The organism is Pseudomonas putida, from assembly GCF_022627325.1.
Taxonomy (GTDB): Bacteria; Pseudomonadota; Gammaproteobacteria; order Pseudomonadales; family Pseudomonadaceae; genus Aquipseudomonas; species Aquipseudomonas putida_X.
On the sequence record NZ_JAETZZ010000010.1, the window covers coordinates 55925 to 167864 of the forward strand.

General features: G+C 63.3%; 105 protein-coding genes and 1 pseudogene (2 of these 106 cut by a window edge). 58 read left to right on the top strand and 48 right to left on the bottom strand.

The window, feature by feature from the left end; genetic code table 11:
* Positions 1 to 581, top strand: partial view of a type 1 glutamine amidotransferase domain-containing protein gene (locus tag JNA92_RS16590; RefSeq protein ID WP_241805756.1) — the 3' portion only. 103 nt of this gene lie to the left of the window's left edge; only the last 581 of its 684 coding nucleotides appear in the window; its start codon lies beyond the left edge, outside the window; its stop codon occupies positions 579 to 581.
* Between the two features lie 134 nt (positions 582 to 715).
* A complete protein-coding gene (locus JNA92_RS16595; RefSeq protein ID WP_241805757.1) occupies positions 716 to 1522 on the top strand; it encodes a CSS-motif domain-containing protein in 807 nt (268 codons plus the stop codon).
* Between the two features lie 16 nt (positions 1523 to 1538).
* Here the strand turns inward: JNA92_RS16595 and hppD are convergent, their stop codons facing one another.
* On the bottom strand, positions 1539 to 2615 hold the full coding sequence (gene hppD / locus JNA92_RS16600) for a 4-hydroxyphenylpyruvate dioxygenase (protein WP_241805758.1): 1077 nt from the start codon (positions 2613 to 2615) through the stop codon (positions 1539 to 1541).
* Between the two features lie 297 nt (positions 2616 to 2912).
* Here hppD and JNA92_RS16605 point away from each other — a divergent pair, with 297 nt between their 5' ends.
* Both JNA92_RS16605 and rarD read left to right on the top strand, forming a co-directional pair.
* Positions 2913 to 4499: an EAL domain-containing protein gene (locus tag JNA92_RS16605; protein WP_241805759.1), complete on the top strand. Its 1587-nt coding sequence runs from the start codon at positions 2913 to 2915 to the stop codon at positions 4497 to 4499.
* Positions 4500 to 4531: 32 nt separating this feature from the next.
* Positions 4532 to 5419 (top strand): EamA family transporter RarD, encoded by an 888-nt coding sequence (rarD, locus tag JNA92_RS16610; protein ID WP_241805760.1) that lies wholly within the window; start codon positions 4532 to 4534, stop codon positions 5417 to 5419.
* Here rarD and JNA92_RS16615 read toward each other — a convergent pair.
* The 4 genes from JNA92_RS16615 to JNA92_RS16630 form a co-directional block, all read right to left on the bottom strand.
* Positions 5382 to 6953 carry a TerC family protein gene (locus JNA92_RS16615; RefSeq protein WP_241805761.1) on the bottom strand — a complete coding sequence of 524 codons (1572 nt, stop codon included), beginning with the start codon at positions 6951 to 6953 and terminating at the stop codon, positions 5382 to 5384. The two genes, rarD and JNA92_RS16615, sit on opposite strands and share 38 nt — an antisense overlap.
* 307 nt (positions 6954 to 7260) lie before the next feature.
* Positions 7261 to 8679: a short-chain fatty acid transporter gene (locus JNA92_RS16620; protein ID WP_241805762.1), complete on the bottom strand. Its 1419-nt coding sequence runs from the start codon at positions 8677 to 8679 to the stop codon at positions 7261 to 7263.
* A gap of 149 nt (positions 8680 to 8828) precedes the next feature.
* Positions 8829 to 9485, bottom strand: a complete 657-nt coding sequence (locus JNA92_RS16625; protein ID WP_241805763.1) for a CoA transferase subunit B — start codon at positions 9483 to 9485, stop codon at positions 8829 to 8831.
* A 35-nt stretch (positions 9486 to 9520) separates the two neighbouring features.
* Complete coding sequence (locus tag JNA92_RS16630; protein WP_241805764.1) at positions 9521 to 10219, bottom strand: CoA transferase subunit A; 699 nt, start codon at positions 10217 to 10219, stop codon at positions 9521 to 9523.
* Positions 10220 to 10358: 139 nt separating this feature from the next.
* On the opposite strand from JNA92_RS16630, the gene JNA92_RS16635 reads away from it, so the two are divergent.
* Both JNA92_RS16635 and JNA92_RS16640 read left to right on the top strand, forming a co-directional pair.
* Positions 10359 to 11264, top strand: coding sequence for a LysR family transcriptional regulator (locus tag JNA92_RS16635; RefSeq protein ID WP_241805765.1), 906 nt, complete (start codon positions 10359 to 10361; stop codon positions 11262 to 11264).
* Complete coding sequence (locus JNA92_RS16640) at positions 11252 to 12073, top strand: aldo/keto reductase (RefSeq protein ID WP_241805766.1); 822 nt, start codon at positions 11252 to 11254, stop codon at positions 12071 to 12073. The genes JNA92_RS16635 and JNA92_RS16640 overlap by 13 nt, the downstream gene beginning before the upstream one ends.
* Positions 12074 to 12127: 54 nt before the next feature.
* Here JNA92_RS16640 and JNA92_RS16645 read toward each other — a convergent pair whose 3' ends face one another.
* Genes JNA92_RS16645 through lexA form a run of 4 tightly spaced genes read right to left on the bottom strand, consistent with a single transcriptional unit; the run spans position 12128 to position 17867 of the window.
* Positions 12128 to 15208, bottom strand: a complete 3081-nt coding sequence (locus tag JNA92_RS16645) for an error-prone DNA polymerase (RefSeq protein ID WP_241805767.1) — start codon at positions 15206 to 15208, stop codon at positions 12128 to 12130.
* The gene (locus JNA92_RS16650) at positions 15205 to 16623 is read right to left on the bottom strand and encodes a Y-family DNA polymerase (protein WP_241805768.1); all 1419 of its coding nucleotides are present in this window, start codon (positions 16621 to 16623) and stop codon (positions 15205 to 15207) included. Before JNA92_RS16650 ends, JNA92_RS16645 begins: the two co-directional genes overlap by 4 nt.
* 6 nt (positions 16624 to 16629) lie before the next feature.
* Positions 16630 to 17250 carry a translesion DNA synthesis-associated protein ImuA gene (gene imuA, locus JNA92_RS16655; protein WP_241805769.1) on the bottom strand — a complete coding sequence of 207 codons (621 nt, stop codon included), beginning with the start codon at positions 17248 to 17250 and terminating at the stop codon, positions 16630 to 16632.
* Positions 17250 to 17867, bottom strand: a complete 618-nt coding sequence (gene lexA / locus JNA92_RS16660) for a transcriptional repressor LexA (protein ID WP_241805770.1) — start codon at positions 17865 to 17867, stop codon at positions 17250 to 17252. The genes imuA and lexA overlap by 1 nt, the downstream gene beginning before the upstream one ends.
* A 93-nt stretch (positions 17868 to 17960) precedes the next feature.
* On the opposite strand from lexA, the gene JNA92_RS16665 reads away from it, so the two are divergent.
* The 3 genes from JNA92_RS16665 to JNA92_RS16675 all read left to right on the top strand — a co-directional run bounded on the left by JNA92_RS16665 (position 17961) and on the right by JNA92_RS16675 (position 21180).
* Positions 17961 to 18626 (top strand): HAD family hydrolase, encoded by a 666-nt coding sequence (locus JNA92_RS16665; protein WP_241805771.1) that lies wholly within the window; start codon positions 17961 to 17963, stop codon positions 18624 to 18626.
* 119 nt (positions 18627 to 18745) lie between these two features.
* Positions 18746 to 19468, top strand: coding sequence for a DUF899 domain-containing protein (locus tag JNA92_RS16670; protein ID WP_241805772.1), 723 nt, complete (start codon positions 18746 to 18748; stop codon positions 19466 to 19468).
* A gap of 131 nt (positions 19469 to 19599) precedes the next feature.
* Positions 19600 to 21180, top strand: coding sequence for a sensor domain-containing diguanylate cyclase (locus JNA92_RS16675; RefSeq protein ID WP_241805773.1), 1581 nt, complete (start codon positions 19600 to 19602; stop codon positions 21178 to 21180).
* Here JNA92_RS16675 and ureG read toward each other — a convergent pair.
* The 8 genes from ureG to JNA92_RS16715 are packed head-to-tail and all read right to left on the bottom strand — an operon-like array spanning position 21143 to position 26727.
* Entirely contained in the window at positions 21143 to 21766 is a 624-nt protein-coding gene (ureG, locus tag JNA92_RS16680) for an urease accessory protein UreG (RefSeq protein ID WP_241805774.1), read from the bottom strand. The two genes, JNA92_RS16675 and ureG, sit on opposite strands and share 38 nt — an antisense overlap.
* Positions 21767 to 21777: 11 nt before the next feature.
* Positions 21778 to 22452, bottom strand: coding sequence for an urease accessory protein UreF (locus tag JNA92_RS16685; RefSeq protein WP_241805775.1), 675 nt, complete (start codon positions 22450 to 22452; stop codon positions 21778 to 21780).
* On the bottom strand, positions 22452 to 22997 hold the full coding sequence (locus JNA92_RS16690) for a HupE/UreJ family protein (protein ID WP_241805776.1): 546 nt from the start codon (positions 22995 to 22997) through the stop codon (positions 22452 to 22454). The genes JNA92_RS16685 and JNA92_RS16690 overlap by 1 nt, the downstream gene beginning before the upstream one ends.
* Before the next feature lie 15 nt (positions 22998 to 23012).
* Positions 23013 to 23534, bottom strand: coding sequence for an urease accessory protein UreE (gene ureE, locus JNA92_RS16695; protein ID WP_241805777.1), 522 nt, complete (start codon positions 23532 to 23534; stop codon positions 23013 to 23015).
* A 10-nt stretch (positions 23535 to 23544) separates the two neighbouring features.
* The gene (gene ureC, locus JNA92_RS16700; protein WP_241805778.1) at positions 23545 to 25248 is read right to left on the bottom strand and encodes an urease subunit alpha; all 1704 of its coding nucleotides are present in this window, start codon (positions 25246 to 25248) and stop codon (positions 23545 to 23547) included.
* The gene (locus JNA92_RS16705) at positions 25245 to 25562 is read right to left on the bottom strand and encodes an urease subunit beta (protein WP_241805925.1); all 318 of its coding nucleotides are present in this window, start codon (positions 25560 to 25562) and stop codon (positions 25245 to 25247) included. The genes ureC and JNA92_RS16705 overlap by 4 nt, the downstream gene beginning before the upstream one ends.
* Positions 25563 to 25581: 19 nt before the next feature.
* The gene (locus JNA92_RS16710) at positions 25582 to 25884 is read right to left on the bottom strand and encodes an urease subunit gamma (RefSeq protein ID WP_241805779.1); all 303 of its coding nucleotides are present in this window, start codon (positions 25882 to 25884) and stop codon (positions 25582 to 25584) included.
* 9 nt (positions 25885 to 25893) lie between these two features.
* The gene (locus JNA92_RS16715; RefSeq protein ID WP_241805780.1) at positions 25894 to 26727 is read right to left on the bottom strand and encodes an urease accessory protein UreD; all 834 of its coding nucleotides are present in this window, start codon (positions 26725 to 26727) and stop codon (positions 25894 to 25896) included.
* Between the two features lie 329 nt (positions 26728 to 27056).
* Here JNA92_RS16715 and JNA92_RS16720 point away from each other — a divergent pair, with 329 nt between their 5' ends.
* The 5 genes from JNA92_RS16720 to JNA92_RS16740 all read left to right on the top strand — a co-directional run bounded on the left by JNA92_RS16720 (position 27057) and on the right by JNA92_RS16740 (position 31258).
* Positions 27057 to 27434 carry a glyoxalase superfamily protein gene (locus tag JNA92_RS16720; RefSeq protein ID WP_241805781.1) on the top strand — a complete coding sequence of 126 codons (378 nt, stop codon included), beginning with the start codon at positions 27057 to 27059 and terminating at the stop codon, positions 27432 to 27434.
* Positions 27431 to 27793 (top strand): hypothetical protein, encoded by a 363-nt coding sequence (locus JNA92_RS16725; RefSeq protein ID WP_241805782.1) that lies wholly within the window; start codon positions 27431 to 27433, stop codon positions 27791 to 27793. The genes JNA92_RS16720 and JNA92_RS16725 overlap by 4 nt, the downstream gene beginning before the upstream one ends.
* 188 nt (positions 27794 to 27981) lie before the next feature.
* On the top strand, positions 27982 to 29001 hold the full coding sequence (locus JNA92_RS16730) for a branched-chain amino acid aminotransferase (RefSeq protein ID WP_039602754.1): 1020 nt from the start codon (positions 27982 to 27984) through the stop codon (positions 28999 to 29001).
* A gap of 207 nt (positions 29002 to 29208) precedes the next feature.
* Entirely contained in the window at positions 29209 to 29889 is a 681-nt protein-coding gene (locus JNA92_RS16735; protein ID WP_241805783.1) for a response regulator transcription factor, read from the top strand.
* Positions 29867 to 31258: a sensor histidine kinase gene (locus JNA92_RS16740; RefSeq protein ID WP_241805784.1), complete on the top strand. Its 1392-nt coding sequence runs from the start codon at positions 29867 to 29869 to the stop codon at positions 31256 to 31258. Before JNA92_RS16735 ends, JNA92_RS16740 begins: the two co-directional genes overlap by 23 nt.
* A 127-nt stretch (positions 31259 to 31385) precedes the next feature.
* Here JNA92_RS16740 and cysS read toward each other — a convergent pair whose 3' ends face one another.
* Positions 31386 to 32768, bottom strand: coding sequence for a cysteine--tRNA ligase (gene cysS, locus JNA92_RS16745; RefSeq protein WP_241805785.1), 1383 nt, complete (start codon positions 32766 to 32768; stop codon positions 31386 to 31388).
* 9 nt (positions 32769 to 32777) lie between these two features.
* Positions 32778 to 34481 (bottom strand): glutamine--tRNA ligase/YqeY domain fusion protein, encoded by a 1704-nt coding sequence (locus JNA92_RS16750; protein WP_241805786.1) that lies wholly within the window; start codon positions 34479 to 34481, stop codon positions 32778 to 32780.
* A gap of 248 nt (positions 34482 to 34729) precedes the next feature.
* On the opposite strand from JNA92_RS16750, the gene JNA92_RS16755 reads away from it, so the two are divergent.
* Positions 34730 to 35230 (top strand): peptidylprolyl isomerase, encoded by a 501-nt coding sequence (locus JNA92_RS16755; RefSeq protein WP_241805787.1) that lies wholly within the window; start codon positions 34730 to 34732, stop codon positions 35228 to 35230.
* Entirely contained in the window at positions 35227 to 35949 is a 723-nt protein-coding gene (locus JNA92_RS16760; RefSeq protein ID WP_241805788.1) for a UDP-2,3-diacylglucosamine diphosphatase, read from the top strand. Before JNA92_RS16755 ends, JNA92_RS16760 begins: the two co-directional genes overlap by 4 nt.
* 114 nt (positions 35950 to 36063) lie before the next feature.
* Here the strand turns inward: JNA92_RS16760 and JNA92_RS16765 are convergent, their stop codons facing one another.
* On the bottom strand, positions 36064 to 38355 hold the full coding sequence (locus tag JNA92_RS16765; protein ID WP_241805926.1) for an acylase: 2292 nt from the start codon (positions 38353 to 38355) through the stop codon (positions 36064 to 36066).
* A gap of 220 nt (positions 38356 to 38575) precedes the next feature.
* Here JNA92_RS16765 and JNA92_RS16770 point away from each other — a divergent pair, with 220 nt between their 5' ends.
* Positions 38576 to 38950: a fe2+ zn2+ uptake regulation protein gene (locus JNA92_RS16770; protein WP_241805789.1), complete on the top strand. Its 375-nt coding sequence runs from the start codon at positions 38576 to 38578 to the stop codon at positions 38948 to 38950.
* A 36-nt stretch (positions 38951 to 38986) separates the two neighbouring features.
* On the opposite strand, the gene JNA92_RS16775 is transcribed toward JNA92_RS16770, so the two are convergent.
* Complete coding sequence (locus JNA92_RS16775) at positions 38987 to 39175, bottom strand: hypothetical protein (RefSeq protein ID WP_016394938.1); 189 nt, start codon at positions 39173 to 39175, stop codon at positions 38987 to 38989.
* Between the two features lie 150 nt (positions 39176 to 39325).
* On the opposite strand from JNA92_RS16775, the gene JNA92_RS16780 reads away from it, so the two are divergent.
* The 4 genes from JNA92_RS16780 to JNA92_RS16795 all read left to right on the top strand — a co-directional run bounded on the left by JNA92_RS16780 (position 39326) and on the right by JNA92_RS16795 (position 41789).
* A complete protein-coding gene (locus JNA92_RS16780) occupies positions 39326 to 39826 on the top strand; it encodes a hypothetical protein (protein ID WP_241805790.1) in 501 nt (166 codons plus the stop codon).
* A gap of 232 nt (positions 39827 to 40058) precedes the next feature.
* On the top strand, positions 40059 to 40439 hold the full coding sequence (locus tag JNA92_RS16785; protein WP_241805791.1) for a Mor transcription activator family protein: 381 nt from the start codon (positions 40059 to 40061) through the stop codon (positions 40437 to 40439).
* Between the two features lie 63 nt (positions 40440 to 40502).
* A complete protein-coding gene (locus JNA92_RS16790) occupies positions 40503 to 41159 on the top strand; it encodes a DUF2589 domain-containing protein (RefSeq protein WP_241805792.1) in 657 nt (218 codons plus the stop codon).
* A gap of 72 nt (positions 41160 to 41231) precedes the next feature.
* Complete coding sequence (locus JNA92_RS16795; RefSeq protein ID WP_241805793.1) at positions 41232 to 41789, top strand: DUF2589 domain-containing protein; 558 nt, start codon at positions 41232 to 41234, stop codon at positions 41787 to 41789.
* A gap of 9 nt (positions 41790 to 41798) precedes the next feature.
* Here JNA92_RS16795 and JNA92_RS16800 read toward each other — a convergent pair whose 3' ends face one another.
* From JNA92_RS16800 to JNA92_RS16810, 3 genes are read right to left on the bottom strand one after another with little or no spacing between them, the layout of a single operon-like run.
* Positions 41799 to 45473 carry a translocation/assembly module TamB domain-containing protein gene (locus tag JNA92_RS16800; protein ID WP_241805794.1) on the bottom strand — a complete coding sequence of 1225 codons (3675 nt, stop codon included), beginning with the start codon at positions 45471 to 45473 and terminating at the stop codon, positions 41799 to 41801.
* Complete coding sequence (locus JNA92_RS16805; protein ID WP_241805927.1) at positions 45470 to 47212, bottom strand: autotransporter assembly complex protein TamA; 1743 nt, start codon at positions 47210 to 47212, stop codon at positions 45470 to 45472. Before JNA92_RS16805 ends, JNA92_RS16800 begins: the two co-directional genes overlap by 4 nt.
* Positions 47213 to 47263: 51 nt before the next feature.
* Positions 47264 to 47914 carry a GNAT family N-acetyltransferase gene (locus JNA92_RS16810; RefSeq protein ID WP_241805795.1) on the bottom strand — a complete coding sequence of 217 codons (651 nt, stop codon included), beginning with the start codon at positions 47912 to 47914 and terminating at the stop codon, positions 47264 to 47266.
* Positions 47915 to 48077: 163 nt separating this feature from the next.
* Here JNA92_RS16810 and xthA point away from each other — a divergent pair, with 163 nt between their 5' ends.
* Positions 48078 to 48890 carry an exodeoxyribonuclease III gene (gene xthA / locus JNA92_RS16815; protein ID WP_241805796.1) on the top strand — a complete coding sequence of 271 codons (813 nt, stop codon included), beginning with the start codon at positions 48078 to 48080 and terminating at the stop codon, positions 48888 to 48890.
* Between the two features lie 154 nt (positions 48891 to 49044).
* Here xthA and JNA92_RS16820 read toward each other — a convergent pair whose 3' ends face one another.
* Entirely contained in the window at positions 49045 to 49797 is a 753-nt protein-coding gene (locus JNA92_RS16820) for an anti-sigma factor family protein (RefSeq protein ID WP_241805797.1), read from the bottom strand.
* Positions 49794 to 50315 carry a sigma-70 family RNA polymerase sigma factor gene (locus JNA92_RS16825; RefSeq protein WP_241805798.1) on the bottom strand — a complete coding sequence of 174 codons (522 nt, stop codon included), beginning with the start codon at positions 50313 to 50315 and terminating at the stop codon, positions 49794 to 49796. Before JNA92_RS16825 ends, JNA92_RS16820 begins: the two co-directional genes overlap by 4 nt.
* 129 nt (positions 50316 to 50444) lie before the next feature.
* On the opposite strand from JNA92_RS16825, the gene JNA92_RS16830 reads away from it, so the two are divergent.
* The 4 genes from JNA92_RS16830 to JNA92_RS16845 all read left to right on the top strand — a co-directional run bounded on the left by JNA92_RS16830 (position 50445) and on the right by JNA92_RS16845 (position 53931).
* Positions 50445 to 51491, top strand: a complete 1047-nt coding sequence (locus JNA92_RS16830; protein ID WP_241805799.1) for a catalase family peroxidase — start codon at positions 50445 to 50447, stop codon at positions 51489 to 51491.
* Positions 51488 to 52021: a cytochrome b gene (locus tag JNA92_RS16835; RefSeq protein WP_241805800.1), complete on the top strand. Its 534-nt coding sequence runs from the start codon at positions 51488 to 51490 to the stop codon at positions 52019 to 52021. Before JNA92_RS16830 ends, JNA92_RS16835 begins: the two co-directional genes overlap by 4 nt.
* Before the next feature lie 87 nt (positions 52022 to 52108).
* The gene (locus JNA92_RS16840) at positions 52109 to 53311 is read left to right on the top strand and encodes an MFS transporter (RefSeq protein WP_241805801.1); all 1203 of its coding nucleotides are present in this window, start codon (positions 52109 to 52111) and stop codon (positions 53309 to 53311) included.
* A 74-nt stretch (positions 53312 to 53385) separates the two neighbouring features.
* A complete protein-coding gene (locus JNA92_RS16845; protein ID WP_012314247.1) occupies positions 53386 to 53931 on the top strand; it encodes a cupin domain-containing protein in 546 nt (181 codons plus the stop codon).
* Between the two features lie 57 nt (positions 53932 to 53988).
* Here JNA92_RS16845 and JNA92_RS16850 read toward each other — a convergent pair whose 3' ends face one another.
* Entirely contained in the window at positions 53989 to 54582 is a 594-nt protein-coding gene (locus tag JNA92_RS16850) for a 2-hydroxychromene-2-carboxylate isomerase (RefSeq protein WP_241805802.1), read from the bottom strand.
* 27 nt (positions 54583 to 54609) lie between these two features.
* Entirely contained in the window at positions 54610 to 55341 is a 732-nt protein-coding gene (locus JNA92_RS16855) for an SDR family oxidoreductase (RefSeq protein WP_241805803.1), read from the bottom strand.
* 87 nt (positions 55342 to 55428) lie between these two features.
* Here JNA92_RS16855 and JNA92_RS16860 point away from each other — a divergent pair, with 87 nt between their 5' ends.
* Complete coding sequence (locus tag JNA92_RS16860; protein WP_241805804.1) at positions 55429 to 55992, top strand: TetR/AcrR family transcriptional regulator; 564 nt, start codon at positions 55429 to 55431, stop codon at positions 55990 to 55992.
* A complete protein-coding gene (locus JNA92_RS16865; protein WP_241805805.1) occupies positions 55979 to 56563 on the top strand; it encodes an eCIS core domain-containing protein in 585 nt (194 codons plus the stop codon). The genes JNA92_RS16860 and JNA92_RS16865 overlap by 14 nt, the downstream gene beginning before the upstream one ends.
* 53 nt (positions 56564 to 56616) lie before the next feature.
* On the opposite strand, the gene JNA92_RS16870 is transcribed toward JNA92_RS16865, so the two are convergent.
* A complete protein-coding gene (locus JNA92_RS16870; protein ID WP_400624974.1) occupies positions 56617 to 57609 on the bottom strand; it encodes a bile acid:sodium symporter family protein in 993 nt (330 codons plus the stop codon).
* Positions 57610 to 57726: 117 nt separating this feature from the next.
* On the opposite strand from JNA92_RS16870, the gene ampC reads away from it, so the two are divergent.
* Both ampC and JNA92_RS16880 read left to right on the top strand, forming a co-directional pair.
* Positions 57727 to 58866, top strand: a complete 1140-nt coding sequence (gene ampC, locus JNA92_RS16875; protein ID WP_241805807.1) for a class C beta-lactamase — start codon at positions 57727 to 57729, stop codon at positions 58864 to 58866.
* 297 nt (positions 58867 to 59163) lie between these two features.
* The gene (locus JNA92_RS16880) at positions 59164 to 59496 is read left to right on the top strand and encodes a hypothetical protein (RefSeq protein ID WP_241805808.1); all 333 of its coding nucleotides are present in this window, start codon (positions 59164 to 59166) and stop codon (positions 59494 to 59496) included.
* A 57-nt stretch (positions 59497 to 59553) separates the two neighbouring features.
* Here JNA92_RS16880 and JNA92_RS16885 read toward each other — a convergent pair whose 3' ends face one another.
* The 4 genes from JNA92_RS16885 to JNA92_RS16900 form a co-directional block, all read right to left on the bottom strand.
* The gene (locus JNA92_RS16885; RefSeq protein ID WP_241805809.1) at positions 59554 to 59853 is read right to left on the bottom strand and encodes a hypothetical protein; all 300 of its coding nucleotides are present in this window, start codon (positions 59851 to 59853) and stop codon (positions 59554 to 59556) included.
* A gap of 142 nt (positions 59854 to 59995) precedes the next feature.
* Entirely contained in the window at positions 59996 to 60184 is a 189-nt protein-coding gene (locus JNA92_RS16890; RefSeq protein WP_012314238.1) for a hypothetical protein, read from the bottom strand.
* Positions 60185 to 60325: 141 nt separating this feature from the next.
* The gene (locus tag JNA92_RS16895) at positions 60326 to 60646 is read right to left on the bottom strand and encodes a YbjQ family protein (RefSeq protein ID WP_012314237.1); all 321 of its coding nucleotides are present in this window, start codon (positions 60644 to 60646) and stop codon (positions 60326 to 60328) included.
* Positions 60647 to 60738: 92 nt separating this feature from the next.
* A complete protein-coding gene (locus tag JNA92_RS16900; RefSeq protein ID WP_241805810.1) occupies positions 60739 to 61626 on the bottom strand; it encodes an EamA family transporter in 888 nt (295 codons plus the stop codon).
* A 244-nt stretch (positions 61627 to 61870) separates the two neighbouring features.
* Between JNA92_RS16900 and JNA92_RS16905 the strand changes: the two genes are divergently transcribed.
* Together JNA92_RS16905 and JNA92_RS16910 are read left to right on the top strand one after the other, a co-directional pair.
* Positions 61871 to 62926, top strand: coding sequence for a GlxA family transcriptional regulator (locus JNA92_RS16905; protein ID WP_241805811.1), 1056 nt, complete (start codon positions 61871 to 61873; stop codon positions 62924 to 62926).
* Between the two features lie 82 nt (positions 62927 to 63008).
* Positions 63009 to 64214: pseudogene (locus tag JNA92_RS16910) on the top strand (NAD(P)/FAD-dependent oxidoreductase).
* A gap of 36 nt (positions 64215 to 64250) precedes the next feature.
* Here JNA92_RS16910 and JNA92_RS16915 read toward each other — a convergent pair.
* On the bottom strand, positions 64251 to 64730 hold the full coding sequence (locus tag JNA92_RS16915; protein ID WP_241805812.1) for a VOC family protein: 480 nt from the start codon (positions 64728 to 64730) through the stop codon (positions 64251 to 64253).
* Positions 64731 to 64959: 229 nt separating this feature from the next.
* On the opposite strand from JNA92_RS16915, the gene JNA92_RS16920 reads away from it, so the two are divergent.
* Both JNA92_RS16920 and JNA92_RS16925 read left to right on the top strand, forming a co-directional pair.
* The gene (locus JNA92_RS16920) at positions 64960 to 66165 is read left to right on the top strand and encodes a hypothetical protein (RefSeq protein WP_241805813.1); all 1206 of its coding nucleotides are present in this window, start codon (positions 64960 to 64962) and stop codon (positions 66163 to 66165) included.
* Between the two features lie 259 nt (positions 66166 to 66424).
* Positions 66425 to 67075 (top strand): TIGR04211 family SH3 domain-containing protein, encoded by a 651-nt coding sequence (locus JNA92_RS16925; RefSeq protein ID WP_241805814.1) that lies wholly within the window; start codon positions 66425 to 66427, stop codon positions 67073 to 67075.
* 125 nt (positions 67076 to 67200) lie between these two features.
* On the opposite strand, the gene JNA92_RS16930 is transcribed toward JNA92_RS16925, so the two are convergent.
* Positions 67201 to 67464 carry a hypothetical protein gene (locus JNA92_RS16930; protein ID WP_241805815.1) on the bottom strand — a complete coding sequence of 88 codons (264 nt, stop codon included), beginning with the start codon at positions 67462 to 67464 and terminating at the stop codon, positions 67201 to 67203.
* A 129-nt stretch (positions 67465 to 67593) separates the two neighbouring features.
* Positions 67594 to 68475: a LysR family transcriptional regulator gene (locus JNA92_RS16935; RefSeq protein WP_241805816.1), complete on the bottom strand. Its 882-nt coding sequence runs from the start codon at positions 68473 to 68475 to the stop codon at positions 67594 to 67596.
* A 124-nt stretch (positions 68476 to 68599) separates the two neighbouring features.
* On the opposite strand from JNA92_RS16935, the gene argC reads away from it, so the two are divergent.
* From argC to JNA92_RS16950, 3 genes are all read left to right on the top strand, one after another.
* On the top strand, positions 68600 to 69541 hold the full coding sequence (gene argC, locus JNA92_RS16940) for an N-acetyl-gamma-glutamyl-phosphate reductase (protein ID WP_241805817.1): 942 nt from the start codon (positions 68600 to 68602) through the stop codon (positions 69539 to 69541).
* An 80-nt stretch (positions 69542 to 69621) separates the two neighbouring features.
* On the top strand, positions 69622 to 70308 hold the full coding sequence (locus JNA92_RS16945; RefSeq protein WP_241805818.1) for a GNAT family N-acetyltransferase: 687 nt from the start codon (positions 69622 to 69624) through the stop codon (positions 70306 to 70308).
* Positions 70309 to 70801: 493 nt separating this feature from the next.
* The gene (locus JNA92_RS16950; protein WP_431312468.1) at positions 70802 to 72412 is read left to right on the top strand and encodes a methyl-accepting chemotaxis protein; all 1611 of its coding nucleotides are present in this window, start codon (positions 70802 to 70804) and stop codon (positions 72410 to 72412) included.
* A gap of 52 nt (positions 72413 to 72464) precedes the next feature.
* Here JNA92_RS16950 and JNA92_RS16955 read toward each other — a convergent pair whose 3' ends face one another.
* Positions 72465 to 73871 carry a purine-cytosine permease family protein gene (locus JNA92_RS16955; protein ID WP_241805820.1) on the bottom strand — a complete coding sequence of 469 codons (1407 nt, stop codon included), beginning with the start codon at positions 73869 to 73871 and terminating at the stop codon, positions 72465 to 72467.
* Positions 73872 to 74188: 317 nt separating this feature from the next.
* Between JNA92_RS16955 and JNA92_RS16960 the strand changes: the two genes are divergently transcribed.
* The 10 genes from JNA92_RS16960 to JNA92_RS17005 all read left to right on the top strand — a co-directional run bounded on the left by JNA92_RS16960 (position 74189) and on the right by JNA92_RS17005 (position 83743).
* Entirely contained in the window at positions 74189 to 74674 is a 486-nt protein-coding gene (locus JNA92_RS16960) for a flavin reductase family protein (protein WP_012314149.1), read from the top strand.
* 66 nt (positions 74675 to 74740) lie between these two features.
* A complete protein-coding gene (locus tag JNA92_RS16965; RefSeq protein ID WP_241805821.1) occupies positions 74741 to 75784 on the top strand; it encodes an LLM class flavin-dependent oxidoreductase in 1044 nt (347 codons plus the stop codon).
* Positions 75785 to 76068: 284 nt separating this feature from the next.
* Positions 76069 to 76665: an amino acid synthesis family protein gene (locus JNA92_RS16970; protein WP_003256068.1), complete on the top strand. Its 597-nt coding sequence runs from the start codon at positions 76069 to 76071 to the stop codon at positions 76663 to 76665.
* A gap of 68 nt (positions 76666 to 76733) precedes the next feature.
* Positions 76734 to 77567 carry an alpha/beta fold hydrolase gene (locus JNA92_RS16975; protein WP_241805822.1) on the top strand — a complete coding sequence of 278 codons (834 nt, stop codon included), beginning with the start codon at positions 76734 to 76736 and terminating at the stop codon, positions 77565 to 77567.
* Entirely contained in the window at positions 77564 to 79045 is a 1482-nt protein-coding gene (locus tag JNA92_RS16980; protein WP_241805823.1) for an aldehyde dehydrogenase, read from the top strand. Before JNA92_RS16975 ends, JNA92_RS16980 begins: the two co-directional genes overlap by 4 nt.
* 13 nt (positions 79046 to 79058) lie before the next feature.
* The gene (locus tag JNA92_RS16985; RefSeq protein WP_241805824.1) at positions 79059 to 79544 is read left to right on the top strand and encodes a flavin reductase family protein; all 486 of its coding nucleotides are present in this window, start codon (positions 79059 to 79061) and stop codon (positions 79542 to 79544) included.
* A 101-nt stretch (positions 79545 to 79645) separates the two neighbouring features.
* The gene (locus JNA92_RS16990; RefSeq protein WP_012314144.1) at positions 79646 to 80035 is read left to right on the top strand and encodes a carboxymuconolactone decarboxylase family protein; all 390 of its coding nucleotides are present in this window, start codon (positions 79646 to 79648) and stop codon (positions 80033 to 80035) included.
* A gap of 88 nt (positions 80036 to 80123) precedes the next feature.
* The gene (locus tag JNA92_RS16995; protein ID WP_012314143.1) at positions 80124 to 80888 is read left to right on the top strand and encodes a GntR family transcriptional regulator; all 765 of its coding nucleotides are present in this window, start codon (positions 80124 to 80126) and stop codon (positions 80886 to 80888) included.
* Positions 80889 to 80890: 2 nt separating this feature from the next.
* Entirely contained in the window at positions 80891 to 81454 is a 564-nt protein-coding gene (locus JNA92_RS17000; protein ID WP_241805825.1) for an NUDIX hydrolase, read from the top strand.
* 105 nt (positions 81455 to 81559) lie between these two features.
* Positions 81560 to 83743: an ATP-binding protein gene (locus JNA92_RS17005; RefSeq protein ID WP_241805826.1), complete on the top strand. Its 2184-nt coding sequence runs from the start codon at positions 81560 to 81562 to the stop codon at positions 83741 to 83743.
* A gap of 6 nt (positions 83744 to 83749) precedes the next feature.
* On the opposite strand, the gene JNA92_RS17010 is transcribed toward JNA92_RS17005, so the two are convergent.
* Positions 83750 to 85912, bottom strand: coding sequence for a response regulator (locus JNA92_RS17010; RefSeq protein ID WP_241805827.1), 2163 nt, complete (start codon positions 85910 to 85912; stop codon positions 83750 to 83752).
* A 354-nt stretch (positions 85913 to 86266) separates the two neighbouring features.
* Here JNA92_RS17010 and JNA92_RS17015 point away from each other — a divergent pair, with 354 nt between their 5' ends.
* Positions 86267 to 87679, top strand: coding sequence for a purine-cytosine permease family protein (locus tag JNA92_RS17015; protein ID WP_241805828.1), 1413 nt, complete (start codon positions 86267 to 86269; stop codon positions 87677 to 87679).
* 64 nt (positions 87680 to 87743) lie between these two features.
* On the opposite strand, the gene JNA92_RS17020 is transcribed toward JNA92_RS17015, so the two are convergent.
* Positions 87744 to 88517 (bottom strand): transporter substrate-binding domain-containing protein, encoded by a 774-nt coding sequence (locus JNA92_RS17020; protein ID WP_241805829.1) that lies wholly within the window; start codon positions 88515 to 88517, stop codon positions 87744 to 87746.
* A gap of 169 nt (positions 88518 to 88686) precedes the next feature.
* Here JNA92_RS17020 and JNA92_RS17025 point away from each other — a divergent pair, with 169 nt between their 5' ends.
* Both JNA92_RS17025 and feoB read left to right on the top strand, forming a co-directional pair.
* Positions 88687 to 88926, top strand: a complete 240-nt coding sequence (locus JNA92_RS17025; protein WP_241805830.1) for a FeoA family protein — start codon at positions 88687 to 88689, stop codon at positions 88924 to 88926.
* Positions 88926 to 90752 (top strand): ferrous iron transporter B, encoded by a 1827-nt coding sequence (gene feoB / locus JNA92_RS17030; RefSeq protein ID WP_241805831.1) that lies wholly within the window; start codon positions 88926 to 88928, stop codon positions 90750 to 90752. Before JNA92_RS17025 ends, feoB begins: the two co-directional genes overlap by 1 nt.
* 297 nt (positions 90753 to 91049) lie before the next feature.
* On the opposite strand, the gene JNA92_RS17035 is transcribed toward feoB, so the two are convergent.
* Positions 91050 to 91754 (bottom strand): NUDIX hydrolase, encoded by a 705-nt coding sequence (locus JNA92_RS17035; protein ID WP_241805832.1) that lies wholly within the window; start codon positions 91752 to 91754, stop codon positions 91050 to 91052.
* A gap of 138 nt (positions 91755 to 91892) precedes the next feature.
* Between JNA92_RS17035 and JNA92_RS17040 the strand changes: the two genes are divergently transcribed.
* The 3 genes from JNA92_RS17040 (at position 91893) to JNA92_RS17050 (ending at position 94210) form a co-directional block, all read left to right on the top strand.
* Positions 91893 to 92543: a nicotinamidase gene (locus JNA92_RS17040; RefSeq protein WP_241805833.1), complete on the top strand. Its 651-nt coding sequence runs from the start codon at positions 91893 to 91895 to the stop codon at positions 92541 to 92543.
* Positions 92540 to 93739, top strand: a complete 1200-nt coding sequence (pncB, locus tag JNA92_RS17045; RefSeq protein ID WP_241805834.1) for a nicotinate phosphoribosyltransferase — start codon at positions 92540 to 92542, stop codon at positions 93737 to 93739. Before JNA92_RS17040 ends, pncB begins: the two co-directional genes overlap by 4 nt.
* A gap of 180 nt (positions 93740 to 93919) precedes the next feature.
* Positions 93920 to 94210: a general stress protein gene (locus JNA92_RS17050; RefSeq protein WP_241805835.1), complete on the top strand. Its 291-nt coding sequence runs from the start codon at positions 93920 to 93922 to the stop codon at positions 94208 to 94210.
* Between the two features lie 142 nt (positions 94211 to 94352).
* On the opposite strand, the gene JNA92_RS17055 is transcribed toward JNA92_RS17050, so the two are convergent.
* Complete coding sequence (locus JNA92_RS17055; protein ID WP_241805836.1) at positions 94353 to 95222, bottom strand: LysR family transcriptional regulator; 870 nt, start codon at positions 95220 to 95222, stop codon at positions 94353 to 94355.
* 110 nt (positions 95223 to 95332) lie between these two features.
* Between JNA92_RS17055 and JNA92_RS17060 the strand changes: the two genes are divergently transcribed.
* The gene (locus JNA92_RS17060; RefSeq protein WP_241805837.1) at positions 95333 to 96394 is read left to right on the top strand and encodes a YeiH family protein; all 1062 of its coding nucleotides are present in this window, start codon (positions 95333 to 95335) and stop codon (positions 96392 to 96394) included.
* Positions 96395 to 96444: 50 nt separating this feature from the next.
* Positions 96445 to 97818: a nucleotide 5'-monophosphate nucleosidase PpnN gene (ppnN, locus tag JNA92_RS17065; protein WP_241805838.1), complete on the top strand. Its 1374-nt coding sequence runs from the start codon at positions 96445 to 96447 to the stop codon at positions 97816 to 97818.
* 227 nt (positions 97819 to 98045) lie between these two features.
* Here the strand turns inward: ppnN and JNA92_RS17070 are convergent, their stop codons facing one another.
* Positions 98046 to 99212 carry a GGDEF domain-containing protein gene (locus tag JNA92_RS17070; protein ID WP_241805839.1) on the bottom strand — a complete coding sequence of 389 codons (1167 nt, stop codon included), beginning with the start codon at positions 99210 to 99212 and terminating at the stop codon, positions 98046 to 98048.
* 83 nt (positions 99213 to 99295) lie between these two features.
* Positions 99296 to 100624 carry a CDP-diacylglycerol--serine O-phosphatidyltransferase gene (gene pssA, locus JNA92_RS17075; protein WP_241805840.1) on the bottom strand — a complete coding sequence of 443 codons (1329 nt, stop codon included), beginning with the start codon at positions 100622 to 100624 and terminating at the stop codon, positions 99296 to 99298.
* Between the two features lie 156 nt (positions 100625 to 100780).
* Between pssA and JNA92_RS17080 the strand changes: the two genes are divergently transcribed.
* Entirely contained in the window at positions 100781 to 101773 is a 993-nt protein-coding gene (locus JNA92_RS17080; protein WP_241805841.1) for a GlxA family transcriptional regulator, read from the top strand.
* Between the two features lie 4 nt (positions 101774 to 101777).
* Here JNA92_RS17080 and JNA92_RS17085 read toward each other — a convergent pair whose 3' ends face one another.
* The 3 genes from JNA92_RS17085 to katG all read right to left on the bottom strand — a co-directional run bounded on the left by JNA92_RS17085 (position 101778) and on the right by katG (position 106930).
* Positions 101778 to 103112: an MFS transporter gene (locus JNA92_RS17085; protein ID WP_241805842.1), complete on the bottom strand. Its 1335-nt coding sequence runs from the start codon at positions 103110 to 103112 to the stop codon at positions 101778 to 101780.
* A gap of 108 nt (positions 103113 to 103220) precedes the next feature.
* The gene (locus JNA92_RS17090; RefSeq protein ID WP_241805843.1) at positions 103221 to 104432 is read right to left on the bottom strand and encodes a M24 family metallopeptidase; all 1212 of its coding nucleotides are present in this window, start codon (positions 104430 to 104432) and stop codon (positions 103221 to 103223) included.
* Positions 104433 to 104671: 239 nt separating this feature from the next.
* Complete coding sequence (katG, locus tag JNA92_RS17095; RefSeq protein WP_241805844.1) at positions 104672 to 106930, bottom strand: catalase/peroxidase HPI; 2259 nt, start codon at positions 106928 to 106930, stop codon at positions 104672 to 104674.
* Positions 106931 to 107306: 376 nt separating this feature from the next.
* Here katG and JNA92_RS17100 point away from each other — a divergent pair, with 376 nt between their 5' ends.
* Positions 107307 to 108209: a LysR family transcriptional regulator gene (locus JNA92_RS17100; protein WP_241805845.1), complete on the top strand. Its 903-nt coding sequence runs from the start codon at positions 107307 to 107309 to the stop codon at positions 108207 to 108209.
* Positions 108210 to 108227: 18 nt separating this feature from the next.
* Here the strand turns inward: JNA92_RS17100 and JNA92_RS17105 are convergent, their stop codons facing one another.
* Positions 108228 to 109106 (bottom strand): DMT family transporter, encoded by an 879-nt coding sequence (locus tag JNA92_RS17105; RefSeq protein WP_241805846.1) that lies wholly within the window; start codon positions 109104 to 109106, stop codon positions 108228 to 108230.
* 229 nt (positions 109107 to 109335) lie between these two features.
* Here JNA92_RS17105 and JNA92_RS17110 point away from each other — a divergent pair, with 229 nt between their 5' ends.
* Positions 109336 to 110160 (top strand): aldo/keto reductase, encoded by an 825-nt coding sequence (locus JNA92_RS17110; RefSeq protein WP_241805847.1) that lies wholly within the window; start codon positions 109336 to 109338, stop codon positions 110158 to 110160.
* Positions 110161 to 110185: 25 nt separating this feature from the next.
* Here JNA92_RS17110 and JNA92_RS17115 read toward each other — a convergent pair whose 3' ends face one another.
* A protein-coding gene (locus tag JNA92_RS17115) for a putative bifunctional diguanylate cyclase/phosphodiesterase (protein ID WP_241805848.1) crosses the window boundary here: on the bottom strand, positions 110186 to 111940 show its 3' portion. 345 nt of this gene lie beyond the right edge of the window; the window shows 1755 of its 2100 coding nt (coding positions 346-2100); the start codon falls outside the window, past its right edge; the stop codon is at positions 110186 to 110188.

Sequence of the window (111940 nt, forward strand, 5' to 3'; positions counted from 1 at the left end):
CGGTTCAGCAAGCAGGTCATACAGTGGACTACGTTAGCCCCAGCGGCGGATACGTGCCAATCGATCCGCACAGCTTGCAGATGGCCCCCGAGCTGGATTGGCGCTACTACACCGACAAGGCATTCATGAACCGCCTGGGCGCCTCGCTAAGCCCCGGCCAGGTCATGGGAGAGGAATACTGTGCCATGTACTACACCGGCGGCCATGGTGTGATGTGGGACTTCCCTGACGACCCGCAATTGCAGGCGCTGGCGCGCAGGATCTACGAGAACAACGGCGTGGTGGCCGCCGTGTGCCATGGCGTCGCAGGGCTGCTGAACATCAAGCTCAGTGACAACAAGTTGCTGCTCAAGGACCGCCAGGTCACCGGATTCTCCAATACCGAAGAAAAGCTTGCCGAGCTTGAGGAGGTGGTGCCTTTCCTCACCGAAAACGAACTGGTCGCACGGGGGGGCAGTTACAGCAAACATGATGATCCCTGGAAGCCCTTCGTGGTCTGTGACGGCCGCCTGATCACAGGGCAAAACCCCGCCTCGACGCATTCACTGGCAGAAAAAGTGCTCCAGGCGCTCAAGCCGTAACCATTCGTACGCGCCAACCGCGCGAATCCTCAGTCAAACACGGTTGGGGATTACAGTGGCGACTACGCAGAAAACATAGGCTCTCCGGTCAATTGTCCATCTCGGACAATTCGAACCAGGAGGGCTGCAATCCTATGTCGAAATTCAAGGTTCTCGGTCGCAGCATGATGGCGCTGCTGCTGACACTGGCGATCAGTTTGATACCCGTTGCGTCAGGCTTGATGGTGATGATCTACCAGCACGATAACAAGCTCAAAGAGACGGCTCGCGTATCGTTGAAGGAAGCCATTTTTTCCATTGATCTGTCCCTCAACCGCTTGCACGACGCGGCCTTGGCGGCAATGCCACTGGCGGGCAGTGCTTGCGAGACAGCCAGGACGCACTTGCTGAAACAAATTCAGGATGTTCGATACCTGCGAGCGCTGGCATTGGCTGTCGATGGCCGTACGTACTGTGACACGCTGGTTCCGCCGAGTGCACAAAACCGGTTTTCGCCTGACCTTGAGGCTCCGGTGCAACTGATCTTCGACTCGCCCGCAGCGCCTAATGAAGTGCTTGTGGCCTACCAGCTTCGTGATGAAAATCTGAGTGTGATCGCATCGACCTCCGGCTTGGAACTGCGCAACGAACTGCGCGCATTTCAAACCGGGCTGGTGTTGCTCCTGGAGTTCGGGGATTTTTACATCTGGGCCGATGGCGACAGCCGGGACCCTACCCGCCCCTCGCAGTCCGAGTTTTCAATGACCGGGACATCGGACAAGTACGGCTACACCGTGAAAGTCGGCTACCCCGACGGCTTTGCCGCTGATGAAAGGCGCCATATGCTGATGCAGATGCTGCCATCGCTTACGTTGATCGGCATCATCACAGGGTCGATCGTCTACTGGGGGCTGTTCAGGCAGTGGCGTAAAGCGGAACGTACCGCCGCCCCAAAAAAGTGACGGCGGTACACTTCAGTTATTGAACGTCGAGCACGCCCCGGCGAACCTGGTCGCGCTCGATCGACTCGAACAGCGCCTTGAAGTTGCCTTCGCCAAACCCGTCATCACCTTTGCGCTGGATGAACTCGAAGAACACCGGCCCGAGCAGGGTTTCAGAGAAGATCTGCAGCAGCAGGCGCTTGTCGCCGGCCTCGGAGGCGCCGTCGAGCAGAATGCCGCGAGCCTGCAGTTGGTCAACCGGCTCACCGTGCCCTGGCAGGCGCTCCTCGAGCATTTCGTAATAGGTCTGCGGCGGTGCAGTCATGAAGCGCATGCCGTAGCCCTTGAGTGCATCCCAGGTCTTGAGCAGGTCATCGGTAAGGAAGGCGACATGCTGGATGCCCTCACCGTTGAACTGCATCAGAAACTCTTCGATCTGCCCGGCCCCTTTGGACGACTCCTCATTGAGCGGGATGCGGATCATGCCATCCGGAGCGGTCATGGCCTTGGAGGTCAGGCCGGTGTACTCGCCCTTGATGTCGAAGTAGCGGATTTCGCGGAAGTTGAAGAGCTTCTCATAGAAGCCGGCCCAGTAAGCCATACGGCCGCGATACACGTTGTGAGTCAGGTGATCGATGATCTTCAGGCCTGCGCCGGCCGGGTTGCGGTCCACGCCTTCGATGAAGTTGAAGTCGATGTCATAGATCGAGCTGCCTTCTTCGAAACGGTCGATCAGGTACAGGGGGGCGCCGCCGATGCCTTTGATCGCCGGCAGGCGCAGTTCCATCGGGCCGGTTTCGATCTCGACGGGCTGGGCGCCCAGTTCCAGGGCACGGGCGTAGGCTTCATGAGCGTTGCGCACGCGGAACGCCATGCCACACACTGACGGCCCATGCTCGGCTGCAAAGTAGGAGGCGATGCTTTTCGGCTCATTGTTGAGAATCAGGTTGATGCCACCTTGCCGATACAGGTGCACGTCCTTGGAGCGGTGTGTGGCGACCTTGGTGAAACCGAGCATCTGGAAGACGGGCTCAAGAACGCCTGGGGTTGGCGATGCCAGTTCAATGAATTCAAAGCCCATCAGGCCCATAGGGTTGTCGAAGATATCAGCCATGTTCGTGTCCTCATCTGCAGCGAAAATTATTGTGTGCCGGGGATGTGGTACGAAAATGGCGGCGAGCAGGGGATGCCGCGCACGCTTCTGGCGAGGAAGTCACCAATGATCAGCTTGAACCCTTGGTTTGTCATATAGTCCCATTCTCGGTGGGGATGATCCTTCAGTGATGAAAGACCTTATTGTTGTAATCGTAAACCGATTCTACAGTGCGTAAATTTCTTTGTCGCGCATTCGTTCTCCGACTGCGCCGACAAACGGCTATCCTCAGTCATTTCAAGTCAAGATTACGCCAACATGCCCCTGCGCAGTAAAAGACCCGCCCGCTGGAGCTGGCGCACCCTCCTCCCATGGGGCGTTGGCATCTTGCCCCTGGCGTTCGGCCTGATCGTGATGCACTGGCAAATCGAGCGCGAACTGCGCGCCAGCAGCCAGGCCACCACACGGCAAGTGGTCGAACAGGTCGAGCATATTCTCGGCAGCCTTTCCGGTGCCGCTCAGACGCTGCTGCCATTGGCGGGCAGCCCGTGCGCGCAAGCCGAACTGGCCTTGCGCAAAGAGGTGACGCGCAACGCCTTCGTGCGCTCGACCAACCTGTTCCGGCAAGACACGCTGTACTGCACCTCGCTGTTCGGCGAATTCGACGAGCCGGTGGACCCCCGCGACTACAGCGATGGAAAGCTGTGGCTGATGAACGGCAACTCCGTGACACCAGGGCACCCATTGCTGGTGTATCGGGCCAGTGACGGCGACCGAGGCGCCATCACCACTGTCGATGGCGACCATTTGCTGACCGCGCTGCGCCTTATCGGCCCCAGCGAGGCACTGCATTTACGTGTCGGCACGGCGTGGATGGGCAAGGATGGCGTGGTGCATCAAGGCCTGCCACCCCCTGCAGCCATTGGCGACGTGACACTCGGGTCGACGCACTACCCTTTCAGCGTCCACGGCGGTTACACCGCCGACAAACGCAGCGAATTGCTGCGCAGCCGCTACCCGGCACTGCTCAGCTTGCTGCTGTTGCTCGGTGTTGCAGCCGGTTGCACCTGCCGCTGGCAAATCCGCCGCGCCAACTCCCCCCGCGCCGAACTGCGCCGTGCGCTGGAAGCTGACGAGTTCCTGCCGTTTTTCCAGCCGGTTGTGCGCAAAGGCGATTATCGCTGGGCAGGCGCCGAAGTGCTGATGCGCTGGGATCACCCGCACGAGGGCCTGGTGCGCCCCGACCTGTTCATTCCCTATGCCGAACACAGCGGTCAGATCGTCGACATGACCCGGGCATTGATGCAGCACACTGCGCAAAGCCTGGCGCCTTACGCAGCATTGCTGGAAGACGGCTTCCACATCGGCATCAACATCACGGCCGATCACTGCCGTGACCTTGCCCTGATCGACGACTGCCGCACGTTCCTCGAACACTTCCCCCCCGGGCGGGTGGTGCTGACGCTGGAGCTGACTGAGCGCAAACTGATCGAGGCCAGCGCAGTGACCCTCGAACTGTTCGAACAGCTCCATGAGATGGGCGTGATGATCGCACTGGACGACTTCGGCACAGGCCAGTCCAGTCTCAATTATCTGCGCCAGTTCAAGGTCGACTACCTGAAGATCGACCAGAGCTTCGTGGCAATGATCGGCGGTGATGCGCTGTCACAGCATATCCTCGACAGCATCATCGAACTGTCGGGGAAGCTGGGCCTGGGCATCGTTGCCGAAGGCGTGGAAACCGAAGTGCAGCGCGATTATCTGGCCCAGTATGACGTGGACTTTCAGCAGGGCTATCTGTTCGCCAGGCCAATGCCGGCAGCGCAATTTCTCCAGGCGCTGGCCACGCGACCAGGCGTGCCGCGGTTGCCGCATGACGCGGCCCCTGAGATCATGCGCGGCTGATCCCACCGCCCACCCCGCTATTCGAGGCATTCGTGTCAAAAGGCATTCTCTGTTCGGTCATGGCCTCCTGCCTGTTCGCCGTGATGTACTTCTATACCTCCCTGCTCACTCCGCTCGATGGCGAAGAGATCTTTGGCTGGCGCACGCTGCTGACGCTGCCCTGCCTGACACTGTTCATGCTGGCCAGCAAAGACTGGAAGCGGGTCGGTGACTTGCTCGCGCGCGTGCGCCAGACCCCAGCGCTGCTGCTGGGCATGGTGGGCACCTCATGGCTGATGGGCGTGCAACTGTGGCTGTTCCTCTGGGCGCCCCTGCACGGGCGTAGCCTTGAGGTGTCGATGGGCTACTTCCTGCTGCCGCTGGCGATGGTGCTGACGGGCCGCCTGGTGTACGGCGAACGCCTGTCACGCCTGCAAAAAGTGGCGGTGGCCTGCGCTGCGCTGGGCGTGGCGCACGAGCTTTACCAGCACGGCAGCTTCGCCTGGGAAACCATGCTGGTGATGATCGGCTACCCCGTCTACTTCGTGCTGCGCCGGCGCTGCCGCACCGACCACCTGGGCGGCTTGTGGTGCGACATGTGCCTGTTGCTGCCCTGGGCCCTGTACTTCGTCAGCCAAGGCCCGCTGTCCAGTGCTGACCTGGTCGCGCATCCTGGCCTGTACGGTTTGATTCCACTGCTCGGCGCGATCAGTGCCTCAGCCCTGATCGCCTATGTGCTGGCCAGCCGACTGCTGCCGTTCAGCCTGTTCGGCCTGCTCAGCTATGTCGAACCGGTGCTGCTGGTGGGCGTAGCGCTGCTGCTGGGCGAGACGATCGGCCCGGATCAGTGGCTGACTTACCTGCCGATCTGGGCCGCGGTCCTGGTGCTGGTGCTTGAGGGTTTCAAGCACCTGCTGCGCCAACGTCGCCGTTCGGTTTAAGGCGCACCTGGCGCACCCGCCGTTCTTCCACCGCCACCACCGTCATGCTCCAGCCGTTCCAGGCCAGGTGGTCACCGACCACTGGCAGGCGGTCGAGCAGGCTCATCACCAGGCCGGCAAGGGTCTGGTAATCTTCGGTCGCACGCGCGCTGAAGCCGGTGCGCGCCTGCACCTGGCTGAGGTTCAGCGCGCCGCTGACGACGAAGCCATCAGCGTCTTCGACGATCGCCGGGCCTTCCACCTCGCTGGCATCCGGCAGCTCACCGGCGATCGACTCGAGAATGTCGGTCATGGTCAGCAGGCCGGTGAAGTCACCGAATTCGTTGACCACGAAGGCGATGTGCGTCGACTGGCTGCGCATCTGCTCCAGCGCGTTGAGGATGCTGAAGCTTTCCAGCAGATTCAACGGCGCCCGGGCCATGCGCTCAAGGTCTGGCTGGTTGCCAGAGAGCAGCTCTTTGAGCAGTTCTTTCTTGTGCACAAAGCCCAGCGGCTCGTCGATGCGGCCGTCACGGATCAGCGGCAGGCGCGAGTAAGGTGAGTTGGCCAACGCCTCGGTAATCGTCGCCGCAGGCTGCGCCAGGTCGAGGACGTCGACTTCGGTACGGGCAGTCATCACCGTGCGGATCGGCCGCTCGGCCAGGTTCAGCACACCACTGATCATCACCCGTTCACGGCGGTCGAACAGCACATGTTCCTCACCGCCCGCGACCAGGTCAGCGATCTCCTCACCGACCTCGTCAGCCTCCACCCTGCGCCCGCCGAGCAGGCGCAGCACAGCGTGGGCGGTACGCTCACGCAGTGGCCGGTGCTGCTGCAGGCTACGCTTGCGGCGAGCACGGGCCAGCTGGTTGAACAGCTCGATCAGGATCGAGAAACCAATGGCCGCATACAGATAGCCTTTGGGGATATGGAAGCCCAGGCCTTCGGCGGTCAGGCTGAAGCCGATCATCATCAAGAAGCCCAGGCACAGCATGATCACCGTCGGGTGAGCGTTGACGAAGCGGGTCAGCGGCTTGCTGGCGACGATCATGATGCCGATCGAGAAGATCACCGCGATCATCATCACCGACAGGTGTTCGACCATACCCACTGCAGTGATCACCGCGTCCAGCGAGAATACGGCGTCGAGCACCACGATCTGCGCCACGATGGGCCAGAACGCGGCATGGCGCACCGCGCCACTGGCTTGGGTGACATGGCCTTCGAGGCGTTCATGCAACTCCATGGTGGCCTTGAACAGCAGGAACACACCGCCGAACAGCATGATCAGGTCACGGCCGGAGAAGCTCTTGCCGAACACCTCGAACAACGGCGCGGTCAGGGTGACCATCCACGAGATACTGGCCAGCAGGCCCAGGCGCATGATCAGCGCCAGGCTCAGACCGATCACCCGCGCGCGATCGCGCTGATGCGGCGGCAGTTTGTCGGCCAGGATGGCGATGAACACCAGGTTGTCGATACCCAGCACCAGCTCGAGGACGATAAGCGTCAACAGGCCCAGCCAGGCCGTGGGGTCGGCTAGCCATTCCATTAGCGGGTACTCACGAAAGAAGCGTCACGAAGACGGGTGAAGGATGGCCAGGACGGCCGAAAACTGGGGGGTTCCGCGAAGGTGCTCATGGGGACCTGGATAGAAGATAGGGAAAATAATCCTACAAGAGCGAAACATCATTCTGATAGCGCCAAACTATTACAAAACCTGTACGCGATTTGGCAATGGCAGCGTACGCGCTATCAACAGCTCGTGGGAAGGGGCGGCAGAGCACACCTGACGCCCATTCCAGCACGCGTTACCTCTGCAAAAGGTTTGTTCAACCGCCCCCTGACGCCAGTTCAGCTCAAGGCATCACCGGCGGCACATACTGCAAGGTCGTCCCCAACGCCCAGAGCAACACCAGCACCAGCGGCACGTGCACCAGCAGTTGCACGAACGAAAAGCCGATCAGGTCACGCGCTTTCAGGCCCAGCACCCCGAGCAGCGGCAGCATGTAAAACGGATTGATCAGGTTCGGCAGCGCCTCGGCGGCGTTGTAGATCTGCACTGCCCAGCCCAGGTGGTACTGCAGGTCATTGGCCACCAACATGACGTAGGGCGCTTCGATGATCCACTTGCCACCCCCCGAGGGGATGAAGAACCCCAGCACCGCCGAGTACACGCCCATGAGCACGGCATAGGTGTCATGGGTGGCGATCTGGGTGAAGAACAACGAGATGTGGTGGGCCAGGGTCTGCTCGTCGACTCCCTTCACCTGGGTGAGGATGGCGGCGATCGAGCCGTACAGCGGGAACTGGATCAACACCCCGGTGGTGGTCGGCACCGCACGTGCCACGGCGTCCAGGAAGCTGCGTGGGCGCCAGTGCAGCAAGGCGCCAAGCATGATGAACAGCAGGTTGTAGGTATTGAGCCCGGAGATTGCGGTAATGGCAGGCTTGGTGGCGAACTCTTGGTACAGCCAGCCGCCAGCCAGCGCCACCATCAGCAGGATCAGGATCGGGCTGTATTCCAGCCATTCACCCGGGCGCGTGCGCTGGGGTGCGGGCGGTGCGGTGAAGCTGGGGTCGACGCCGCAGTCTTCGGCACTGCGCGCACTGTTCGGGCCAGGTGCGGTGGCGTAGGCGATCACCAACGAGACGATGACCAGCGCGGCCAGCAATACCCCGGACTGCCAGAGGAAGATGGTCTCGGTGAATGGGATCACGCCGGTAATCGACAAAATGGACGGCGGCAGGCTGGCCGGGTTGGCCTGCAACTGCGCCGCTGAAGACGACAGCCCCAGGGCCCAGACGGCCCCCAGGCCAAGGTACGCAGCAGCACCGGCGGCGCGGTAGTCCATCTTCAGGTCACTGCGCCGTGCCAGCGCGCGCACCAGCAGGCCACCGAACACCAGGGACAGGCCCCAGTTGAGCAAGGATGCCAGCATCGAGATCAGCGCCACCCAGCACACCGCCGAACGGCCGTTCTTCGGCACCCGCGCCAGGCGATCGATCAGCCGAGCGGCAGGGGGCGAGCTGGCCACCACATAGCCGCCGATGACCACGAAGGCCATTTGCATGGTGAACGGGATCAAGCTCCAGAAGCCATCGCCAAAGGCCTTGGCGGTATCGGTAGGTTTGGCGCCCATGGCCATGGCGCCAAGGCATACCAGCACCACTGCCAGGGCGGCGAACACCCAGGAATCGGGGAACCAGCGCTCGGCCCAGTTGGAGCAACGCAGGGCAAATCGGGCGGAGCGGCTGTCTTGGATTTCAGCGGCCACGGTAACTTCCTTTTTATTGGTTTTATGGGGTGTAACGTTTCAGGCACAACGCACAAAACCCTGTGGCAGCAGCGCCACCGTCGAAAGCGTTGGTGCATTCACCAGCGCATTCGCCGTTGCCGCCACTGCCACAGGGCTGGGGAGGTGTATCAGAAAGACATTTCCTTCACATCGTCCGGCACGATCAGCTTGCCGGCGGTTTTCGCGACGATTTCTTCGACGCTCACCCCCGGTGCGGTTTCGCGCAGGATGAAGGCACCGTTTTCGATCTCCAGGTAGGCCAGGTCAGTGAGCACCTTGCGGATGCAGCCGGCGCCGGTCAGCGGCAGGCTGCAGCGTGGCAGCAACTTGGACTCACCGTCTTTCGAGGCGTGAGTCATGGTGACGATGATGTTCTCGGCACCGGCGACCAGGTCCATCGCGCCGCCCATACCCTTGACCAGCTTGCCCGGGATCATCCACGAGGCGATATTGCCCTCGACATCCACTTCGAAGGCGCCGAGCACAGTGAGGTCGACATGGCCGCCACGGATCATGGCGAACGATTGTGCCGAATCGAAGATCGAGGCGCCGCGACGGGCGGTGACGGTCTGCTTGCCGGCATTGATCATGTCGGCGTCGATCGTGCTCTCGGTAGGGAATTCGCCCATCCCCAACAGGCCATTTTCCGACTGAAGCATCACATCCATGTCAGCAGGGACGTAGTTGGCCACCAGGGTGGGGATGCCGATGCCGAGGTTGACGTAGAAGCCGTCCTGCAGTTCGCGTGCGACGCGTTGTGCCATCTGTTCGCGGGTCAGTGCCATGGTGAAAGTCTCTTTATTGTTCTGGAGGACGGCGCTCAGGCCTTGACGGTGCGCTTTTCGATGCGTTTTTCGAAGGTGCCGACGATGACCCGGTCGACGAAGATGCCAGGGGTATGGATCTCGCTGGGCAGCAGCACGCCTGGCTCGACGATTTCTTCGACTTCGACCACGGTGATCTTGCCGGCGGTGGCGGCCAGCGGGTTGAAGTTTTGCGCGGTGTTGCGGTAGACCACGTTGCCGTAGTGGTCGGCCTTCCAGCCTTTGACGATGGCGAAGTCACCGGTGATCGATTCTTCCAGGATGTAGTTGCGGCCCTTGAACTCGCGCACTTCCTTGCCCTCGGCAACTGGCGTGCCGTAGCCGGTTGCGGTGAAGAAGGCCGGGATGCCGGCGCCGCCAGCGCGCATTTTTTCGGCCAGGGTGCCTTGCGGGGTCAGTTCCACTTCCAGCTCGCCACTGAGCAACTGGCGCTCGAATTCGGCATTCTCGCCGACGTAGGAGGCAATCATCTTGCGGATCTGCCGCTCTTCCAGCAGTACGCCCAGGCCAAAGCCATCGACGCCGCAGTTGTTGGAGACCACGGTGAGGCCCTTGACGCCACGGCGCTTGATTTCGGCAATGAGGTTTTCCGGGATGCCGCACAGGCCGAAGCCGCCGGCCAGTACCGTCATGTCGTCGGTCAGGCCTTCGAGGGCCTGTTCATAGGTTGCTACGCGCTTGTCCAGTCCGGCCATGCTGATCCGCCTTTTGTAGTTGTTGACCGACGAGGCTGTCGGTGAGCGTGTGCAGGCATCTTCACCGCTGGCGACTGATTTGTTAATTTTGTTTTCGTCATCGATTGATAACTTTTTCAAAACAACCTGTGAGCCCGCCATGAACGTCAAGCAACTGCGCGCATTCGTCGCCGTGGCCAAGTACCAGAGTTTTGCCCAGGCCGGCGAACACCTGCATGTCTCGCAACCGGCGCTGAGCCTTACCATCAAGGCACTGGAGGAGAACCTGGGTGGCGCCCTGCTCACCCGTACCACGCGCAGCGTCAGCCTGACCGCCGAAGGTGAGGTCCTGCTGCCACTGGCCCGGCGCCTGCTGGCCGACTGGGACGACACCGAGGAGATGCTGCGCCAGCGTTTTACCCTGCAATTGGGGCGGGTGTCGGTGGCGGCCATGCCGGCGTTTGCCGGCAACCTGCTGCCCCACTCACTCAAGGTGTTTCGCCAGCGTTACCCTAAGGTCAACGTCACGGTGCACGATGTGATCAACGAGCAGGTTCTGGAACTGGTGCGCCACCGCCGCGTCGAACTGGGCATCGGCTTCGAACCGGAAAACACTGACGGCCTGCGCTTCCACCCGCTGTACCTGGACCGTTTCGTTGCCGTGGTGCCCACCGACTCCCCGTTGTCCGAGCTGGCCGAAGTCAGCTGGGCGCAGTTGCTGGGCGAAGATTTCATCGCCCTGCAGCGCCCTTCCGCGGTGCGCCTGCTGCTGGAGCAGAACGTGGCGGCACTGCACGGCAAGCTGGCGGTGGCGTTTGAAAGCCACCAGCTCTCGACCATTGGCCGCATGGTCGCCAGTGGGCTGGGCGTGAGCGCGGTGCCGGCGCTGTGCATCAACCAGATGCAGGAGCTCGGCGCGCGTTGCATTACCCTAGTACAGCCCACTGTCGAACGGCGGATCGGCGTAATCGCCTTGAGCGACCATAAACTGTCCACTGCAGCGCAGGCGCTGCTTGAGGTACTGCTTTCCCATACCCAGATTCCGGAGGTGACATGCGTTACATGAAACTGGCAGGTTGCGACGTGCCGGCCATCGGCCAGGGCACCTGGTACATGGGCGAAGACCCGGCACGCAGGGCTGCTGAGGTTGCCGCCCTGCAACACGGCATCGATCTGGGTATGAACCTGATCGACACCGCCGAAATGTATGCCGAAGGTGGCGCCGAAGAAGTGGTCGGCCAGGCTATCGCCGGGCGGCGCGATCAAGTCTTTTTGGTCAGCAAGGTGTACCCGCACAATGCCAGCCGGCGCGGCGTCCCCGCTGCCTGTGAACGCAGCCTCACTCGCTTGGGCACCGATGTCATCGACTTGTACCTGCTGCACTGGCGCGGCCAGTACCCGCTGGAAGAAACCGTCGAGGCGTTCGAACGCTTGCGCGAACAGGGCAAGATTCGCCGCTGGGGTGTTTCCAACTTCGATGTCGACGACCTGATCGAGCTGGACCGCCCTGACTGCGGCACCAACCAGGTGCTGTACAACCCCGTGCAGCGTGGCATCGAGTTCGACCTGCTGCCCTGGAGCCGGCAACACGGGCTACCGACCATGGCCTACTGCCCATTGGCCCAGGCCGGCAAGCTGCTGCAGCATCCGTTATTGCACGAGATTGCCGAGCGCCATGGGGCCACCCCGGCGCAGGTCTGCCTGGCCTGGGTGACGCGCGAGGACGGTGTCATCGCGATCCCCAAAGCGGTGTCGCCGGAGCACGTAAGGTTGAATGCGGCAGCCGCAGGCTTGACCTTGACCAGCGAGGACTTGCAAGCCATTGACCGGGTATTCCCGGCGCCAACACGCAAGCAGCACCTGGCAATGGTTTGACAGCGCGACAACAACGGCGACTGGGGCTGCTGTGCAGCCCGTTCGCCGGTCGAATCAATGAAAGTCCCGGCTGCGCACATCCAACCCCTGCAGCAACACACTGACATCCTCCAGCCGCCGTGCAATCAGGTGCCGCACCCCGTCCTGCTGTTCCAGGCGGCCATTCACCTTGAGCAATCGAGCCCCCACCAGCGCACGCCGCTGCCGCTCGGCCAGCGCGCGCCAGACCACCACATTGACCATGCCGAATTCATCCTCAAGGGTGACGAAGGTCACCCCGCTGGCGGTCTGTGGCCGTTGCCGCCCCACCACCAGGCCGGTCACGGCGACTGCATCGCCATGCTCAACGCCCGCCAACTCATGCGAGCTGCGACAGCCCAGCGCCCGCAGACGCGGGCGCAACAAGGTCAGCGGGTGAGGCCCCAGCGTGGTTCCCAAGATGGCGTAGTCGGCCACCAGGTCTTCGCCCACGGTAGGCACAGGCAAGGCCACCGCGGCTTCGGGCGTTGCCTGCAGCTCGGCGAACAGGGGCAGTTGCGGCTGCACCGCCGCGACCTGCCAGCGCGCCTGGTAGCGGTCACGTGCCAAGGCGCGCAACGCACCGGCATCGGCCAGCCGGGTGCGGGCGCTGCTGTCGAGGCCGGCACGCAAGCACAGGTCCTCGACATCGCGCCACGGCCTGAGCGCCCGCGCCGCTTCGAGCCGGCGAGCGTCGGCTTCGGCGAAACCGCGGATTTGCCGCAACCCCAGGCGGATGGCAAGGACACCCTCGGCAACCGCTTCCAGCGTGCAATCCCACTGGCTGTGGGCGACATCCACCGGCCGTACCTGGATCCCCTGGCGGCGTGCCTCCTGCAACAGTTGGTCGGGGCTGTAGAAGCCCATCGGCCAGCTATTGACCAGCGCACAGGTGAAAATCGCCGGTTCATGGCATTTGAGCCAACTGCTGGCATAGCACAGCAAGGCGAAACTGGCGGCGTGCGACTCCGGGAAGCCATAACTGCCAAAGCCCTTGATCTGTTCGAATATGCGCTCGGCAAACGCCAGGTCGTAGCCGTTGCGCAGCATGCCCTGCACCAGCCGTTCGCGGTGTGGTTCCAGACCGCCATGGCGCTTCCAGGCGGCCATGCTACGGCGTAACTGGTCGGCCTCGCCCGGGCTGTAGTCTGCGGCCACCATGGCCAGTTCCATCACCTGCTCCTGAAACAGCGGCACGCCCAAGGTACGCTCGAAGACTTCCTTGAGCTTGGGCGATGGGTAGGTCACCGGCTCCTGCTTCAAACGCCTGCGCAAGTAGGGGTGCACCATGTCGCCCTGAATCGGCCCCGGGCGCACGATCGCGACTTCGATCACCAGGTCATAGAAGGTGCTGGGCTTGAGCCGTGGCAGCATGGCCATCTGGGCGCGTGATTCGATCTGGAACACGCCCATGGTCTCGGCGCGGCTGATCATCGCGTAGGTGGCCGGGTCTTCGGGAGGGATCGTCGCCAGGGTCAGGTGTCGCCCCCGGTGCTGCTGCAGCAGGTCGAAACAGCGGCGCAAGGCACTGAGCATACCCAGGGCGAGCACATCGACCTTGAGCAGGCCGACCATGTCCAGATCGTCCTTGTCCCACTGGATGACCGTGCGCTCAGCCATGGCGGCGTTCTCGACCGGCACCAGGTGGTCCAGCGGTTGCTCGGAAATGACGAAACCGCCTGGGTGCTGCGACAGATGGCGGGGGAAGCCTATCAGCTGCCCGGCCAGCACCAGAATGCGCCGCAGCGAAGGACTGCCGGGCTCGAAGCCGGCCTCGGCCAGGCGTTGCTCATCCGGGATGCGGTCGGTCCAGCGGCCACAGCACTTGGCCAGGGCATCGACCTGGTCGGCAGGCAACCCCAGCACACGGGCGACATCACGCACCGCGCCAGCAGCATGATAGGTGTTGACCACCGCAGTGAGCGCTGCGCGGTGCCGGCCATAACGGCGGAAAACGTACTGGATCACTTCTTCGCGACGGTCGTGCTCGAAGTCGACGTCGATGTCCGGTGGCTCGTTGCGCTCGCGTGACAGGAAACGCTCGAACAGCAGCCGGTGCTTCATTGGGTCGAGTTCGGTGATGCCCAGCACGAAACACACCACAGAGTTGGCCGCCGAACCGCGGCCCTGGCAAAGGATGTGCTGGCTGCGGGCAAAGGCAACGATATCGTGCACAGTCAAAAAGTAGCTTTCGTAGCCAAGCTCAGCGATCAGCGCCAGCTCCTTGGCCAGCACCTCGCGCACCTTGTCGCTCGCCCCCGCCGGCCAGCGGTGGGCCAGCCCACCCTCGCACAGCTGGCGCAACCAGCTGGCCGCGGTCTGCCCCTCGGGCACCAGTTCACGCGGGTACTGGTAGCGCAATTGGCCCAGGTCGAACTGACAGCGTTCGGCAATGCAGAGCGTTTCGCTCAGCAGGTCGGCCGGATAGAGTTCGGCCAGTTGCTCCAGCGTGCGCAGGTGACGCTCGCCGTTGGCAAACAGATACCGCCCTGCCTGGGCGACGGTGCAACGCTGGCCGATAGCGGTCATGCAATCCTGCAAGGCCCGCCGGCCGCGGACATGCATGTGTACGTCACCACAGGCCACGGCGCGAATGCCCAGTTGCCCGGCCAGGCCACGCAGCTGGGCCAGGCGGCGCTCGTCATCACTGCCACGGTGCAGGTGCACACCCAGCCACAGGCGCTCGCCGAACACGCCCTGCAACCATTGACCGGTTGCCAGGTCGCTGGAGTCCTCGGCAAGCCATAACGCCAGCAACCCTTGATGCAGCTCGCGCAGGTCGTCATGCAACAACTGATAGTCGCCCTTCTCCGCTCGCCGACGCGCACGGGTGATCAAGCCGCACAGGTTCTGGTAACCACCCAGGTCCTGGACCAGCAACACCAGCTTCGGGCCATCGTGCACGCGCACTTCACTGCCGACTATCAAGCGTATCTGCTGCGCTTTGGCAGCCTGCCAGGCACGCACGATGCCGGCCAGGGTGCACTCATCGGTAATCGCCAGGGCCTGGTAACCCTGCTCCCGCGCCCGGCGCAGCAGTTCTTCGGCGCTGGATGCGCCGCGCTGGAAGCTGAAGTTGGACAGGCAATGCAGTTCGGCGTAACCCGGCGCGCTCATGCGAACCAGCCCTGCAGCCACAAGGCACCGGGCTGAGCCAGGTCGCGGTAGGCCCAGCCGCGCAGGCCTTCACGCGTTTCGATGCGGTAATAGTCGCGGCGCACATCACCGCCATCCCACCAGCCCGACTCGATACGCTCAGCCTGCCCCAGCAACCTGTGAACGCTGGGGTCCAGTGCCAGTGGCTGGGGCAACAACCAGCCTGGGCGGCTCCCAGGCAAGGTGGGCAGGCTGCCCTGCCCGCCATACTCGGCGGCCTGCCAGGCACATTCGGGGCGGTGGTCGGCTTCAGCGCGCAGGCCCGTGACCGCGTCGTCGCCCAGCCGGGCACGCAAGCGCTCACGCAGTTGCTCCCAGGGTTGGGCCTGCTGGGCCCGTGGGTCGAACAACGCGTGGTGCTGGGGCACGAAAGCCGGCAAGTCATCGGCCACCAGGCGCAGATTACGCACCGGTGCCGGGATGCGCAGCGGTTCCAGGCGCCCGCGCGCCAGTTCGAAGAGCATTGCCGCATCACGTTCTGCCGCCAGCAGGCCGACCTGCAGTGGCGTGTCCGGCCCCTCGGCGTGCTCCAGGTACAGGCTGAACCGCTGTACACCGCAGTCCCGCCCGGCCAGGAAGGCAGCCAGGTCGTTGAGCATGCGCCGCAACGGGAACAGCAACGCCTGGTGCGATTCCACGTCGAAGTTGAGCTCCAGCCGCGTTTCGAAGCGGTCCGGCGGCTGATAGAAGCTCAAGCCAAGCGTACGCAGCCCCAGCAGCTGGTCCAGGTGCAACTGGACCTGGGCACCGAAGCGTCTGGCCAGGGCATCACGCGGCAAGGCCAATACCTGGTCAAGCTGATGCAGCCCCATGCTGGCGAACGCTTCAGCGGCGTCCTGTGGCAACCCCACCCGCGCAATGGGCATGCGCGCCAGCGCTGCGCGGGTTGCTTGCGGGCAGCTCAACGCCAGGCCGTCATGACCATTGGCAAGCATGCGCGCCGCCACCGGGTTGGTGGCCAGGACAATCCGCTGACGCAGCCCGAGGGCTGCGAGCTCCTCGCGCAGACGCGCCTCGAACACGGGCCAGGGGCCAAACAGTTGCAGGCTGGAGCCCACTTCCAGCAACACGGCACGCGGGTAATGCAAGCTGACCTGGGCACTGAAGCGGTACGCCCAGGCCGCCAGCAATTGCTGCAGTTGCTCGATGCGCGCCGCGTCTGCTTCAACGCAGGTGAAACCGTCGGCCAAGGCGCGGGCGGCGGTGAGGGTTTGCCCAGCACGCAGACCGAGCGCTGCCGCAGCAGGATTCACCGCTTGCAACACACGCCGTTGTGCCGGCCCGCCGATCAGCACCAGGGGCGCATCGGCGTCATCACGTTCACGCAGGATCGAGTCCAGCGCCAATTGCGGCAGTAGGATGCAGGCCCAGAGCATGTTGCATCACCCCTGCCAGGCACAGGGGATGGCTGCAGCCGGCGGCAAGCCACCGCGGCACTTGAGCACACGCCATTGCGCGGGCCGCGCGTCGATGGCGATGCGTACCGCGGCCGGGGATGGATTGTGCGCAGCCTGCTGCGGCCGGCAGGCAAAAGCCAGTGCCTGCCCGGTTTCTGCCGCCACCTGCAGGCGACGCAACGCACGGTCATCGGCTCGCTCCGGCCAGCACAGTACTGCGGCGCAACTGCCAGAACGCAGGCACTGCTCGGCAGCCCAGAGGGCATCAGCCTGCTGGGCATCGACCTGGACCAGCCAGCGCAAGTCCACCCCGGCCGCTTGCCATGCCGGTGCGTAAGGAATGAAGGGAGGCGCCACCAGCACCACTCGCCCGCCATCGGCGGTCAGCCGGGCCAATGAGGGCCACAACAGTTGCAGTTCGCCACACCCAGGGCTGGCCAACAGCAACTCGCTCAGCGCAGCTGCGGGCCAGCCCCCCTCGGGCAGCCGTTGATCAAGCGGCGCATGGCCGGTGGGCTGCAACCCGGCCGGCCGTACCCGCGCCTGCCGGCCGCGCCAGACCTGGCGCTGGTCCAGCAAGCGGTCAAGGTCGACCACCGCGCCCATCAGTCGCGCCTCAACAGGCCGCAGAACACGCCTTCGATGAAGAATTCGCGCTCAGGCCCGACATCGATCGGCGCATAGGCAGGGTTGCGTGGCAGCAGCCGATAGCCGCCGGGTTGGCGTTGCAGGCGTTTGATGGTGACCTCGCCGTCGAGGCGGGCGACCACGATCTGGCCATCGCGGGCCTCACCTTGCTGGCGAATACCCACCAGGTCACCGTCGAAGATGCCGTCATCGATCATCGAGTCGCCGCGCACCTTGAGCAGGTAGTCCGGTGTACGCCGGAACAGGCTGGGGTCAATCAGCAACTGCTCGTGAATGCCCAGGTCGGGGCCGATCGGCGCGCCTGCAGCCACCTGGCCGAGCACGGGCACTTCGAGAATTTCCGGGCGGCGCAAAGGTGCGGCCAGGCGGATGCCACGTGCCTGATTGGGCGTGACGTCGATGTAGCCGGCCTGGCACAGGGCAGTGATGTGCTTGCGCGCAACACTGCGGGATGCGAAGCCGAAACGCTGGGCGATGTCGGCAAGGCTCGGCGGCTGGCCATGATCGGTGATGCGTTCACGGATGAAGTCGAGGATTGCGCGGCGTTTTGGGGTAAGATTGTCCATGGAGCACATTTGTACTCTTTTCCGCGAAGACTGAACAGCCCCCTTCGTCGCTGGGTTTGGTTATGATGCCCCGACCTGTGTTTTCTACTGCCTGGATGCCTGATGCTGACTGCACTGCTGTTCGACCTCGACGGAACCCTCACCGACACCGACACCCTGCATTTGCAGGCTTTCCGTCAGTTGTTGCGCGACCATGATGGCCGTGAGCTGACCCAGGCCCAGTTCGATGCCCAGATCAGCGGCCGGGCCAATGGGCCTTTGTTTGCCGAGCTGTTCCCAAACGCCGGCGCGCAGGAATGCCTGGCGCTGGCTGATCGCAAGGAAGCGCTGTTCCGCGAGCTGGCCCCTGCCCTTGAACCCATGCCGGGGCTGCTGCGCCTGCTGGACTATGCCCGGGCACGCTGTATCGGCATGTGCGTGGTGACCAACGCACCCAGGCTCAATGCCGAGCACATGCTCACTGCCATGGGCCTTGGCGCACATTTCGAGCATGTGCTGGTGGCCGAAGAGCTGGCACGGCCCAAGCCTGACCCGTTGCCGTACATGACCGGCTTGCAGCGCCTGAGGGCAAGGGCCGGGGAGGCGCTGGCGTTCGAGGATTCGTTGCCAGGCGTGAAAGCGGCGAGCGGCGCCGGGATCTTTACCGTGGGGGTTGCCACGACACAGACGGCAGAACGGCTGATGGCTGCGGGGGCCAGGCTTGTGGTGGATGATTTTGACGATCCGCGGTTGTGGGAGGTGATAGAAGCGATGCAGTGCAGCGCTTGAGCCTCATGCTGTGACGGGGCTCGCCGGGCCCTGACCACTCGTCGCGAGCACAGGGCCTGCTGTCGATCTCATCCCTGCCCGCTCGACCACACTTGAACCCCACGTGTGGAGTCATCCCCATGAACCCTCAAAAGCCCGACATCGTCTCGCGCAGCCAATGGTTGGCCGCCCGCCGTCAGCTATGGCTGCATGAAAAAGCCTTTACCCACCAGCGCGACGAACTGGCCGCCGCCCGCCGCGCCCTGCCCTGGGTGAAACTGGAACAGCCCTACCGTTTTCAAGGCCCGCACGGCGAGCTGAGTTTAGGCGACCTGTTCGCCGGGCGCAGTCAGTTGCTGGTCTACCATTTCATGTTCGCCGAGGGCTGGAGCGAAGGCTGCCCCGGCTGCTCGTTCCTCGCCGACCATTTCGACGGCGCCAACCTGCACCTGGCGCATCACGATGTTTCGCTGGTCGCCGTTTCGCGCGCGCCCCGCGCTGAGTTCCAGGCATTTGCCCAGCGCATGGGCTGGCGCTTTCCCTGGTACTCGTCAAACGGCAGCAGTTTCAATGAAGATTTCGGCATCAGTGTCGCCACTGACGGCAACAGCCACTACAACTACGAACCCTACACCGGCAACGAAAGCGAGCTGCCTGGGTTGAGCGCCTTCTACCGGGACCGGGACGGCACCCTCTTTCATACCTATTCCACCTACGCGCGCGGCCTCGACATCTTGGTCAATACCTACAATTTTCTCGACATTGCGCCATTGGGGCGCAACGAGGAAGGCACCATGGATTGGGTGCGCCATCACGATCGCTACGAAAGCCAGCCCGGCCAACCGCATTGCTGCCATGACTGAACAGGCCACAGCGCCGCCTGCGCCATGGCTGAGCCAGCCGGGCGGCGCAATGGCAGCAGTTCGGCAGAATACGGCCATACTTGAGCCCGTCGCCCTGGCATTACAGGCCCCCCATGCTCAAGCGCTTGCCCATGTTCCACCTACGCACCCTGGTCGTTGGCATTGTCGTGCTGGCATGCCTGGCAACCTTGTGCAACACCCTTGCTGTCGCCTACCGGGTACAGCACCGCGCCTTGGTCGACCTGGAGCTCAAGGCCAACCAAGCCTATGCGAGCAAACTGGCATCGGATATCGACGAGTTCCTGCGCTCGGCCCGCAACCACCTGTCCTACAGTGCCGGGCAACTGGGCGGCGGCCTGGACGACCTGGCCGCGCTGCAAAGTGAAGCCGAGCGGCTGCAGGTGCAGGACAAGGACTTCAACTCCATCGTCATCGTCAACGCCCAAGGCCAGGTGCTGGTGGCGCATCCGGACATAGAACAGGTCACCAGCCACCAGCAGCACTCCAGCGAAATCCGCCAAGCCGTGCAAGCCCGTCAGCCGTGGGTCAGTTCCGCCTACACCTCGCGCGGGGGCGACCTGGTGATCTTCGTTTCGCAGCCGATCTTTGCCGCCGATGGCCGCTACCTGGGCATTGTCGGCGGTTCGGTGTTTCTCAAGAAAGAAAGCGCGTTGCATACGTTGATCGGCCTGCACTACCAACAGGACGGCACCTTCGCCTTCGTCGCCGACGCCAACCTACGCCTGCTGCACCACCCCGAGCATGCGCGCATTGGCACCCAGGTCAGCGACAGCCCAACGATCAGCGCGGCGCTGCGTGGCCAGACAGGCACCCTCGAAGTGCCCAACTCTGCCGGCGTTCCCATGCTGGCAGGCTTTGCCCCGGTGCCTGAAGCGCACTGGGCAGTGGTGGTGCAGACACCGCGGGACCTGGCCTTGGCGCCACTGGGCGAAATGACCCGCAAGGTGCTGCTCTATATCCTGCCGGTCAGCATCATCGGCTTGCTGTTGATGCTCTGGATGACCTACCGCCTGACCTTGCCGTTACGCCAACTGGCACACAGCGCCAGCCACCTGTCCGCCACCCAGACCGGCGATCAGCTGCGCCGTATCGATGCGTGGTACGTGGAGGTCGCAGCCATCCGTCGCGCCTTGCTGACAGGCGAGCAATTGCTGCAGGAAAAATTCGGCAAGCTGCGCCAACAGGCTCAGAGTGATGCCCTGACCGGCCTTGCCAACCGGCGTGCCATGCAACTGACGCTGGACGCCTTGATGCAGAGCCCAAGAGCATTCGCCGTGCTGGCCCTGGACATCGACCATTTCAAACAGGTCAACGATACCTTTGGCCACGATGCGGGCGATGAGGTGCTCAAACACCTCGCCGAGCTGTTGCGCCATAATTCACGCAACGACGACCTGCCCTGCCGGGTCGGCGGTGAGGAATTCACCATGCTGCTGCCGGACACTGGCCTGGCCGATGCCCGGCGCATTGCCGAACGCATACGCGCCGCGGTCGAACAGGCCGATGCACCGCATGTGGGCAAACTCAGCGTGTCGATTGGCGTGGCCTGCCGCCGGCCCGATACGCATCAGGCCGACGGCGTGCTCAAGCAAGCCGACGAGCAGTTGTACAAAGCCAAACACAACGGCCGCAACCGCGTCGAAGTGCTTGACCTCAGCCCCTCACCCCCAGCATCCCCCGCTCGACGATGAAGTCGATCACCGCCTGCAGGCCCTCGCCTTTCTTCAGGTTGCTGAACGTCCACGGGCGCTCCGGGCGCATACGCTGGGTATCAAGCTCCATCACCTCCAGCGAGGCACCGACGTAGGGCGCAAGGTCGGTCTTGTTGATCACCAGAAAATCGGACTTGGTGATGCCAGGCCCGCCCTTGCGCGGGATTTTTTCGCCTTCGGCCACATCGATCACGTAGATGGTCAGGTCGGCCAGCTCAGGGCTGAAGGTGGCGCTGAGGTTGTCGCCACCGCTTTCCACGAAGATGACTTCAAGGTTGCCGAACTTGCGCGCCAACGCTTCCACGGCAGCCAGGTTCATCGAGGCATCCTCGCGGATGGCGGTGTGCGGGCAGCCACCGGTCTCGACGCCGACGATGCGCTCGGGCTCCAGCGCGCCGGCCTCGGTAAGGATGCGCTGGTCTTCCTTGGTGTAGATATCGTTGGTGACCACGGCGATCTGGTAGTGGTCGCGCATGGCTTTGCACAAGCATTCGAGCAGCGCGGTCTTGCCAGAGCCGACCGGGCCGCCGACACCGACGCGCAGGGGTTGCTGATAGCTTTGCATTAAGGCAGTCCTCAGGAACGGAATAAACGGGTGTATTGGGTTTCGTGACGCGATGATGCAATGGCCAGCAGCGGCAAGCCGCCACCGAGCTGGTCGTCACCAAGCGCCAGGGCTTGGTCGATGATGCCGGGCAGTGTCTCACCCAGGTCGCGCAGCAGGGTCTGGGCCGCCTGCTGGCCGAACGGCACCAGTTTGACCCCAGCCATGACCGCGCCCTCCAACCAGGCGAAGGCATGCCCAAGGGCAAGCTGGCGCAACGGGATCGACCAGTGCACGGCCAGCCAGGCCATGCCGCCCAACTGGCTGAGTTCCAGGCTTGGGCGCCAGACCGGGGCCTGGCCCAACTGCCAACCATCGAGCAAGCGCGCCAGCGCCGCGCCCCGCTGCTGCTCTTCAAGGCGCAGCTCGGCAGTTTCGCGGTTGGCCAGCAGAAAGCGGCTCCAGCGTGCAAACGCGGCAGCATCATCGGCCTGGCACGCGTGGTACAGGCGCGCCAGGACCGGCCAGTCCAGGTAAGCGAGGGTGTCGTGCATCTGCTCGCACTGCCAGGCGCTGAAGCTTTTGATGTCTCGCACCCACCCCGCCTCAACGGCCCACTCAAGGCCTTGCGAGTAGGTAAAGCCCCCCACCGGCAAGCCGGGGCTGGCCAGCTGCAGCAGGCGCAGCAATGCCAGGTCGCTGTTCATCAACCGGCCAGCACCACTGCGGCGCCGGCAAGCATGCCGCCACCAAAGGCTTTGTGCAGCGCGCTATGGCGGCGCAGCAGGCAACCGACAGCGAAGCCCACGACCAGCAGCAAGCCGCTGACGGTGACGAAACCGGCGCTGAAAAGCCAAAAGGCGCTGGGCGTGGCCTCAACGCCATGGGCCCAGCCATGGAACAGGGCAAACACAGGCATGGCCAGCGCCAGCAGCAACTGCCGGCTAGGCAGCAGTACGGCGACGCCTGCCACCAGCACCGACACGGCGATCATGGTCTCCATGCCCAGCACATCACCGAACAGATGGCCACACACGGCGCCAGCGAACATCGCCGCCAAGGTTGCCAGCGGCAAGGCCAGGTTGCGTCGGGTCAAGGCCGCCAGCACACCGGTACCCAACAGCATCAACAGGTGATCGAGGCCGGTCAGCGGATGCAACAGGCCATCGTGCAGCGGATTGCTGTCATGGCCCGGGTGGGCGAAGGCCGGCAGAGCAACCAGCAGCAGCGCAAGGGCAAGCGTTTTTTTCATTGTGAGCTCCAAGGTTCAGGAATGGGCTGGCAGGCGCACGAAGGGGTGATCGTGCCCATGGCTATGGCTATGGCTATGGCTATGGCTATGGCTATGGCTGTGGCTGTGCGGCGCGCTCTGGTAGGCCCCGGCTTCCGGCTCGAACGGTGCCTGCTCGGCCTCGACCGTCAGGCCCAGGCCGCGCAGCATGTCGTCAAGCACGTGGTCGTGCTGGTAACGCAGCAGGCCCGGCTCGATCTGCAGGGGGACGTGGCGGTTGCCCAGGTGGTACGCGGCACGCGCCAGCAGGTGCGGGTCGCTGCAACGCACGGTCGATACCGCCTCGGGCGCTGCGAGTACCTGCACCACCTGGCTGCCCGCAGCATCGGCCAGCAGCTCGCCACCGCGCAGCAGGTGGCCGCGCTCAAGCATCAGGCCCGCCTCCCGGCCATCGTCAAGGGCAACCCGCAAGCGGCTCTTGATACGGCTATCGACGTCCAGGGTAACGGTGCCGGTGATAGTGTCGGATGCATCGATCCGGCGGGTCAGGACAATCATTTTCGCTCCTTCAGAACAGGAAATAACGCTGGGCCAGCGGCAGTTCGCTGGCCGGCTCGCACACCAGCAGTTCGCCGTCGGCGCGTACCTGGTAGGTCTGCGAATCGACTTCGATCACCGGTTGCAACGTGTTGTGGACCATGTCGGCCTTGCGTACCTGGCGGCAGCCGTGGGCCACGCCGATCAGGCTCTGCAAGCCCAGTTCCTGGGCCAGGCCACGGTCCATGGCGGCCTGGGGCAGGAAGGTCATGCGCGTGGCATGGCGGGCAGCACCGAGCGCCCCGAACATGGGCCGGTAATGCACCGGCTGTGGGGTCGGAATCGAACCGTTGATGTCGCCCATGGGCGCGGTGACGATCATCCCGCCCTTGATGACCAATGCCGGCTTGACCGCGAAGAAGGCCGGCGACCACAGCACCAGATCAGCCAGCTTGCCCACCTCCACCGACCCCACCTCATGGGCGATGCCATGGGTCAGCGCCGGGTTGAGGGTGTATTTGGCGATGTAGCGCTTGACCCGGAAGTTGTCGCTGTAGCTGCTGTCCGGCGCCAGAGGCCCGCGGCGCACCTTCATCTGGTGGGCGACCTGCCAGGTGCGCAGCACCACCTCACCGACGCGGCCCATGGCCTGGGAGTCGGACGAGGTCATGGCGAACGCGCCCATGTCATGCAGGATGTCTTCGGCGGCGATGGTTTCGCGGCGGATGCGTGACTCGGCGAACGCCACGTCCTCGGCGATGCTCGGGTCCAGGTGGTGGCAGACCATCAGCATGTCGAGGTGTTCATCGACGGTGTTGACCGTATAAGGCAGGGTCGGGTTGGTCGAGGATGGCAGCACGTTGGCCTGCCCTGCCGCACGGATGATATCCGGTGCATGGCCGCCGCCGGCCCCTTCGGTGTGGAAGGTATGGATGGTGCGATCACCGATGGCGGCCAGGGTGTCTTCGATGCAACCGGACTCGTTGAGGGTGTCGGTGTGAATCGCCACCTGGATGTCCATTTCCTCGGCAACGCCCAGGCAGCAGTCGATGGCGGCCGGGGTAGAGCCCCAGTCCTCGTGCAGCTTCAGGCCCACCGCACCCGCAGCGATCTGCTCGCGCAGCGCGTCAGGACGCGACGCATTGCCCTTGCCCAGCAGGCCGATGTTGATCGGCAGGCTGTCGGCCGCCTGGAGCATGCGCGCCAGGTACCAGGGCCCCGGGGTGCAAGTGGTGGCATTGGTACCGGTGGCCGGCCCGGTGCCACCGCCGATGAACGTGGTGACGCCACTGGTCAGCGCTTCTTCCACCTGCTGAGGGCAGATGAAGTGAATGTGCGAATCGATGCCCCCGGCGGTGACGATCTTGCCTTCGGCCGCGATCACCTCCGTGCCTGGGCCCACTGGCACGGTCACGCCCGGCTGCACGTCAGGGTTGCCGGCCTTGCCGATGGCAACGATACGCCCGTGCTTGACGCCGATATCGGCCTTGACGATACCCCAGTGATCGATGATCAAGGCGTTGGTCAACACCAGGTCCATGGCCTGGGCAGCAAGCATCTGGCCCTGGCCCATGCCGTCGCGGATGACCTTGCCACCACCGAACTTGACCTCTTCGCCGTAAACCGTGAAGTCCTTCTCCACCTCCACCCACAGCGCAGTGTCGGCCAGCCGTACACGGTCGCCGACAGTAGGGCCGAACATGTCGGCATAGGCCCGACGTGAAATACGGCTCATGCCTGGCCCTCCAGTGCGCCCATCACTTTGCCCTGAAAGCCATACACCTCGCGCTTGCCGGCGTAGGCGACCAGCTGCACGGTACGCGCCTGGCCCGGTTCGAAGCGCACGGCAGTGCCGGCCGGAATGTCGAGACGAAAGCCGCGGCTAGGCGCGCGGTCGAACACCAGGGCATCGTTGACCTCGTAAAAGTGGTAATGCGAGCCCACCTGCACCGGCCGGTCGCCATGATTGGCCACGTTGACACTGACCGTTTCGCGGCCGGCGTTGAGTTCGATGTCGCCGGCGGCGACCTGGATTTCACCTGGGATCATGCTGGGCTCCTCAGCCAGGTCAGACGATGGGGTCATGCACGGTCACCAGCTTGGTGCCGTCAGGGAAGGTGGCTTCGACCTGCACGTCATGGAGCATCTCGGGCACACCGTCCATGACGTGCTCGCGGCCGATCACTTCCCGGCCCAGGCTCATCAGCTCGGCTACCGTACGCCCATCACGGGCGCCTTCGAGCACTGCGGCGCTGATCAGCGCCACCGCCTCGGGGTAGTTGAGCTTCAGGCCACGGGCCAGGCGCCGTTCCGCCAACAGTGCGGCAGTGAACAGCAGCAGTTTGTCTTTCTCTCTCGGGGTCAGCTCCATGGCGCTCTCTCAAGTGGCCCAGATGCGCGGCGGGCACGCCGGCAGGCCGAGGACGGCCGGCCGCAGGACGTGCCAGAGGCGCTGCAGGGTGTGTTGCAGATGTTGGTTGTCGTGGTCCAGCAGGCGAATCACCAGCAGCGAACCGAGCAAGGTGGCGCCGCCTGGCGTTTTCAGTTCATCAAGCAGAGGCCGCACCGTTTCCAGCACGGTTGGATCTGCCGGGTAGGCACAGAAAGTGGCGAGCAAGGGGTGCCCGCCGAGCTTGTCGAGTTGGCCCCCGGTGATGCGCAGGCGCTCGCTCAAGCCAGGGTCGTCGGGCACCTCGATGCTAAGACGGCTGTCCAGCGCGCCCTGAGCGAAACGCTCGCCCATCACCGGTCGGCCCAAGCAGAGCGTCTCCCAGGCCAGCAGGCGAGCACCGGGCTCAAGGATGAAGCGGCTGTCGAGGCTGGCCCGTGCACCGGAAAAGAAAATGCTGTCCTGGGGCAGCCACTCCAGGGTGCTGCCCGCTTGCAGATGAAAACGTTGGGTCAGCCATGCGGTGGGGCCGATACTTCGATAAAACTTGCTGGCGCCGGGCATGGTCAGCAATGCATGGCTGCCAGGCTCTAGCTGAAGATCCAGTTCCAGGCGATCACCGGCAACGATGCCCCCTGGCGGGTGCAGCACATAGACGTGGCACGGCGCACCCTCCGGGTAGAACGGCCGCTGCACCAAAAGCGGGCCAAAATGACGGCGCGCACCAAGGCGGGTCACGCCAGCACGCTCGACAAAGCGCAACTGCAGGTAGGCGCTCCATCCTGCATCATGTTCAGATTTTTCGACGCGCTCCGCCAGCAACATCCTATAGCCCCTGATTTTCACGGCCTCATGACCGTTGCGAGCACCAGCGCCGCGCACTGACGTGCTGCAGGCCTGACCACTCGATCAAATTCGATTGGCTGGGATATAGCAGTTTGCGGGCCAACTACGCAGGTGAAGCCACATGAAACATAATGCGCAAGGCTCTGGCGTGGGGCATGCCCGCTCATGACGCACGACACCAGGGCACGCATCAGCCCTGTTTCGGTGCTCGAATCAGCCAGGGTGTTTCCCCGCGAACAGGACAGCCCGCCGCCACAATCGGTAGACTGGCAACCCAGTCACATACCGTCCACGGCCAAGGAACCGCCATGCCTCTCGCCCCTGCCATCCCCATCCTGCGTATTTTCTCGGTCGAAAAGGCCAAGGAGTTCTACCTCGACTTCCTCGGCTTCACCCTGGACTGGGAGCACCGCTTCAGCCCGGACCTGCCTTTGTATGCCCAAATTCATCGGGACGGCCTGATCCTGCACCTGAGCGAGCACCACGGCGACGCGTGCCCAGGCTCGACGGTGTTTGCTCGCACCGACGAACTGCTGGCACTGCAACGTGAACTGCAGGACAAGCAGTACGGCTATGCCCGCCCACAGGCTGAGCGTGTCGATTGGGGCCTGCAGATGCAGATACGCGACCCGTTCGGCAACCTGCTGCGTTTCTGCCAACAGATCGATGACGAGGCCGCGCCATGAAAGCATTGGGCAAACGCGAACTGGCGCGCCTTGAGCGTGAACTGGTGGCATGCCTGACCGACGCATGCGAAACGGCCAAGGCACAGATCGTCGGGTTCAGTTGGCTGACCCATCGCCTGGACCCTGATCAGTTCCCTGCCAGCTTGCGCATCACCTGGGTCTTCGAGCGCGAAGTCGACAAGGCCGCAGCGCTGGCGGGTGATGCCAAGGCACGCATGCTCAAGCTGACGGCCCAGGCGCTGGACGAAGCAGGAGTAGCGCTGGATCACCCGGCATGGCATGTGCGCTTTGACAGCGAAGAGGCGTGTGAGCGAAGCCATGGCGGGGATTGGAACAGGCGCCTCGGTGCTGCGCGCTAGCGCTGGAGGCAGTCACATGGCGCAATGCTGGCCCTGATCGGCCAAGGACACCGCAAATCCATCGCCAGCCCCGCGCCCCCAATTCGTGACTGGGCGTTCCCGATCCGCGGCGGATGTATTATCGTGGCGAGGTGCGCATATAACAGCAGCCCGAGCGATCGGGCACTTGCAAGACAATCGAGGGTGTCATGAGTAACGAAAGCATTAACTGGGACAAGCTGGGTTTCGACTACATCAAGACCGACAAGCGCTACCTGTCCGTATGGCGCAACGGTGAGTGGGACAAAGGCACCCTGACCGAAGACAATGTGCTGCACATCAGTGAAGGCTCCACTGCCCTGCACTATGGCCAGCAGTGCTTCGAAGGCCTGAAGGCCTACCGCTGCAAAGACGGCTCGATCAACCTGTTCCGCCCTGACCAGAACGCCGCCCGCATGCAGCGCAGCTGCGCTCGCCTGCTGATGCCGCACGTGCCAACCGATGTGTTCATCGAGGCCTGCAAGCAAGTGGTCAAGGCCAACGAGAAATTCGTCCCGCCACACGGCAAGGGTGCCCTGTACCTGCGCCCGTTCGTGATCGGCACCGGCGATAACATCGGCGTGCGCACCGCCCCCGAGTTCATCTTCTCGGTATTCGCCATCCCGGTTGGCTCGTACTTCAAAGGCGGCATGAAGCCGCACAACTTCCAGATTTCCAGCTTCGACCGCGCCGCGCCACAGGGCACCGGCGCCGCCAAGGTCGGCGGCAACTATGCAGCCAGCCTGCAGCCAGGTGCTGAAGCCAAGAAAGCCAACTTCGCCGACGCCATCTACCTCGATCCGCTGACCCACACCAAGATCGAGGAAGTCGGCTCGGCTAACTTCTTCGGCATCACCGCCAACAATGAATTCATCACCCCGAAATCGGCCTCGGTACTGCCAGGTATCACCCGCCTGTCGCTGATGGAACTGGCGTCCTCGCGCCTGGGCCTGACCGTGATCGAAGGCGATGTCGAAATCAACAAGCTCGACCGCTTCATCGAAGCGGGTGCCTGCGGTACCGCCGCGGTGATCACCCCGATCGGTGGCATCGAGTACAACGGCAAGCTGCACGTGTTCCACGACCTGGAAAAAGTCGGCCCGGTCACCCAGAAGCTCTATAACGAGCTGACCGGCATTCAGAGTGGCGACGTCGAAGCACCGGCTGGCTGGATCGTCAAGGTCGCCTGAGCCTTCGCACCACGCCGAACCGCAGGGCATGCCAGACGCTGGCATGCCCTTTTTTCTGCCTGATAGGTCCGGCCTCATCGCTGGCAGGCCGCCTCCCGCGCAATTGCGTCAACTTTAGCCAATCTGCAGCCAGATGAATTTTTCTTAAATTCCCGGCAGTCTATTCTTTGGCACAATCAAGCCTCCACTAGACGCCCAGGAACCAGCATGCCACGCGTACTGACCATCGAAGACGACGCCGTCACCGGCCAGGAAATCGTCGCCGAACTCACCAGCCACGGTCTGGAAGTGGATTGGGCAGACAATGGCCGTGAAGGCCTGGCCAAAGCCATCGGCGGCGGCTATGACCTGATCACCCTGGACCGCATGCTGCCTGAGGTCGATGGCCTGACCATCGTCACCACCCTGCGCAACCTTAAAATCGCAACGCCAATCCTGATGATCAGCGCACTGTCCGACGTCGATGAGCGTGTGCGAGGCTTGCGTGCCGGTGGCGACGACTACCTGACCAAGCCGTTCGCCTCCGACGAGATGGCTGCACGGGTGGAAGTGCTGCTGCGGCGCAACAGCGTGCCGATGACCCAGACCCGACTGCAGGTCGCCGACCTGCAACTGGACCTGATCAGCCATGAGGCCCGCCGCGGCGACCAGACGCTCAACCTGTTGCCCACCGAGTACAAACTGCTGGAGTACCTGATGCGCCACAGCGGCCAGGTGATCACGCGGATGATGATCTTCGAGGAAGTCTGGGGCTACCACTTCGACCCTGGCACCAACCTGATCGATGTGCATATCGGCCGCCTGCGCAAGAAGATCGATTCCCCCGGGCAAGCGCCGCTGATCCGTACCGTACGGGGCTCCGGCTATGCCATTGCTGAACCCAACTAAGGGCTGGAGCTCCTCGACCAGCCGCCTGCTGGCGTTGTACAGCTTCCTCTTCGTGGCCTGGAGCAGCATCCTCATGGGGGTGCTGTATTTCGAGGTGTCCAGCTACCTGAACAAGCTTACCCGCCACTCCATGCTGCAGCGCCAGCACCTGTTCGCACACATGAGCGGCAAGCAGCTGGACGACGCCCTGATCGCCAGCCAGGCATTCGAGGAGCGTGCCTTCGATGCCTACGGCCTGTTCGACGCCCAGCTCAATCCGATCGGCGGGCGCATCCGTGCTATCCCGCCGGAACTGGGCCTGGACGGCAAGGTGCATGAACTCGAGCGCTGCCTGGACGCCGATGACCCGCACATGCCGCGTGACAGCTGCGACGCGGTGGCAATCAAGGTTCAGGACGGCCGCTGGCTGGTACTGCTGCGCGACAACGGCTCGTTGTTCGTGGTGACACGCATCATCCTGCACGCCTTGCTATGGGGCATATCGCTGACACTCATCCCTGGCTTCGCTGGCTGGTACATGCTGCGGCGCAGGCCTTTGAAACGCATTCGCGCGATACAGGCGCAGGCAGAGCTGATCGTCGCCGGCGACCTCACCCACCGCCTGCCACTGTCGGCCCGGCGCGACGAACTGGACATGCTGGCAGCCATCGTCAACGCCATGCTTGACCGGATCGAACGGCTGATGCACGAGGTCAAGGGCGTGTGCGACAACATTGCCCACGACCTGCGCACACCGCTCACCCGCCTGCGAGCGCAGCTGTACCGCATCCGCCAGCAGAGCGGTTTGGACTCAGCGCAAGCCGAAGCACTGGACCAGGCCATCGGCGAAACCGATACCCTGATGGCACGTTTTCGTGGCCTGTTGCGCATCAGTGAGCTGGAGGATCGCCAGCGCCGCGCCGGCTTCATTGAGCTTCACCCGCGTGAGTTGCTGGTGGAGTTGCACGATTTCTACCTGCCCCTGGCTGAAGATGGCGGCATCCGCCTGCAGCTGCAGCAGCCTGAGCACCTGGCGGCGCTGCATGGGGACCGTGAGTTGCTGTTCGAAGCGCTGGCCAACCTGGTGGGCAATGCCATCAAGTTCACGCCAGAAGGTGGCCGGGTAGCCATTACCGCGACGCAGGACGAGGCAGGCGTGCATATCGCTATCGAGGACAGCGGACCTGGGATTCCGGAACAAGAGCGCACTGCAGTGCTGAAGCGGTTCTATCGCAGCGATGAAGGCCACCGCCACCCGGGGTTCGGGCTCGGTTTGTCGATCGTTGCGGCGATCGTCGACTTGCACGGGTTTGGGCTGGAGGTGGGTGACAGTGAGCTGGGTGGGGCCAAGCTGGTCTTGCATTGCCCGTTGCCGGGGTTGCCGAGGTAAAAGCGGGGACTGCCGTGCAGCCCACGCCGGCAAGCCCACCACGACAGCACGACCGTCAAGCCCTGCGCAATACCTGTGGGAGCCGGCTTGCCGGCGATGGGGCCGCTAAGCGGCCCCCTTTACATCATCAGTCAGCCAGACGCCAGGTAGTGCCACCCTTGCCGTCTTCCAGCACCACGCCCATGGCGGTCAGCTGGTCACGGATCCGGTCGGACTCTGCCCAGTTCTTGTCGGCTCGCGCCTGCAGACGCGCCTGGATCAGCGCCTCCACTTCAGCCGCATCGACCTTGCCCTCAGCCCCTGCACGCAGGAAGTCATCGGCCTCCAGCTGCAGCACACCCAGCACATCACCCAGCTCGCGCAGGCGACCGGCCAGGCCAGCAGCCGCATCCGGGTCGCTGTCGCGCAGGCGGTTGATTTCGCGCACCAGGTCGAACAGCACGGCACAGGCTTCGGGGGTGTTGAAGTCGTCGTTCATCGCCACGCTGAAGCGCTCGACGAATTCCTCACCACCCTTGGCTGCCACACGCGGCAAACCCCGCAGTGCGTGATAGAAGCGCTCCAAGGCACCTTTGGCATCACGCAGGCTGTCTTCGGAGTAGTTGATAGCACTGCGGTAGTGACTGGCCACCAGCAGGTAGCGCACCACCTCCGGGTGGTATACGTCGAGCACGTCACGGATGGTGAAGAAGTTGTTCAATGACTTGGACATCTTCTCGCCATTGATGCGGATCATGCCGCAATGCATCCAGGCATTGGCGTACTGCTTGCCGGTCGCCGCTTCGCTCTGGGCGATTTCGTTCTCGTGGTGCGGGAACTCCAGGTCGCTGCCGCCACCGTGGATGTCGAAGCTCTCGCCCAGGCAGCAGGTGGACATCACCGAGCACTCGATGTGCCAGCCCGGACGGCCCGGCCCCCACGGCGAATCCCAGTACGGCTCGCCCGGCTTGACGCCCTTCCACAGGACGAAGTCGAGCGGGTCCTGCTTGGCCTCATCGACCTCGATGCGGGCACCGATGCGCAGGTCCTCGATCTTCTTGCGCGACAGCTTGCCGTAGCCGACGAACTTGCCGACCCGGTAGTACACGTCGCCATTGCCGGGCGCGTAGGCGTAGCCCTTGTCGATCAAGGTCTGGATCATCGCGTGCATGCCGGCGATATGGTCGGTGGCACGCGGTTCCTGGTCCGGTTTGAGGATGTTCAGGCGCCGTTCGTCCTCGTGCATCGCATCGATCATGCGGGCTGTGAGCGCGTCGAAGGTTTCGCCGTTCTCGTTGGCCCGGTTGATGATCTTGTCATCGATGTCGGTGATGTTGCGCACATAGGTCAGCTCATAGCCGCTCTTGCGCAGCCAACGGGTGACCAGGTCGAAGGCCACCATGCTGCGGCCATGGCCCAGGTGGCAGTAGTCGTACACGGTCATGCCGCACACGTACATACGCACCTTGTTGCCATCGAGCGGCTTGAAGACTTCCTTGGTTTTGCTCAGCGTGTTGTAGATGGTAAGCACGGCGGTTCCTTAGCTGCCCCAGGAGTCACGCAGGGTGACGGTGCGGTTGAACACCGGGCGGCCCGGCTGGCTGTCCTTGAGGTCGGCGCAGAAGTAGCCTTCGCGCTCGAACTGGAAGCGGTCTTCAGGCTGCGCCTGGCCCAGCGACGGCTCGGCACGGCAGCCGGTCAGCACTTGCAGCGAGCCCGGGTTGATGTTGTCGAGGAAGCTGGCGCCCTCCTCGGCTTTCTCTGGGTTCGGCGAGCGGAACAGGCGGTCGTACAGGCGCACTTCGCATTCGACACTGGCGTCTGCCGGCACCCAGTGGATCACGCCCTTGACCTTGCGGCCCTCGGGGTTCTTGCCCAGGGTCTCCGGGTCGTAGGAGCAGCGCAGCTCGACGATGTTGCCCTCGGCGTCCTTGACCGCTTCGTCGGCGCGGATCACGTAGCTGCCGCGCAGGCGCACTTCACCGGCCGGCTCCAGGCGCTTGTAACCCTTTGGCGGCTCTTCCATGAAATCGTCGCGGTCGATGTACAGCTCGCGAGCGAAGGGCAGCACGCGCACGCCCATGTCTTCCTTGGGGTGGCGCGGCAGTTCGAGCTGCTCGACCTGGCCTTCAGGGTAGTTGGTGATGACCACTTTGAGCGGGCGCAGCACGCACATGGCGCGTGGCGCGGTGCGGTCGAGGTCGTCACGGATGCTGAACTCGAGCATCGACATGTCGACGACGCCGTCGGAGCGGTTGGTACCGACCATCTCGCAGAAGTTGCGGATCGAGGCCGGGGTGTAACCGCGACGGCGGAAGCCCGACAGGGTGGACATGCGCGGGTCGTCCCAGCCGCTGACATGTTTCTCGTCGACCAGCTGCTTGAGCTTGCGCTTGGAGGTGATGGTGTAGTTCAGGTTCAGGCGGCTGAACTCGTACTGACGCGGGTGCGCCGGTACCGGCAGGTTGTCGAGGAACCAGTCGTACAGCGGCCGATGGCCTTCGAACTCCAGGGTGCAGATCGAGTGGGTGATGCCTTCGATGGCATCGGACTGACCATGGGTGAAGTCATAGTTGGGGTAGATGCACCACTTGTCACCGGTCTGGTGGTGGTGGGCATGACGGATGCGGTACAGGATCGGGTCGCGCAGGTTCATGTTCGGCGAGGCCATGTCGATCTTGGCCCGCAGCACGCGCTCGCCATCCTTGAACTCGCCAGCCTTCATGCGGGCGAACAGGTCGAGGTTCTCTTCGACGCTGCGCTCACGGAACGGGCTGTTCTGGCCAGGCTCGGTCAGGCTGCCACGGTAGGCCTTGGCCTGATCAGGGGTCAGGTCGCAGACATAGGCCTTGCCACGCTTGATCAGTTCAACGGCCCAATCGTGCAGTTGGTCGAAGTAGTTCGAGGCATAACGCACCTCGCCGGCCCAGTCGAAGCCCAGCCATTTGACGTCGCGCTGGATGGCATCGATGTACTCCTGGTCTTCCTTGGCCGGGTTGGTGTCGTCGAAGCGCAGGTGACAGACGCCGCCGAACTCCTTGGCCAGGCCGAAGTTGACGCAGATCGACTTGGCATGGCCAATGTGCAGGTAGCCATTGGGCTCCGGCGGAAAACGAGTGACGATGCTGCTGTGCTTGCCCGAGTCCAGGTCGGCCTGGATGATCGGCCGCAGGAAGTTCGCAGGGACGGCGGGGGCGCCTTTGGCAGCGGCGTTGGGCGCGTTGTCGGCAGTGGGCTTGCTCATAGGATCCTTGAATGCACGTGTCCGGCCTGGGTAGGCCGATTGAATCAAAGGGCCTATCATAGCCGAAGCAGTCAAGCTGCTGACAGCCAGGCTCGGACAAACTGCCGTGATTTATCGCAGCTTTTTGTCGCGGCCTGGCAAAATGGCCAGTGCGCGCCATGTGTCGCGGTCGCCCGATCCTGCGTCAGGTGACTACAGGCGCACTGCGCACCCTAATTCCCGAATGCCTTGAAAGAGCGAATTCCAGCATGTCCAAAGTCAAACTGACCACCAACCACGGCGTTATCGTCCTGCAACTGGACGCCGAAAAGGCGCCGCTCACCACGGCAAACTTCGTTCAGTACGTCAAGGACGGTCACTACGACGGCACCGTGTTCCACCGTGTGATCAAGGGTTTCATGATCCAGGGCGGCGGCTTCGAGCCAGGCATGAGCCAGAAGAAGACCCGCGCCAGCATCCAGAACGAAGCTGACAACGGCCTGAAGAACACCAAGTACAGCATCGCCATGGCCCGCACCATGGACCCGCACTCGGCCTCGGCCCAGTTCTTCATCAACGCCTCCGACAACGACTTCCTCAACCACAGCGGCAAGAACACCCAGGGCTGGGGCTACGCGGTGTTCGGCGAAGTGACCGAAGGCCGTGAAATCGTCGACGCCATCGAAAAGGTCGCCACCGGTTCCAACGCTGGCCACCAGGACGTACCTAAAGACGACGTGATCATCGAGAAAGCCGAGATCGTTGAGTGATACTGCTGATCTCTGATCTGCATCTGCAAGAAGAACGCCCGGATATCACCCGGGCGTTTCTTGATCTGCTCGACGGCCGCGCACGCCACGCCGATGCGCTGTACATCCTCGGCGACTTCTTCGAAGCCTGGATCGGCGACGATGCCATGACGCCCTTTCAGCAGTCGATCTGCCAGGCCCTGCGCCGGCTGAGCGACAGCGGCACGGCCGTCTACCTGATGCACGGCAACCGCGACTTTTTGATTGGCGAGGGCTTCTGCCAAGCGGCCGGCTGCACCTTGCTGGCCGACCCCAGCGTGATCAGCCTTGGCGGCGAGCAGGTTTTGCTGATGCATGGCGACACCCTGTGCACCCGCGACATCGGCTACATGAAAATGCGCCGCTATCTGCGCAACCCGCTGAGCCTGTGGGTTCTACGGCACTTGCCGCTTGCCACCCGGCAGAAGCTGGCGCGCAAGCTGCGTAGCGAAAGCCGTGCCCAGACGCGCATGAAAGCCACCGACATTGTCGATGTCACAGCCGAAGAAGTGCCAGCGGTGATGGCGGCGCACGGTGTGAAAACGCTGGTGCATGGCCACACTCACCGGCCGGCGATCCACAAGCTGGTGGTGAACGGGGAGCCGGCCCGGCGCATCGTGCTGGGCGATTGGGACCGTCGTGGCTGGACCCTGCAGGTCGATGCGCAGGGCTTTCAGTTGGAACCCTTCGAGTTTTCCTGAAGCTGATGGCTTGGCCATACCGGCCTGATCGCCGGCAAGCCGGCGCTACAAATACGCTGTGGCGAACCTGTAGATGCCGGCTTGCCGGCGATCAGACTGGTACTGGTTTGCGACTCAAGGCCGGCTCGCCACCGCCGCCTTGTCACCCTCGCTGATCACATACTGCCGATACTCAGGGTCAGCCTTGATTTGCGCCTCGGTGAACGGAATGGGCGCCAACTGCTTGGCCGAGAAGGCCTTGGTCTGGTCGCTCGAATGTGCCGAAGCGGCTTCGCTGGATTGCGAGAAGGCCAACAGCCCCCGCGCCTGCGGCCCATCCTCGGTGAAACTGACCAGTTGCAGGTAACTGGTGCCACTGACCACCAAGCGCTTGCCCGGCCCATGCGGGATGCTGTAGATCGCGTTGTACACCCCCATCGCCTGCGCGCCGCCCGGTACCGGCGTGCCATCGGCCGCCTGCTGGATCTGCCCCCAACGGCTGCCTTCAGCAACCCCGGCTTTGGCGACCTGCTGCAGGGAGGCCAGCGCCGCTTCGCGCAGCAACTTGCGCACCGCGGCCTGCTCCACTGCCAAGCCGCGGGGGGTGTGTTGCGGGTCTGCCGGATCAAACGCCACCCGCCAGCTTTGCGGATGCCTGGCCATGTTTTCGACGATGTTCTGGAAATGCACCAGGCCAATCCCACTGTCAAGGTCAGCCTTGCCATCCCAGCTTGCCAGGCTCGTACATAACGCCTGCAAATCGGCCTCAGCGCCTTTGCACCATTGCAGCAAGTCTGGAAGCACCAGGCTGGCCAGGTAGACCTCGTCATCCATCACCATACGCTGCAGGTCCTCCACCCCCAGCTTGGCCTTGCCTTGCAGGCGCTCGAGCGCGAAGCGCCCGCGCATACCCAATGGCTGGTCGCTGCGGCTGATCAGCGGTGAGTACCCGGTCAACGGCTGGGCGGGGTTGGTCATCCACGCCGGGTCGTTGGAGCTTTGCACGAAATCGTTGCGCGCAAGGCTGGGCAACAGACGTGGCGGGAAGATGCCAGGCTGCGCCGCCTGGGCATCGACCTTCCACTGGCAGGCGCTGCGTGAGCCATCGAGCACTACCAGCGGGCCTTGCGCCGCCGGGTTGCTGCACTGGCTGAGCAACTGCTGGTCCACGTAGGGCACCACCGACTGGTTAAGGTAGAGCGCCTTACCGCCCGAATCGACAGCCAAGGTGTTGACCCAGGGTATGCCTTGCAACTGCTCGATCGAGCCCTGCAGTGCCGCCAGGCTATCGGCACGGTTGATGCGATACCACTGCTGCAGCACACGGGTATTGTCCAGATTGGCGTCACGCAGGCTGTAGGCCGTTTTGCTGTCCCAGTCCAGGCGGCCTGGCCACTGCACAACGGGCCCGAATTTCGAGCTGTAGACCTGGCGCTCCACCTGGCTCAGTGTGCCATCTTCAGCCTTGACCGTGACACTCACAGCCTGCCGGGTCAGGGGCAAGGACTTGCCATCGAACAGGTACCGCGTCGGGTCTTGCGGGTCCAGTTGCAGTTTATAGAGCGTGAAGTGCTTGGAAGTATCGACCGTATGAGTCCAGGCCAGATGACGGTTGAAACCAATGTTCACTACTGGCAAACCAGGCAGTGCGGCCCCCATCACGTCCAGCTGGCCTGGGATGGACAGCTGCATCTGGTAGAAGCGCATCCCGCCCATCCAGGGGAAATGCGGGTTGGCCAGCAACAGGCCGCGGCCGTTGGCCGAACGCTCTGCGCCCACGGCAACAGCATTGCTGCCCCGTTCCGAAGCGAAACGCTGTTGCTGGGCCAGTGCCTCGCCGAACGTGTGCGCTGCCTGCTGGCTGGTCAGCTGTGGCGGTTGGGCACCCGCCAACGCTTCGGCGAATTGCCCCAACCCGCCCTCCGCCAGCAGACGGCGGGTCAGCTTGATCAGGTCCAGGCTGGTGATCGGCCGCAACCACTGGCCATCCCCGCATTCTGCCGGCAGCCCTTGGCTACGGCGCTCGGCCAGGGCACGGTTGAAACCACTGGCATAGCCTTCCAGCAAATCGCGCACCTCAGAGGGTTGGGCCTGGAGGAAGCTGTTGACCGCGGTCGGCGTATTGAGCCAGGTGAAGAACAGGTCGCTGGCCAGGTTATCGCGCTGCTCGAGGGTTTTGCCCTGCGCGCCAAAAAAGCGCGAGCGTTCACCGTTGACCGTCAGCACTTCATTGGCCAGCAGGCACAGGTTGTCTTGGCCATAGGCATAACCGATGCCGTAACCCAGACCGCGCTCATCCTTGGCCACGATATGCGGCACGCCGAAACTGGTGCGCCGGATTTGCGCAGTGGCATCGCTACTGGCCGCTTGCGCCTGCGCGGCGAGGCTTGAGGCAACCAACGCGGCCGCAAGGCCAACGCAGGTCATGGGTCTTGAAATTGAGAGCACGGGCACTCCTGGGCTTCTGGGATCATTCCCAATCAGACGAACACCCAGATGAAAATTTTACGCAGCAGGCGCATCAGATCCGTCTTCATGACACAGGCAGCGATTTTTTTTGCGCAAAAGCTGCAGTTTCTCCGCGCTCATTCGTCCTAGTAAGTGAGGCACCCATATTTCGGGACAGTCCACGAAAAGGAGCATTCACATGTACAACCCGCAACCTTCACTTCAGCCCGGGCGAACCCCGGCCGAGGCGGCCAATGGACAGGACGCCTGCGGGGAAGAGCGTGTCGGCAACGAACAGATCCGCGAGTTGCTGCGCACCTATGGGCTGCGTACCAGCCTGATCCGTCTCAAAGTGATCGATGCCCTGCACAGCGCCGGCCGCGCCGGGCGCAGCATTGGCGTGCGCGGGGTGCACGCGCACCTGGAACAACTGGATATTCCGCTGTCGTTTCTCAGTGTGCGGGAGGTGCTCAAGCGACTGTGCGCAGAGGGCGTGATCCACTTGGGCAACGACAAGTGCTACAGCCTCAACCCGCAAGCGCGCGCCGTGCTCGAGCAGCCCTCTTCGCGCTGAGCGCAAGGCCGGCCATCGCTGGCCGGCCGGCAAGGGTCAGGGCTTGACCTTGCGCCGCAGAATCCCGTTGATCACGACCACCACGACTGCAATGGCGATGGCCAGCATCTGGAAGGTCTGTTCACTGATGGTGCCCTGTTTCTGCAGGTGCGACAGGCCCAGCATGAGGCCCAGCACCACCAGGATGATCAGAATCGAATATTTGAGGCGCTGCACGTGTGTCATCGATAGTTCCTTGCAACATCGGGGGCAAATGGCTCGCAACGAGCCGGCGCCATGATACAACGCCCGTGGCTTTTGGCGCTGCATTTCCTGCTTAGCGCGGCCCCTCAAGCCTGAAAGCATTGGCCTCCCTACCCCCAAGTTGGAGGCTCCATGCTCAAGCCCGCCCTGCTCATTCTGTTGTTACTCCCCGCTCTGCCCACCCACGCGCTGGATGTCCGCCAGATACCGCCTGAACGATTGCTCGAACTGGGCCGCGAACTGGCGGCCCACGCCGGCAGCAGTCAATGGCAGCAGTTATGGCAGCGAACGAGGGCGGCCGGGCACCTGATCGCCGGGCCTGGCCACGCCCATTTCACCCTCGAACAGCCCCAGCTGCCCAAGCTCGCCTACGAAACCTTGGCCAACGCCGGGCAGGTCGAAGCCGTAGGCAAGACCCTGGCGCTCTACCGCAGGTCCTTCCCCGATAAGGTACTGGGCCGGCACGACAAACAATCGCTCAGTGCACTCTGCCTCGTGGTGGATTGGCGCAGCCTGCCTCAAACCATGGCCAGTCGGCCCCACGCCTACCTCGCCAACGTGAGCTTGATGCATGTTTACCCCTGCGTTGAGGGTACTGGCACCCAGTTGCCTCACGGAAAAGCGCCCCCCTGAGTATCAACGCCTGTAGGGCAACGCCAGAGCGATGTCCTACAACGCGCGAAATCGTTGCCTTCAAATCCTGCACCTTGAGGCTACAACAGCTGGACCACTTGGCGCCTAGCGACAGTATTCGTCACTCACTGACAATCCGCTCATGCCAGCGACAGAGCGCCGATGGTAATCGCCGACACGTCATTGCGGCATATCCAAGCATCGCGCCCCATCAACCGCGAGGGAGCCACATATGGAATTGCAAGATCTCACAGCCATAGACATCAGCCAGCTACCGCATTCGCTGCAGTCCCTGATCGAGTGTATCGGCATCGAAAACGCCTACCAGCTCACCTGTGCCTTTGGCGGCAGACCCAAGTACATCCCCAAGCACCGCGAGCGAACCAAGCTCGCCGAGATACTCCCGGGTGAGGCCCTCGACGCCCTGATCAAGCGCTTTGCCGGTGTGGCGCTGGAAATTCCCAAGCCAGACCACTTCCTGCGGCAATTGCGCAACCTGCAAATCCAGAAAGAAAGCGCCGAGGGCCTGTCACGCAGCCTGTTGGCCGACAAGTACGGCCTGAGCCTGCGCCAGATCGGCAATATCCGTCGCCAGGAGCCTTGCACGCGCTGACGACACCCACCCGGCCGCACTCACGGCCGTCTTTGCAGCACCCATTAAAAAGAGAATCGAGCTATGTCCATCGACAACAGCCTAATCGGATCGGTCATCAATGCCTTGCCCATGGACCGGATGATCGCCGGGCCACTACAAGCCATGGTTCAGGCGCAGGTCACTGCGAGCAAGTCCTATGCGGACTTCCTCATGCAGGTCTGCGTACAGGATGGCAAAGCGGTTGCCATCCAGTTCGACTATGACGAGACCATCGTCAACGAACAGGGCGAATACAAAGGTGTCGTCAACAAGTCCATGAAGGTGCCGCTGCTGGCGGCCATCACCCACCCCAACATCGTCATCGAAGAAGGAACGGTCGACTTCGAACTGACCATCAGCCAAGCGGCTGAGGATTTCAGTGAGTCGAGCAAAAGTGGCGAAGTGGCTGGGGCGCTCGGCTGGGGCCCTTTCAAGCTGGACATGAAGGGCAGCATCAGCCACAAGTCCACGCAGACCCGCAAGACCGATACCCGCGCCCGCTACGCGTTCAATACCACCTTACGCCGCCAGGACCCGCCAGAGGCCGTGATGAGAGTCATCGATTTTCTCACCGATGCCGCCACCAAACCAACGGTGGTACCTAACTCGACCCTGCAGAGCACCGATACGATTTCCGATGCCGACGTACTGAAGGGCGATACAGCGAACACCCCCTCCCCAAGTCCCAGCACGCCCTGACGCTTAGCCCTGTCTCAAAATGTCCGCCTCGCTGAGCACAGCGGGGCTCCCGTGTACCAAGGAGACAAGTGAGTGGACAATCACCCTGCCCCCATGACCGCGATCGACCTGCGGGATATCACCCGTGGCCTGCAGGAGGCCGCAGCGGCCACCAATAGCCTGATTGCCCAGCAGTACATCAATCTGTTCGACCACTTCTTCGACATCGACCCCCAGGCGCTCGGGGCACCTATGAAGGCCAAGATGGTCGAGGTCGCCATGGACGACCAGCATGTGATACGCGTGCCGTTGTTCGCCCTGGTATCACCCAAGGGGCTGGCCTTGGAGCGCATGCAAGTCGACCTCTCGGTGCGCGTCAACGGCACGGAGGCGCTGCGTGCGATGCAGGCCAACGCTGAGGCCGGCGGCGCAGCGGCATTCAAGGTCACGATCGGCGCCCAGGGCCGCCAGGGCGAAACGCGAGACCCGGACGAGGTGCAGATCCGCATGCAGTTTCAGGCCAGCGACCCCCCCGAAGCGCTGAACCGCCTGATCGAGGAATACACCAAACTGATCAACCCCACCCGCAAGCCACCTGCTGCGCCCGGCCCTGATACCAACGAGTTCATCGAGGCCGCCACCGTGCGTTGATGGCGCCCTTCAGAAGTCGCGCTTATAGAAAATATCCAGCGAACTGGCCAGGCCGCTCGCCGCCTCAAGGTAAACCCTCTTGCTCAGTTTGTAGCGCAACGCAATGGTATTGGCCGGCTCGAACACCCCTACCCCATATCGCAGGCTCAGCTTCTCGGTCAGGTTGCCGCTGGCCACCACACTGGTGGTATTGCCCGAGCCCTCGGTGTCCAGCTGGAAGTCGTCAATCCCCAGGCTTGACGCGATCCTGCCGGTAACCCCTGCGCTGCCCGCCAGGCCCAGGCCCAGGGCCGCCTCGGCCAACATGTTGTTGTCCTCGCCCGAAGTGCCCAGCGGGCGGCCCAGCACCAGGTAGGACAGCGCCTGTTCCTGGCTCATCGCCGGTTCCGAGAACACTTGGGTAGTAGGCTGCTCGGCACTACCGCTCAGGCGGATACCGGCGATCACGTCATCGACTTGGCGAATCGCCTCGATGTCCAGGTAGGGCTGGTCGATGGGCCCGGCGAACAGCAAGCGCGCTCGGCGGATGGTCAGGCGCTGACCATAGGCGCGGTAACGTCCGTCAGCCAGGCTCAACTCACCACGGGTGTCCATGTTATCGCCGATGTGTACATGGCCGAGCAAGTTGGCGGTAAGCCCAAACCCGCTGAACGACAGTTTGTCCTGCCCCACTTCGACATCTATGTCCATGGCCATCGCCATCGGCGTTTTGCCTTCCTCGGTCTGGTGGCCGACGATGACCGTGTCGTCGGATACCTTCACGGTCGACGGCGGCAGCTGGCGCACCGTGATCTTGCCCTTGGGCACCTGCACCTTGCCGGACACCGCCAGTTTGTCGTCGATCAGGCGCAGGTTCAAATCGGGCGCGACTTCAAGCGTTGCATAGGGTTCTACGGTCACCGGCAACTGCTGGCCCTGCAGGCGCAGGTTCATGCCCAGGGCCTGGCCCCAGGTCAGGTCGCCGCTCAGCCGGCCACGGCCCGCCTCGCCACTGCGCCAGCCACCGTTCAGCTGAACCTGCTCGCCAGCGATCAAGGCTTGCAGCGACAGGTCCTGCATGCTGACGGGCAACTCAGCACCACTGACCTCGCCACCACTGAGCATCAGGTTGCCGTTGACTTTGGGCGCCAGCAAGGTGCCGGACAATTGGCCACTGCCATTCAATTGGCCTGCCAGCCGCTCGACCATCGGTACGAAAGGTCGGGCGACCGACAGGTCCAGGCCGGCGAGGCGGAAGTCACCCGACAAGGGCTTGTCCTTGCCCAGCGGGTCGAGACGGGCGTTCAGGCGCAACTCGCCAAGGCGCTCGCCACGGAAATTCAGCTGCGTATCGATGCGCCGAGGCGCCAGGGTGCTGTCCAGGCGCAGCGCCTGGTAAGGGAAGTCGATCCAGCGCCCATTGTCCCGCACCCGCAGCGTGCCGCCGCTGGCATCGACGCGCACGGTCCCCTTGGGGCCGCTGGCCGGGATGTCCAGATTGACGTCAGCGTTGAGCAGCCCCTGCCAGGCGAAATCCTTCGGCAACCATTGAGCCAGGCTGTACAGCGGGAACTGTTTGAGGTGATAACGCAGGCGCGGCTCCGGTGCCAGGCGTTGGTCCTCGCCACACAGGCTGGCCTGACCGGAGCGCCAGCAGTGGGCACCGAAGTCCAGTTGGCCGCTGGCCAGGCGCTGCAGGCGAGCCGGCGCCTGCAATTGCCAGTCCTGGCCACCGGCCTGGACTCTGCCGCTGGCCAGCCGCCCACGCCAGTCGCCCTTGCTCAACTGGCCGTCGAGCCCCAGGTCAAGCTTCAGCAACGGGCCATCGAGCCCCAGGGTCAGGGCTTGCTGGCGGATATCGCCCTTGCCGTTGGCCTGCAAGGTGCCCAGCACCGTATCGCCCAGGCGGATGCCACTGGCCTTGAGGTCGACCAGCCCACGCTGGGCGTTGTCCAGGCGTGCACTGAGGTCAAGACGCTGGATCCGGTTCTGCTCCTGAGCCAACTGCTGGCCCTGCAGGGTCAGGGTACCTTGGGGAGCGCTGAGCGTGCCGCTGGCATCCAGCCGCCCTTTTACCTGGCCTTGCAGCCCGGGCCACAGTTGCCCGAGCCGGGGCAGGTCGAGGTCGACACGCCCGGCCAGGCGCTGTTGCAGGCTGCCACTGCCGTTGATGCGGTTGTCGCCCAACTGCACGGCCAGCGTACCGAGGGTCCAGCGCTGGCCGGCGCCTTCGGCCTGTACCTTGAGCATTGCCGGCTGGCCGCGCAGGCGCCCCTTCAGGTCAAGCTGGGCATCGAGGCTGAGCTGCTCACCCTTCATTTCACCTTTGCTGCGCAACGGGCCGGCCAAGGTGCCGGGCAGTTCGGCGAGCCAGTAGGCAGGGTCGAGTGCCGACAGTTGCAGGTCAACGTCCCAGGCCAAGGTATCGGCAAAGCGCACCGCGACACTGCCGGCAGCCTTGCCTTGCCCGGCAGTCAGGGCCAACTGCGGCAGGCGCACCTGGCCAAGGTCACCCTCGAAGGGGCTGGCCAGGGTAAAGGCCCCAGCCGGGCCGTCGAGGTCGCCATTGAAAGCACCCTGGTAACTGCCATCGCGGTATTGCACCTGCGCGGTCAAGCGCTTGAGCGTGACCTCTGGCGGCGTGTCCAATGGGTACAAACGCAGCCAAGGGAAATCCTGCCAATCGAGCTGGGCATTGGCCCCCAGGCCTTGCTGCCAGTCGGCGCTGGCCTGCAGCTTCAGGTGCTGGGCGTCGCTTGCAGAAAGGTCCAACGCCTGGATGTCCGCCCCTTTGGCATCTACCTTGCCGTTGAGCAGCAAGGCGATCGGTGCCTGTTCGGCCGGCAGGCTGGCGCTACCAGCCACCTGATACCCCTTGAGCAGATCGCCCTCGGCGTCGAGCTTGAGCTGGTTGAGCTGCAGCGTATCCGGTAGCGTCTGCGCGGGCTTGAAGGCATCGGAGCGCAGTTGCAACCTGGCTGGCAAGTGCTCGGCCAGTGCCTGCAACTCACCGGTCAGACGCGCGTTGAGATAGCCGCTGCTGGTCGCATCCAGTTCGAGGGTTTTCTGCAACTCGCCCTTGGCGGTAAGTGCAAGTTGCCAGGCCTGCCCTTGCACGGCTGGCAGTTGCACCTGCCCCTGCAGTTGCACCGGCCAGTCACCCTCGGGCTGCAGATCGCCCTGCACATTCACTTGCAGGTCGTCGCGCTGCAGTTGCAGGCTGTCGATCTTCAGCCCTGTGGCAGTCCAGTGCGCCGCCAGGTGCAGATCGCCGAGCAGGTCGCTGCCATCGAGGCGCACCTGGCCAACTTTGACGTCACCCAGCTCGATGGCCACCGGCAGCCGCAAAACCGGTAACTGCAGCGGCCCGCTGTCAGCAGGTTGATCGCTCGGCGCGAATGCCATGTCGATCCGCTGGGCATGCAGTTGATCGATGCACAGCGTTGCCCGCAACAAACAGCTGGGCGTCCAGTTCAGCAGCGGAGCTTGCACGTCGACGCGGCTGCCGCCGTCAGCCCAGGTCAACTGGCTCGCCTGCCAGCGGCCCGCAAGGCGCCCTTGAAAATCACTGACCTGCAAACCTGGCACGCGCCCGAGTACCCAATGGCTGCCACCTTCGGTGGCCAGTAATGCCCCCAGCGCCAGAACAACCAGCAACACGCTGCCGAGCAGGCCCAGCAGAATGAATTTGAACACACGCATCACAGCTCTGGCCCCATGGAGAAATGCAGGCGGATACCACCGTCGTCATCGAGGGCCTTGGCCAGGTCGAGGCGCAATGGCCCGACCGGCGAAACCCAGCGCACGCCGAAACCGACCCCGGTCTTGAGGCTCGGCAGCTCCAGCGTGTTGAACGAATTACCCTGGTCGACGAACGTCGCCACACGCCACTTCTCGGTCAGCGAATACTGGTATTCGACGCTGCCTGCGACCAGATAACGGCCACCGATACGGTCGCCGTCGCTGTTCTTAGGCGACAGCGTCTGATAGTCGTAGCCGCGCACGCTCTGATCGCCACCGGCGAAGAAGCGCAGCGAGGGCGGGATATTGTTCTTGTAACCGTTGGTGGCGCTGCCTCCGAACTGCAACCTGCCGAGCAAGCGGTGGTTGTGCCCGAGCGTGGTCAGGCCCTTGAGCAGTACGTTGCCGTGCAACAGGTTGGTGTCGGACACCAGCCCTTCCTTGGCCACCTGGGTATCGAATTGCAGGCGGTAGCCGTTGTGCGGGTCAATGCGGTTGTCGCTGCGCAAGTAAGAGAAACTTACGCCCGGCATGAGCAGGTTGCTCAGGCCTGAATCGTCGCCAAGGCGATACTCTTCACGCTGGTACTTGAGCGAGATCACGCGCTGCCAGCCACTGGGCAGCTTGCTGTGCCATTCGGGCCCCACGGTCAGCAGCTTGCTGAGCGTGTCTGTGCCGGCGATCTCTTCATTCTGATAGCCGCCAGCGAAACGCAACTTGTCGGTCAGGGGTGGGTCAAGGGGTACGTCGTACCACAGCCCGACGTTTTGCCGGGGGGCAGAAAGCTCTGTCTCCCAGCCGTAGCTATGGCCTTGGGCGTTGACCCAGTGGCGCGTCCAATTGGCTTTGCCGCGCGGCCCGACATCCGTCGAGAAGCCCAGACCAAGGCCCATGGTCCGCGGCTTGCGGGTATCGAGGCGTACGTCCACAGGAATTTGCTCGGCCACTGCGGCAGTGGGCGCGGCATCGACCCGTACACCTTCGAAGTAACCGCTGGACTGCAGGTCATTGTTCAGTTCCGCGATCAACTCGGAGTCGTAGGGCGTGCCCGGTTTGAACGACACCATCCGCTGCAGCAGGTCTTCGTCCAGCGGGGTATCGCCACTGAACCTGACCGCCCCCAAGCGGTAGCGTGGGCCGCTCTGATACACCAGTTCGATATCGGCCACCCCGGCCTGCGGGTCGACGGCCAGGCGCTGGCGGGTGAAATGCCCGCTGAAGAAGCCGTAGCGTGAGGCCTGGTTCTGGATCAGCCGCTTGGCATCCTCGTAAAGCCCATGGTTGAGTTGCTCACCCGCGCGCAGGGCTTTGCTGTCAGGTACGCGAAACGCCTTCATCTCGCTGGCAGGCCCCTCGATGCGCACGGTCACGTTGCGCAGGCGCACAGGCTCGCCCGGTTCGATATGAAGGATCAGCTTCGCAGGTTCGTCAGCCCTGGCAGAAGGCCTGACCTCGCTATCGATCTGCGCCTGGTAGTAACCCAGCGCTTGCGCCGCTTTTCGCGCCTGCTCCTGAGCCCCGCGACTGAAGCGCAACAGCGCCTCTTCATCGCGGTCCCCAAGGGTACCTACATAGCCTTCGACATTGGCTTTGAGCGCCTTGTTGGCAGGTTTTACCTGCACCAGCAATTCGCTCTGCCCCCATGCTGTGAAACTGGCAACCCAGAAAACCAGGCCCCAAGTCAGTCTTCCTGAATACGTCATGCGGCGCATGCTACCAGAGCCAGGCGCTCAAGGGAGCCGCCTGGCGAGCTTTCAAGCAGTCGGGGAAATTGAAGGTACCGGACAGGGATGAAAAAACACCCGTTCACGGATTGGCCCTACAGCCACCTCGCCAATCTCCTGATACCCCTGGCGCTCATAGAACGGTAGGTAATGCTCGTTACCCGAATCCAGCACCACGCCTTGAGTGTTGGGGTCTTCTGCACACCAATCGTGCACGGCTTGTAACAATTGTTCGCCGTAGTGCTGACCGCGAAACGCTGGATGCACCCCCAGAAGCGGCAACATGTGAACCTGCGGTGTTGGCAGGCAGCCGACCAGCGCCGCCTGGTACTCCATGTAACGTCGCGTGCAGCGTTGCCCGGTGCCCAGCAGCATGCGCAGGCGCCAGGCCCAGCTGTCGGCCACGCCCAGGCGGCGCTGCGGCGGTACGATCAGTGCCAATGCGATCAGGCGGTCATCCAGCAACAGGCCAATGGCCGGCAACTGCAGGTAGAAATGCTGACGAACCCACTCGCGTACCATCACGCGCAACCGTCGTTCGTAGCCAGGGCGCTGGGCCTCGAAGATGTAGGCGAAGGTGGGCTCGTTCAGATAAGCGTTGTACAGCAGTGAGCGGGCCTCACGGCTGTAGCCATCATCGAGTGTGCAGACGCGAGCCTGGGCGGCGGTGGCTTCGGGCATTGCGGGCAGACCTCCTGGAGTGGGCATACAGTGCCTTGGAGGAGCCCGGCGGCGCATCGTTCCCCCCGTGAGTGCACGTTAGCAGCGCCTCGGCGAAGCCGCCACGCTGGTGATCAGTGGCGATGTCGGCTAGCATCCGGCCTTTTACCGGGATTGTCTTTCCATGAAGATCGTCTGTTTCAACATCAACGGCCTGCGGGCCCGCCCGCACCAGCTGGCGGCCCTGATCGAAAAGCACCAGCCGGACGTGATCGGCCTGCAGGAAACCAAAGTCAGCGACGATCAGTTTCCCTTGGCCGACGTTCAGGCCTTGGGCTATCACGTGCACTACCACGGGCAAAAAGGCCACTACGGCGTTGCCCTGCTTTCGCGCCAGGCGCCGCTGAGCCTGTTCAAAGGCTTCGCCACGGACGAAGAAGACGCGCAGCGCCGTTTCATCTGGGGTACGTTCGCTGATGCCAATGGCACACCGATCACCATCATGAATGGTTACTTCCCGCAGGGCGAAAGCCGCGACCACCCCACCAAATTCCCGGCCAAGCAGCGTTTCTACAGCGACCTGCAGGCGTTGCTGGAGGGGCAGTTCAAGCACGACCAGCCCGTGCTGGTGATGGGCGACATGAACATCTCGCCCCAGGACTGCGATATCGGTATCGGCCCTGACAACGCCAAGCGCTGGTTGAAAACAGGCAAGTGCAGCTTCCTCCCCGAGGAGCGCGAGTGGATGGAGCGCCTCAAGGGCTGGGGGCTGGTGGACAGTTTCCGCCACCTGCATCCTGAGGTAACGGACCGCTTCAGTTGGTTCGACTACCGTAGCCGCGGCTTCGAGGACGAACCCAAGCGTGGCCTGCGCATCGACCTGATCATGGCTTCGCAGCACCTGGTGCCGCGGATCAAGGCAGCGGGCGTGGACTATGAGCTGCGCGCGATGGAAAAACCCTCCGACCATGCGCCGATCTGGCTGGAGTTGAGCTGACCGGCTTGCCGGCGATGAGGCCCGCCCTGCCAGCGACCGACTAACCGGCGGGCCAACCGCTCTCACAGAAGTTGCGTCAACTTCCAGAAATTGGGTAAGGCTGTTACTCCAGCGCACACGTTGCGCAATGGCCCGTGACCGGGCTTACCCAACCCTAAAGGCCCGAACGCAAGGCCTCCCCCACCCCGGCCCCGCGCACATCATCCGCCGCGCTGACCAAGGCAAAGTTGTAGGCCCCATGCGACCAGTACCTCGCTTCCAGTTGGCCATCGACACGCTGCCCTTGCGGCATGCGTTCGAAACGCTCGCCAGGTGAGCGCAGGAACAGGCTGATGCGCTGCCCTTGGCGGTCCTGGAACACCAGCAACGCCGCAGGCCCCTGCTCATTGCTCAACAATCGTGCCCCCACAGGCTGGAACCCGTAACCGGTCAAGTCAGGCAATTGCCCCACCCTGCTGAAATGCCTGCCCAGCCAGTCGCGCAACTGCGTGGGGTCACTGGCCTGGATATCCAGCGCCTCACTGCCGGCGAACAAACGATGCGCCTGGACCGCATCGGCCATGGGCAACGCGCTCCCTGCCAACGTGACCTGCCGCGCCTGCCAACCACCCACCCCGCCCACGCCCAGGGCCAGCAGCAGCACTGCAGCCGACGCCAGGCGCCGCTGGCGCCGTTGACGCACACGCCGTTGCAAGTGGCCGAGATCCAACTGCGCCGCCCCGGGTTGATCACCGAAACCGGCCAGGGCCGTGCGCAAGCGCCGAGCGTCGTTGCGCCAGGCTTCGATGCGTGCAGCTTGCTGAGGGTTGGCCGCCAGCCAGGCCTGCACCTCAGCACGCCGCGTCGGCTCGAGTCGGTCATCAACGTAGGCATGCAACTCGTCTTCGCTGGGTATCAGGCGCGTCATTTCAGTCTCCGCAGAGCCGGGGGCTGGGGGTTGCCCTCGGTCAGTTCACGCAGGGCGGCACGGGCACGTGACAGGCGCGACATCACCGTGCCGATGGGGATGCCGAGTGTCTGGGCCGCCTCTTTGTAGCTCAGCCCTTCGACACTCACCAACAGCAGCAAGGCACGCTGCTCGGTCGATAGCCGGGCGAAGGCTTGCAGGTCGGCTTGGGCCAGAACGATGCTTTCGATGTTGCCGCCGAGTGCTTCGCTTTCCTGTTCCGCCCGGCCGAACCACGATAACCAGCGGTTGTGCAGGCGCTCACGGCGTTTACCGTCAAGAAACAGCCGGTAAAGAATGGTGAACAACCAGGCACGCAGCGCATCGGCATCACGTTGCTGGGTGCTGCGGCTAAGGGCTCGCTCCACCGTGGCCTGCACCAGGTCGTCGGCGCTGCCCGGTTCGCGGCTCAGCCACAAGGCAAAGCGGCGCAGGCGCTGCAGCAACTCGCGCCACTGCTGTTCGTCCAGGTCGTGCATGGCAAGGTACCGGCTCGGGGGTGGTCAGTGTATGGGGCAGACGCGCCGCCACAAAATATATTCCCACCCATGGAATAAATATTTCCCAGCCCCGTCGTACCGGCATCTTCACTGAACCGGATGAACACCATGAACTCACCCTTGCACGGCCCGGACAAGGCCCTGCGCCTGGCCGGCATTGGCGCCGTGATGCTGGCCCTGGGCGCAGGCTTTGCCTACGCCGCAGGCTGGATCGGCGGTCCAGAGCTGACCCCGCAACGCATCATCGACACCTTCGAAGCCCAGGCCGGCCACTACCCCGGCTACCGCAAGAACCACGCCAAGGGCCTGTGCGTGAGCGGCTACTTCCAGCCCAGCGGCCAGGCCGCCGCGCTGTCGACAGCACGCGCGTTCACCCAGGATCGCGTACCGGTCATTGGCCGTTTCGCCATCGGTGGCGCCAACCCCTTCGCCCCCGATACCGGCGTCCCGGTGCGCAGCCTGGCCATTGAGCTGAGCACCGACGACGGTCAAGTCTGGCGCACCGGGATGAACAATCCGCCCGTGCTGGCGATCAGCACGCCACAAGGGTTTTACGACCAGGTGCTGGCCAACGCGCCCGACCCTGCTACCGGCAAGCCGGACCCGGCAAAGCAGCAGGCCTTCTTCGCCGCCCACCCGGAAAGCGCCGCCTTCCGCCAATGGGCCGCAAGCTACAAACCCAGCGACAGTTTTGCCAACACCCAGTACCACAGCATCAATGCCTTCCGCCTGATCGATGCCAGTGGCGCTGCGCACCCAGTGCGTTGGCAACTGGAGCCACAAACGCCTTTTGCGGCCTTGCCCGGCAAGGTCGACGACAAGCAGTTCCTGCAGCATGACCTGCAGCAACGCCTGAACCAGGGCCCGTTGCGTTGGACCCTGCGCCTGGTATTGGCCAACCCCGGCGATGCGCAGGACGACCCGGCCCAGCCCTGGCCCGCCGAGCGGCGCAGCGTCGATGCCGGCACCCTGGTCATCGAACAGGTGGATGCACCGGAGCAAGGCGCTTGCCGTGACGTGAATTTCGACCCGCTGATCCTGCCCAGCGGCATCCAGCCCTCCAATGACCCGATCCTCGCTGCCCGTTCGGCGGCCTACTCGGAATCCTTCAACCGCCGCAGCCGCGAAGCCCTCGGCGCAGGAGCCCGCCCATGAAACCTGAAGCCTTCCACCCCCTGGCCCGCCTGGTGCATTGGCTGATGGCGGTTCTGATCATCGCCATGCTGTTCATTGGCGTGAGCATGGTGGGCGACCTCTCGTTGCGCCACCCGCTGCTGGTAGAGTTGCACAAGGCCACGGGCCTGGCCCTGCTGCTTCTGGTGATCGTGCGTATCGGCCTGCGCCTGAGCCTGCCCCACCCGCCTCTGCCACAGGAGCTGCCCGCGCTGCAGCGGGTCGCTGCAGGCGCATCCCACCTGTTGCTCTACGCGTTGATGCTGGCAATGCCGCTGTTGGGTTGGGCCATGCTCTCGGCAGGCGGGTACCCTCGCCCACTGCAACTGCCCGCGATCGCCCCGCACGACCTGCAACTGTACGCAATACTGCGCCAGGCGCATGGCTGGGCCGGCTACCTGCTGTTCGCTACGGTGCTGGTGCACCTGGGCGCCGCGCTGATGCATGCGCTGGTGCGCCGGGACGGGGTATTGCGTAGCATGTGGCCAGGGCCGCTGCGCCGCAGTGACTGACGGCAGGTGGTGCATGGGCAGCCCCGACAACCGATGAATGTTCCCATCCATTTGCACGCCGTCTGCCCAACTGCCCTGGAATGCCCGATGAATGTCGCGAAGGACCCTGCCACCCTGACCCCCGCCAGCACACTGGACACGCGCCCGTTGCTGCTGGCCAACATGGCCTGCACCATGGCGATGATGGCCTTCGTCGCCTTGATCGGGCCCATCGCCCGCCTGCTCGGCATGGCCACCTGGCAAGCCGGCGCAGCGGTGACTGTATCGGGTGTGGTCTGGGTGCAGCTGGCCCGCCCATGGGGGCGCGCAGCTGATCGACTGGGCCGCCGCCGCATCCTGTTGCTGGGCAGTGCTGGCTTCACGCTGGCGTACTGGCTGCTGTGCCTGTTCGTCGAAGGCGCTTTGCGCTGGCTGCCAGGGGCTACCTTGGCGTTCGTCGGCCTGATGCTCGCGCGCGGCTGTATCGGCGCCTTCTACGCGGCCATTCCGGTGGGCTGCAATGCGCTGATCGCCGACCATGTCGGGCCACAACAGCGTGCCCGGGCCATGGCATCGCTGGGGGCAGCGAATGCTGTAGGCCTGGTATTGGGGCCGGCGCTGGCGGCCGTGCTGGCACGGCACAGCTTGAGCCTGCCCTTTCATGTGATGTCGCTGCTGCCTGCCAGCGCGTTTCTGGTCCTGCTGTTCAAACTCAAGCCGCAACCCCTCGCACATCGCCATGCACCCAGTCCGGTGCACCTGAGCGACCCGCGCCTGCGCCGGCCGCTGCTGGTGGCCTTCAGCGCGATGCTCAGCGTGACGGTGTCGCAGATCATCGTCGGTTTCTTCGCCCTTGACCGCCTGCAACTGGGGCCGGCGCAGGCCGCCCAAGCCGCCGGCATCGCCCTGACCACCGTCGGCGTGGCACTGATCCTGTCACAGGTCATCCTGCGCCAGCTGGAATGGCCACCGCTGAAGATGATCCGCGTCGGCGCCAGCGTTTCGGCACTGGGCTTCGCCGCCGGCTCGCTGGCTACCACCGCGCCATGGCTGTGGGGGTGCTATTTTGTCGCCGCCGCCGGCATGGGCTTTGTTTTCCCGGCGTTCTCGGCACTCGCCGCCAATGCCATGAACGCCGCAGAACAGGGCGCCACTGCCGGCTCCATCGGTGCCGCTCAAGGCATGGGGGCGGTGATCGGCCCGCTGGCCGGGACACTGATCTACGCCCTGGACCCGCGCCTGCCCTTCCTGGTCGTGGCTGTGCTGTTGCTGCTGGTCGGGCTGTGGCCGATGCCGCGCGCGCGGGCCTGACAAGCACAGCGCGCGCGTGCAGAGTGTGTTTTAATGCGCCAATTATTTTTAACACCTCTGATTACAAGGCGGCTATGGACACGGGGACACGACTCAAACTGGTGCGTGAACGCAACAACCTTTCCCAACGCGAACTGGCCCGCCGCAGCGGGCTGACCAACTCGACCATCTCGCAGATCGAGCAAAACCGCGTCAGCCCGTCGGTCAGTTCCCTGAAGAAACTGCTCGAAGGCATCCCCATGACCTTGGCAGAGTTCTTCAGCTTCGACGAGCCGGTACGAGAAGAGCGCTTCGTGTTTCGCGCCAGCGAGCAGCCTGATCTGGGCCGCAATGGCCTGCGCATGCTGCTGGTCGGTGCCAGCGTCGAGGCACGGCAGATGCGCATGCTGCGTGAGTTGTATGCGCCAGGCGCCGATTCGGGTGAACCGATCGTGCATGCCGAAGGCGAGGAATGCGGGCTGGTCACACGAGGGACCGTGGAATTGTGGGTCGATGGCCAGGTCAGCGTTCTCAACTCTGGCGATGGTTACTACATCCCCACCACCCTGCCGCACAGCTTCAAGAACATTGGTCAGGACGAAGCGGAGATCATCAGCGCCAACACGCCGGCCAACTTCTGACTCAAGGGCCAATGGCCCGGGCTGTTCGCGTGTGACGCTGCGAACAGCCCGCTGCGCTCAACGCTTCAGTGCATCGGCCACGAAATCCAGACGATCCTGGCCGAAGTACATCTGCCCGTCGACAAAACAGGTCGGTGCGCCAAACACCCCTCGCTCCACAGCCTCCTCTGTCGTCTGTTTCAATGCGGCCTTCACCTCTGCGTCGCCAATCAGCACTTGAAATTCAGCGGCGCTAAACCCCGCATCTGCCAGCACCTGCTCCAATACGGCGGCATCCCCCAGGTTGCGCCGTTGAACCCATAACCCGTTGAACAGCGCCGCCAGCAAGGTTTCGAAGCGTTCCGGGGCGCGCAACTGCGTGCCTACCAGGCCGCGCATCAAAGCCAAGGTGTTGATGGGGAAGCCAGGCGGGAGCCCGAACGGCACCCCATAGCGCGCGGCGAACCGCCCCAGGTCGGTGAACATGTATCGCCCCTTGGCGGGGATCATCGCCGGCGACGCGTTGCCTGTGGCCTGGAACACACCGCCAAGCAACATCGGCCGGTATTGCAACGTTGCGCCATGGCGGGCGCACAGTGCCGGTAGCTGGGTCCAGGCCAGATAGCTGGCGGGGCTACCCAGGTCGAAGAAAAACTCCACGGTCTTGCTCATGCAACGCACTCCTTTTGAGGGTAGGCCTTACCAGCGCTCCATCCACGGGCGCAGGTCGAGTTCGAAGGTCCAGGCGTCGCGTGGCTGCGCGTGCAGGAACCAGTAGTTGTCGGCGATGTGCGCCGGATCCAAAACACCGTCCTGATCCTTGAGGGCGTAAAGATCGGGGAAACTGTCGCGGATGAACGCGGTGTCGATGCCGCCATCCACTACCACATGGGCAACGTGGATATTGCGCGGCCCTAACTCTCGCGCCATGCTTTGCGCCAAGGCCCGCAGGCCATGCTTGGCACCGGCAAAGGCTGCAAACCCGGCTGCGCCACGGGTGCCAGCGGTGGCACCAGTGAACAGGATCGTGCCGCGCTCACGCACGACCATGCGCCTGGCCACCGCCTGGGCGGTCAGAAAGCCCGCGAAGCAGGCCATTTCCCAGATCTTGAAGTATTTGCGCGGTGTTTCGTCAAGGATGCTGCAGGGCACATTGGCGCCGATATTGAAAACAAAGGCTTCGATCGGGCCAATGTCGCGCTCGATGGTCTCGACCAGCTCAGCGACCTCGTCTTCCTTGCGTGCATCGGAGGCGAAACCCTGTGCCTGACCGCCTGCAGCGCGGATCTCGTCCACCAGCGGTTGCAGCTTGTCGGCCTGGCGCCGAGTGACGCAGGCGAAATACCCCTCACGGGCAAACCGCTTGGCGATTTCGCCGCCAGTGGCATCCCCCGCGCCGACCACCAGCACCACTTTTCGTTGTTCTGTCATGCGTGCCTCCATTGATGAACGATCGTTTAGTAAACGAACGCTATGTTATGATCACCGCCATCGTCAAGCCACGCGTGAGGCTTTCAAGTGCGCTACTCAACCGACCACAAGCAACAAACCCGTGACAAGCTGCTTGCCAGCAGTGGCGCCCTGGCCAAGCGTGGGGGTTTTGCCAGCACTGGCGTGGCCGGGCTGATGAAGGCCATCGGCCTGACCGGCGGTGCCTTCTACAACCACTTCCCGTCCAAGGACGACTTGTTTACCGAAGTGGTCCGCCAGGAGCTGTGCAACAGCCCGCTGGCACGCCTGGCCAACCAAGGCGCCAGCCGCGAGCGCTTGGCGCGCTGCCTGCAGCAGTACCTGAGCCTGGCGCATCTGCACAATGCCGAGGGCGGCTGCCCGCTGCCGCCGCTGGGGGTGGAAATCGCCCGCGCTGAACGGCCGGTACGTGAAGAAGCCGAGCACTGGCTGGTGAGCCTGCACAGTGCATGGAGCCAGACGCTGGAGGATGAAGCCTTGGCCTGGGTACTGATCAGCCAGTGTGTCGGGGCGCTGGTGGTCGGGCGGATGCTGGCTAGCGAGACGGTTCAAAGCCAGGTTCTAGAGGCCAGCCGAAGCCACGTCGAAAGGGCTCTGAATGAGAGCGGCTAGCCTGCTGTGCGCCCTGTTGCTGAGCACTGCGACCTCTGCCGAACAGGTGTGCCCACCGGGGCAGTACCCAGTCTGCCTGATGGGCTGCTTCTGTGCGCCGATCGACCCCGGCCAGGTGCTCAAGGACGTCGAGGTCATGGCCGCCAGTAGCCTGGCCTTCGGCTTGCGCCAGGCGCGCGATGAAGCAACCGCCAGCGGCAGTGAACCGATCCCCTTGCATATACGGGCCCAGCTCGAAGGCTGGTATGACTTCGCCGTGCTCGATGCCGCGCGCTTTCGGGTTGGCGACGAGCAGCAGATCAGCGCTGCCAATGCCCTGCTGCAGAACCCGGATGTGAACGCGGTAACGCTGATCGACACGATCATCTTCCGCCATGCCCGCGATGCCGAGGACAACGTGGCCCTGTGGGCGCATGAGCTCAAGCATGTGCAGCAGTATCAGGAACTGGGGGTAGAGGAATTCGCCCGGCGCTATACGCGCAACTACCAGGCGCTGGAAGAGCCCGCCTACAAGGTCGAGGCCGAGGTGAGCAAAGCCTTGCGTCAGCGCAGTTCGGGGCACGCGCGTTAGTCGATACCGGCCTGGTCCGAGCCAGGCCCACCCAGGCCGGTATCGATGACTCATCACGAGGAAGCTGCAGCCGCCTCGCCTTCCTCCACTCGGCTTGCATACCGCTGTGCCAGCACCGCACACACCATCAACTGGATCTGATGGAACAGCATCAGCGGCAAGATCATGGCCCCGATGCCACTGCCCACGAACAGCACCTGCGCCATTGGCACGCCCGTAGCCAGGCTCTTCTTGGACCCTGCAAACAGAATGGTGATGCGGTCTTCAAGGCTGAACCCCAGCACCTTGCCCAGCAGGCGCGTACCGAACAGCACCACCGCCAGCAGGATCCCGCACACAGCGAACAAGCCTGCAAGATGCTGTGGCGATACGGTGTGCCACAAGCCCGTCACCACCGCCTCACTGAACGCGGTGTAGACCACCAGCAGGATCGAACTCTGATCGACCAGTTTGAGCCAGCGCGCATTGCGCTTGACCCAGGCCCCGATCCAGCGGCGCGCGATCTGCCCGGCGACGAAGGGTACCAACAGCTGCAGGGTGATTTTCAGCACGGCGTCCAGCCCCGAACCGGTTTCTCCTCCGGCCCCCAGCAACAGCATCACCAGCAGCGGTGTCAGGAAGATCCCGATCAGGCTGGAGGCCGCTGCACTGCAAATGGCTGCCGGCACGTTGCCGCGGGCCAACGACGTGAAGGCAATCGCCGACTGCACGGTGGCCGGCAAAGCGCACAGGTAGAGCACGCCCAGATACAACTCGTTGCCCACCAGCGGCACGAACAGGGGCTTGAACGCCAGGCCAAGCAATGGGAACAGCACGAAGGTGCAAGAGAACACCAACAAGTGCAGGCGCCAGTGCCCAGCCCCGGCGATAATCGCCTCGCGTGACAGTTTGGCACCGTGAAGGAAGAACAGCAGACCGATGGCCAGGTTGGTCAACCAACCGAAATACACCGCGCCATCGCCAGAACAGGGCAGCACGGTGGCGATCAGCACCACCCCGAGCAGGGCCAGGGTGAAGTTGTCGAACAACATGCGCAAATGTCTCATAACAGTTTCCATCTTGTCGTTGTGCAAGGGCAGACGATAAGGTTTCGGGCTTTATTCCGCTAACGCCGGAACCCCCATCGGTGTCGCTGAACGGACACAGCCTGAAAGGATCTTCGTATGCACTTCGCTTCCCTGACTGCCGCCGCCGCGCTGGCCTTGATTGCCGCCCCTGCAAACGCAGCCGATCCGCTGCAGGCCCAGGTGGACGCCATCATCCACCCACTGATGCAGGAGCAGGACATCGCCGGCATGGCCGTAGGGCTGTACGTCGACGGCAAAGTGCACTCCTTCAGCTACGGCGTGGCCAGCAAGGCCGACGACAGGGCTGTCACCGCCGATACGCTGTTCGAGATCGGTTCCCTGAGCAAAACCTACACCGCCACCCTTGCCGCACTGGCCAGCGCCGAAGGCAAGCTCGATCTCGACGCACCGGCCCAACGCTACCAGCCAGCGCTTGCCGGCACGGCGCTGGGCAAGGCCAGCGTGCTCGAACTGGGGGCTTACAGCGCCGCTTGCCTGCCCCTGCAGTTCCCTGACACTGTGCAGACTGATGCGCAAGCGCTGGAGTTCTTCCGAACCTGGAAGCCCCGTGCCGCAAACGGCACCCAACGCTGCTATTCGAACCCCAGCCTTGGGCTGTTCGGTGACCTGGCGGCACGGGCGCAGCAGCAGCCATTCGCTGAACTGATGCGCAAAAGGCTGTTGCCGCAAATGGGCCTGAAGCATACCTACCTTCAGGTACCTGCCAGCGCGCAGGGCCTCTATGCCCAAGGGTATGACGCGCAAAACCGGGCGGTGCACGTCAACCCGGGCCCGTATGCCGATCAGGCCTATGCAATCAAGACCAGCGCCAGCGACTTGCTGCGCTACGTGCGCCTGCACATGCAGCCAGCCGAGCTATCGCCTGCGTTGAGAAACGCGGCCGCCATCACCCAGTCGGGCTATTTCCAGGTCGGCGCAATGACCCAAGGCCTGGGATGGGAACGCTACCCCTACCCCACAGCGCTCGATACGCTGGTCGATGGCAACAGCTCACGGATGGTTCGGGAGCCTCAGCCCACCCAGCGCCTGACCCCGACGCGCCCCGCCCTGCCCCAGGCCTGGTACAACAAGACCGGTTCCACAAGCGGTTTTGGCGCCTATGCCGCGTTCATTCCGGCCGAAGGCAAGGCCATCGTGCTTCTCGCAAACCGTAATTATCCCAACGAAGAACGTGTGCGTGCAGCCTACCGGATCCTCTCCCGTATTGGCCGCTGACAGGCACCCAGGCAGGATTGTCAGACAAGATGTAGTGATCAAAAATATTCACTACAAAACGGTTGACGCCATTCATCGCGCTTGGGCATGATGAAGCCGTCTCCCCGATCGGGAGCGGTGGCAAGGGTGTTCCAGATGGCCTGCGCGGTAACGCAGGCCATCCGTGGAGAGGGAACTGTCCAAAAGGCAGCGTGAGAAAGCCCCTGTTGCGATGCTGCTGTAGCAGCCTAGGTAGTGCGCTACATGCTGTAGCGCCAACTGTGAAAATCACCAACAAAAACGGGTAATGGGGGCTTTATGATGAACTTGAACAACAATCCCACAATTGACCAACTGGCCCAGCTGTTCGCCATGCGCAAGGACAGCCTCGACGACCACTTGCTGTGGGTCAGCCAAACCGGCGAAGTGCGCCTCGACCGCCTGCCGCCGAATACCGTAGAAGATGAATTCGAAGAGCACCTGCCCAGCATGCGTGCCCGCTTCAAGGTCTACCGCCGTGGCCAGGGCTACGTCGGCAAGAAGGCTGCCGCCGACACCGAGTTCGTTGGCCGCGTGCTGCAGACCCTGCAACAAGAATGGCCCGCCGCCCGTGAGCGGCAGGCAGTCAAGGTGATCGAGCCGCTCAACTGACCCTTCATTGAGTTGCCGCACCACTTTCTGAGCCCGGCCCGCATAGGCCGGGCTTTTTCATGCCTGCCGACGCTGCTGCTGCGGCAACGCCAATGCGCCGGTCGCCAGCGCCCTGGCCCGCTCCACGCCCCATACCAAGGCACGTGTCATGGTCTCACCCGGGCGTGCCGGGTAGTACTCTTCCAGCAACGCTTTGCCACCCTGGCCGTACAGCCCCAGGAACAGCTGCGTGGCGCCCAGCCGAGACAGGCGTACCTGCACATCGATGGTGGTGCCATCGCTCAACGCTTCATCGTGGCTGCGGCAGTGCAATTGTGCGTCGGCCCACTGCCAGTAAGTTTCTTCCCTGACCCGCATACAGCGGTGCTCCTCTGCTGAGATCCCCTGGCAGAAGACCACAGCGGCATCGATTCGGCGAGCACAACCGAGCGTTACCATGAGCAAGGTCAAACAAGGTTTAAAAAAACCCCGCGATAGGCGCGGGGTTATGTGAACGAGGTCACTTTCTCGGCGCGACCCTCGGCGTGAAGCGGCCCTTTTTGCTGCGCTGCAGATGTGCCGGTTGCAGCTGCTCCGAATCATCCAGTGTCATGTGGGCAAAGCCCAGCCGAAACGCTGCCTGACCGCAGCGCACCTGGCTGTTGATGGGGAACGCATCGTTCATGTCTTCGAAAAAGGACTCGCTCATGCCCTGTCTCCATTTCAGTGGCGACCGCGTCGGCAAAGGAAGGGTTTTGCCTGAAAAACGCAGCCTGTGAAAGTGAGACTAGCCGGTCATTTACGGACTGCCCGGGCAAAACGCCGGGACCCGACCAGTGGCACAATGCCTTTATTTCAGGCGCACAGCGGTGCCCGTGGCGAACACTACGACCATGCCGCCTTGCACGGAGGGCATGCTGATTTCGAAATCCACACCCACCACTGCATCGGCTTGCAACTGCCGTGCCCGGGCTTTCAGTTCCTCGGTCGCCTGCTCGCGGGCAAGGCGTAGCGCGCCCTCCAGCGTCTGTGAACGGCCGCCGAAGAAGTCGCGAAAGCGTGCAAAAAAATCGCGCACGAAGTTGATACCTTGCACCGATTCGGAGCTGACTACGCCAAGATACTCAGCGATTGGCCGGCCTTCGAGCTGGCTGGTGGTGGAGATGATCATGGGGGCTCCGGTGGCGTGACAAAGAGCCCGAGTCTAACAAAGCATCGGCCCTTCGGGTTTACCCGGGAGGGCCGAACGGCTCTACACAATCGTTATTGCGCGCTGGCGGCCCGTAAACGCTGGCCAAGCTTGGGTCCGAACACATTGACCAGCAACCCGAGCATCACCAGCAGCGCCCCCCACCCCTGCACCGCCGTGAGCCGCTCCCCCAGCAACCAGGCGGACGAACTCAAGCCGATTACCGGCACCAGCAACGAGAACGGCGCAACTTTGCCCGCCGGGTGCCGCGACAGCAGGGTGCTCCACAGGCTGTAGCCGAGCATGGTGGCTACGAACGCCAGGTAAGCCAGCGCCAGCACCGAGCTCCAGCCGATATTGGCCAACGCATGGCCGATGCGTTCCGGCCCTTCCAGCCACCACGACAAGGCCAGGAACGGCAGCGGCGGGATCAGCCCGCCCCATATCACCAGCGCAACCAGGTCGACCGAGCCAAAACGCCTTGTGATGATGTTGCCCATGCCCCACATGGCGCCTGCACACAGGGTAAGGAGCAGCGCCACCATTGGTACGTGGCCACTGTCCTCGCTGCCGATCAACGCCAGCCCGCTGGCTGCCACCAGCAAACCCAGCAGGCTCGCCAGGCGCAAGCGCTCCCCTAGAAACAGCGCGGCAAAGCCGAGGGTGAAGAAAGCCTGGGACTGCAACACCAGTGACGCCAGGCCTGGCGGCATGCCGCTGTACATGGCCTGGAACAGGAAGGCGAACTGGCCCAGGGATATCGTGGCGCCATAGGCGATCAGCCAGCGCCATGGCAAATTAGGCCGTTTGACCAGCAGGATCGCCGGGAACGCAACCAGCAGAAAGCGCAGCGCCCCCAACAACATCGGCGGCAGACCATCAAGGCCTACCTTGATGACCACGAAATTGACTCCCCAGGCGACGATCACCACCAGGGCAATCAGCAGGTCCTTGAGCGGCATTGCAGCTTCCTTCTTCAGGCGTACTAGACATATTTGGTTACAGCATAAAGCCATTTGCCCAGCCTGGACCGGCACAGTTAGGCTTCGGCCTTACGCAACAGTACAGATAATCGGTATCCGGCCTGGGCATTCACCCCGCCGCGAAGTCCCTGTAACGTTGCCCGGCGCGAGCAGTTGATGCCCTGGAAGGCCGTTGCGTTACCCTAATAGACAAGCGCCACTTTTCGTTGAATCAGGCCAAACCATGACCGATATCGCAGGGCAACTTGAGCCTCCCCTGTTACCCGTCGACCAGCCTCGGGTGGTGGTCTTCGTTGCCTACCCCGCCATGGGTCTGCTCGACCTCAGCGGTGCGCAAACCGTGTTCTGGGCAGCCACCAAGGCCATGGCCGAGCGCGGCCTCCCCGGCTACCGCCTGCATACCGCCAGCCTCGAAGGGGGTCTGCAGCCAACCGCCGAAGGTCTGGCGGTGGCCACCGAGCGCCTGGATGATGCCATGGCCCAGGCCGTCGACACGCTGATCGTACCCGGCGCCCCGGACATCATCCGCAGCCTTCCCGAGCACGGCCCGCTGGTGGCCTGGCTGCGCCGCGCCAGCCTGCACGCCAGGCGCACGGCGTCGGTCTGCAGCGGGACTTTCCTGCTGGCCAGCGCCGGCCTGCTCGACGGCCGCCGCGCTGCCACCCACTGGGCCATGTGTGAGGTGCTGCGCCGTGACTTCCCGGCCGTGCAGGTGGACCATGAATCGATCTTCGTTCAGCAAGGCACCGTGTGGACCTCGGCGGGCGTGAGCGCAGGGATCGACCTGGCACTGGCGCTGGTCGAACTCGACTGTGGCCGCGACGTCGCCATGCAGGTGGCGCGCGAACTGGTGGTGTTTCTCAAGCGCCCGGGCGGGCAGGCGCAGTTCAGCGAACTGCTCAAGCTGCAAGGCCAGGACTGCACGGAGTTCGAAGCCCTGCACCTGTGGATCAATGAGCACTTGGGCGACCCGCGCCTGAGCGTCGAGCGCCTGGCCGAACAGGCGCACATGAGCCTGCGCAATTTCACCCGGGTATACAAACTCAAGACCGGCCGTACACCGGCCAAGGCGATCGAGGTCTTGCGCCTGGAAGCGGCCCGGCGCCAGCTGGAAAATACCGATGCACATATCGAGCAAGTCGCCCGCCTTTGCGGTTTCGGTAGTGAAGAACGCATGCGCCTGGCCTTCCAGCGCCACCTGGCCGTCACCCCGCGCGACTACCGTGCACGCTTCGCCCGCAGCGTACCGCTGGCCGAAATTCAGGGTTCTTTGGCCTAGGGCTAACGGTTCATCGCCCGTAGCATCGTTGATCGCAAACAAGAACTACCTTGTTTGATTCGTACCTTCCAGGAGCACAACGATGAAAAACATCCTGATCATTGGCGCAGGTTTCGCCGGCCTTTGGAGCGCCCTGAGCGCCATCCGCCAACTCGACCTGCATGGCCGTACGGATGTCGAGGTGACGCTGCTCGCGCCGCAGCCCGAATTGCATGTGCGCCCACGGTTCTACGAGCCCGAGGTGCACACCATGGCTGCGCCGTTGCAGGCGTTGTTCGAGGCAGTGAGTGTACGTTTCGTGCAGGGCACGGCGTTCCACATCGATGAAGCTGCAAAGCGTGTGAGCTACCGCACGCAAAGTGGTACCGAATGCAGTTTGCCCTACGACCGCCTGATCATGGCCTGTGGCAGCGTACTCAACCGACCGGACATGGTCGGGATCGAACATGTGTTCGACGTCGACAAGATCGACAGCGCCGCAAGTCTTGAGACCCACCTCAAATCCCTGGCCAGCCTGCCCGACACCCCGGCACGCAATACCGTGGTGGTTGCGGGGGGCGGCTTCACCGGCATCGAGACCGCCACCGAGCTGCCATCGCGCTTGCGCAGCATCCTTGGCGAGCAGGCACGGCTGCGTGTGGTGGTGGTCGACCGCGGCGTGAAGATCGGTGCAGCCCTGGGTGACGGCATTCGCCCCGCCATCGAACAGGCGTGCGAGTCACTGGGTATCGAATGGATCTGCGCGGCCTCAGTGGCCTCGGTCGACCCCGAGGGGGTATTGCTCGACAACGGCCAGCGCATCGAGGCCAGTACGGTGATCTGGACCGTGGGTTTCAAGGCCAACCCGTTGACCGAGCAGATCAGCGGTGAACGTGACCGCCAGGGCCGCCTGCACGTGGATGGCAACCTCAAGGTCAAAGGCAATGATGCGGTGTACGCCGCCGGTGACGTGGCCTACGCCGCCTGCGATGAGGCAGGCAATTATGCGGTGATGTCCTGCCAGCATGCCATCCCGCTCGGGCGTTACGCAGGCAACAACGCCGTGGCCGAGCTGATTGGTGTGGCGCCAATGCCCTACAGCCAGCCCAAGTACGTGACCTGCCTCGACCTGGGAGCCTAGGGTGCGGTGTACACCGAAGGCTGGGAGCGCAAGGTTTCGCCGCCGACAGACAAGGCCGAAGCCAAGGTGCTGAAATCGCAGATCAACTCGATCTGGATCTACCCGCCGGCAGCCGAGGACCGCCAGGCGGCACTGGCAGCGGCAGACCCGACCATCCCAGTGGCCTGAGCCGGCACACAGGGCCCAGGCTTGGGCCCTTTTCCTTCAGCCGCGCAGCGCCGCCTCGATGGCGGCCACATCGATCTTGCCCATGCCCATCATCGCCTCGAACGCCCGCTTTGCTGCCGCCCTGTCCGGGTTGCCAATGGCCTCGATCAGCACCCTTGGGCAGATCTGCCAGGATATCCCCCACTTGTCCTTGCACCAGCCGCAGACGCTCTCTTGCCCACCATTGCTGACGATGGCGTGCCACAGTCGATCGGTCTCGGCCTGGTCCTCAGTGCTGACCTGGAACGAAAATGCCTCTGAGTGGCTGAATGCCTTGCCGCCATTGAGCCCCACGCAAGGGATGCCCATGACGGTGAACTCGACCGTGATCACATCACCCGCCTTGCCTGAGGGGTAGTCGCTCGGTGCCTGGTGCACCGCGATCACCTCGCTGTCGGGAAACGTACTGGCGTAGAAGTGCGCAGCGTCCTGCGCGTCGTGATCGAACCACAGGCAAATCGTGTTCTTGGCAGTCATGGCATGGCTCCATGGATAGGCCGGAAACGTTCAGTGTAGCCCTTGGGCACGGCACGACGATGGGCAGCGCGCAGCGCGTCAAGCGCAAGGATTGCCGATCTCCGGGCAAATCAGAAACGCCCTACACGTAGCGGAGAATTATCCAGCCTTTGCGCGCTTCACTTATCCATTCGGCAAGCACGATCATCCTCAAAGCGGGCTATTACCGACTTTTCAGGGAGATTCAGGTTTGTCGGACTTCCAAGCAAAGCTGCAGCACCTTAGCGCCGAACAGGTCGAGGCGCTGTACAGCGAATACATCAGCGGTGAGAAGATTGCACACCTGCTCGAGCGCTACGCCATCGACGTAGCACCCAGCAGCCTGATCAAGGCCTTTCCACCCCTTCCCTGCGCCGCCCTGCGTTGCCCCTACTGCAAAACCAGCCTGTTCGAGCGGCGCAAAAGCCGCACGGCATCCAGCTGTCACGACAACATGGCATTCTGCAAAACCTGCGAGCATCGCCATTACTTCCCCGGGCATACGAAGTGGCGCCGTGTTTGCGCGTGCCAACCGTGCCTGGCGGCGCGTCAGCAAGCCAGGCTGGAGCTGCAAGCACAGCAGCGCCAACGCATCAGGGAACACTGGTCACTGGCCAGACGCCAGCCGATACCTCTGTGCAGCCTTTCGATAACCCGCAAGCTGCAACTGTTGGCGCTGCTCGAGGTGCGGATGGACAAACAACACGAGCGGCTGCTTCCGGCCGAGCACCCCACTGGTGAGGAACGTGTCAGCCCTTCGAAGGCCATGGATGCAAGCCTGCTGCAGGCTTTGCAAGAGGACCTGATTCTGCTGGTCGACCCGGATTCGCCACCGGCATCGTTCAGCAATGACCCAACACCCAAGGCGTGGCGTGACAAAGTGTACTGGGTGGTGAATGTAAGCCTGCACGGGCACCAACGTGCGGGCCTGAAGCCGTTGCGTCGCGCGCTGCTTGACCTGTTGGGCGCAGGCCCCCGCCCCGAATGGTGCGAACAGCTTAGCGAGGCAATCACGGCCCTATCGATTGAACACGTGTGTGCCTGCATCGCCTCGCGCTGTGCAGCGCATGGCCTGCCTTTCGAACCCCGGGAAAAGGCCACGCAGGTTGCCGCGCAATTGCTCGGAATGCTGCCAGTGGCGTCTGCCCTGTCGTTGGTCGACGACGCGGTGCACAGCGCGCTTACCTACATAGCGCGCAGCCATGTCACGCCGCATCACGCCAGCAGCACGATTCCCGCCAACATGCTGGCGGCGGCTGAGCGGGCCGTGAGGGAGCAGTGGCAGTTCGGCCCGTGCAGCTACGCCAGCAGCGCTTACAGCCGCGTGCTGTTCGACGTACTGCTGCGACAGGACGACCACGGCCTGCGGCGCAGGATTGCCGAGTACATCGCGGAGCTCCCCCGTCGTGGCGAATGACGGCAGCCACTTCAAAGCTGTTGCCAGGCACATGACGCCCTCGCGAACAGGCCGCTTGCGACACGCAAAGCAGCCAGTTCGCCGCGAGGGCTCTAGCTCGCCTTTTGCAACATCCTGCAGACAATTCCCACACCCAGCAGTGAACCTGCCTCCAAAAATGAGGTCTTTCGCTGACGGTCAACTCACCGACCGGTTCGCCGGCCCAACTGACGCGCAAACGTCACCGGGCCTATTTTTCCTGATGCAGCGAAGACCCAACATGCCTGAATCCCGCCCAGCCTCCCTCGCCCTCCCTGCCCTGCGCGGCAGCTTGATCGCCGCCCTCGTGGCGCTTGGCGCCCCCGCGCATGCCCAAGAGCCGGCCAGCGATGCGCGCTGGGTCAGCGACAGCCTGAGCACCTATGTACGCAGCGGCCCTACCGACGGGCACCGCATCGTCGGCACACTCAAATCCGGACAGAAGCTGACCCTGATCGGCACTCAGGGCAACTACAGCCAGGTGCGCGGGCAGAACGGTGACCTGGTGTGGATCCTCTCCAGCGACCTGCAATCGGTCCCGGGCCAAGGCGAGCGTTTGCCTGAACTTGACGCACAAGTGGCGCAGTTGTCCGAGCAACTGAAAACCATCGACGACAGCTGGAAGAACCGCGTGCAGGGTATGCAGGAAACCCTCGACTCGCGCAAGAAACTGGCCGACGAACTGCAAGCACGCAACCAGGCATTGAACGAACAGCTCGATCAGGCCCAGTCGAACCTACGCGACGCGCAGGCGCGCCTGGGCGATGAGAACAAGCAAGTCATGATGCGCTACATGGTCTACGGCGGCAGCATTGCCGGCGCGGGCCTGCTGGCGGGGCTGATCCTGCCGGCGCTGACCCGCGGCCGCAAGAAGAACGACCGCTGGTTCTGAGGCCTGTCCGGCCAGGCGCCGGGTTGCCAGTACCAGCCTGATCGCCAGCGAGCCGGCTCTCACAGGCCCAGAATGCGGATACTGTGAAGCGGCTTGCCAGCGACCAGGCCAACCAGGTCTGCCTGCTATTTGTTGCGTGCCTTGTTATAGATGGTCTTGGCCTGGTCGGCTGAGGACTGGCACTTGGTCATGTCACCGGCATCGCGGGCATCTTTGGCATTTTGCATATGCACCTTGAAGTCATGGGCCATGCCACCGTGCATTGCCTGACCACTGGCCTTGTGCATGTCTTCCAGTTCCTTGATCTTCGCATCGCAATTGCTGGCGGGGTCGGCATGGGCGGCAAAACTCAGCACAGAAGCAATCACCAGAACTGTCATGGATTTCATGGAGCGTTCTCCTCGGAAATCGGAAAGGTCATCGAGAGGTATTGGCTCGACGCAGCACATAGCATAGTCGGCCACGCGCACTGACGCTTGGGCTCGGCCCTGCGGTCGCAGCCCTGTACCGGCCTCCAGCTACTGGCGCAACCGCTCCAGCGCCTGCAGCACGAACCCCGTCGCCCGCTCGACCTCGCCGTCCCGGCAGGCAATCCCTAATTGCCGCCACAACCCAGGGCGCAGCGGTCGGCGGGCAATGCGCCGGTCCAGCTCGGCCATCTCGCCTTCCTGGGGCAGCAAGGTAGCGCCATAACCGGCCTCCACCAGGCTTTTGATCGCGTCGTTGTAGTTCAACTCGATCCGCGGCTCAGGATACAGCCCGGCGGCAGCGAACCACTCTGCGGTCACCCGCGATAGCTGGGTGCTGCTGTCATTGAGAATCAGCGCTCGGTGCCCCAGCCAGGCTGGGGTGACCCGGGCAGGCGGCTGCCAGTCTGCCGGCACGTAGGCCAGGATCGGGTCGCGCCGCCAGGCGGTGACCTTGATGCCCTTGCTCGCTACCTGCGGCAAGGCCACCAGGCCGATATCCAGGGCGCCTTCGCGCAGGCGCACCAGCGAAGCCTGGGAGGTCAGGACCTGCACCTGCACATCGATACCGGGATGTGCCAGCCGCAGGTGCTCCAATGCCTGCGGTAACAGGTGGGCAATGGCGCCGGTCGAGGCGCCCAGGCGCACCCGTCCTGCCAGCCCTTCGACCTGGCGCCGCACTTCATCCAGAGCAAGATCGGCATCGGCCAACAGCCGGCGGGCGCGTACCAGCAGGGTTTCGCCAATCGCTGTGGGGCGTACCTGGTTACGGTTGCGGGTCAACAGCGGCGCCCCAACCCGCGCCTCGAGTTCGGCCACGTGCAGGCTGATGGTAGGCGGCGCCAGGTTGAGCTGACGCGCGGCCTCGGCGAAAGACCCCAGGTCGGTGATGACCACAAGGGTGCGGAGGCGATCGAGGCTGATTTCACGCATAGGCTGGGCCGCTTCAGAATGACTTTTGTTCAGGAAATATGAAGGTCTGCATCATGATATTCAAATTTTCTTTACCACAGCGACAGGCGAGCATAGGCCATCTTTCATGTGACCGGACCCGACCATGCGTACCCCAATTGTCTTCATCGACGGCGACCAAGGCACCACCGGCCTGCAGATCCATGCCCGCCTGCAAGGGCGCACCGATCTGCAACTGCTGACCCTGCCCGAGGCAGAACGCAAGCACCCACAACGGCGCAGCGACGCCATCAACAGCGCCGACATCGCCCTGCTCTGCCTACCCGACGACGCTGCGCGCGAGGCCGTGTCGGCCATCCGCAACCCAGCGGTGCGGGTGATCGATGCAAGCTCCGCGCATCGCACCACCCCCGGCTGGGTCTACGGGCTGCCTGAACTGGACGAACGGCAGGCCGAGCGCATTGCCCTGGCCAAGCGGGTCAGCAACCCCGGCTGCTACCCCACTGGCGCCATCGCCCTGCTGCGCCCGCTGGTGCAGGCCGGCCTGTTGCCCGCCGACTACCCGCTGAGCATCCATGCCATCTCCGGCTATTCCGGCGGTGGCCGTGCGGCGGTCGAGCGCCATGAGCAGTCCGGGGCTCAGCGCGCGCCGACGTTGCAGATGTACGGCCTGGAGCTTGCGCACAAGCACGTGCCGGAAATCCAGCTGCACGCCGGCCTGGCAGCCCGGCCGGTGTTCTTGCCCGGCTATGCGGCCTATCGCCAGGGCATCGTGTTGAGCATCCCGCTGCAGTTGCGCCTGTTGCCAGGGCAGATCCGTGCCGAGCACTTGCAGGCATGCCTTGAACAGCACTACCAGGGCGCACGCCATGTGACCGTCGCTCCCCTGCACCAGCAGGGGCCGGCCTCACCGCTGGACCCTGAGGCATTGAACGACAGCAACGACCTGCGCCTGAGCGTGTACGCCAACCCCGAACACGGCCAGGTACTGCTCACGGCAGTGTTCGACAACCTGGGCAAGGGCGCCTCGGGTGCGGCGGTGCAAAACCTCGAGCTGATGCTTGCCGCGCTGCAGGCCCAAGGCTGACAGGTAAAAAAGGCGGTAGACTGTGCGTCCCGCATCAACCGGTGCGGGGCGATTCAACAGCCGCCGGAGCCCGTCCACCGATGTTCATTCTGAGCCGCCTTGACAGCGTGCCGCCCGAATCTTTCCAGAATCAGATCCGTGACCTGGTGATCCACCATGTCGGCGAACTGAGCAGCGTCGCCATTCGTGCCGACAATCCGTTGTACCCGCTGTACCAGTACGGCGTCGGCATGGAGGTGCATCAGTACCTGCAGGCCATGGACGGCACTCGCGGCCTGGCCGTGCAGCTGACCCTGGCGCTGGACGCCGAAGCCCCCGACCAGATGCTCGGTTTCGCCCTGACGTTGCCGGCCCAGGACACTCCGAAGGCCTGTGCACTGGCCTTTCTCGCCGTTGTGCCCGGGCATCGCCGCCACGGTATCGGCCGCGCCTTGTTGGCCGATGTGCAGGCGCGCTTTGCCAGCGTCGAACTGAACGCGTTTGCCAACCAGGTGCCTTGGTTCGAAGCGCGGGGCATGCAGGTGGTAGCCGCCAGCGGGCCGCAAGTGTTGATGAGCAGCACCGGCCAGGCCAGCGGCGCGCTGATCGGCCGGCTTGATATCGCGCCGATTTACCAGGCCACTGAAGTGCACCAGATCCACACCTACCTGCTCAATCAGCAGGGTGAAGATGCGATGATCGAAGCCGAGCAGCAGCGCGATGAGTGGCTGGATGAGCTGACGGAACAGGCTCGCGCCTGTGTGAAACAACGCAAGACGGTGCATTGACCCCGGGCCTCATTGCAGGCCCCAAGAACAGTCTGAACGAGCACTTGAGCTTGGCCCGGCTCGCCGGACTGTCCCCCTGCCCCCGCACCGTTCCCCTCTCCGCGCACTGAGCGCCGCTCGCCTGCCCGACAAGGTATGGGCCGATCCCCGGCAACGGTGCCTTGGCCGGCCTGTTAGGCGAGCGGCCATTTGCGTCAACAGCCAGAGCTTGGCCCTCGGCCCGGAATGCTGCCGACCCATTGATTCCGGCGCTTTAAGCGCTTTTTCCTGACAGATTCGTCAATAAATGACGGATTTACCAGCAGATGACGTTAGTTTGAATGCCTGGTCAACAATGATGGCAATATGACACTATTCCGAAAAACAATAATCAGAGGTGAGTCCTATCACTATATTGCAGCACATTGGGAGCATGGCACCGTCGGTGAGCGGGGTTTGCCCATGGTCCTGATTGCGCACCACCGTCAAGGAACATTCCATGCAGTTACGGAATATGAAGATCGGCATTCGCGCTGCCAGCGTATTTGCTCTGTTGGGCGCCCTAGTCCTGTTCATGGGCCTTATAGCCCTCTATGAAACCCGGCAGATGGACGAGGCTACGGACGAAATCCGCATCACCTGGATGCCTGCCGTGGTCGCCCTCGGTGACATCAGCACCAACCTCGGCCGCGCTCGCGCTATCACCATGCGCGCTGCGCTGGATGACAGCCCCACTGAGCGCATGCGCAACATCGAATTGCTCAAAGGCATCAATGAGCAACTCGACCAGGGCCTGAAGGACTATGAGGCCACCATCATCGCCGCCGATGATCGTGCCCTGTTCAACGCATTGATCGCGGCCCATCAACAGTATTTCGGCCTGCAGGCCCAGGTACTCAAAGACATCGCCGCCGGCCGAATGGCCGAGGCCAGGCAACAGATCAGCGGCCCACTCACGCAGTATGCTGACACCATGATGAAAGCCCTGTCGGCGTTGACCACCTACAACAGCACCGGCGCCGAACAGGCCTCCCAGCGCAGCAGTGACGTGGCCGACGAAGCCTTTGCGGCCATTATCGGTTCTCTGCTGGTAATCATGATTGCCCTGGTAGCCATTGCCACCGTGCTCACCCGCAGCATCGTCGTGCCGTTGGCAGATGCCGTGGCCGTGGCCGAACGTGTCGCCAAGGGCGACCTGACGCGGGAAATCACGGTTACCGGTCGCGACGAGCCAGCCTTGCTGCTGCGCGCCCTGAGCCGCATGCAGGCAAGCCTGCGCGATACCATTCGCAAGATTGCGGCCTCGTCCGACCAGCTGGCCTCGGCCTCGGAAGAGCTGCACACGGTTACCGAAGATACCAGCCGTGGCCTGCACCAACAGAGCGCGGAGATCGACCAGGCGGCCACCGCCGTCAACCAGATGACTGCCGCCGTGGAAGAAGTGGCGAACAACGCGGTGAGCACTGCCGATGCGTCCCAGGGCGCCGACCGCAGCACGCGCGATGGCCGCGATCAGGTCAACCAGGCGCTGGCCTCGATCCAGCACCTGGTCGATGACGTGACCGGCACCTCTGCCGAAATCGAGCAGTTGGCCAGCAATGCCAACGAGATCAGCCGCGTGCTCGATGTGATTGGCTCGATTGCCGGCCAGACCAACCTGCTGGCCCTCAACGCTGCCATCGAAGCCGCCCGCGCCGGTGAGGCGGGCCGTGGTTTTGCCGTGGTCGCCGATGAAGTGCGCGCCCTGGCCCACCGCACCCAGCAGTCCACCGCCGAAATCGAACAGATGATTGCCGGGATTCAGAACGGTACCGAGCGGGCGGTCACGGCCATGCACAGCAGCCAGGGGCGTGCCACCGGTACGCTGGAAGTGGCGCAAGGTGCCGGGCAGGCGCTGGAAGTGATTGCCGAGGCGATCGCTTCGATCAACCAGCGCAACCTGGTGATCGCCAGTGCGTCGGAAGAACAGGCACAAGTGGCGCGGGAAGTGGACCGCAACTTGGTTAACATCCGCGACCTGGCGATGCAGACATCGGCGGGGGCCAACCAGACCAGCGCGGCGGCACAAGACTTGTCGCGGTTGGCGGTGGACCTGAATGGCATGGTGGCGCAGTTCAAGGTTTGATCGGACAGAGCCGGGGCTGCGTTGCAGCCCCTGTTACAGCAACCGCAACCTCTCAGTCATTGACACTCACAACCCGCCCCGCCTGCTCGGCAGCCTTGCCGCGCGTGGCCAGGCAGTAATACAGCGGCACCGTCACGATCAGGCCGAACAGCCAGGACAGGTCCGCGCCCTCCACGATGTTGGAATAGGGCCCTACATAAAGCGACGTGTTGGCAAACGGCAACTGCACCAGAATCCCGCACGCATAGGCAATGATCGCGTGGGGGTTGAAGCGCCCGTAAATCCCGCCATCGGCGCGGAAGATCGAGGCGATGTCGTACTCGCCTTTCTTGATCAGGTAAAAGTCGATCAGGTTGATCGAAGCCCACGGCACCAGCACCAGCAACAGCGCCAGGATCAGCCCGATGAAGTGACCGATGAAGTCTGCCGAGGCATTCAGGGCAACCATCCCGCACGCTACCAGAATCACCGCAGCCAGCATTACCCGCACCTTGATGCTAGGCGTCCATTGGGCGAAGAACGTCTGGATGGCCGTGACGATCGACAGTACCGCGCCGTACAGGTTGAGGGCGTTGTGGCTGATGATGTTGAGCAGGAACAGCACCATCAGGATCGGGCCCAGCCAGCCGGTGGCCTGCTTGACCGCGTCCATCGCGTCGGTGCCTTGGGGCACGCACAGCACTGCCACTGCACCGAAGCTGAAGCACAGTATGGTGCCCAGGGTGGCGCCGAAATACGTCGCCCAGAACGGCTTGGCGATACCGACCTCTTTGGGCAGGTAGCGCGAGTAGTCGGAAGTGTACGGCGAGAAACTGATCTGCCAGATGGTGCCCAGCGAGACGGTGGCGATGAAGCCGGACAGGTTGAACGCGCCCCGGCTGAAGAAGTCGGCCGGCAACTCTTGGGTGAACATCATGATGAAACCGGCCAGCAGCGCCGACCCCATCACCCAGGTGCCGATGCGGTTGAGGCTATGAATGAAGCGGTAGCCGATGACACCGATCGCCGTGGCGCTCAGGGCACCGATGACGATCGCCGTAGGCATCGGCACGCTCGGCGCAATGCCGTGGATCGACTTGCCTGCCAATACGATGTTGGAAATGAAGAAGCCAACATAGATCAATGCCGTGAAGAACACGATCAGCAGGGCACCATAACGCCCGAACTGGCCGCGGCTCTGCACCATCTGTGGAATGCCCAGTTGCGGTCCCTGCGCAGAGGCCAGGGCGATGACCACCCCCCCGATCAGATGGCCCAACACGATGGCGATCAGGCCCCACAACAGGTTCAGGTGGAACACCTGGACCACCATGGCGCCGGTGACGATGGGCAGTGGCGCGATGTTGGTACTGAACCAGAGGGTGAACAGGTCGCGGGCCTTCCCGTGGCGCTCGGCAGGTGGAACGTAATCGACCGTGTGATTCTCGACAAACTGGTGTTGCGATGACGGTTGGGACATGGTTTTCAGCTCGAAAGGTCGTTTTTATCTTTGTAAGGAAACCGCGCCTAGGCGGCCTCTCAGCTGCGGACCATATTATGGTATTCCAAACTTTTGACAACACTGATTCGGTTTAAAAAAGCCCGACTGATCCGGTTCAGCACTCTCGGCCAGGCCTTCATGATTGGAGCAAAGCCCCATTTCATGCGGCTTTTAGCCATTCATCGTGTTTTACCCAGCCCTGAAAATTCCGCTTGCAAAACGAGTATTACGGTATACCATCAGACACATCAACGATAAAAAGCGGCTCACCGCTACCCCCTTTCGAGGTACACGCCATGATCGACGCAACCGTCTACAAGAACGTCTTGGGCTCCTTCCCCTCAGGCGTCACCGTCATCACCACACTGGACGACGACGGCTCGATCGTCGGCCTGACTGCCAGCGCCTTTTCCTCCCTGTCGATGGACCCGCCGCTGGTGCTGTTCTGCCCCAACTACAGTTCCGATTCCTACCCTGTATTGATCAAGAACAAGCGCTTTGCCATTCACCTGCTCTCTGGCGAACAGCAAGCTGAAGCCTACGCCTTCGCCAAGAAAGGCAAGGACAAGGCTGCGGGCATCGAGTGGACCCTGAGCGAACTGGGCAACCCGGTGCTGGCAGGGGCCACTGCGGTAATCGAATGCGAGTTGTGGCGTGAATATGAAGGTGGCGACCACGCGATCATGGTCGGCAAGGTGCACAACCTGATCGTTCCCGAGCAGGCACCACGGCCCATGGTCTACTGCCGCGGCAAAATGGCCAGCCTGCCCGCCTTCGCCTGAGGCGCCTGACGTTATTACTGACGCCTGGCACGCCAGGCGAGACTTTCAAGCTGCGAGGAGTGCCCCATGAAATTTTCGTTGTTCGTACACATGGAACGTTGGGATGAGCAGGTCAGCCACCGCCAGCTGTTCGAGGACCTCACCGAACTGACCCTGATGGCCGAAAACGGCGGTTTCAGCACCGTATGGATCGGCGAACACCACGCCATGGAATACACCATTTCGCCCAGCCCGATGCCGCTGCTGGCCTACCTGGCCGCGCGCACCGAGAAGATCCGTCTGGGCGCCGGCACCATCATTGCGCCTTTCTGGAACCCGATCCGCGTGGCTGGCGAGTGCGCCCTGCTCGACGTGATCAGCAACGGCCGCATGGAAGTGGGCCTGGCCCGCGGTGCCTACCAGTTCGAGTTCGACCGCATGGCCAATGGCATGCCGGCCACCGACGGCGGCAAGGCCCTGCGCGAAATGGTGCCCGCGGTACGCAAACTGTGGGAAGGCGACTACGCCCATGAAGGCGAGGTCTACAATTTCCCGACCTCCACCAGCGTGCCCAAACCGGTGCAGCATGGCATGCCGCCGATGTGGATCGCTGCGCGCGACCCGGACTCACACAACTTTGCGGTGAAAAACGGTTGCAACGTGATGGTCACCCCGTTGATGAAGGGTGATGAAGAAGTACTGGACCTGAAAAACAAGTTCCAGGCTGCCCTGGACAACAACCCCGAGGTTCCGCGCCCGCAACTGATGGTGCTGCGCCACACCCACGTGCACAGCCCGTCGGAACCCGAGGGCTGGAAAGTCGGCGCCCAGGCCATCTCGCGCTTCTACCGCACCTTCGATGCCTGGTTTGGCAACAAGACGGTCCCGGTCAACGGCTTCCTGGAGCCGAGCCCGGAGTCGAAGTTCGCCGAGGTGCCGGCCTTCGCGTTGGAGAACATTCGCAAGAACACCATGATCGGTACGCCGGAAGAAATCATCGCGCGCATCAAGTACTACCAGGAACTGGGCGTCGACGAGTTCAGCTTCTGGTGCGACAACAGCCTGCCCCACGCCGAGAAGAAGAAGTCGCTCGAGCTGTTCATCAAGGAAGTGGTGCCGGCGTTCGCCTGAATTCCCCTTACCTGAAAGCGTTGCTGGAACAGCCCGCTCCCCGGAGGCCGCCAAGGCCTCGGGCGTGGGCGTTTTTTTAGCTGCAAGCCGCAAGTTGCAAGCTTCAAGCAACAGCGTTCGTGCTCGACCGTGAGCTCGGCGCTTGCGGCTTGCGGCTTGCAGCTTGCGGCTTGCCGCCGCCTTTCGTCTCCTGCTTGGAGAAATTTTCAGCGGGCTCTTGCACAACAAATATTATGGTATACCATCAGACAACAAGAGCTGATAACCCTCACCAGGAGCCCCTCATGAGTTTCGAAATCCGCAAGATCGTCACCTACTCCGAAGAGACCCGCATCGAAGGCGGCAAGGCCACCGACAAGCCGGTGACCATGGTCGGCCTGGCCGTGGTGATCAAGAACCCATGGGCCGGGCGCGGCTTCGTTGAAGACCTCAAGCCGGAAATCCGCGCCAACTGCTCCGAACTGGGTGCGCTGATGGTCGAGCGCCTCACCGCTGCCATTGGCGGTGCCGACAAGATCGAAGCCTACGGTAAAGCTGCCGTGGTCGGCGCCGATGGCGAGATCGAACACGCTTCGGCGGTGATCCACACCCTGCGCTTCGGCAACCACTACCGCGAAGCCGTACAAGCCAAGAGCTACCTGAGCTTCACCAACAAGCGCGGCGGCCCCGGCACCTCGATCCAGATCCCGATGATGCAGAAAGACGACGAAGGCCTGCGCTCGCACTACATCACCCTGGAAATGCAGATCGAAGACGCCCCGCGTGCCGACGAAATCGTCGTGGTACTGGGCGCGGCCGACGGCGGCCGCCTGCACCCGCGCATCGGCAACCGTTACATCGACCTGGAAGAACTGGCTGCCGAAAAAGCCAACGCTCAATAACAACAACCAAGACGGGCCGGGGCGTGGCGTGCTTACCCGCCGCGCCCGACCTTCAAGGAGCGCCCTCCATGATTCAGCCTGTCGCTGAACGTACACCGGCCGGGACCAGTTACCTGGCCCAAGGCCAGGGCCAACCCGTGGTGCTGATCCACGGCGTGGGCCTGAACAAGGAAATGTGGGGCGGGCAGTTCGTGGGCCTGGCCAACGACTACCGCGTCATTGCCTACGACATGCTCGGCCATGGCCAGAGCGCACTGCCTGCCGCCGATACCGGCCTGGAAGGCTACGCCGACCAGCTGGCAGAACTGCTCGACCATCTGCAGATCGCCCAGGCGACCGTGATCGGCTTCTCGATGGGTGGCCTGGTCGCACGCGCCTTTGCCCTGAACTACCCGCAGCGTTTGTCCGCGCTGGTGGTGCTCAACAGCGTGTTCAACCGCAGCCCGGAGCAAAGCGCCGGGGTCATCGCACGCGCAGCCCAGGCGGCCCAGCAAGGCCCCGACGCCAACGTCGACGCCGCGCTCGACCGCTGGTTCAGCCGGGAGTACAAGGCAGCCAACCCGGCGCAGGTCGCCGCGATTCGCCAGGTGCTGGCGAGCAACGACCCGCAGGGCTACCACACCACTTACTCGCTGTTCGCCACCCAGGACATGTACCGCGCCGCTGATCTGGGCAGCATCCAGGTACCGACACTGATCGCCACCGGCGAACTCGACACAGGCTCCACCCCGGCCATGACCCGCCAGCTCGCTGCCAGCATTCCTGGCGCGCAAAGTGTGGTCCTCGCCGAGCAACGGCATATGATGCCGGTGGAGGCACCCCGTGAAGTCAACAAGATGCTGCTGGATTTCCTCAGCCAGGCCCGCACCCTCACCGAATCCGCCAAGGGGATTGTTGCATGACCCTCGTTCGTTTCCAGATGTGCATCGACGGCCAATGGCTCGATGCCCAGAGCGGCAAGACCTTCGATAGCCTCAACCCGGCCACCGCCCAGGCCTGGGCGCAACTGCCCGACGCTGATGAAGCCGATGTGGAGCTGGCCGTTCAGGCTGCCCAGCGTGCGTTCGACAGCAAAGCCTGGCGCAGCATCACCGCCACCGCGCGGGGCAAGCTCCTGCGCAAGCTGGGTGACCTGATCGCCGAAAACAAAGAACACCTGGCTCAGCTGGAAAGCCGTGACAACGGCAAGCTGATCCGCGAAACCCGGGGCCAGGTCGGCTACCTGCCAGAGTTCTTCCACTACACCGCGGGCCTCGCCGACAAGCTCGAGGGCGGCACCCTGCCGCTGGACAAGCCGGACCTGTTCGCCTACACCGTGCACGAGCCGATCGGCGTGGTGGCCGGGATCATCCCGTGGAACAGCCCCCTGTACCTCACCGCGATCAAACTGGCGCCCGCCCTGGCCGCTGGCAACACCATCGTGCTCAAGCCTTCCGAGCATGCCTCGGCGACCATCCTCGAGCTGGCGCGCCTGGCTCTGGAAGCGGGCTTCCCTGCCGGCGTGGTCAATGTGGTCACCGGCTACGGCCCCAGCACCGGCGCGGCACTGACGCGCCACCCGCTGGTGCGCAAGATCGCCTTCACCGGCGGCGCCGCCACCGCTCGCCACGTGGTGCGCAGCAGCGCCGAGAACTTCGCCAAGCTGTCGCTTGAGCTGGGCGGCAAGTCGCCGAACATCATTTTCGCCGACGCTGACCTGGACAGTGCCATCAACGGCGCAGTGGCCGGCATCTACGCGGCCTCCGGGCAAAGCTGCGTGGCAGGTTCGCGCCTGCTGGTGCAGGACGAAATCTTCGACGAATTCGTCGCCCGCCTGATCGAGCGGGCCAAGCGCATCCGCATCGGCAACCCCCAGGACGACGCCAGCGAAATGGGCCCGATGGCCACTGCCCAGCAGTTGGCCGTGGTCGAAAGCCTGGTTGCTGCGGCCAAGGCCGAAGGCGCCACGCTGCACATGGGCGGCAAACGTGCCGACGTCGAGGGCGAAGGCTGGTTCTACGAACCGACGCTGTTCGAGTGCGACAGCAACTCGATGACCATCATGCAGGAAGAAGTGTTCGGCCCGGTCGCCGCGGTCATCCGCTTCAAGACCGAGGAAGAGGCCCTTGCCATCGCCAACGACTCGCAGTTCGGCCTCGCTGCCGGCATCTGGACGCGCGACCTGGGCCGCGCCCACCGCCTGGCCCGTGACGTGCGTTCGGGGATCATCTGGGTCAATACGTACCGCGCCGTGTCGGCCATGGCGCCGATCGGCGGTTTCAAGAACAGCGGCTACGGCCGTGAAAGCGGCATCGATTCGGTGCTGGCCTATACCGAGCTGAAGACCGTGTGGATCAACCTGTCCACCGCGCCGATGCCCGACCCGTTTGTGATGCGCTAAGAGGTAATACACGATGATCGAACCAGGCATCTACAAAGACGTGATGGGCTCCTTCCCGTCAGGGGTCACGGTGGTCACCACGCTGGACGCCGACGGCGGCATTGTCGGCATCACCGCCAGCGCATTCAGTGCGCTGTCGATCGACCCGGCGCTGGTGCTGTTCTGCCCCAACTACGCCTCTGACACTTACCCGATCCTGCGCGACAGCAAGCAGTTCGCGATCCACCTGCTGTCCGCCGAGCAGACTGCCGAGGCTTACGCCTTCGCCGGCAAGGGCAAGGAAAAGGCCAAAGGCATCGAGTGGCACCTGAGCGAGCTGGGCAACCCGTTGCTGAGCAAGGCCACGGCGATCATCGAGTGCGAGTTGTGGCGCGAGTATGACGGCGGCGATCACGCGATCATCGTCGGCGCGGTGAAGAACCTGGTGCTGCCCGCCGACCCGGTGACCCCGATGGTCTACCACAAAGGCAAACTGGGCGCCCTGCCCCCGCTGGGCTGATGCCCTCGGGGCCGCAAAGCGGCTCCAACAGTTCTTTTTTCAGGGGCCGCGCGACCCTCTCACCCTTGGTTGCGGCCCCTCTTTTGATTCGGAGCCAGACGATGAGCAACGAAAAGTACGAAAAAGGCTTGCAGATCCGTACCCAGGTGCTGGGCGAGGACTACGTGAACCGCTCGATCCAGAACGCCGACGACTTCACCAAGCCTTTGCAGGAGCTGGTTACCGAGTACTGCTGGGGCCACGTCTGGGGCCGCGATGGCTTATCGCTCAAAGAGCGCAGCATGATAAACTTGGCCATGATTTCCGCGCTCAACCGGCCCCACGAGCTCAAGCTCCATATTCGCGGCGCCTTGCGTAATGGCCTGAGCCGTGAACAGATTCGCGAGATCCTGCTCCAGGTCGGCATTTATTGCGGCGTACCCGCGGCGGTGGACAGTTTCCGCCTGGCCCGCGAAGCGTTCGCCGAAGCCGATGCGGAGTCAACCCGTTAACAACGGGCTGTTCGAACCACTGCAGGGAGCACCTCGGTTCGGGGTGTTCCGCGATGTTGGCGAAACAGCCTCATAAAGAGCGCACCTGATGAAACGCCAGCCACTCGACGACAGCTTCAAGGTCAACCGCAACCCCGTAACACTGCGTGAAATCGTGCTCGACAAGCTGCGCGGCGCGATCATGAATTTCCACCTGCTCCCCGGCGATCGCCTGGTCGAGCGCGACCTCTGCGACCGCCTTGGTGTCAGCCGTACCTCAGTGCGTGAAGCCCTGCGTCACCTGGAGTCCGAAGGCCTGGTGGAATTCGCCGATGCCAAGGGGCCACGCGTGGCCATCATCACCCTGGAAGACGCCCGCGATATCTACGAGCTGCGCTGTGTACTCGAAGGCCTGATCGTGCAGTTGTTCACCCTCAATGCCAAAGCCAAGGACATACGAGCCCTGGAGCGGGCGCTGGAGGTCAACCGCGAGGCACTCGAGGAAGGCGAGCTGCAGCAGGTGCTGGACTCTGTCCAAGGCTTTTACGAGGTGCTGCTCGAAGGCTCCGGCAACCAGGTCGCAGCGCAGCAGCTGCGCCAGTTGCAGGCGCGCATCAGCTACCTGCGCGCCACCTCGGTGTCGCAGCAGAACCGCCGCGGCGCCAGCAACCTTGAAATGGAAAAGATCGTCGACGCCATCAAGAGTGGCGACCCGCTGGTGGCCCACCAGGCCTCGGTCGACCATGTGCGCGCCGCCGCCAAGGTGGCCCTGGACTACCTGCGCCAGAAGCAGGACGACAACACCAAGGTGCGCGACATGGTCGAGCCTCTGGCCCTCAAGGAACCCCGCATCGAACCCCGCATAGGCCGCTGACCATGCCCAACGCCCCGCGCTACTGCCCGCACTGCACCACAGAACTGGCCCGGGGCGTTCCCCATGGCGACACCCATGAGCGCCTGCACTGTACCGGGTGCGGCTATGTCCACTACATCAACCCGAAGATCATCGCCGGCTGCATCATCGAACGCGATGGCAAGTACCTGCTGTGCCAGCGGGCGATCCCGCCGCGCCCCGGCACCTGGACGCTGCCGGCCGGGTTCATGGAAGCGGGCGAAACCACCGAGCAGGCAGCGCTGCGTGAGGTCTGGGAAGAAAGCGGCGTGCGTGCCGAAATCGTCTCGCCCTACTCGATCTTCAGCGTGCCGACAATCAGCGAGGTGTACATCATCTTTCGCGCGATCGCCACCGAGGAGACCGGCCAGTACGGGCCAGAAACGCTGGCCTACACGTTCTTCGAACCCGACCAGATCCCTTGGGACGAGATCTACTATCCGGCGATACGGCAGATTCTCGAGCGTTACATCCTCGAGCGGCAGGCTGGGGTGTATGGGATCTACATGGGCAATGACGACACCGGCAAGGTGCACTTCATTCGTTGACCCTGCTGCGGCCTGATCACCGACATAGACAGCATAAAGCCCTCGCCAATCGGTTATTCTCGGTGCACCCTTGGCATCCCCGGCAAAAGGATGGGCGGAGCACACATGGCTAAATGGCTGGACGGCGGCGGGCTGATGGCCGAGCGCATTCGCAATCACGACTGGACCACGACCTCCCTGGGCCCGATCGAGACCTGGCCTGACGTACTCAAGACCACCGTGGCCCTGTGCCTGGCCTCGCGCTTTCCTCAGGCGATTCTCTGGGGCCCCGACCTGCTTACCCTGCACAACGACGCGTTCTTGCCAATCCTTGGCAAAAAACCCGGTGCGCTGGGCAAGCCGTTTCGCGAAGTGTGGCAAGAAGCCTGGGCCGACATCTCGGCCATGGCCGAACGCGCCCTGGGCGGCGAAGCCGTCTATATCGAAGACTTCCCGCTGACCATCGACCGCAACGGCGGCCCGGAGCGTGCTTACTTCACCTTCTGCTACAGCCCCATTCGTGACCAGAACGGCGAAGTGGTGGGCATGCTCGACACGGTCACCGAGACGACCAGCAGTGTGGTCACCAACCAGCGGCTGGCATTTCTTGACGACCTGGGGCGGGCCGTGGCGAATGCCACCGATCCGGACCGGGTAATGGCCATCACCACCGGCATGCTGGTGGAGCACCTGCAGCTGTCCAGTTGCGCCTATGCCGTGATGGATGCCGACCAAGATGGCTTCACGATCTGCGGCGACGCTGTCGCCCCCGATTCCCCACGGCTGTTGGGCCAGTACCGCCTGGCTGACTTCGGCCGCCTGGCGGTCAGCCAACTGCGCAACGGCCTGCCGCTGGTGATCAACGACAACCTGAACGAGTTGGCCAGTGACGAAGCTGCCACCTTCCAGGCCATCGGCATTACCGCCACCATCTGCATGCCATTGGTCAAGGACGGCCGACTCACCGCGCTGATGGCCATCCACGATAAAATGCCACGGCGGTGGACGGGCTACGAACAGGCGCTGATCGGGGAAGTGACAGAGCGTTGCTGGGCGCATATCCAGCGGGTCCAGTCCCACACCGAAGTGCGGGAGGCGCTGGCTGCGCTCGAATCGCTCAACGCCACCCTGGAACACCGCGTCGAAGAACGCACTACCCAACTGCTGCATACCGAGGCCGTGCTCCGCCAGGCCCAGAAGCTCGAAGCCATTGGCCAGCTGACCGGTGGCGTCGCTCATGACTTCAACAACTTGCTCACCATCATCCGCTCGTCGCTGCACTTCCTGCAGCGCCCCAACCTCGAGCAAAGCCGCCGCGAACGCTACCTCAAGACCATGGCCGACACTGTCGACCGCGGCGCCAAGCTGACAGGCCAGTTGCTGGCCTTTGCCCGCCGTCAGGCATTGAGCCCCCAGCTATTCGAAGCCGGGGCGCGCCTGCAGGCCATGGCCGACATGCTCGACACCGCCACAGGGGCGCGGATCCAGGTAGCACTGGAGTTGCCGCCGACGCCATGCCACATCCGCGCCGACCTCAGCCAACTGGAAACCGCGGTGATCAACCTGATGCTCAATGGCCGTGATGCCATGGCCGGCGAAGGCACCTTGCATTTGCGCCTGCTGCCCAACCAACGCATGCCTGGCCTGCGCGACCAGCAGGCACACGACGGGCCGTTCGCCGCCATCTCAGTGGTGGACAGCGGTGCTGGTATCCCGGATGAACTGCTCGAGCGCATCTTCGACCCGTTCTTCACCACCAAGGCACCCGGGGAAGGCACGGGGCTCGGGCTATCGCAGGTGTTCGGTTTTGCCAAGCAATCCGGGGGGGATGTGGAGGTTGCCAGCGTCCCGGGCCAGGGGACGACCTTTACCCTGTACCTGCCGCAAGAGGAACCGCCTGCCGAGCACGCCGATAGGGCCGCCGAGTTCAGCGCCCCTCAGGTGAACGGCGCGCGGCGGCGGATACTGGTGGTGGAAGACAACCCCGATCTGGGCAATTTCACCGCGCAGATCCTCGAAGACCAGGGGTACCGAATCTGCTGGGTGAACTCAGCGGAGCACGCCTTGGTGGAGCTGGCAGGGCCGGCAGGCGACTTCGATGCGGTATTTTCCGATGTGGTCATGCCCGGTATGGGCGGCCTGGCCCTGGCCCGCGAGCTACGCCGCCAGCGCCCGCAATTGCCGGTGATCCTCACCTCCGGCTACAGCGACGCGATTGCCGAAGGCGGCCACGAGGGGTTCACCTTTCTGGCAAAGCCGTACTCGGCCGAGCAAGTCTGCCAGTTGCTTGGCAAGGTGCTGGCGCCTTGAAGGCCGTCAAGGCCTGCCGGTAAGCAGGCGCGCCACACTCTGCGCCAGCTCTGCGCGCCGATACGGCTTGCGCAACACCTCGAAGCCCTTGAGTTCGCGCGGTGTCAGGTTGGCATAGCCGGTTATGATCAGCACGGGCAGGTCAGCCTGGCGCTCGCGCATCCGTTGAGCGAACCGCACCCCGGTCATATCCGCCATCACATGATCGGTCACCAGAACATCAGGCCACCAGCCCTTTTCTACCAACTGCCACGCTGCAGCGGCACTGGCCGCTTCGGTCACCTGATAACCCAGGTCGCGCAACTGCAAGGCTGTGGCATGGCGCACGATCTCTTCGTCGTCCACCAGCAGCACGCGACGCGCAGGGTCTGCCAGCGGCACCTCTGCCCGTTCACTGTCACGACACACCGCAACCCCATCGCTGCTCGGCAGCCACAACGTGGCAACCGTACCCTGCCCTTGCTGCGAGCGTATCTCGAAGCCGCCACCGGACTGTACGGCCAGCCCCTGAACCATCGGCAGGCCAAGGCCGGTGCCCTTGCCTACGCCTTTGGTGGAGTAGAACGGTTCGACGCAACGGCGCAACTGATCTTCATCCATGCCACTGCCACTGTCGCGAACCTGCAGCCACACCATCTGCGCCGCCGCCAGGGCCGCTGGCCTTTCGGGGCCCTCGCCATCAAGCCCGGCGCAGATGCTCAGGGCGCCACCTTCGAGCATGGCGTCGCGTGCGTTGACCGCCAGGTTCAGCAGCGCCAGCTCAAGTTGATGAGGGTCTACGACCACCGCAGGCAAAGCCGGGTCAATCTGCACGCTCACCGCGATGGTCGGCCCCAGTGATCGGGCCAGCATCTCGTGCATGTCCTCTACCAGAGCGGCCAGCGAAACTGCCTGGGGCTTGAGGGTTTGCCGGCGGGCGAAGCTGAGCAAGCGCGCGACCAGATTGCGTGCCCGTTCGGCAGCCTGCAGCCCCCCATCGATCAGGCGCGGGGCACGGTCGGACTGTGGGTGCCGGCGCAGCAGTTCGAAAGAGCCGATGATAGGCGTGAGCATGTTGTTCAAGTCATGGGCAATACCGCCAGTCAGTTGCCCGATCATTTCCAGCTTATGCGCTTCGTGCAACTGCAGCATCGCGGCCTCACGCTGGGCGAGTGCCGCCGTGACGCGCTCCTCCAGGCTGTCGTTGAGCAGGTGCAGGGCGCGTTCTGCGCGGGCATGGGTGATGGCCGCCCAGCCTTGCTTGGCCGTCTCCTCCACCAAGCGGCATTCCTCTTCAAGCCACTGGCGCGGGCCATGACAATGCACGCTGAGCATGGCCTCCAGGCGACCGCCACGCAGCACCGGCACATGCAACGTCGAGCACAGGCCGCCCAGGGGTGACGTTGCACTGTCATACGCTTGCTGCACCACCTGCCCTGCCGCCAGTCGCTCATGCAGCGCAGCGCCGTAGCGCGCGTAGCGGTGTTGCCCGACCAGCGATGGCACGCCATCAGCCCAGTCGTGCGCAACCTTGAACCCTACGCCGTCGCCCTGATCCTCAGCGAAACAGACCTGCGTCGCACCCAAGTGCTCAGCCAGGCGGCTCACCACGTAGGCTTCGATGCGATCGGCTTCACCCAACCCAGGCAACGTGCGGCTCAACGCCAGCAAAAACGCCTGATTCTGCTGCAAGCGTACCCGCTCGGTGGTCTCGGTGACCAGGCACAGCACCCCGCCGACACTGCCATCGGCCTCACGCACCGCGGAATACGACACATCGAAGTACACCGTTTCGCCCGCACCGTGGCGCTCTATATAAAAGGGGCGATCCTTGGCCGAAAAGGTCTGGCCAGTCTCTCGCACGCCACGCAGCAACGGTTCCAGGTCATGCCACAGTTCGCGCCAGTATTCCTGGGCTGGGCGCCCTAAAGCGTGGGGATGCTTGCTGCCAATGGTCGGCGCGTAGGCGTCGTTGTAAAGCGCTGCGAAGGCCTCCCCCCAGAACAGCACGAACTGGGCCTGGGCCGGCAGTAATGTGGCCATCACCGCCTGCAGGTGGGGCGACCATGATTGCGGCGGGCCGAGCGGTGAATCGCTCCAGTCCATCGTCTGCAGCCGTGTGCCGATGGCACCGCCATTGAGCAGAAAGTGCGGCGGCTTTGGGCTTTCGTGTCGTTGAAGCGGTTTCATCTCTGGGAAGTCCCGGGCACATTGCCATCCATCTGAAGATAAGAGATGTGCAATAAACAGTTCGTTCCCCAACGCACTGCAATCGGGCAGCTCGCACCACTACCGTCCACACGTGTGCACGCATGCCTGGCCGAACCAGCCAAGCCCGCGCCTTCCAGCCCGGTGGCGCGCTCTTTGCTACCACTGCCCTCTTAACCTTTTGTCAGCCTTAGGTTTTTTAAGGTTTATGGGCACATATTTACTAATTTCTCGTTCCCCCCGCTCCCCGCATCATCGCTCCAACAAGAACGCGTCGCCCTTCGCCGGCACGCACCCGGGCAGCACCCGATGCCCCACCTTGCCTTGGAGTCAGTCATGACCAGTGCAGCCAATTCGGCACCCCTCATAGAAAAACACACGATCGGCTACGTGCCGCCACAAGACCGCCATGGAAAGGTAAGGGATCTGTTCACGCTGTGGTTCGGCGGCAACATCGCGCCGCTGCCCATCGTCACCGGCGCGCTCGGCGTGCAGCTGTTTCACCTGAACCTGCTGTGGGGCATCGTCGCCATTCTGGTCGGCCACCTGGTCGGCGGCGTGTTGATGGCACTGCACTCAGCGCAAGGCCCGCAAATGGGCATCCCACAGATGATCCAGAGCCGCGCCCAGTTCGGCTCGCTCGGGGCACTGCTGGTGGTGGTGATCGCCGGGGTGATGTACATCGGCTTTTTCGCCTCCAACATCGTCCTGGCCGGCAAATCGCTGCATGGCGTGGTAGACAGCGTGCCGGTACCGGTGGGTATCGTCATCGGCGCGCTGGGCTCGGGAATCATCGGCATCATCGGCTATCGCTTCATCCACGTACTCAACCGCATCGGCACCTGGGTCCTGGGCATCGGCATCGTGGTCGGCTTCGGCTACATCTTCAGCCACGTGCAGAGCGACGATTTCCTGACCCGCGGCGGCTTCAACCTGGCCGGCTGGCTGGCCACCGTGTCGCTGGCGGCGCTGTGGCAGATCGCCTTCGCCCCGTACGTGTCGGATTACTCGCGATACCTGCCGGCTGACGTGAAGGTATCTTCGACCTTCTGGACCACCTACCTGGGGTCGGCGCTGGGCTCGAGCCTGTCGTTCATCTTCGGCGCCGTAGCGGTGCTGGCGATCCCCGCCGGCATGGACACCATGGATGCGGTCAAGCTCGCCACCGGCACCCTCGGCCCGATCATGCTGGTGCTGTTCCTGCTCAGCGTGATCAGCCACAACGCCCTCAACCTCTACGGCGCAGTGCTGTCGATCATCACCCTGATCCAGACCTTCGCCTACCGCTGGATCCCCACCGCCAAGAGCCGTGCGGTACTGTCGCTGATCGTGCTGGCGGCCTGCTGCGTAGTGGCAGTGTTTGCCTCAGCCGACTTCATCGGCCACTTCGTCGACATGGTGCTGGTGTTGCTGGTGGTGCTGGTGCCGTGGACTGCGATCAACCTGATCGACTTCTATGTGATTCACAAGGGCGACTACGACATCCAGTCGATCTTCAAGGTCGATGGCGGTATCTACGGGCGCTACAACCCGCAGGCGCTGGCCGCCTATGCCGTGGGTATCGTGGTGCAGATCCCGTTCATGAACACGCCGCTGTACGTGGGGCCGATCTCCGAGCACATCAACGGCGCCGACCTGTCCTGGCTGGTGGGCCTGCTGATCACTTCGCCGCTGTACTGGTGGCTGGCGAGCCGCGACAGTGCCTATCGCCGTCGCCAGACCAGCGCCAAGCTCGCCGCCGCTGCCTGACCCGGCAGAGGGCGCAGGGCGTGGCACGATCACAATCGCCTGGAAACGGGCGGTTGTGGCAGCCTCAGGGCGCCGCCAGCCACTGCGCAGTGATGCTGTCGTAGCTGCCGTTGGCCAGGCTCAGGTGCAACCACTGGTCGACGTAGCCTTTCCAGGCCACATCATCACGAGGCAGCAGGAAGGCTTTTTCGCTGTACTGCATGGCGCGCTCCGGGTTGACCGCGCACAACCCGGGCTTGAGCTTCTGCTGATAACGGGCTTCGCTGGCGTCAGTGATCATCACATCGGCCTTGCCCGACAGCAGCTCGTCGAAAATCGTCACGTTATCGTGCAGGCGTATGCTCGCCTGGCCCAGATGCGCCCGTGCGAACGCCTCGTTGGTGCCACCAGCGGGTTCGATCACCCTGACCTGGGGCTGGTTGATTTGCGCCACGGTCTGATAACGCTGCACATCGGCGCAGCGTACCAGCGGGATCTTGCCGTCGACGCCCAGTGACTCGCTGAAAAATGCCTTCCTCTGCCGCTCCAGTGACACCGAAATGCCCCCGACTGCAATGTCACAGCCTTGGCCCAGGAAGTCCGGCATCAGGGTTTTCCAGGTGGTGGGCACCCACTGAATGTTCACATCGAGGCTCTTGGCCAGGGACTGTGCCATGGCAATGTCGATGCCTTCATAGCTGCCGTCCGCACGCAGGGAAGAATAGGGCTTGTAGTCGCCCGTCGTGCAGACCTTGAGCGTACCGCGCTGAAGCACCTCGTCGAGGCGCGAAACGGGGGGCACGGCCAGGGCCGTGCCGGTCATGGCTGCCAGCAGGCAGAAGGTCAAGGGTGCTTTCATGCGTTCGGGTCCTTGTGAGCAGGGTTGATTAAGGTCATCTGCGCCTCGCGCCCCAAACAGATACACCAGGTGCCCGGCTTTCGTGAAGATATCTTCACATTCTTGTATCTGGCCTGCGCGGCCAATAGCATCAACGCAAATCCGAATCATTAACATCATGGGTAGTTCGATGTATCTGTGCGATTTGCCGCATCAGCAAAAAGCGTTCGTGACCGAGGTTCTGAAGGCGGACACCTCTGACTGCCTCAGCCAGCGCCTGCAGGATATCGGATTTGTCCCCGGTGAACCTGTAACGGTAGTGGCGCGCGCACCGTGGGGAGCAGACCCCATTCTGGTACAGGTTGCCGGCACCCGCTTCGCGCTGCGCCGCAATGAAGCCATGCGCATCGTGGTGGAGGTCGCCGTCTGATGTCCGGGACCCGCTTAGCCTTGGTCGGCAATCCGAATTGCGGAAAGACAGCCCTCTTCAACGTGCTCACCGGTGCGCGGCAAAAGGTGGCGAATTATGCTGGCGCGACGGTCGAGCGCAAAGAGGGCGTGGTTCGCACAGCGTCAGGCCGCGCATGCCGGGTTCTCGATTTGCCGGGCACCTACAGCCTGTCTGCCGTAAGCGACGATGAACGGGTGACACTGCGCGTGCTTCAGGGCGACTACCCCGGCGAGGCTCGCCCCGATTTGCTGCTGTGCGTCGTAGACGCCACCAACCTGCGTTTGCACCTGCGCTTTGTCCTTGAAGTCCAACGCTACGGCATCCCCATCATCCTGGTCTTGAACATGGCCGATGCTGCACGCAAGCGCGGCATATGCATCGACACCCGCAAGCTATCAGCGGCGCTGAATGCGCCTGTCGTGCAAACCATCGCCGTTCATCGCGACGGGGCTGACGAGCTGCTCAAGGCGCTCGATGCACCCTGCGAACACCAGGTTGCAGCGGTACCGATGGAAGAGGACCTGCACACCCGGGTTCGTCAGATTCTCGCCACTTGCGTGGTAACCCCGCAGGTGGGGGATACACGCGTAGATGCCATTGACCGATGGCTGATACACCCCCTGGTGGGCCCTTTAGTGCTGTTGACGGTCATGCTGGTGGTTTTTCAAAGCGTCTACCTGGTGGGTAAACCCATCACTGACGCCATCGCTGACGGTTTCGACCTGCTGGCAACGCTGACCCGTACCCTTTTACCTGCCGGCCCGCTACAAGGGTTGCTGTGCGACGGGTTGATCGGCGGCCTGGGCACCGTGTTGGGTTTCATGCCGCAAATTCTGGTGCTGTTCTTCTGTATTTTCGTTCTGGAGGAGTCCGGTTATCTGCCCCGCGCAGCGTTCATACTCGATCGACTGATGCGAGGGGTGGGCCTGTCGGGCCGCTCGTTCATCCCCTTGCTGTCGAGCTTTGCCTGCGCCATCCCGGGCATCATCGGGGCACGCAGCATCAGCGACCGTTACGACCGGCTCACAACCATACTGGTAGCGCCGCTGATGACTTGCTCGGCACGCTTGCCGGTGTATGCCCTTCTGATAGGCGCGGTGATACCCGACAAGACCATAGCCGGGGTGCTCGGCTTGCAGGGGCTGGTACTGCTTGCGCTGTATGTGCTGGGGATCGTCGGCGCCATGGCCGTAGGCTGGGTATGCAAGCGCCTGAGGCCCACGGCCATGGCGCAACCGCTGCTACTGATGGAGCTGCCGGCCTACAGGATGCCCTGCGCAAGGGACCTGGCCCAGAGACTGTGGGAGCGTGGTTATCTGTTTCTGAAGAAACTCACCGGGGTGATCCTGGCCCTCACCGTCATCATGTGGTTCATCTCGACATTCCCAGCGCCCCCCGCCGGTGCAGCCGGAGCCGCTATCGATTACAGCGTGGCGGGCTATCTGGGCAAAGCCCTGCAGCCGCTTTTTGCTCCGCTGGGTTTCAACTGGCAGATTACCCTGGCACTGATCCCGGCTTTCGCAGCCAGGGAAACGGCGGTGGCAACGCTGGCGACGGTGTATTCAGTGGCCAGCGCCGAGGATGTGTCGTCGCTTGGCCACGTGTTGTCGGCGCAGATCTCGATGGCCAGCGCGCTGTCGCTGATGGTCTGGTTCGCATTCGCGCCTCAATGCATGTCGACCTTGGCGGTGATCCGCAAGGAGACTGCCAGTTGGCGACAGGTGGGTTTGGCGTTTGGCTACATGTTCGTTGTGGCGTACGTCATGGCGTGGCTGACCTACAGCATCGTTCGGGCCGCCTCATGAGCCTCCTGGTGCAGTACGCCATCGTAGCGCTCGTGCTGCTCGGCTGCGCGCGCAGCCTGTGGCGCCGTTTGAGATCGTCGGCAACTGGTGGTTGCGCAAGTGACGCGTGTGGCAGCTGCTCTGCAGGGTGTCAGCCAGCGCAAAGGATACCGGCTGAAAATCTGCCAACGCCGACCAAGGGAAGCTCCGACCAAGCGCCGTGACGGGCAGGCCTTCTATCACCCTGGGCGGCGCAGGCTGCTCAGGGTTTTCGTCGCTCTCCGCTGGCCATCGAGTGAAACGCGCCGGGCCTGAACACTATGAGCCCTCCGGCAGCAGGCTACGGTCGAACATGAACGGCCGATCACCTTGTGGCGTATATTGATACAACTGCTGCGGCCTGCCGAGCCGCGGCTGATTCTTCTCCCCCGTATCGCGCACCCAACCCAGCTCGCGCAGTCGCTCCAGGCGCTTGCGCAGCGAGGTGTTGTTAACGGCCTGGCCCAGGCACGCCTGCATCGCGCCTAATGCATCGAGCACCGTGAACTTCTCGGCCAGCAGGTTCAGCGGCAGGCTGCTGTACACCGTCTTGCTCGCCAGCCGCTCGCGGGCACGTTCTACCAGCAGGTTGTGATCGAACGGAAGCAGCACCTTGCGGCCCAACACACTGTCCAGGTCAACAAAGGCCAACTGGTCACCTTCGACCTGCTGCTGAGGCGCGAGCAAGGCCAGGTAATAGGTGCTCAACGACCAGCCACGCGGGTCCCGGAAGGCGTTGCCTTCAGTACCGACCTGCTCCAGGTAGCGCGGCTGCACCCGGGCTTTTTCACCCAATGCGCGCTCGGCAGCGGCCTGCAGGCTGGTGTCCGGGGTGCGGCCATTGACCAGCACCCCGGGCAAAGCCCACTGAGCGGCATGGGGCTCGCGCTCGCGGCGATGCAACAACACTTGCAGATGCTGGGCTTCGGGGGCCAGACGCAGAGCGACGATATCGACGCTGGCCAGGACTTCGGCTGTACTCACCAAAAGACTCCACTGTTCAATGGCGCAATATTCCACCAGAGCACTTAACTAGAGCAAGCATCTTTCCAAGCCTGATATGCACTTGACATACTTACACCACCAGGTGGAATATATGGTCAGCCCAGCGAGGAGAGCCCCATGAAAATCGCCAGTTTCGATGTCGACGCGCAAAACGGCTTCACCGCCAATGCCCCACAGGAATTGCCGGTGCCCGAAGGCAATGAAATTGCCGCCGACCTCAATGCAATGGCCCGACGCGCCGACCTGCGCCTGGGCAGCAAGGACGCGCACCCAGCCAATGCTGCGTGGGTGGTCACAGAACCTGGGCAAATGCTGCAACCCCTGGCGCTGGCCAATGCCGACCTGACCTGGGTCAGCCACTGCGTGCCAGGTACGCCGGGCTTCGAACTGTTGCCCGGCCTGCCCGCCCCCATTGATTACGACTACTTCGTGTGGAAAGGCGTCGAACCCGACCTGCATCCCTACGGTGCCTGCTACCACGACCTGGCCGAGCGGCGCTCCACAGGTGTCATCGAATACCTCAAAGTGCAGCAGGTTGGCGCGGTGATCGTCGGTGGCCTGGCCCTGGACTACTGCGTCAAGACCACCGCCCGGCAGCTACGCCAGGCAGGCTTCCAGGTGCTGCTGTCCCTGCCGGCCTGCCGCGCCCTCACCCAGGAAGGCGCCATTACCGCCTGCGGCGCACTGGCTGCAGACGGCGTCATCCTCTGCGGCGACGAGGCCGCGCTCGACCATCAGCTCTCTCTGATCAAGGACGTCCGCCCATGAGTGAAAGCGTTTTCGGCCCACGGATCATCCAGAACCTGCTGGATACCGACTTTTACAAGATCACCATGATGCAGGCGGTGCTGCACAACTACCCCAACGCCGAGGTGGAATGGGAGTTTCGCTGCCGTAACGGCGAGGACCTCGCCCCCTACCTGGCCGAGATTCGCTATCAGGTGGAGCAACTGGCCGACGTCACAGTCACCCACGACCAACTGGCCTATCTGGAGAAAATCCCGTTCATCAAGCCGGACTTCATCCGCTTCCTCAGCCTGTTCCGCTTCAATCTGCGCTATGTCCAGGTCGGCCTGGATGACGCTGGGCAACTGGCGATTCGCGTGCGCGGGCCCTGGTTGCACGTGATTCTCTACGAGATCCCGCTGCTGGCGATCATCAGCGAGGTGCGCAACCGCTACCGCTATCGCGAAGTGGTGATGGAACAGGTGGGCGAGCGGCTATACCAGAAACTGGACTGGCTCAAGGCGCAAGCCAGTGCCGACGAGTTGGCGGGCCTGCAGCTGGCCGATTTTGGTACCCGGCGGCGCTTCTCATACCGTGTGCAGGAGGCCGTGGTACATACACTCAAGCGCGATTTTCCGGGGCGTTTCGTTGGCACCAGCAATGTGCACCTGGCCCGCGAATATGAGCTCAAGCCCATCGGCACCATGGCCCACGAATGGTTCATGGCCCACCAGCAACTTGGCCCGCGCCTGGTCGACAGCCAGGCTGCCGCGCTCGAGTGCTGGGTGCGCGAATACCGTGGGCTGCTGGGCATCGCGCTGACCGATTGCATCACCATGGACGCGTTCCTGGGCGACTTCGACCTGTACTTCGCCAAGCTGTTCGATGGCCTGCGCCATGACTCGGGCGACCCACTGGCCTGGGCCGAAAAGGCCATCGCCCACTACGAGCAATTAGGCATCGACCCGCAAGGCAAGACGCTGATATTTTCCGATGGGCTCAACTTCGCCAAGACACTTGAGCTGTACCGGGCCTTGCACGGTCGCATCAATGTGAGCTTTGGCATTGGCACCAACCTGACCTGCGATATCCCCGGCGTCGAGCCAATGAACATGGTGATAAAGATGACGACCTGCAACGGCGCGCCGGTGGCCAAGATCAGTGACAGCCCAGGCAAGACTCAATGCCGCGATGAGAACTTCGTGGCGTACCTGAGGCATGTCTTCAACGTCGCCTGAACACGCTCATGTCCACCGCCCGGCCTATTGGCCAAGCGGCTTTTACGGCGCAATACATCTAGCTTCACATTCATTCGCGCACCCCGTCGGTTAATACGAAAGTAGAGGGAGCGAGTGCCTTGCACCCAGCGTCGGAATTAAACACAGCCTTTTCTGTGTGAATTCACGAGGTGCAAGATCATGGCTAACGATCAAGGCAAAAGTGGACAACAAGGCGGCACTCCCCAACACAACCCGGACCAGGTATCCAATGACCCGAACAAAGCATGGGAAGAGGGACGTCAAGGCGGCCAGATGCCCGATGACCAGTGGGAAAACGATCCGCAGCGTTCAGGGGGTGGTGCTCAGCAAGGAGCAACCGGCGGCCATGGCTCTGGTAGCCGCGCCGACACCGATGTTGAGAAAGGTATGGATTCCGACCCACAACTCGATGACGAAGAAGACAGCGGCATGAACAAGGACGATCGCTGATCCTCACAGGCCAGGGCGGAGGGAACGCCCTGGCCGTTAACCTGTACAGCGCGGTCGCATCCAGCCATTCAGCAATCCCGTATCGAAGACACCAGCTGACTGCCAACTCAGGCAACTTCAAGCAACCTTCACTACATGGGTGTCACGTACACAGCGACATGAACCGCGCCGCTGCCCGTGACGGCGTTGCCGCGTGTGGCAGCAGAATGGAAAAATGCCTGACCAACGGCTGTGGGCCAATGTGCAAGCGCTGCAAGGCGCCACCCTCATGCCTGATCGACATCGCCGAAACGAAGCCGATGCCCATCCCTGCCCGCACCGCCTCCTTCACCCCTTCGACGCCGGCGATTTCCAATGCTACGCGCATGGCCACGCCACTGCGCGCGAACGCCCGCTCGACAACCTGCCGAACTCCGGAGCCGCTTTCACGCAGCACCAACGGGAAGCTGCCCAGGGCCTCCAGTGTCTGGCGCGATTGGTTGGCCAACGGGTGACCGCTGGGCACGATGGCGACGATCTCGTCCTCGCGCCACGGCGTCACACTGGTGCCCAATGGCAACTCCTGCCCGGGCGGGCCTTCGATCAGGGCAATGTCCACACTGCCCAGCGCCGACACGATCTCTGCGGTGTTGCCGTGCAAGGTGCTTACCTGCACCTCGGGATACTGCGCGTGAAAGTCGGCGATCAAGTAAGGCAGCAGGTAGCTGGCGGGCGTAGTGCTGGCACCGATGCGCAAGGTGCCGCGCTCCAGCCCGCGCATGGCGTCGCGCAGTGCCTGGGCCTGGCGAAAGGTTTCGCGCAAGCGTTCGGCATGGGCCAGCAGCTGCTCGCCGGCCGCGGTAAGCCGCACACCGCGGCCGGCACGTTGGTATAAAGGCTCGCCGAATGCGTCCTGCAGCAGCTTGAGCTGGCCAGAGACAGCCGGCTGCGACAAGTGCAAAGCCAACGCCGCATGGCTGATATTGCCATGCTCGGCAACGGTGGCGAACGTTATCAGTTGTTCCGGGGTCATCCATGCAAAATATCAGCTACACGGATATTTGCCATCCTGAATTACGATTTTTTATAAGCTTATAACCAAATTAAAGTAGGCCTTGTCGATCCACTGTCCGGAGGACTCACATGGCCACGGTACCTTCCAACCCTGCCTTTGCCCCTACCCTCTCTACCCGAGGGCGGCTCAACGGCATCCTGTTCGTCGCATTGTTCGCGTTCGCCGTCACCCAACTGGCGGCCCTGCCCTTCATCGCCAAGCTGGGCATCAGCCCGCTCATCGTCGGCATCGTCGCCGGTGCCCTCTATGGCAACGCGCTGCGTGATGGCGTACCGGCCAGTTGGGCGGCGGGCATCAATTTTTCTGCCCGCGGGCTGCTGCGTATCGCGGTGGCGTTCTTTGGCCTGCGTGTCAGCCTGCAGGAAATCGCCGAAGTCGGCTGGGCAGGCCTCACGGTATCGCTGCTGGTGGTGGTCAGCACCCTGCTGGTCGGCCTGTGGTGTGGCATGAAGCTGCTGAAACTGGACCGTGATACCGCCTTGTTGACCGCCGCCGGCAGCGCGATTTGCGGCGCCGCGGCAGTGCTGGCCTTCGAATCGGCGCTGCGCAGCGCGCCGCACAAGAGTGCCATGGCCGTGGGTAGCGTGGTGCTGTTCGGCACCCTTTCGATGTTCCTGTACCCGCTACTGATCAACAGCGGCTGGTTGCACCTCGACACCCTGGGTGCCGGGCTGTTCCTGGGCGGCACCGTGCATGAGGTTGCCCAGGTGGTGGGCGCGGCAAGCAATGTAAGCCCCGAGGCCACGCATGTCGCGACCATCGTCAAGATGACCCGGGTGATGCTGTTGGTGCCCGTGCTGCTGGTGGTGGGCGCCTGGATCAGCCGTACCCGCCTGCCGGGCCAGGCACAAGGCAACGGTCGCATCGCCATGCCCTGGTTCGCCTTCGGCTTTCTCGCCCTGGTGCTGGTGAACTCGCTGCAGGTTTTGCCAGGCAGCGTGACGCAAGCGGTCAACAGCCTGGACACCTTCGCCCTGACCATGGCCATGACCGCATTGGGCATGGAGACACGCTTGAGCCAGATCCGCCAGGCCGGCCCGCGGGCGCTTGTGACCGGGGCGATTCTCAACCTGTGGCTGCTCGGTGGCGGGCTGGCGATTACGCTGGGTGTGCAAAAGCTCTTCGCATGACTTATGGTGTTGTCAAAGAAGGATGTTTTACCTGCACAGGAAAGACTTAGATGCCCCAACGCCATGTCATCAATGCATCCGTCAGCCCCAAAGGCAGCCTGGAGACGCTGTCGCAACGTGAAGTCCAGCAACTGAGTGAAGCCGGCACCGGAAGCCTCTACACCCTGTTCCGCCAGTGCGCCCTGGCCATCCTCAACACCGGCGCCCATGTCGACAATGCCAAGACCATCCTCGAGGCCTACAAGGACTTCGAGGTACGCATCCACCAGCAGGACCGCGGCGTGCGCCTGGAGCTGCTGAACGCTCCCGCCGATGCCTTCGTCGATGGCGAAATGATCGCCAGCACCCGCGAGATGCTGTTCAGCGCCCTGCGCGATATCGTCTACACCGAAAGCGAGCTGGCCAGCCAGCGCATCGACCTGGAAACCTCCCAGGGCATCACCGACTACGTGTTCCACCTGCTGCGCAACGCCCGCACCCTGCGCCCGGGCGTCGAGCCGAAAATGGTGGTGTGCTGGGGTGGCCATTCGATCAGCAGCGAGGAGTACCAGTACACCAAGAAGGTCGGCCACGAACTGGGCCTGCGCAAGCTGGACATCTGCACCGGGTGCGGCCCGGGCGTGATGAAGGGGCCGATGAAAGGCGCCACCATCGCCCATGCCAAGCAACGCATGCACGGCAGCCGTTATCTGGGCCTGACCGAACCGGGCATCATCGCCGCCGAGGCGCCCAACCCGATCGTCAACGAACTGGTGATCCTGCCGGACATCGAGAAGCGTCTAGAAGCCTTCGTACGTGTCGGCCACGGCATCATCATCTTCCCCGGTGGCGCCGGTACTGCCGAGGAATTCCTCTACCTGCTCGGCATCCTGATGCACCCGGACAACCAAGACCTGCCGTTCCCGGTAGTGCTGACTGGGCCGCGCAGTGCCGAGGCGTTCCTGCTGCAACTGCATGCCTTCGTGGGCGCCACGCTGGGTGAGGCCGCCCAGCGCCACTATCAAATCATCATCGATGACCCGGCCGAGGTGGCGCGGCAGATGGTCGAGGGGCTGAAGGAGGTCAAGCAGTTCCGCCGAGAGCGCAACGACGCGTTCCACTTCAACTGGCTGCTGAAGATCGACGGCGGTTTCCAGCACCCGTTCGACCCGACCCACGCCAACATGGCCGAGCTGGCCCTGCGCCGCGACCTGCCGCCGCATGAACTGGCCGCCAACCTGCGTCGGGCGTTTTCCGGCATCGTTGCCGGCAACGTCAAGGACAAGGGCATCCGCCTGATCGAGCAGCATGGGCCGTACCAGATCCGCGGTGACAGTGCGGTTCTGGAGCCACTGGGGCACCTGTTGCAAGCGTTCGTCGACCAGCACCGGATGAAGCTGCCGGGTGGCGCGGAGTATGTGCCTTGCTATCAGGTTGTGACCTGAAGAAAAACGGGCCGCACTGCGGCCCATCGCCGGCAAGCCGGCTCCCACAATGATGGGGAATGCCTCCAGGAAGTTGGGCACTAATCCAATGTATTGAGGCAGTCCAGTAAGTTGAAGCCCCCGCCGCACCGGTGGGCTGGCTTGCCAGCGATGGGCTGCGTAGCAGCCCTAATGAAGCTGACTCACTGGCATTGGGATGACTGCACCTGTAAGGGCCGGTTGACGCGCTACCTGGCGGGGTTCATCTCGCTGCGCTCGAGCAGGCGAATACTGTTACGCCCGCCACGCTTGGACTGATACAGCGCCACATCACCCTGCTCGATCAACGCCGCCAGGCTTGCCGGTGGCTGGTCGAACAGGTTGGCGCCGATACTCAGGGTCACCGCCTGCGGGGTCGGCATTGCCTGCTCGGCAAATTGCTGGAACTGGCTACGCAAAACGCCACCCAGCTCCACCACCCGCTCACTGCTGGTATCGCTGAGCAGGATGACGAACTCATCCCCACCCAGCCGCGCCGCCAGTGACCGCTCTGGCAACACCGCACGGATCATCTCGCTGAGCGTGACCAGCAGCCGGTCGCCGGCCGCGTGGCCATGCAGGTCGTTGACCAGCTTGAAATTGTCGATATCGATCAGCAGCAGCGCCCCAGGCCGCGCCGGGCTCACGTCTTTGAACAGGGGCGTGGCGCGGACCTCCAGCGCGCGGCGATTGTACAGCGCCGTCAACGGATCGCGGGCAGCGAGCCGGGCGATCCGCTCTTCACGCCGATAACGCACGGTACCGGTCATCGACAGGGCGATCAGCATGATTGCCATGGCCCCCTCGACCAGCGACACCTGGATGATCAGGCCGCCAAAGGTCGCCAGGTCGATCAGCGTGCCAGGCGTCACCGCGATGCCAGCCTTGATCACATAGAACAGGCCATGGATGAGCAGCACATACCGCAACTGCACGGCCCCCACGCTCAGCGACTTGCCGTGCGGGCGCAACAGCAGGCTGGCCTTGAGCGTGAGCAGCGCCACCAACAGCGAGTTGACCATCAGCATGACCTTGGACCACTGTGGCCCTACGGGCAGCAGCAGCAAGGCGAACCAGGCAACGACGATCAGTAGCCAGGCCCGCGACAGGCGGGTCTGGGTAAAGCGCAGCACCCCCAGCAGGAAGAACGCATGCGCTACCACCAGCAAACCGTTGGCGAACCAGATACCGATCAACAGCAGGCCGATCCCGCGCAGCAGGGCCAGGGTGGAGCCGACGGTGATGGTAGCGAAACCCGCGCTCCAGAACAGCAGCGAGGGTTCGCGGACGCTGCGCCACTCGATCGCCAGGTACAAGGCTGCAGCGGCAGCCAGGGCGATCGTGATGGTCAGCATCGTGGGTGGATCAAGCGCCATGAAAGTTTTGGCCTATCTGGTTAACGTGGAAAACGGCTGATTGTATTCGTTTGCCATGACTTTTCAGAGAGGTAAAAAACGCCTTACAACACCCGCTTGATCAACGGCTCCAGGCGGCTGTAACGCAAGCGGCGCAAGAACCTGCGCACCTCTTTGGGGTGCTCGGCCTTGACCCCCAATGCTTGCGCCGAGTCGATCTTCGGGGCATGCCGGCGAATACCCTCCAGCTCCACCTCCCGCGGCACCGTCCACTCGCCCAGCGGGTCGTCGATCAGCAGCCCGTTTTCCAGGTCCAGGTTGAACCCGCGTGGGTTGAGATTGTTGCCGGTCAGCAACGAGTAACGCTGATCGACCCAGACGCCTTTGGCATGAAAGGTGTGCCCAGGGTCGCTCCAGATCCGAACCACCAATTGGCCGCTGACGATGCCGGCATGGCGCCGCCGGACGAACGCACGCAGGTTGTCCTCGTACAGGTAGGGCAAGGCGCCACTGGCGCTGAACGGCTCGCCCGGCGCGATATAAAAGTCATTGGCCGTCCGATGGCCGATGATCAGTTCCACCCGCACGCCACGCTCCAGGGCGTGGTCGATCTCACGCATCAATACTCGGGGCGGGTTGAAATAAGGCGTGCTGATGATGATCTGCGACCGCGCCGCGGCCAGCAGCGCGCACAGCGTGCGGTTGAGCGGGTTGCCGCGGCCAACCCCGAGCAACGGCATCACCCGCATGCCCTGCCCTGCAACGGCAGCCGGTGCGTCATACGCCATGCGCCGCAACCGTGCACGCAAGCGGCGAATATCGCCGCGCAGGCTGCGGTTGGTCGGTGGCGCCGGCAGGTCCAGCCGCGGCGTCGCAGTGTGGTGCAGCAGCCGGCGTACCAGGCCGACCATGGCATCAGCCAGCGCAGGCGACTGGAACAGGTGGTAACGGTCCAGCCGGTAGCGGTCGAAACGGTGCAGGTAGACGTTGTTCAGGCTGGCGCCGGTATAGATCACGCAGTCATCGATGACGCTGCCCTTGAGGTGCAGTACGCCGAACAGCTCACGGGTTTGCACCGGCACGCCATGGATGACCACGTCCAGCCCACGTAACTGGCGCTGGGCCTGGTACCAGGCGGCATTGCCCGGCTGGCGCCCGGCGCCGAGCAGGCCACGGCGTGCGCGAAACCAGTCGACCACGATAAGGATCTCCAGGCTCGGCCGCGCCGCTTTGGCCTGGTACAGGGCATCCAGCACTTCCTGCCCAGCCTCGTCCTCCTGCAAGTACAAGGCGACGATGACGATGCGCCGGGTCGCGGCGCCGATGCGCTCAAGCAAGCAGGTGCGATAGGCCGCGGCATCGGGCAACACCTGGATGGCCTGCGGCGCGATGGCGAAACCCGGCAGCGCCGCCAGCATGGATTCGGGGTTCAAATAGTTTCACCTTCTGTCTGCATTGAGGTCCATTCCTGGCTATCGCGCCGGGGTGTAAGATCGACCCGGCAACGATCCATAACAACAAGAAACATGCGAGGCCTGCTTTTCACTGCCCCCAACGAATCACGCCTCAGCTTGCACAGGAAGATCGCAATGGTCCACCCCGTATCTGCAATCGTATCGCCTTGCCCAGCCAAGACCTTCGGCTTTCTGGTGCTGCCCAACTTCACAACCATCGGCCTGGCGTCGGCAGTGGAAACTCTGCGCATGGCTAACCTGGCCGCCCGCCGGCCCCTCTACCGCACTGTATTGCTCGCTGCCAGCGAAGCGCCGGTGATGGCCAGTAACGGCATGCGCATCCTGCCTGACCATGCCATCGCCACCGCCCCGCCGCTGGATGCCCTGTTCGTGGTCGGGTCCAACCCGATCGACCGCAGCCGGGGTAACCGGCCCTTGATCGACTGGCTGCGCCAATTGGCCCGCCAGCACGTCCCGCTGGGGGGCATCTGTACGGGCAGCTACCTGCTGGCCAAATCCGATCTGCTCAAAGGCTATCGCTGCACTATCCACTGGGAGGACAGAGAGGCCCTGCAGGAACATTTCCCTGGGATCGTCATTTCCAGCCAGCTGTTCGAACTGGACCGCGACCGTTACACCTGCTCCGGTGGCATTGCAGCTATGGACATGATGTTGCAACTGGTCGCCCGCGAAGTCGACGGCCCAGACATCGCTGCCAAGGCGGCCGAATTGCTGCTGTGCGACCGTGTGCGCGGCGAGCGCGAGCCCCAGCGCGTGCCGTTGCGCACCTTGCTGGGCAGTGCCCAGCCCAAGCTTAGCCAAGTGGTGGCGATCATGGAGGCCAACCTAGAAGAACCACTGGCGCTGGAGGAGCTGGCCAGCCTCAATGAGGTCACCGTGCGCCAGCTTGAACGGCTATTCCACAAGTATTTGCAGCGTACGCCCAGCCAGTATTACTTAGAGTTGCGGTTGTCACGGGCGCGGGAATTGCTGTTGCGCAGCGACGTGCAGGTGCGGGAGGTGGCGCTGGCATGCGGGTTCAGTTCGCCGGCGCATTTTTCCAAGAGCTACAGCCGATTCTTTGGCCTATCGCCGCTGGGGGAGCGGCGACAGGCATCGTTGCACTGATACCTCAGTCCTTCAGTTCGCCATGGGCTGTTTCCCGGCACATCAACATGGCCACCAGCGCCACCAGAGCCGCCGCCAGCATGTACCCGGCCGGCGCCAATTTGCTACCGGTCACATGAATCAGCCAGGTAGCAATAAACGGTGCCGTCCCGCCAAACAAGGCGTTGGCCAGGTTGAAGCTCAAGGCAAAGCCACTGAAACGCACTCGGGTGGGGAATATTTCGGCCAGCAGGCACGGCAAGGTGCCGTCGTTCATCGCCAGCATCGCCCCGAAGGAAATCTGGATCGCCAGCACCACCAGCAGGGGCTGGCCGTCGAGCAGCTTGAACAGCGGCACGGTCAACCCCAGGAAAAGTAACGAAGCAACCACGAGCATGGTTTTGCGGCCAAAGTGGTCAGACAGGCGCCCCATCAGGAAAATCAGGCCAATGTATGTGGTCAGCGAAACCGTCGAGGCGATGAACGAGTCACGCTCGTTCATACCCATTTCGCTCGACAGGTAAGTGGGCATGTAACTGAGCAGCAGGTAGAACGCCACAGCGTTGAGGCAGGTAACCCCAATGCCGATCGCCAAACTACGGCGGTGATGGCTCAGCAGTTCCCGGATCGGCGCCGGGGTCATGCAGGCCTTACTTTCCAACCGCTGTTCCATCTCCAGGAACTTAGGGGTGTCCTGCAGGCTCATGCGGATATAACGCCCCACCAGTCCGAACGGTGCCGCTAGCAAAAACGGCAGGCGCCAGCCCCAGCTGTGCAAGTCCTCAGTACTGAGCAGTTCATGCAACGCCGCGACGAATGCTGCGCCGAACAACAGCCCGGCGGCGGTGCTGGCCGGCACGATGCTGGTGTACAGCCCGCGTCGGCCAGGCGGTGCATATTCGGCAAGAAAGGCCGCCGCGCCGGCATACTCGCCCGAAGCGGAAAAACCTTGCACCAGGCGGATCAGCAACAATAGGCAAGGTGCCCACAGGCCGATTTGCGCATACCCCGGCAACAGGCCGATGCAGAAGGTCGAAATCGACATGATCAGTATCGACAGTGACAAGGCATTACGCCGGCCATAACGATCGCCAAAATGACCCCACACTATCCCGCCCAGCGGGCGTACGAGGAAGGACAGGGCGAATACCGCGAACGTCGCCAGCAGGCCGCTGGTCTTGTCCGTTTGCGCAAAGAAGGTGGCGGCGATGATGGTCGCCAGGTAGCCATAGGCGGCGTAATCGAACCATTCGACGAAGTTGCCCATGAAACTGGCACGGGCGGCCTTGCGCAGGGCCTGGCGTTCGGCGCCTTGGGCGGCACCGGCGAGGGTGGGAGCATTCAGGGTGGTGCTGGACATGACGGATACCCTCTGATTCTTCTAATTGGAGGCAGGGTCTGAAGGTCATACAGTTGTTATTGTGTGGTTTGCGCCGGCCTGCGCACTCGCAGAGGCCGGCACATGCAGTCACTTGCGAATGATGTTGCGCTCCGGTCCATACGGGAACTTGGTGATGTTCTCGGCCCCCGTTTCATTGACGATCAGAATGTCATGCTCGCGGTAGCCCCCTGCCCCCGGCAGCCCTTCGGGCAGCATGATCATCGGCTCTATCGACACCACCATGCCGGGTTCCAGAACCGTATCGATATCCTCGCGCAGCTCCAGTCCTGCCTCGCGGCCGTAATAATGGCTGAGCGTGCCGAATGAGTGGCCATAACCGAAAGTGCGGTACTGCAGCAGGTCATGACGCAGGAAGATTTCGTTCAGCTCGCGGGCGATATCGCAGCAGCGCATGCCCGGGCGCACCAGCTTCAGCCCTGCCTCGTGCACCTCGACGTTGGCTTGCCAGAGGCGCAAGTGCTCGTCCGGGCAGTGGCCTAGGAACAACGTTCGCTCTAGCGCGGTGTAGTAGCCAGCGATCATGGGGAAACAGTTGAGGCTGAGGATGTCGCCCGGATTGACCTTGCGGCTGGTTACCGGGTTGTGCGCACCGTCAGTGTTGAGCCCGGACTGGAACCAGGTCCAGGTGTCCATCAACTCGCTGTCGGGGCAACTACGAGCGATCTCGCGGACCATCGCCTGGGTGGCATGCAGTGCCACTTCATATTCCGGCACCTGGTCCTGCAGCGCCTCGACCACCGCAGCACCGCCAATGTCGGCCACCCGGGCACCGTGGCGAATGAGCGCCTGTTCTTCGGCGGACTTGATCATGCGCATGCGCATGCAGGGGGCACCGATGTCCACCAGTTCGGCCCTTGGGTAGCAGGCGGCGAGCTTGGCATGGTTCTGCAGGTTGAGGTGGTCGTACTCCACACCGATACGCGACGCCAGCGGCAGCGCCTGCTGGATCGCCACAAAATAGTTGTCGCGTTGCCAGTCGGTGTAGACGATATTGTCGGTGCCAACCGTACGACGCCAGGGTTGCCCACCGTCTATGTTGGCGCTGATCGACACCACCTTGTCGTGGGTCACCACCAGTGCATAGGGGCGGCCGAATGAGCAGTACAGGAAGTCGCTGTAGTAGTTGACGTTGTGGTACGAGGTGAAGATCGCCGCCTCGATATCCTGCTCGGCCATGTAGGCCCTCAGCCGGGCATGCCGGGCGGCGTATTCCTGTGCGGAAAATGTCGGCTTGACCTTGTTGCCGTTGTGGATTTTCAGGGTCTGGGGCATTTGCATAGTCGGTGTTCCTTGTCGTTGTGAGCACGCTGTTTCAGGCCGGCCGCCTGAGATGCATTGCAGCAGAACGAACGAGGACGCTTTTGTACCTACCCGACCTGGAATTGGCGCGATGGCCACTTCCCCGTTTGCAAACAAGCCGGCCCCCACAAGCACTCCACCGCCGTCAGGCTGGGTGGTGTACCTGTGGGGGCCGGCTTGCCGGCGCTTGGGCTGCAAAGCAGCCCCAGCCATTACCTCTATTTCAAATCAAAACGGTCCAGCTCCATGACCTTCACCCAGGCCGCGACGAAGTCCTTGATGAACTTGTCCTTGCCGTCGCTGCTGCCATACACCTCGCTCAGCGCCCTTAGCTGCGCGTGCGAGCCGAACACCAGGTCGACACGGGTGCCGGTCCACTTCACCTGCCCGGTCTTGCGGTCGCGGGCTTCGAAGTTTTCGTTGTCGTCCGAGGTGGGCTTCCACTCCACCCCCATGTCCAGCAGGTTACGGAAGAAGTCGTTGCTCAGCGTGCCTGGCTGGTCGGTGAACACCCCGTCCTTGCTGCCGCCATGGTTGGCACCGAGCACCCGCAGGCCGCCGATCAGCACGGTCAGTTCCGGGGCGGTGAGGGTCAGCAACTGGGCTTTGTCCAGCAGCAACTTCTCGGCCTTGACGCTGTAGCGCGCCTTGCTGAAATTGCGGAAACCGTCAGCCAGTGGCTCCAGCACGGCAAAGGACTCGACATCGGTCTGTTCCTGAGAGGCGTCGACCCGGCCCGGGCGGAACGCCACGTTGCCCGTGTAGCCGGCATCCTTGGCGGCCTTTTCCACGGCGGCGGTACCGGCCAGAACGATCAGGTCAGCCAGCGAGATGTGCTTGCCAGCGTTATTGAACTCACCCTGGATCTGCTCCAGTGCCGCCAGTACTTTGCCCGTGCCCTGGTTGGCCGGCCAATCCTTCTGCGGCGCCAGGCGCAGGCGGCCGCCATTGGCCCCACCACGCTTGTCAGAGCCCCGGAATGTCGACGCGGCTGCCCAGGCGGTCGATACCAGCTCAGCCACACTCAACCCTGATGCCAGGATTTTGCTCTTGAGCGCAGCAATGTCCTGCTCACTGGGTAACGGTTGAACGGCCTTGGGCAGCGGGTCTTGCCAGAGCAGTTCCTCATTGGGCATTTCCGGCCCGAGATAACGTGCCAGCGGCCCCATGTCACGGTGGATCAGCTTGTACCAGGCGCGGGCGAAGGCGTCTGCCAGCTGGTCAGGGTTGTCCTTGAAACGCCGAGCTATCGGCTCGTAGATCGGGTCGAAGCGCAGGGCCAGGTCAGAGGTGAGCATGGACGGTGCGTGGCGTTTGCTCGGGTCATGGGCGTCCGGCACGGTACCCGCGCCCTTGCCCTCCTTGGGCTGCCACTGGTGGGCACCGGCCGGGCTCTTGGTCAGCTCCCACTCGAAGTTGAACAGGTTGTTGAGGTACTCGTTGCTCCAACGCGTCGGCGTCGAGGTCCAGGTCACCTCCAGGCCGCTGGTGATGGTGTCGCCACCCTTGCCGGTGCCAAACGTGTTGGCCCAGCCCAGGCCTTGCAGTTCAAGGCCGGCAGCTTCCGGTTCGGCGCCAACATTGTCGGCCGGCCCTGCGCCGTGGGTCTTGCCGAAAGCGTGGCCGCCGGCAATCAACGCCACGGTCTCTTCATCGTTCATGGCCATGCGGCCAAAGGTTTCGCGGATATCCTTGCCCGAAGCCACCGGGTCGGGGTTGCCTTCCGGGCCTTCCGGGTTGACATAGATCAGGCCCATCTGCACGGCGGCCAGCGGGTTTTCCAGGTTGCGTTCGGCCGCCAGGTCGCGGTTCTGCTCTTCACCGTGCTTGGCAGGTTCGGCCACCAGGTCACCCTGCCCCGGTGCCTGCGCCTTGACCTGGTCCTTGCCGTAACGGGTGTCGCCGCCCAGCCAGACCTTTTCCGAGCCCCAGTACACGTCTTCGTCCGGCTCCCACACATCTGCCCGGCCGCCGGAGAAGCCAAAGGTCTTGAAGCCCATCGATTCCAGGGCGACGTTGCCCGTGAGCACGATCAGGTCGGCCCAGGAGATCTTGTTGCCGTACTTCTGTTTTATCGGCCACAACAGGCGCCGGGCCTTGTCCAGGCTGACGTTGTCCGGCCAGCTGTTGAGCGGTGCGAAACGCTGCTGACCGGAGCCGGCACCGCCGCGGCCATCACCGATGCGGTAGGTGCCGGCGCTGTGCCAGGCCATGCGGATGAACAAGGGGCCATAGTGGCCGAAGTCGGCCGGCCACCAGTCCTGGGAGTCGGTCATCAAGGCGGTCAGGTCTTGCTTGAGCGCCTGGAAGTCGAGGCTCTTGAACGCCTTGGCGTAGTCGAAGTCCGGGTCCATAGGGTCGGACTTGGCGCCATGTTGGTGAAGAATTCTGAGGTTGAGCTGGTCAGGCCACCAGTCTCGGTTGGTGGTGCCGCCACCTGCGGTTTGATGGAACGGGCATTTCGATTCGTTCGACATCTGCTGTTACCTTTGGGTCGGTTATCCAGATTTCAGGTCTGTGCCAGTTGTTCTTCTGCGCTGAGCACATGGGCTCATGCCTACCCCTCATCAGGTCCGGTCGGTCACGTCCGACAGGGGCTTGCGAAACTGTCACGGCGTGGCGGCAAGGTCTTGCACCCAGGTGCTCTGTCGCCGCCCGCAGGGGAATTCGCAGGGCCACGGACAAGACTAGTCGAGCTTGGGCAGACTTCTAATAGAGTGGCTATTGCAGGGTGATAGGTTGGCTCTGTCAGGTGCCCAGTACGGCCACCTGGCCGCACATCCCTACAAGGCGCGCGGCCCCGCGCCGTGCTTCAATACAGCGCTAACCAACCTTCTGCGTGAGCCAAGCCCCATGAACCGCAACGACCTGCGCCGCGTCGACATGAACCTGCTGGTGGTTTTCGAAGCGCTGATGATCGAACGCAACCTGACCCGCGTCGGCGAAAAGCTGTTCATCACCCAGTCCACCGTCAGCGCCGCCCTGGCCCGCCTGCGCGAGCTGTTCGATGACCCGCTACTGATCCGCAGCGGCCGGGCCATGGAGCCAACCCCCCGGGCCGTGCAGATCTTCGCCGAGCTGGGCCCGGCCATGGACGTCATCTCTTCAGCGATCAGCCGCGCCCGGGCGTTCGACCCAAGCAACAGCTGCAACGTCTTCCGCCTGGGGCTCTCGGATGACGCCGAATTCGGCCTGTTCCCGGCCCTGCTGCAAGCCCTGCGCGAAGAAGCACCCAACATCAGCGTAGTGGTGCGCCGGACCAACTTCCTGTTGATGCCTGGCCTGCTGGCCAGCGGCGAGATCTCGGTGGGCGTCAGCTATACCACCGACCTGCCAGCCACGGCCAAGCGCCGCAAGCTGCGTGACATCGGCGTGCGCGTTTTGCGCGCTGACAGCCGCCCCGGCCCACTGAGCCTGGACGAATACTGCGCCAGGCCGCATGTGATGGTGTCGTTCTCAGGAGACATGAGTGGCAACATCGACCTTGATCTGGCGCGCATCGGCCGTTGCCGCAAGGTGGTGCTGGCCGTGCCACAGTTCGGCAGCCTGCGCGCGCTGCTGCGCAACACCGAGCTGATCGCAACCGTGCCGGACTACGCCGCCTGCGCCCTGGCTGACGACAGTAGCCTGCGCGCCGACCCGGCGCCGTTCGACATCACCGAGGCGGAACTGTCCATGGTATGGAGCGGCGCCCAGGACAATGACCCGGCCGAACGCTGGTTGCGCGAACGGATTCTGCAGTTCATGGCCAGGTAGTGCGGGCGTGGGCTCTGTTCACTTCCTGCGCTGCATCCAGGCAGCCCCAAGCCCACTCAGGCAGATGATGGCGATGCCCACAAGGGTGGTGCTATCGGGCACCTGCCCATAGATCAGCACCCCCAGCAAGCCGGCAAACACGATCTGGCAATAACTGAACGGCGCCAGCAGCGCCGGCGCGGCATGGCGGAAGGCCTGGGTCAGCAGCAGGTGCGCACTCATGCCAAAACCACCCAATGCCAGCATCAGCAGCGCATGGTCCCAACGCGGCAGCTCCCAGAAGAACGGCACCAACGCACTCATCACCAGCGTGTTGCACAGCCCGGCGTAGAAGTTGCTGGTGGTGGGGCTGTCATAGGCGGCGAGTATGCGCGTGAGCAACTGGTAGAAGCAGAAGCCCAGCGCCGAGCCGAGGGGGAACAGGATCGCCGGGGTGAACATCGCGCCACCGGGGTGCACCACCACCAGCACGCCGACGAAGCCCAGCACCACCGCGACCCATTGCCCAGGCGTGACCCGCTCCTTGAGCAGCGGCGCCGACAGCGCCGTGACCAGCACCGGGGCCAGGAAGTTGACGGAAGTCGCCTCGGCCAGCGGCAGGTACTGCAAGCCGGCAGTGAAAAACAGGCTGGTGCTGAGCAGGCTCAGGGCGCGCAAGGTCTGCAGCACCGGGCGCCGGGTGCGCAGCACATTGAGGCCGGACTTGGGCAGGAATATGCCGGCCATCAGCAGCGTGTGCACCACGTAGCGGGCCCACACCACCATGATGATCGGGTACAGGCCACCGAGGAATTTGGACAAGGCATCGTGGCTGGCGAACAGGAACGTGGCCACCACCACCAGGGCGATACCGCGCAGGGGGTGGTTGACTCCGGACAACGGTGTGCTGGAACTCATGGCGTTCTCGATGGCGGCGTTGCGGCATGCAACGCCAGGTGAAGGCAGTGCGACTGCAAGGGATTCTAGAAGAGATACGACGACTTGAGGAAGGCCAATCGGCACGCGCGTGCAGAGCAATGTGTTTTTCGTTCGCTGATCGACCACTTTCTGGAGGCTGCTCATGGTCCCTGACAGTCGAAACGCGCACCATCGGCGCTGGAACCTCAACCCCGGACAAGGAGTTTTCATGCATAGGCTCACCACCCGCAACGGCCTCGACCTGCCCAGCATTGGCCTGGGCACCTGGCCGATGACTGGCGCCGAGTGCACGCGTGCGGTGCACCAGGCACTGGAGCTGGGTTACCGGCACATCGATACCGCCACTGCCTACGACAACGAAGCTGCTGTCGGCCAGGCGCTGCGCGACAGCAGCGTGCCCCGCGAGCAGATTCACCTGACCACCAAGGTCTGGTGGGACAGCCTGGCGCCCGCGGCCATGCGCCAGTCCCTGGAAAACAGCCTGCGTGCCCTGGGCACCGAGCAGGTCGACCTGTTCCATATCCATTGGCCTGGCAAAGACTGGGACTTGGCCCGCAGCATCGAGGCGCTGGTGGCCCTGCGCGACGAGGGCAAGGTACGCAGCATCGGCGTGGCCAACTTCCCACTCGGACTGCTGCGCCAGGTGATCGAAGCGCTGGGCGCGCCACTGGCGGCGATCCAGGTGGAATACCACGTGCTGCTCAGCCAGCAACCGCTGCTCGACTATGCCCGTCAGCATGACCTGCTGCTCACGGCCTATACCCCTCTTGCCCGCGGGCGGGCGGCGGCGCAGCCGGTGATCCAGGACATCGCGCGCAAGCATGGCGTGTTGCCGAGCCAGGTGGCGCTCAAGTGGTTGCTGGACCAGGACGGCGTGGCGGTGATCCCCAAGGCCAGCAGCCGCGAGAACCAGCTGAGCAACCTGGCGGCGCTGGATGTGCACCTGGACGATCAGGACCGGGCACTGATTGCCGGTTTGCCGAAGGATCAGCGCGTGGTGAGCCCTGACTTTGCGCCGGACTGGAACAGCTGAATAGCGGGGCCGCTGTGCGGCCCTTTCACCCCACCGCCCCAGCTACCTGTTTCAACCGCTCCCCCGCCGGCACCGGCCGCCCGTACAGATACCCCTGAAAGTGCGAGCAGCCCTCTGCCGCCAACCGCTGCATTTGTTCCTCGGACTCCACGCCTTCAGCCGTCGTCTTGATCATCAGGCTATTGGACAGCTCGGTGATCGCCCGGATGATCGACATCGCCTCGCGGCTGTCGCACATGTCATGCACGAACGACTTGTCGATCTTGATCCGGTCGAACGGGAACGAGCGCAGGTAACCCAACGACGAATAACCCGTGCCGAAGTCATCCAGCGATATCGACACCCCCAAGGCCTTCAGCGCGCGCAGGGTTCGCACGTTTTCCTCGCTGTTGCCCAGTAGTACCGATTCGGTGATTTCCAGCTCCAGGCGCTGGGGCGCCAGGCCCGAGTCGGCCAGGGCCAGCGCCACGGTATGCACCAGGTTGGCATTCTTGAACTGCACCGGTGAAAGATTGACCGACACCGTCTGCTCACTGTCCCAACTGGCCGCCTCCTGGCAAGCCAGGTTCAGTGCACGGGTGCCGAGTTCGTGGATCAGCCCGGTCTCTTCGGCGATGGGAATGAAGTCCATGGGCATCACCATGCCGCGGCTGGGGTGCTCCCAGCGCAACAGCGCCTCGTAGCCCGTCACGCTGCTGGTCTGCTGATCCACGATCGGCTGGTAGTGCAGGTGCAACTGCCCCAAGTGCAGCGCGGTACGCAAGTCGGTTTCGACCAGCCGGCGCTGGCGGGCGGCGACATCCAGTTCGACGTGGAAGCACTCGAAGCGGTTGCGGCCATTGCGTTTGGCTTCGTAGAGGGCCATGTCGGCGTAACCGAGCAGCTGTTCGGCCTGTTCATTGTCATCGGGGGCAATGGCAATGCCGATGCTCACCCCCACGGTGAACTGGTGCCCTTCGATCTGGAACGGCGGGCAAATCGCGTCAATCAGGCGCCGCGCCGTGTTGCAGGCAGCCTCGCGGCCATCCAGGCCAGCCAGCACCACGGCGAACTCGTCGCCGCCCAAACGGGCCAGGGTGTCTTGTTCGCGCAGTTCGCGGCGCAGGCGCTTGCCCAATGCACGCAGCAGCTTGTCGCCGAAGGCATGGCCGAGGGAATCGTTGATGTTCTTGAAGTTATCCAGGTCCAGGCATAGCGCTGCGGTCAGCTTCTCGCTCTGGTGGCCGCGCACCAACGCCTGCTTGAGCCGCTCGTTGAACAGCGTGCGGTTGGGCAACCCGGTCAGCGCGTCGTGATGGGCCATGTGGTGGATCTGGGCGTGGGCGGCCAGTTCCTCGGTGGCGTCTTCAGCCACGAACAGCACATAGTCGGCCTGGCCCTCGCGGTTCTGGCTGAGCAAGGCGCGGCTGCGCAGGGTCCGCGGACCACAGGCGGTATCGACGCGGGTTTCAGCGGCATACCCTTTGGGGTTACGCGCGCCGCGGGCGAGCTGCTGTTCCAGGTAATCGGCCGCAGCCGGTGCCAGGCACTCACCCGGCAACTGGCCGATCATGCTGCGCCCGCCCCCACCGAACAGGCGTTCGGCCTGCTGGTTGGCCAATAGGATACGCTGGCTTTCCAGGTCCTGGACGATAACGCTGGCGGGAATGTTGGCGATCACCGAATCGAGGAACTGCGAAAGTTTGGTCATCTCCTGGCTGTACTGTTCAGCCAGCTCCTTGGCCTGCAGCAGCTCCAGCTCCTGCTGGTGCCGCTCGGAAATGTCGCGAGTGACCTTGGC

What these genes read in the sequence shown, in the direction of transcription:
- JNA92_RS16595 (WP_241805757.1), top strand. Translation starts at nt 716, where the DNA reads ATGTCGAAATTCAAGGTTCTCGGTCGCAGCATGATGGCGCTGCTGCTG.
- hppD (WP_241805758.1), bottom strand. Translation starts at nt 2,615, where the DNA reads ATGGCTGATATCTTCGACAACCCTATGGGCCTGATGGGCTTTGAATTC.
- JNA92_RS16605 (WP_241805759.1), top strand. Translation starts at nt 2,913, where the DNA reads ATGCCCCTGCGCAGTAAAAGACCCGCCCGCTGGAGCTGGCGCACCCTC.
- JNA92_RS16615 (WP_241805761.1), bottom strand. Translation starts at nt 6,953, where the DNA reads ATGGAATGGCTAGCCGACCCCACGGCCTGGCTGGGCCTGTTGACGCTT.
- JNA92_RS16625 (WP_241805763.1), bottom strand. Translation starts at nt 9,485, where the DNA reads ATGGCACTGACCCGCGAACAGATGGCACAACGCGTCGCACGCGAACTG.
- JNA92_RS16630 (WP_241805764.1), bottom strand. Translation starts at nt 10,219, where the DNA reads ATGGCCGGACTGGACAAGCGCGTAGCAACCTATGAACAGGCCCTCGAA.
- JNA92_RS16635 (WP_241805765.1), top strand. Translation starts at nt 10,359, where the DNA reads ATGAACGTCAAGCAACTGCGCGCATTCGTCGCCGTGGCCAAGTACCAG.
- JNA92_RS16640 (WP_241805766.1), top strand. Translation starts at nt 11,252, where the DNA reads ATGCGTTACATGAAACTGGCAGGTTGCGACGTGCCGGCCATCGGCCAG.
- JNA92_RS16645 (WP_241805767.1), bottom strand. Translation starts at nt 15,208, where the DNA reads ATGAGCGCGCCGGGTTACGCCGAACTGCATTGCCTGTCCAACTTCAGC.
- JNA92_RS16650 (WP_241805768.1), bottom strand. Translation starts at nt 16,623, where the DNA reads ATGCTCTGGGCCTGCATCCTACTGCCGCAATTGGCGCTGGACTCGATC.
- imuA (WP_241805769.1), bottom strand. Translation starts at nt 17,250, where the DNA reads ATGGGCGCGGTGGTCGACCTTGACCGCTTGCTGGACCAGCGCCAGGTC.
- lexA (WP_241805770.1), bottom strand. Translation starts at nt 17,867, where the DNA reads ATGTGCTCCATGGACAATCTTACCCCAAAACGCCGCGCAATCCTCGAC.
- JNA92_RS16665 (WP_241805771.1), top strand. Translation starts at nt 17,961, where the DNA reads ATGCTGACTGCACTGCTGTTCGACCTCGACGGAACCCTCACCGACACC.
- JNA92_RS16670 (WP_241805772.1), top strand. Translation starts at nt 18,746, where the DNA reads ATGAACCCTCAAAAGCCCGACATCGTCTCGCGCAGCCAATGGTTGGCC.
- JNA92_RS16675 (WP_241805773.1), top strand. Translation starts at nt 19,600, where the DNA reads ATGTTCCACCTACGCACCCTGGTCGTTGGCATTGTCGTGCTGGCATGC.
- ureG (WP_241805774.1), bottom strand. Translation starts at nt 21,766, where the DNA reads ATGCAAAGCTATCAGCAACCCCTGCGCGTCGGTGTCGGCGGCCCGGTC.
- JNA92_RS16685 (WP_241805775.1), bottom strand. Translation starts at nt 22,452, where the DNA reads ATGAACAGCGACCTGGCATTGCTGCGCCTGCTGCAGCTGGCCAGCCCC.
- JNA92_RS16690 (WP_241805776.1), bottom strand. Translation starts at nt 22,997, where the DNA reads ATGAAAAAAACGCTTGCCCTTGCGCTGCTGCTGGTTGCTCTGCCGGCC.
- ureE (WP_241805777.1), bottom strand. Translation starts at nt 23,534, where the DNA reads ATGATTGTCCTGACCCGCCGGATCGATGCATCCGACACTATCACCGGC.
- ureC (WP_241805778.1), bottom strand. Translation starts at nt 25,248, where the DNA reads ATGAGCCGTATTTCACGTCGGGCCTATGCCGACATGTTCGGCCCTACT.
- JNA92_RS16705 (WP_241805925.1), bottom strand. Translation starts at nt 25,562, where the DNA reads ATGATCCCAGGTGAAATCCAGGTCGCCGCCGGCGACATCGAACTCAAC.
- JNA92_RS16710 (WP_241805779.1), bottom strand. Translation starts at nt 25,884, where the DNA reads ATGGAGCTGACCCCGAGAGAGAAAGACAAACTGCTGCTGTTCACTGCC.
- JNA92_RS16715 (WP_241805780.1), bottom strand. Translation starts at nt 26,727, where the DNA reads ATGTTGCTGGCGGAGCGCGTCGAAAAATCTGAACATGATGCAGGATGG.
- JNA92_RS16720 (WP_241805781.1), top strand. Translation starts at nt 27,057, where the DNA reads ATGCCTCTCGCCCCTGCCATCCCCATCCTGCGTATTTTCTCGGTCGAA.
- JNA92_RS16725 (WP_241805782.1), top strand. Translation starts at nt 27,431, where the DNA reads ATGAAAGCATTGGGCAAACGCGAACTGGCGCGCCTTGAGCGTGAACTG.
- JNA92_RS16730 (WP_039602754.1), top strand. Translation starts at nt 27,982, where the DNA reads ATGAGTAACGAAAGCATTAACTGGGACAAGCTGGGTTTCGACTACATC.
- JNA92_RS16735 (WP_241805783.1), top strand. Translation starts at nt 29,209, where the DNA reads ATGCCACGCGTACTGACCATCGAAGACGACGCCGTCACCGGCCAGGAA.
- JNA92_RS16740 (WP_241805784.1), top strand. Translation starts at nt 29,867, where the DNA reads ATGCCATTGCTGAACCCAACTAAGGGCTGGAGCTCCTCGACCAGCCGC.
- JNA92_RS16750 (WP_241805786.1), bottom strand. Translation starts at nt 34,481, where the DNA reads ATGAGCAAGCCCACTGCCGACAACGCGCCCAACGCCGCTGCCAAAGGC.
- JNA92_RS16755 (WP_241805787.1), top strand. Translation starts at nt 34,730, where the DNA reads ATGTCCAAAGTCAAACTGACCACCAACCACGGCGTTATCGTCCTGCAA.
- JNA92_RS16765 (WP_241805926.1), bottom strand. Translation starts at nt 38,355, where the DNA reads ATGACCTGCGTTGGCCTTGCGGCCGCGTTGGTTGCCTCAAGCCTCGCC.
- JNA92_RS16770 (WP_241805789.1), top strand. Translation starts at nt 38,576, where the DNA reads ATGTACAACCCGCAACCTTCACTTCAGCCCGGGCGAACCCCGGCCGAG.
- JNA92_RS16775 (WP_016394938.1), bottom strand. Translation starts at nt 39,175, where the DNA reads ATGACACACGTGCAGCGCCTCAAATATTCGATTCTGATCATCCTGGTG.
- JNA92_RS16780 (WP_241805790.1), top strand. Translation starts at nt 39,326, where the DNA reads ATGCTCAAGCCCGCCCTGCTCATTCTGTTGTTACTCCCCGCTCTGCCC.
- JNA92_RS16785 (WP_241805791.1), top strand. Translation starts at nt 40,059, where the DNA reads ATGGAATTGCAAGATCTCACAGCCATAGACATCAGCCAGCTACCGCAT.
- JNA92_RS16790 (WP_241805792.1), top strand. Translation starts at nt 40,503, where the DNA reads ATGTCCATCGACAACAGCCTAATCGGATCGGTCATCAATGCCTTGCCC.
- JNA92_RS16805 (WP_241805927.1), bottom strand. Translation starts at nt 47,212, where the DNA reads ATGACGTATTCAGGAAGACTGACTTGGGGCCTGGTTTTCTGGGTTGCC.
- JNA92_RS16810 (WP_241805795.1), bottom strand. Translation starts at nt 47,914, where the DNA reads ATGCCCGAAGCCACCGCCGCCCAGGCTCGCGTCTGCACACTCGATGAT.
- xthA (WP_241805796.1), top strand. Translation starts at nt 48,078, where the DNA reads ATGAAGATCGTCTGTTTCAACATCAACGGCCTGCGGGCCCGCCCGCAC.
- JNA92_RS16820 (WP_241805797.1), bottom strand. Translation starts at nt 49,797, where the DNA reads ATGACGCGCCTGATACCCAGCGAAGACGAGTTGCATGCCTACGTTGAT.
- JNA92_RS16825 (WP_241805798.1), bottom strand. Translation starts at nt 50,315, where the DNA reads ATGCACGACCTGGACGAACAGCAGTGGCGCGAGTTGCTGCAGCGCCTG.
- JNA92_RS16830 (WP_241805799.1), top strand. Translation starts at nt 50,445, where the DNA reads ATGAACTCACCCTTGCACGGCCCGGACAAGGCCCTGCGCCTGGCCGGC.
- JNA92_RS16835 (WP_241805800.1), top strand. Translation starts at nt 51,488, where the DNA reads ATGAAACCTGAAGCCTTCCACCCCCTGGCCCGCCTGGTGCATTGGCTG.
- JNA92_RS16840 (WP_241805801.1), top strand. Translation starts at nt 52,109, where the DNA reads ATGAATGTCGCGAAGGACCCTGCCACCCTGACCCCCGCCAGCACACTG.
- JNA92_RS16845 (WP_012314247.1), top strand. Translation starts at nt 53,386, where the DNA reads ATGGACACGGGGACACGACTCAAACTGGTGCGTGAACGCAACAACCTT.
- JNA92_RS16850 (WP_241805802.1), bottom strand. Translation starts at nt 54,582, where the DNA reads ATGAGCAAGACCGTGGAGTTTTTCTTCGACCTGGGTAGCCCCGCCAGC.
- JNA92_RS16855 (WP_241805803.1), bottom strand. Translation starts at nt 55,341, where the DNA reads ATGACAGAACAACGAAAAGTGGTGCTGGTGGTCGGCGCGGGGGATGCC.
- JNA92_RS16865 (WP_241805805.1), top strand. Translation starts at nt 55,979, where the DNA reads ATGAGAGCGGCTAGCCTGCTGTGCGCCCTGTTGCTGAGCACTGCGACC.
- JNA92_RS16870 (WP_400624974.1), bottom strand. Translation starts at nt 57,609, where the DNA reads ATGAGACATTTGCGCATGTTGTTCGACAACTTCACCCTGGCCCTGCTC.
- ampC (WP_241805807.1), top strand. Translation starts at nt 57,727, where the DNA reads ATGCACTTCGCTTCCCTGACTGCCGCCGCCGCGCTGGCCTTGATTGCC.
- JNA92_RS16880 (WP_241805808.1), top strand. Translation starts at nt 59,164, where the DNA reads ATGATGAACTTGAACAACAATCCCACAATTGACCAACTGGCCCAGCTG.
- JNA92_RS16885 (WP_241805809.1), bottom strand. Translation starts at nt 59,853, where the DNA reads ATGCGGGTCAGGGAAGAAACTTACTGGCAGTGGGCCGACGCACAATTG.
- JNA92_RS16890 (WP_012314238.1), bottom strand. Translation starts at nt 60,184, where the DNA reads ATGAGCGAGTCCTTTTTCGAAGACATGAACGATGCGTTCCCCATCAAC.
- JNA92_RS16895 (WP_012314237.1), bottom strand. Translation starts at nt 60,646, where the DNA reads ATGATCATCTCCACCACCAGCCAGCTCGAAGGCCGGCCAATCGCTGAG.
- JNA92_RS16900 (WP_241805810.1), bottom strand. Translation starts at nt 61,626, where the DNA reads ATGCCGCTCAAGGACCTGCTGATTGCCCTGGTGGTGATCGTCGCCTGG.
- JNA92_RS16905 (WP_241805811.1), top strand. Translation starts at nt 61,871, where the DNA reads ATGACCGATATCGCAGGGCAACTTGAGCCTCCCCTGTTACCCGTCGAC.
- JNA92_RS16915 (WP_241805812.1), bottom strand. Translation starts at nt 64,730, where the DNA reads ATGACTGCCAAGAACACGATTTGCCTGTGGTTCGATCACGACGCGCAG.
- JNA92_RS16925 (WP_241805814.1), top strand. Translation starts at nt 66,425, where the DNA reads ATGCCTGAATCCCGCCCAGCCTCCCTCGCCCTCCCTGCCCTGCGCGGC.
- JNA92_RS16930 (WP_241805815.1), bottom strand. Translation starts at nt 67,464, where the DNA reads ATGAAATCCATGACAGTTCTGGTGATTGCTTCTGTGCTGAGTTTTGCC.
- JNA92_RS16935 (WP_241805816.1), bottom strand. Translation starts at nt 68,475, where the DNA reads ATGCGTGAAATCAGCCTCGATCGCCTCCGCACCCTTGTGGTCATCACC.
- argC (WP_241805817.1), top strand. Translation starts at nt 68,600, where the DNA reads ATGCGTACCCCAATTGTCTTCATCGACGGCGACCAAGGCACCACCGGC.
- JNA92_RS16945 (WP_241805818.1), top strand. Translation starts at nt 69,622, where the DNA reads ATGTTCATTCTGAGCCGCCTTGACAGCGTGCCGCCCGAATCTTTCCAG.
- JNA92_RS16950 (WP_431312468.1), top strand. Translation starts at nt 70,802, where the DNA reads ATGAAGATCGGCATTCGCGCTGCCAGCGTATTTGCTCTGTTGGGCGCC.
- JNA92_RS16955 (WP_241805820.1), bottom strand. Translation starts at nt 73,871, where the DNA reads ATGTCCCAACCGTCATCGCAACACCAGTTTGTCGAGAATCACACGGTC.
- JNA92_RS16960 (WP_012314149.1), top strand. Translation starts at nt 74,189, where the DNA reads ATGATCGACGCAACCGTCTACAAGAACGTCTTGGGCTCCTTCCCCTCA.
- JNA92_RS16965 (WP_241805821.1), top strand. Translation starts at nt 74,741, where the DNA reads ATGAAATTTTCGTTGTTCGTACACATGGAACGTTGGGATGAGCAGGTC.
- JNA92_RS16970 (WP_003256068.1), top strand. Translation starts at nt 76,069, where the DNA reads ATGAGTTTCGAAATCCGCAAGATCGTCACCTACTCCGAAGAGACCCGC.
- JNA92_RS16975 (WP_241805822.1), top strand. Translation starts at nt 76,734, where the DNA reads ATGATTCAGCCTGTCGCTGAACGTACACCGGCCGGGACCAGTTACCTG.
- JNA92_RS16980 (WP_241805823.1), top strand. Translation starts at nt 77,564, where the DNA reads ATGACCCTCGTTCGTTTCCAGATGTGCATCGACGGCCAATGGCTCGAT.
- JNA92_RS16985 (WP_241805824.1), top strand. Translation starts at nt 79,059, where the DNA reads ATGATCGAACCAGGCATCTACAAAGACGTGATGGGCTCCTTCCCGTCA.
- JNA92_RS16990 (WP_012314144.1), top strand. Translation starts at nt 79,646, where the DNA reads ATGAGCAACGAAAAGTACGAAAAAGGCTTGCAGATCCGTACCCAGGTG.
- JNA92_RS16995 (WP_012314143.1), top strand. Translation starts at nt 80,124, where the DNA reads ATGAAACGCCAGCCACTCGACGACAGCTTCAAGGTCAACCGCAACCCC.
- JNA92_RS17000 (WP_241805825.1), top strand. Translation starts at nt 80,891, where the DNA reads ATGCCCAACGCCCCGCGCTACTGCCCGCACTGCACCACAGAACTGGCC.
- JNA92_RS17005 (WP_241805826.1), top strand. Translation starts at nt 81,560, where the DNA reads ATGGCTAAATGGCTGGACGGCGGCGGGCTGATGGCCGAGCGCATTCGC.
- JNA92_RS17010 (WP_241805827.1), bottom strand. Translation starts at nt 85,912, where the DNA reads ATGAAACCGCTTCAACGACACGAAAGCCCAAAGCCGCCGCACTTTCTG.
- JNA92_RS17015 (WP_241805828.1), top strand. Translation starts at nt 86,267, where the DNA reads ATGACCAGTGCAGCCAATTCGGCACCCCTCATAGAAAAACACACGATC.
- JNA92_RS17020 (WP_241805829.1), bottom strand. Translation starts at nt 88,517, where the DNA reads ATGAAAGCACCCTTGACCTTCTGCCTGCTGGCAGCCATGACCGGCACG.
- JNA92_RS17025 (WP_241805830.1), top strand. Translation starts at nt 88,687, where the DNA reads ATGTATCTGTGCGATTTGCCGCATCAGCAAAAAGCGTTCGTGACCGAG.
- feoB (WP_241805831.1), top strand. Translation starts at nt 88,926, where the DNA reads ATGTCCGGGACCCGCTTAGCCTTGGTCGGCAATCCGAATTGCGGAAAG.
- JNA92_RS17040 (WP_241805833.1), top strand. Translation starts at nt 91,893, where the DNA reads ATGAAAATCGCCAGTTTCGATGTCGACGCGCAAAACGGCTTCACCGCC.
- pncB (WP_241805834.1), top strand. Translation starts at nt 92,540, where the DNA reads ATGAGTGAAAGCGTTTTCGGCCCACGGATCATCCAGAACCTGCTGGAT.
- JNA92_RS17050 (WP_241805835.1), top strand. Translation starts at nt 93,920, where the DNA reads ATGGCTAACGATCAAGGCAAAAGTGGACAACAAGGCGGCACTCCCCAA.
- JNA92_RS17055 (WP_241805836.1), bottom strand. Translation starts at nt 95,222, where the DNA reads ATGACCCCGGAACAACTGATAACGTTCGCCACCGTTGCCGAGCATGGC.
- JNA92_RS17060 (WP_241805837.1), top strand. Translation starts at nt 95,333, where the DNA reads ATGGCCACGGTACCTTCCAACCCTGCCTTTGCCCCTACCCTCTCTACC.
- ppnN (WP_241805838.1), top strand. Translation starts at nt 96,445, where the DNA reads ATGCCCCAACGCCATGTCATCAATGCATCCGTCAGCCCCAAAGGCAGC.
- JNA92_RS17070 (WP_241805839.1), bottom strand. Translation starts at nt 99,212, where the DNA reads ATGGCGCTTGATCCACCCACGATGCTGACCATCACGATCGCCCTGGCT.
- JNA92_RS17080 (WP_241805841.1), top strand. Translation starts at nt 100,781, where the DNA reads ATGGTCCACCCCGTATCTGCAATCGTATCGCCTTGCCCAGCCAAGACC.
- JNA92_RS17085 (WP_241805842.1), bottom strand. Translation starts at nt 103,112, where the DNA reads ATGTCCAGCACCACCCTGAATGCTCCCACCCTCGCCGGTGCCGCCCAA.
- JNA92_RS17090 (WP_241805843.1), bottom strand. Translation starts at nt 104,432, where the DNA reads ATGCAAATGCCCCAGACCCTGAAAATCCACAACGGCAACAAGGTCAAG.
- katG (WP_241805844.1), bottom strand. Translation starts at nt 106,930, where the DNA reads ATGTCGAACGAATCGAAATGCCCGTTCCATCAAACCGCAGGTGGCGGC.
- JNA92_RS17100 (WP_241805845.1), top strand. Translation starts at nt 107,307, where the DNA reads ATGAACCGCAACGACCTGCGCCGCGTCGACATGAACCTGCTGGTGGTT.
- JNA92_RS17105 (WP_241805846.1), bottom strand. Translation starts at nt 109,106, where the DNA reads ATGAGTTCCAGCACACCGTTGTCCGGAGTCAACCACCCCCTGCGCGGT.
- JNA92_RS17110 (WP_241805847.1), top strand. Translation starts at nt 109,336, where the DNA reads ATGCATAGGCTCACCACCCGCAACGGCCTCGACCTGCCCAGCATTGGC.